Source organism: Tenacibaculum pelagium (assembly GCF_014062345.1).
Lineage (GTDB): Bacteria > Bacteroidota > Bacteroidia > Flavobacteriales > Flavobacteriaceae > Polaribacter > Polaribacter pelagius.
On sequence record NZ_JACGLS010000002.1, the window covers coordinates 230686 to 346028 of the forward strand.

At 31.0% G+C, this 115343-nt stretch carries 117 protein-coding genes, 4 tRNA genes and 1 pseudogene (2 of these 122 only partly in view); 73 read left to right on the forward strand and 49 right to left on the reverse strand.

Annotation, left to right across the window (positions count from 1 at the left end; all coding sequences use genetic code 11):
* From H3Z83_RS06095 to H3Z83_RS06110, 4 genes and pseudogenes are all read left to right on the forward strand, one after another.
* Positions 1-1086: the 3' portion of a DEAD/DEAH box helicase gene (locus H3Z83_RS06095; RefSeq protein WP_182124597.1), read on the forward strand. Its footprint begins 147 nt before the window's first position; the window shows 1086 of its 1233 coding nt (coding positions 148-1233); the start codon falls outside the window, past its left edge; the stop codon is at positions 1084-1086.
* 102 nt (positions 1087-1188) lie between these two features.
* Positions 1189-1518: an ArsR/SmtB family transcription factor gene (locus tag H3Z83_RS06100; protein WP_182124598.1), complete on the forward strand. Its 330-nt coding sequence runs from the start codon at positions 1189-1191 to the stop codon at positions 1516-1518.
* A gap of 49 nt (positions 1519-1567) precedes the next feature.
* The gene (locus H3Z83_RS06105; protein ID WP_182124599.1) at positions 1568-2035 is read left to right on the forward strand and encodes a DUF6428 family protein; all 468 of its coding nucleotides are present in this window, start codon (positions 1568-1570) and stop codon (positions 2033-2035) included.
* Positions 2036-2045: 10 nt separating this feature from the next.
* A pseudogene (locus H3Z83_RS06110) lies at positions 2046-2672 on the forward strand (arsenate-mycothiol transferase ArsC).
* 51 nt (positions 2673-2723) lie between these two features.
* Here the strand turns inward: H3Z83_RS06110 and rsmG are convergent.
* Complete coding sequence (gene rsmG, locus H3Z83_RS06115) at positions 2724-3353, reverse strand: 16S rRNA (guanine(527)-N(7))-methyltransferase RsmG (RefSeq protein ID WP_182124600.1); 630 nt, start codon at positions 3351-3353, stop codon at positions 2724-2726.
* A gap of 120 nt (positions 3354-3473) precedes the next feature.
* On the opposite strand from rsmG, the gene H3Z83_RS06120 reads away from it, so the two are divergent.
* On the forward strand, positions 3474-4565 hold the full coding sequence (locus H3Z83_RS06120) for a fatty acid desaturase family protein (protein WP_182124601.1): 1092 nt from the start codon (positions 3474-3476) through the stop codon (positions 4563-4565).
* 26 nt (positions 4566-4591) lie between these two features.
* Positions 4592-5779 (forward strand): pyridoxal phosphate-dependent aminotransferase, encoded by a 1188-nt coding sequence (locus tag H3Z83_RS06125; RefSeq protein WP_182124602.1) that lies wholly within the window; start codon positions 4592-4594, stop codon positions 5777-5779.
* A gap of 54 nt (positions 5780-5833) precedes the next feature.
* On the opposite strand, the gene H3Z83_RS06130 is transcribed toward H3Z83_RS06125, so the two are convergent.
* Positions 5834-6049 carry a hypothetical protein gene (locus H3Z83_RS06130; protein ID WP_182124603.1) on the reverse strand — a complete coding sequence of 72 codons (216 nt, stop codon included), beginning with the start codon at positions 6047-6049 and terminating at the stop codon, positions 5834-5836.
* A gap of 214 nt (positions 6050-6263) precedes the next feature.
* Complete coding sequence (locus tag H3Z83_RS06135) at positions 6264-6746, reverse strand: retropepsin-like aspartic protease (RefSeq protein WP_182124604.1); 483 nt, start codon at positions 6744-6746, stop codon at positions 6264-6266.
* Positions 6747-6784: 38 nt separating this feature from the next.
* Here H3Z83_RS06135 and H3Z83_RS06140 point away from each other — a divergent pair, with 38 nt between their 5' ends.
* From H3Z83_RS06140 to H3Z83_RS06150, 3 genes are read left to right on the forward strand one after another with little or no spacing between them, the layout of a single operon-like run.
* On the forward strand, positions 6785-7549 hold the full coding sequence (locus tag H3Z83_RS06140) for a TatD family hydrolase (RefSeq protein WP_182124605.1): 765 nt from the start codon (positions 6785-6787) through the stop codon (positions 7547-7549).
* Positions 7542-8162: a hypothetical protein gene (locus H3Z83_RS06145; RefSeq protein ID WP_182124606.1), complete on the forward strand. Its 621-nt coding sequence runs from the start codon at positions 7542-7544 to the stop codon at positions 8160-8162. Before H3Z83_RS06140 ends, H3Z83_RS06145 begins: the two co-directional genes overlap by 8 nt.
* A gap of 1 nt (position 8163) precedes the next feature.
* Positions 8164-8643, forward strand: a complete 480-nt coding sequence (locus H3Z83_RS06150) for a methylated-DNA--[protein]-cysteine S-methyltransferase (protein WP_182124607.1) — start codon at positions 8164-8166, stop codon at positions 8641-8643.
* On the opposite strand, the gene H3Z83_RS06155 is transcribed toward H3Z83_RS06150, so the two are convergent.
* Entirely contained in the window at positions 8640-9092 is a 453-nt protein-coding gene (locus H3Z83_RS06155) for a nucleoside deaminase (protein WP_182124608.1), read from the reverse strand. The two genes, H3Z83_RS06150 and H3Z83_RS06155, sit on opposite strands and share 4 nt — an antisense overlap.
* A 62-nt stretch (positions 9093-9154) precedes the next feature.
* Between H3Z83_RS06155 and H3Z83_RS06160 the strand changes: the two genes are divergently transcribed.
* Complete coding sequence (locus H3Z83_RS06160; protein WP_182124609.1) at positions 9155-9916, forward strand: UDP-2,3-diacylglucosamine diphosphatase; 762 nt, start codon at positions 9155-9157, stop codon at positions 9914-9916.
* 50 nt (positions 9917-9966) lie between these two features.
* On the opposite strand, the gene H3Z83_RS06165 is transcribed toward H3Z83_RS06160, so the two are convergent.
* The gene (locus tag H3Z83_RS06165; RefSeq protein ID WP_182124610.1) at positions 9967-12600 is read right to left on the reverse strand and encodes a TonB-dependent receptor; all 2634 of its coding nucleotides are present in this window, start codon (positions 12598-12600) and stop codon (positions 9967-9969) included.
* A gap of 218 nt (positions 12601-12818) precedes the next feature.
* On the opposite strand from H3Z83_RS06165, the gene H3Z83_RS06170 reads away from it, so the two are divergent.
* From H3Z83_RS06170 to H3Z83_RS06230, 13 genes are all read left to right on the forward strand, one after another.
* Positions 12819-13808 (forward strand): AAA family ATPase, encoded by a 990-nt coding sequence (locus tag H3Z83_RS06170; protein WP_182124611.1) that lies wholly within the window; start codon positions 12819-12821, stop codon positions 13806-13808.
* 66 nt (positions 13809-13874) lie between these two features.
* A complete protein-coding gene (locus H3Z83_RS06175) occupies positions 13875-14204 on the forward strand; it encodes a hypothetical protein (RefSeq protein ID WP_182124612.1) in 330 nt (109 codons plus the stop codon).
* Entirely contained in the window at positions 14204-15070 is an 867-nt protein-coding gene (locus tag H3Z83_RS06180) for a DUF58 domain-containing protein (RefSeq protein WP_182124613.1), read from the forward strand. The genes H3Z83_RS06175 and H3Z83_RS06180 overlap by 1 nt, the downstream gene beginning before the upstream one ends.
* Positions 15071-15077: 7 nt before the next feature.
* Positions 15078-15995, forward strand: a complete 918-nt coding sequence (locus H3Z83_RS06185; RefSeq protein ID WP_182124614.1) for a BatD family protein — start codon at positions 15078-15080, stop codon at positions 15993-15995.
* Entirely contained in the window at positions 15982-16989 is a 1008-nt protein-coding gene (locus tag H3Z83_RS06190; RefSeq protein ID WP_182124615.1) for a vWA domain-containing protein, read from the forward strand. Before H3Z83_RS06185 ends, H3Z83_RS06190 begins: the two co-directional genes overlap by 14 nt.
* Positions 16990-16992: 3 nt before the next feature.
* Positions 16993-18036, forward strand: a complete 1044-nt coding sequence (locus H3Z83_RS06195) for a VWA domain-containing protein (RefSeq protein WP_182124616.1) — start codon at positions 16993-16995, stop codon at positions 18034-18036.
* A complete protein-coding gene (locus H3Z83_RS06200) occupies positions 18020-18862 on the forward strand; it encodes a tetratricopeptide repeat protein (protein WP_246337488.1) in 843 nt (280 codons plus the stop codon). Before H3Z83_RS06195 ends, H3Z83_RS06200 begins: the two co-directional genes overlap by 17 nt.
* A gap of 48 nt (positions 18863-18910) precedes the next feature.
* The gene (locus H3Z83_RS06205; RefSeq protein ID WP_182124617.1) at positions 18911-20674 is read left to right on the forward strand and encodes a BatD family protein; all 1764 of its coding nucleotides are present in this window, start codon (positions 18911-18913) and stop codon (positions 20672-20674) included.
* Positions 20674-21426, forward strand: coding sequence for a tetratricopeptide repeat protein (locus H3Z83_RS06210; RefSeq protein WP_182124618.1), 753 nt, complete (start codon positions 20674-20676; stop codon positions 21424-21426). The genes H3Z83_RS06205 and H3Z83_RS06210 overlap by 1 nt, the downstream gene beginning before the upstream one ends.
* 64 nt (positions 21427-21490) lie before the next feature.
* On the forward strand, positions 21491-21787 hold the full coding sequence (locus H3Z83_RS06215) for a hypothetical protein (RefSeq protein WP_182124619.1): 297 nt from the start codon (positions 21491-21493) through the stop codon (positions 21785-21787).
* 185 nt (positions 21788-21972) lie between these two features.
* Positions 21973-23505 (forward strand): SulP family inorganic anion transporter, encoded by a 1533-nt coding sequence (locus tag H3Z83_RS06220; protein WP_182124620.1) that lies wholly within the window; start codon positions 21973-21975, stop codon positions 23503-23505.
* A 155-nt stretch (positions 23506-23660) separates the two neighbouring features.
* A complete protein-coding gene (locus tag H3Z83_RS06225) occupies positions 23661-25532 on the forward strand; it encodes a SulP family inorganic anion transporter (RefSeq protein ID WP_182124621.1) in 1872 nt (623 codons plus the stop codon).
* Between the two features lie 26 nt (positions 25533-25558).
* On the forward strand, positions 25559-26188 hold the full coding sequence (locus H3Z83_RS06230) for a carbonic anhydrase family protein (protein ID WP_182124622.1): 630 nt from the start codon (positions 25559-25561) through the stop codon (positions 26186-26188).
* 53 nt (positions 26189-26241) lie between these two features.
* Here H3Z83_RS06230 and H3Z83_RS06235 read toward each other — a convergent pair whose 3' ends face one another.
* Positions 26242-26760 carry a CvpA family protein gene (locus tag H3Z83_RS06235; protein WP_182124623.1) on the reverse strand — a complete coding sequence of 173 codons (519 nt, stop codon included), beginning with the start codon at positions 26758-26760 and terminating at the stop codon, positions 26242-26244.
* Between the two features lie 67 nt (positions 26761-26827).
* Between H3Z83_RS06235 and H3Z83_RS06240 the strand changes: the two genes are divergently transcribed.
* A complete protein-coding gene (locus tag H3Z83_RS06240; RefSeq protein ID WP_182124624.1) occupies positions 26828-27184 on the forward strand; it encodes a hypothetical protein in 357 nt (118 codons plus the stop codon).
* Here the strand turns inward: H3Z83_RS06240 and H3Z83_RS06245 are convergent.
* Positions 27177-27971 carry an SDR family oxidoreductase gene (locus H3Z83_RS06245; protein WP_182124625.1) on the reverse strand — a complete coding sequence of 265 codons (795 nt, stop codon included), beginning with the start codon at positions 27969-27971 and terminating at the stop codon, positions 27177-27179. The two genes, H3Z83_RS06240 and H3Z83_RS06245, sit on opposite strands and share 8 nt — an antisense overlap.
* Before the next feature lie 127 nt (positions 27972-28098).
* Here H3Z83_RS06245 and H3Z83_RS06250 point away from each other — a divergent pair, with 127 nt between their 5' ends.
* Entirely contained in the window at positions 28099-29478 is a 1380-nt protein-coding gene (locus H3Z83_RS06250; RefSeq protein WP_182124626.1) for a TlpA family protein disulfide reductase, read from the forward strand.
* A gap of 56 nt (positions 29479-29534) precedes the next feature.
* On the opposite strand, the gene H3Z83_RS06255 is transcribed toward H3Z83_RS06250, so the two are convergent.
* Together H3Z83_RS06255 and H3Z83_RS06260 are read right to left on the reverse strand one after the other, a co-directional pair.
* Positions 29535-29894: a YraN family protein gene (locus tag H3Z83_RS06255; RefSeq protein ID WP_182124627.1), complete on the reverse strand. Its 360-nt coding sequence runs from the start codon at positions 29892-29894 to the stop codon at positions 29535-29537.
* Positions 29894-30877, reverse strand: a complete 984-nt coding sequence (locus H3Z83_RS06260; RefSeq protein ID WP_182124628.1) for a S66 peptidase family protein — start codon at positions 30875-30877, stop codon at positions 29894-29896. The genes H3Z83_RS06255 and H3Z83_RS06260 overlap by 1 nt, the downstream gene beginning before the upstream one ends.
* Before the next feature lie 114 nt (positions 30878-30991).
* Here H3Z83_RS06260 and metG point away from each other — a divergent pair, with 114 nt between their 5' ends.
* The 4 genes from metG to H3Z83_RS06280 all read left to right on the forward strand — a co-directional run bounded on the left by metG (position 30992) and on the right by H3Z83_RS06280 (position 37372).
* Positions 30992-33046, forward strand: a complete 2055-nt coding sequence (gene metG / locus H3Z83_RS06265; RefSeq protein WP_182124629.1) for a methionine--tRNA ligase — start codon at positions 30992-30994, stop codon at positions 33044-33046.
* A gap of 150 nt (positions 33047-33196) precedes the next feature.
* A complete protein-coding gene (locus tag H3Z83_RS06270; RefSeq protein ID WP_182124630.1) occupies positions 33197-34564 on the forward strand; it encodes an AAA family ATPase in 1368 nt (455 codons plus the stop codon).
* Positions 34557-35201: an RloB family protein gene (locus H3Z83_RS06275; RefSeq protein WP_182124631.1), complete on the forward strand. Its 645-nt coding sequence runs from the start codon at positions 34557-34559 to the stop codon at positions 35199-35201. Before H3Z83_RS06270 ends, H3Z83_RS06275 begins: the two co-directional genes overlap by 8 nt.
* Before the next feature lie 44 nt (positions 35202-35245).
* Entirely contained in the window at positions 35246-37372 is a 2127-nt protein-coding gene (locus H3Z83_RS06280; RefSeq protein WP_182124632.1) for a Tex family protein, read from the forward strand.
* Positions 37373-37401: 29 nt separating this feature from the next.
* On the opposite strand, the gene H3Z83_RS06285 is transcribed toward H3Z83_RS06280, so the two are convergent.
* On the reverse strand, positions 37402-37737 hold the full coding sequence (locus H3Z83_RS06285; RefSeq protein ID WP_182124633.1) for a single-stranded DNA-binding protein: 336 nt from the start codon (positions 37735-37737) through the stop codon (positions 37402-37404).
* Between the two features lie 160 nt (positions 37738-37897).
* Here H3Z83_RS06285 and H3Z83_RS06290 point away from each other — a divergent pair, with 160 nt between their 5' ends.
* Positions 37898-38440, forward strand: a complete 543-nt coding sequence (locus H3Z83_RS06290; RefSeq protein WP_182124634.1) for a GNAT family N-acetyltransferase — start codon at positions 37898-37900, stop codon at positions 38438-38440.
* Complete coding sequence (locus H3Z83_RS06295; RefSeq protein WP_182124635.1) at positions 38430-38780, forward strand: hypothetical protein; 351 nt, start codon at positions 38430-38432, stop codon at positions 38778-38780. Before H3Z83_RS06290 ends, H3Z83_RS06295 begins: the two co-directional genes overlap by 11 nt.
* On the opposite strand, the gene H3Z83_RS06300 is transcribed toward H3Z83_RS06295, so the two are convergent.
* The 3 genes from H3Z83_RS06300 to H3Z83_RS06310 are packed head-to-tail and all read right to left on the reverse strand — an operon-like array spanning position 38777 to position 40414.
* Positions 38777-39229, reverse strand: coding sequence for a hypothetical protein (locus tag H3Z83_RS06300; protein WP_182124636.1), 453 nt, complete (start codon positions 39227-39229; stop codon positions 38777-38779). The two genes, H3Z83_RS06295 and H3Z83_RS06300, sit on opposite strands and share 4 nt — an antisense overlap.
* Positions 39222-39908, reverse strand: a complete 687-nt coding sequence (locus tag H3Z83_RS06305; RefSeq protein ID WP_182124637.1) for a DUF3592 domain-containing protein — start codon at positions 39906-39908, stop codon at positions 39222-39224. The genes H3Z83_RS06300 and H3Z83_RS06305 overlap by 8 nt, the downstream gene beginning before the upstream one ends.
* 38 nt (positions 39909-39946) lie before the next feature.
* Positions 39947-40414 carry a CBS domain-containing protein gene (locus H3Z83_RS06310; RefSeq protein ID WP_182124638.1) on the reverse strand — a complete coding sequence of 156 codons (468 nt, stop codon included), beginning with the start codon at positions 40412-40414 and terminating at the stop codon, positions 39947-39949.
* Positions 40415-40518: 104 nt separating this feature from the next.
* Here H3Z83_RS06310 and H3Z83_RS06315 point away from each other — a divergent pair, with 104 nt between their 5' ends.
* Positions 40519-42819: a M20/M25/M40 family metallo-hydrolase gene (locus H3Z83_RS06315; RefSeq protein ID WP_182124639.1), complete on the forward strand. Its 2301-nt coding sequence runs from the start codon at positions 40519-40521 to the stop codon at positions 42817-42819.
* 103 nt (positions 42820-42922) lie between these two features.
* On the opposite strand, the gene H3Z83_RS06320 is transcribed toward H3Z83_RS06315, so the two are convergent.
* Positions 42923-43270: a toxin-antitoxin system YwqK family antitoxin gene (locus tag H3Z83_RS06320; protein ID WP_182124640.1), complete on the reverse strand. Its 348-nt coding sequence runs from the start codon at positions 43268-43270 to the stop codon at positions 42923-42925.
* 176 nt (positions 43271-43446) lie between these two features.
* Here H3Z83_RS06320 and H3Z83_RS06325 point away from each other — a divergent pair, with 176 nt between their 5' ends.
* The 3 genes from H3Z83_RS06325 (at position 43447) to H3Z83_RS06335 (ending at position 44947) form a co-directional block, all read left to right on the forward strand.
* Positions 43447-43647, forward strand: a complete 201-nt coding sequence (locus H3Z83_RS06325; RefSeq protein ID WP_182124641.1) for a dodecin family protein — start codon at positions 43447-43449, stop codon at positions 43645-43647.
* A gap of 78 nt (positions 43648-43725) precedes the next feature.
* Positions 43726-44079: a DUF1304 domain-containing protein gene (locus H3Z83_RS06330; protein WP_182124642.1), complete on the forward strand. Its 354-nt coding sequence runs from the start codon at positions 43726-43728 to the stop codon at positions 44077-44079.
* Between the two features lie 61 nt (positions 44080-44140).
* Positions 44141-44947 carry a mechanosensitive ion channel family protein gene (locus H3Z83_RS06335; protein WP_182124643.1) on the forward strand — a complete coding sequence of 269 codons (807 nt, stop codon included), beginning with the start codon at positions 44141-44143 and terminating at the stop codon, positions 44945-44947.
* On the opposite strand, the gene tsaB is transcribed toward H3Z83_RS06335, so the two are convergent.
* From tsaB to cyoE, 10 genes are all read right to left on the reverse strand, one after another.
* Positions 44944-45621, reverse strand: coding sequence for a tRNA (adenosine(37)-N6)-threonylcarbamoyltransferase complex dimerization subunit type 1 TsaB (gene tsaB / locus H3Z83_RS06340; protein ID WP_182124644.1), 678 nt, complete (start codon positions 45619-45621; stop codon positions 44944-44946). The two genes, H3Z83_RS06335 and tsaB, sit on opposite strands and share 4 nt — an antisense overlap.
* Positions 45622-45715: 94 nt before the next feature.
* Positions 45716-47077, reverse strand: a complete 1362-nt coding sequence (locus H3Z83_RS06345; protein ID WP_182124645.1) for a TolC family protein — start codon at positions 47075-47077, stop codon at positions 45716-45718.
* A 218-nt stretch (positions 47078-47295) separates the two neighbouring features.
* Complete coding sequence (locus tag H3Z83_RS06350) at positions 47296-47508, reverse strand: hypothetical protein (protein ID WP_182124646.1); 213 nt, start codon at positions 47506-47508, stop codon at positions 47296-47298.
* Entirely contained in the window at positions 47501-48031 is a 531-nt protein-coding gene (locus H3Z83_RS06355) for a DUF420 domain-containing protein (RefSeq protein WP_182124647.1), read from the reverse strand. Before H3Z83_RS06355 ends, H3Z83_RS06350 begins: the two co-directional genes overlap by 8 nt.
* Positions 48024-48668, reverse strand: a complete 645-nt coding sequence (locus H3Z83_RS06360) for an SCO family protein (protein WP_182124648.1) — start codon at positions 48666-48668, stop codon at positions 48024-48026. Before H3Z83_RS06360 ends, H3Z83_RS06355 begins: the two co-directional genes overlap by 8 nt.
* Before the next feature lie 5 nt (positions 48669-48673).
* Entirely contained in the window at positions 48674-49321 is a 648-nt protein-coding gene (locus tag H3Z83_RS06365; RefSeq protein ID WP_182124649.1) for a hypothetical protein, read from the reverse strand.
* A gap of 63 nt (positions 49322-49384) precedes the next feature.
* Complete coding sequence (locus H3Z83_RS06370) at positions 49385-49723, reverse strand: cytochrome C oxidase subunit IV family protein (RefSeq protein WP_182124650.1); 339 nt, start codon at positions 49721-49723, stop codon at positions 49385-49387.
* A gap of 19 nt (positions 49724-49742) precedes the next feature.
* Complete coding sequence (locus H3Z83_RS06375) at positions 49743-50726, reverse strand: cytochrome c oxidase subunit 3 (protein ID WP_182124651.1); 984 nt, start codon at positions 50724-50726, stop codon at positions 49743-49745.
* A gap of 56 nt (positions 50727-50782) precedes the next feature.
* Positions 50783-51367: a cytochrome c oxidase subunit 3 gene (locus tag H3Z83_RS06380; protein ID WP_182124652.1), complete on the reverse strand. Its 585-nt coding sequence runs from the start codon at positions 51365-51367 to the stop codon at positions 50783-50785.
* Complete coding sequence (gene cyoE / locus H3Z83_RS06385; protein ID WP_182124653.1) at positions 51367-52269, reverse strand: heme o synthase; 903 nt, start codon at positions 52267-52269, stop codon at positions 51367-51369. Before cyoE ends, H3Z83_RS06380 begins: the two co-directional genes overlap by 1 nt.
* A 176-nt stretch (positions 52270-52445) precedes the next feature.
* Here cyoE and H3Z83_RS06390 point away from each other — a divergent pair.
* The 14 genes from H3Z83_RS06390 to H3Z83_RS06455 all read left to right on the forward strand — a co-directional run bounded on the left by H3Z83_RS06390 (position 52446) and on the right by H3Z83_RS06455 (position 61653).
* A tRNA-Gly gene (locus H3Z83_RS06390) sits at positions 52446-52517 on the forward strand.
* Between the two features lie 52 nt (positions 52518-52569).
* Positions 52570-52658 (forward strand) — tRNA-Leu (locus H3Z83_RS06395).
* A 59-nt stretch (positions 52659-52717) separates the two neighbouring features.
* Positions 52718-52803 (forward strand) — tRNA-Leu (locus tag H3Z83_RS06400).
* 112 nt (positions 52804-52915) lie between these two features.
* Positions 52916-53623, forward strand: a complete 708-nt coding sequence (locus tag H3Z83_RS06405; protein ID WP_182124654.1) for a DUF547 domain-containing protein — start codon at positions 52916-52918, stop codon at positions 53621-53623.
* Positions 53624-53683: 60 nt separating this feature from the next.
* Entirely contained in the window at positions 53684-54019 is a 336-nt protein-coding gene (locus H3Z83_RS06410) for an arsenosugar biosynthesis-associated peroxidase-like protein (RefSeq protein WP_182124655.1), read from the forward strand.
* A 1-nt stretch (position 54020) separates the two neighbouring features.
* The gene (gene arsS / locus H3Z83_RS06415; protein WP_182124656.1) at positions 54021-55073 is read left to right on the forward strand and encodes an arsenosugar biosynthesis radical SAM (seleno)protein ArsS; all 1053 of its coding nucleotides are present in this window, start codon (positions 54021-54023) and stop codon (positions 55071-55073) included.
* The gene (locus tag H3Z83_RS06420; RefSeq protein WP_182124657.1) at positions 55073-55567 is read left to right on the forward strand and encodes a rhodanese-like domain-containing protein; all 495 of its coding nucleotides are present in this window, start codon (positions 55073-55075) and stop codon (positions 55565-55567) included. Before arsS ends, H3Z83_RS06420 begins: the two co-directional genes overlap by 1 nt.
* A complete protein-coding gene (locus H3Z83_RS06425) occupies positions 55560-56165 on the forward strand; it encodes a TIGR04282 family arsenosugar biosynthesis glycosyltransferase (RefSeq protein WP_182124658.1) in 606 nt (201 codons plus the stop codon). The genes H3Z83_RS06420 and H3Z83_RS06425 overlap by 8 nt, the downstream gene beginning before the upstream one ends.
* Position 56166: 1 nt before the next feature.
* The gene (locus H3Z83_RS06430; protein WP_182124659.1) at positions 56167-56982 is read left to right on the forward strand and encodes a purine-nucleoside phosphorylase; all 816 of its coding nucleotides are present in this window, start codon (positions 56167-56169) and stop codon (positions 56980-56982) included.
* Positions 56979-57947, forward strand: a complete 969-nt coding sequence (gene arsM / locus H3Z83_RS06435) for an arsenosugar biosynthesis arsenite methyltransferase ArsM (protein ID WP_182124660.1) — start codon at positions 56979-56981, stop codon at positions 57945-57947. The genes H3Z83_RS06430 and arsM overlap by 4 nt, the downstream gene beginning before the upstream one ends.
* Positions 57948-58023: 76 nt before the next feature.
* On the forward strand, positions 58024-58842 hold the full coding sequence (locus tag H3Z83_RS06440; protein WP_182124661.1) for a hypothetical protein: 819 nt from the start codon (positions 58024-58026) through the stop codon (positions 58840-58842).
* A gap of 108 nt (positions 58843-58950) precedes the next feature.
* Positions 58951-59772 (forward strand): hypothetical protein, encoded by an 822-nt coding sequence (locus H3Z83_RS06445; protein ID WP_182124662.1) that lies wholly within the window; start codon positions 58951-58953, stop codon positions 59770-59772.
* A 190-nt stretch (positions 59773-59962) separates the two neighbouring features.
* A complete protein-coding gene (locus H3Z83_RS06450; RefSeq protein ID WP_182124663.1) occupies positions 59963-60616 on the forward strand; it encodes a hypothetical protein in 654 nt (217 codons plus the stop codon).
* A 125-nt stretch (positions 60617-60741) separates the two neighbouring features.
* Complete coding sequence (locus H3Z83_RS06455; RefSeq protein WP_182124664.1) at positions 60742-61653, forward strand: hypothetical protein; 912 nt, start codon at positions 60742-60744, stop codon at positions 61651-61653.
* A 19-nt stretch (positions 61654-61672) separates the two neighbouring features.
* Here the strand turns inward: H3Z83_RS06455 and radA are convergent, their stop codons facing one another.
* From radA to panC, 4 genes are read right to left on the reverse strand one after another with little or no spacing between them, the layout of a single operon-like run.
* A complete protein-coding gene (radA, locus tag H3Z83_RS06460) occupies positions 61673-63034 on the reverse strand; it encodes a DNA repair protein RadA (protein WP_182124665.1) in 1362 nt (453 codons plus the stop codon).
* Between the two features lie 35 nt (positions 63035-63069).
* Positions 63070-64020, reverse strand: coding sequence for a lysylphosphatidylglycerol synthase transmembrane domain-containing protein (locus H3Z83_RS06465; RefSeq protein WP_394366241.1), 951 nt, complete (start codon positions 64018-64020; stop codon positions 63070-63072).
* Between the two features lies 1 nt (position 64021).
* Positions 64022-64372 (reverse strand): aspartate 1-decarboxylase, encoded by a 351-nt coding sequence (panD, locus tag H3Z83_RS06470; RefSeq protein WP_115899453.1) that lies wholly within the window; start codon positions 64370-64372, stop codon positions 64022-64024.
* 50 nt (positions 64373-64422) lie between these two features.
* Positions 64423-65268: a pantoate--beta-alanine ligase gene (gene panC, locus H3Z83_RS06475; protein WP_182124667.1), complete on the reverse strand. Its 846-nt coding sequence runs from the start codon at positions 65266-65268 to the stop codon at positions 64423-64425.
* Between the two features lie 96 nt (positions 65269-65364).
* Here panC and H3Z83_RS06480 point away from each other — a divergent pair, with 96 nt between their 5' ends.
* Genes H3Z83_RS06480 through glmS form a run of 3 tightly spaced genes read left to right on the forward strand, consistent with a single transcriptional unit; the run spans position 65365 to position 69659 of the window.
* The gene (locus tag H3Z83_RS06480) at positions 65365-66183 is read left to right on the forward strand and encodes a glycogen/starch synthase (RefSeq protein ID WP_182124668.1); all 819 of its coding nucleotides are present in this window, start codon (positions 65365-65367) and stop codon (positions 66181-66183) included.
* An 8-nt stretch (positions 66184-66191) separates the two neighbouring features.
* Entirely contained in the window at positions 66192-67793 is a 1602-nt protein-coding gene (locus H3Z83_RS06485; RefSeq protein ID WP_182124669.1) for a DUF4270 family protein, read from the forward strand.
* Between the two features lie 9 nt (positions 67794-67802).
* Positions 67803-69659, forward strand: coding sequence for a glutamine--fructose-6-phosphate transaminase (isomerizing) (gene glmS / locus H3Z83_RS06490; RefSeq protein ID WP_182124670.1), 1857 nt, complete (start codon positions 67803-67805; stop codon positions 69657-69659).
* 54 nt (positions 69660-69713) lie between these two features.
* On the opposite strand, the gene H3Z83_RS06495 is transcribed toward glmS, so the two are convergent.
* The gene (locus tag H3Z83_RS06495) at positions 69714-70673 is read right to left on the reverse strand and encodes an endonuclease/exonuclease/phosphatase family protein (protein WP_182124671.1); all 960 of its coding nucleotides are present in this window, start codon (positions 70671-70673) and stop codon (positions 69714-69716) included.
* An 85-nt stretch (positions 70674-70758) separates the two neighbouring features.
* Complete coding sequence (gene gdhA / locus H3Z83_RS06500; RefSeq protein ID WP_182124672.1) at positions 70759-72102, reverse strand: NADP-specific glutamate dehydrogenase; 1344 nt, start codon at positions 72100-72102, stop codon at positions 70759-70761.
* A 218-nt stretch (positions 72103-72320) separates the two neighbouring features.
* Between gdhA and pheS the strand changes: the two genes are divergently transcribed.
* The 5 genes from pheS to H3Z83_RS06525 all read left to right on the forward strand — a co-directional run bounded on the left by pheS (position 72321) and on the right by H3Z83_RS06525 (position 77846).
* Positions 72321-73340 carry a phenylalanine--tRNA ligase subunit alpha gene (gene pheS, locus H3Z83_RS06505; RefSeq protein WP_182124673.1) on the forward strand — a complete coding sequence of 340 codons (1020 nt, stop codon included), beginning with the start codon at positions 72321-72323 and terminating at the stop codon, positions 73338-73340.
* Positions 73341-73399: 59 nt separating this feature from the next.
* A complete protein-coding gene (locus tag H3Z83_RS06510) occupies positions 73400-73795 on the forward strand; it encodes a hypothetical protein (RefSeq protein ID WP_182124674.1) in 396 nt (131 codons plus the stop codon).
* Positions 73796-73898: 103 nt separating this feature from the next.
* Positions 73899-75263 (forward strand): alanine/glycine:cation symporter family protein, encoded by a 1365-nt coding sequence (locus H3Z83_RS06515; protein ID WP_182124675.1) that lies wholly within the window; start codon positions 73899-73901, stop codon positions 75261-75263.
* A gap of 57 nt (positions 75264-75320) precedes the next feature.
* Positions 75321-77075 (forward strand): aspartate--tRNA ligase, encoded by a 1755-nt coding sequence (gene aspS / locus H3Z83_RS06520; RefSeq protein WP_182124676.1) that lies wholly within the window; start codon positions 75321-75323, stop codon positions 77073-77075.
* A 69-nt stretch (positions 77076-77144) separates the two neighbouring features.
* Positions 77145-77846: a DUF6503 family protein gene (locus tag H3Z83_RS06525; RefSeq protein WP_182124677.1), complete on the forward strand. Its 702-nt coding sequence runs from the start codon at positions 77145-77147 to the stop codon at positions 77844-77846.
* 53 nt (positions 77847-77899) lie between these two features.
* Here H3Z83_RS06525 and H3Z83_RS06530 read toward each other — a convergent pair whose 3' ends face one another.
* Entirely contained in the window at positions 77900-79396 is a 1497-nt protein-coding gene (locus H3Z83_RS06530) for a YfcC family protein (protein WP_182124678.1), read from the reverse strand.
* 84 nt (positions 79397-79480) lie between these two features.
* On the opposite strand from H3Z83_RS06530, the gene H3Z83_RS06535 reads away from it, so the two are divergent.
* Positions 79481-81256, forward strand: coding sequence for a chloride channel protein (locus tag H3Z83_RS06535; RefSeq protein WP_182124679.1), 1776 nt, complete (start codon positions 79481-79483; stop codon positions 81254-81256).
* Here H3Z83_RS06535 and glpQ read toward each other — a convergent pair.
* The 4 genes from glpQ to H3Z83_RS06555 all read right to left on the reverse strand — a co-directional run bounded on the left by glpQ (position 81246) and on the right by H3Z83_RS06555 (position 85648).
* Positions 81246-82223: a glycerophosphodiester phosphodiesterase gene (gene glpQ / locus H3Z83_RS06540; RefSeq protein ID WP_182124680.1), complete on the reverse strand. Its 978-nt coding sequence runs from the start codon at positions 82221-82223 to the stop codon at positions 81246-81248. The two genes, H3Z83_RS06535 and glpQ, sit on opposite strands and share 11 nt — an antisense overlap.
* A 45-nt stretch (positions 82224-82268) precedes the next feature.
* Positions 82269-83183 carry a glutaminase gene (locus tag H3Z83_RS06545; protein ID WP_182124773.1) on the reverse strand — a complete coding sequence of 305 codons (915 nt, stop codon included), beginning with the start codon at positions 83181-83183 and terminating at the stop codon, positions 82269-82271.
* A 195-nt stretch (positions 83184-83378) separates the two neighbouring features.
* Positions 83379-84431 carry a zinc metalloprotease gene (locus tag H3Z83_RS06550; protein WP_182124681.1) on the reverse strand — a complete coding sequence of 351 codons (1053 nt, stop codon included), beginning with the start codon at positions 84429-84431 and terminating at the stop codon, positions 83379-83381.
* Between the two features lie 179 nt (positions 84432-84610).
* Entirely contained in the window at positions 84611-85648 is a 1038-nt protein-coding gene (locus H3Z83_RS06555; RefSeq protein WP_182124682.1) for a zinc metalloprotease, read from the reverse strand.
* Between the two features lie 409 nt (positions 85649-86057).
* Here H3Z83_RS06555 and H3Z83_RS06560 point away from each other — a divergent pair, with 409 nt between their 5' ends.
* Positions 86058-86759: a Bax inhibitor-1/YccA family protein gene (locus H3Z83_RS06560; protein ID WP_182124683.1), complete on the forward strand. Its 702-nt coding sequence runs from the start codon at positions 86058-86060 to the stop codon at positions 86757-86759.
* Between the two features lie 75 nt (positions 86760-86834).
* Here H3Z83_RS06560 and H3Z83_RS06565 read toward each other — a convergent pair whose 3' ends face one another.
* Entirely contained in the window at positions 86835-88046 is a 1212-nt protein-coding gene (locus H3Z83_RS06565) for an aminotransferase class V-fold PLP-dependent enzyme (protein ID WP_182124684.1), read from the reverse strand.
* A 91-nt stretch (positions 88047-88137) separates the two neighbouring features.
* On the opposite strand from H3Z83_RS06565, the gene H3Z83_RS06570 reads away from it, so the two are divergent.
* The gene (locus H3Z83_RS06570) at positions 88138-89466 is read left to right on the forward strand and encodes a serine hydrolase domain-containing protein (RefSeq protein WP_182124685.1); all 1329 of its coding nucleotides are present in this window, start codon (positions 88138-88140) and stop codon (positions 89464-89466) included.
* Entirely contained in the window at positions 89466-89807 is a 342-nt protein-coding gene (locus H3Z83_RS06575; RefSeq protein ID WP_182124686.1) for an SdpI family protein, read from the forward strand. Before H3Z83_RS06570 ends, H3Z83_RS06575 begins: the two co-directional genes overlap by 1 nt.
* 4 nt (positions 89808-89811) lie before the next feature.
* On the opposite strand, the gene H3Z83_RS06580 is transcribed toward H3Z83_RS06575, so the two are convergent.
* Positions 89812-90489, reverse strand: a complete 678-nt coding sequence (locus H3Z83_RS06580) for an SCO family protein (protein WP_182124687.1) — start codon at positions 90487-90489, stop codon at positions 89812-89814.
* 158 nt (positions 90490-90647) lie between these two features.
* Between H3Z83_RS06580 and rseP the strand changes: the two genes are divergently transcribed.
* A complete protein-coding gene (rseP, locus tag H3Z83_RS06585) occupies positions 90648-91997 on the forward strand; it encodes an RIP metalloprotease RseP (protein WP_182124688.1) in 1350 nt (449 codons plus the stop codon).
* A gap of 50 nt (positions 91998-92047) precedes the next feature.
* Here the strand turns inward: rseP and H3Z83_RS06590 are convergent, their stop codons facing one another.
* Entirely contained in the window at positions 92048-92686 is a 639-nt protein-coding gene (locus H3Z83_RS06590) for a ribonuclease H1 domain-containing protein (RefSeq protein ID WP_182124689.1), read from the reverse strand.
* Positions 92679-93248, reverse strand: coding sequence for a phosphoribosylglycinamide formyltransferase (purN, locus tag H3Z83_RS06595; protein ID WP_182124690.1), 570 nt, complete (start codon positions 93246-93248; stop codon positions 92679-92681). Before purN ends, H3Z83_RS06590 begins: the two co-directional genes overlap by 8 nt.
* Positions 93249-93426: 178 nt before the next feature.
* Between purN and H3Z83_RS06600 the strand changes: the two genes are divergently transcribed.
* From H3Z83_RS06600 to pyk, 5 genes are all read left to right on the forward strand, one after another.
* Positions 93427-93663, forward strand: coding sequence for an acyl carrier protein (locus tag H3Z83_RS06600; protein ID WP_182124691.1), 237 nt, complete (start codon positions 93427-93429; stop codon positions 93661-93663).
* Positions 93664-93670: 7 nt separating this feature from the next.
* The gene (gene fabF, locus H3Z83_RS06605) at positions 93671-94921 is read left to right on the forward strand and encodes a beta-ketoacyl-ACP synthase II (RefSeq protein ID WP_182124692.1); all 1251 of its coding nucleotides are present in this window, start codon (positions 93671-93673) and stop codon (positions 94919-94921) included.
* Between the two features lie 6 nt (positions 94922-94927).
* Positions 94928-95665, forward strand: coding sequence for a ribonuclease III (rnc, locus tag H3Z83_RS06610; RefSeq protein ID WP_182124693.1), 738 nt, complete (start codon positions 94928-94930; stop codon positions 95663-95665).
* A gap of 85 nt (positions 95666-95750) precedes the next feature.
* Complete coding sequence (locus tag H3Z83_RS06615; protein ID WP_182124694.1) at positions 95751-96221, forward strand: IPExxxVDY family protein; 471 nt, start codon at positions 95751-95753, stop codon at positions 96219-96221.
* A 3-nt stretch (positions 96222-96224) separates the two neighbouring features.
* Positions 96225-97652: a pyruvate kinase gene (pyk, locus tag H3Z83_RS06620; RefSeq protein ID WP_182124695.1), complete on the forward strand. Its 1428-nt coding sequence runs from the start codon at positions 96225-96227 to the stop codon at positions 97650-97652.
* 80 nt (positions 97653-97732) lie between these two features.
* On the opposite strand, the gene H3Z83_RS06625 is transcribed toward pyk, so the two are convergent.
* The 4 genes from H3Z83_RS06625 to H3Z83_RS06640 form a co-directional block, all read right to left on the reverse strand.
* Positions 97733-99541, reverse strand: coding sequence for a GNAT family N-acyltransferase (locus H3Z83_RS06625; RefSeq protein WP_182124696.1), 1809 nt, complete (start codon positions 99539-99541; stop codon positions 97733-97735).
* Between the two features lie 62 nt (positions 99542-99603).
* A complete protein-coding gene (locus H3Z83_RS06630) occupies positions 99604-100848 on the reverse strand; it encodes an aspartate kinase (protein WP_182124697.1) in 1245 nt (414 codons plus the stop codon).
* The gene (locus H3Z83_RS06635) at positions 100835-101320 is read right to left on the reverse strand and encodes a GNAT family N-acetyltransferase (RefSeq protein WP_182124698.1); all 486 of its coding nucleotides are present in this window, start codon (positions 101318-101320) and stop codon (positions 100835-100837) included. The genes H3Z83_RS06630 and H3Z83_RS06635 overlap by 14 nt, the downstream gene beginning before the upstream one ends.
* Before the next feature lie 143 nt (positions 101321-101463).
* Positions 101464-103071: a hypothetical protein gene (locus tag H3Z83_RS06640; protein WP_182124699.1), complete on the reverse strand. Its 1608-nt coding sequence runs from the start codon at positions 103069-103071 to the stop codon at positions 101464-101466.
* Positions 103072-103230: 159 nt separating this feature from the next.
* On the opposite strand from H3Z83_RS06640, the gene fbp reads away from it, so the two are divergent.
* Both fbp and H3Z83_RS06650 read left to right on the forward strand, forming a co-directional pair.
* A complete protein-coding gene (fbp, locus tag H3Z83_RS06645) occupies positions 103231-104265 on the forward strand; it encodes a class 1 fructose-bisphosphatase (RefSeq protein WP_182124700.1) in 1035 nt (344 codons plus the stop codon).
* 123 nt (positions 104266-104388) lie between these two features.
* The gene (locus H3Z83_RS06650; RefSeq protein ID WP_182124701.1) at positions 104389-104997 is read left to right on the forward strand and encodes a superoxide dismutase; all 609 of its coding nucleotides are present in this window, start codon (positions 104389-104391) and stop codon (positions 104995-104997) included.
* 78 nt (positions 104998-105075) lie between these two features.
* Here the strand turns inward: H3Z83_RS06650 and H3Z83_RS06655 are convergent, their stop codons facing one another.
* Together H3Z83_RS06655 and H3Z83_RS06660 are read right to left on the reverse strand one after the other, a co-directional pair.
* Entirely contained in the window at positions 105076-106224 is a 1149-nt protein-coding gene (locus tag H3Z83_RS06655; protein WP_182124702.1) for a cystathionine gamma-synthase, read from the reverse strand.
* Positions 106225-106241: 17 nt separating this feature from the next.
* Positions 106242-106697, reverse strand: a complete 456-nt coding sequence (locus H3Z83_RS06660; protein ID WP_182124703.1) for a DinB family protein — start codon at positions 106695-106697, stop codon at positions 106242-106244.
* 43 nt (positions 106698-106740) lie between these two features.
* Here H3Z83_RS06660 and H3Z83_RS06665 point away from each other — a divergent pair, with 43 nt between their 5' ends.
* Positions 106741-107088 (forward strand): arsenate reductase family protein, encoded by a 348-nt coding sequence (locus H3Z83_RS06665; RefSeq protein ID WP_182124704.1) that lies wholly within the window; start codon positions 106741-106743, stop codon positions 107086-107088.
* Between the two features lie 33 nt (positions 107089-107121).
* Here the strand turns inward: H3Z83_RS06665 and H3Z83_RS06670 are convergent, their stop codons facing one another.
* Both H3Z83_RS06670 and H3Z83_RS06675 read right to left on the reverse strand, forming a co-directional pair.
* The gene (locus H3Z83_RS06670) at positions 107122-107598 is read right to left on the reverse strand and encodes a DUF4252 domain-containing protein (protein WP_182124705.1); all 477 of its coding nucleotides are present in this window, start codon (positions 107596-107598) and stop codon (positions 107122-107124) included.
* A 92-nt stretch (positions 107599-107690) separates the two neighbouring features.
* Positions 107691-107762, reverse strand: a tRNA-Gln gene (locus H3Z83_RS06675).
* Between the two features lie 181 nt (positions 107763-107943).
* Between H3Z83_RS06675 and H3Z83_RS06680 the strand changes: the two genes are divergently transcribed.
* Both H3Z83_RS06680 and H3Z83_RS06685 read left to right on the forward strand, forming a co-directional pair.
* A complete protein-coding gene (locus H3Z83_RS06680) occupies positions 107944-111054 on the forward strand; it encodes a protein O-mannosyl-transferase family (protein WP_182124706.1) in 3111 nt (1036 codons plus the stop codon).
* Between the two features lie 5 nt (positions 111055-111059).
* Entirely contained in the window at positions 111060-111713 is a 654-nt protein-coding gene (locus tag H3Z83_RS06685) for a polysaccharide deacetylase family protein (protein WP_182124707.1), read from the forward strand.
* Here the strand turns inward: H3Z83_RS06685 and H3Z83_RS06690 are convergent.
* Together H3Z83_RS06690 and H3Z83_RS06695 are read right to left on the reverse strand one after the other, a co-directional pair.
* Entirely contained in the window at positions 111710-112003 is a 294-nt protein-coding gene (locus H3Z83_RS06690; RefSeq protein WP_182124708.1) for a thioredoxin family protein, read from the reverse strand. The genes H3Z83_RS06685 and H3Z83_RS06690 overlap by 4 nt on opposite strands.
* A gap of 86 nt (positions 112004-112089) precedes the next feature.
* Positions 112090-113313, reverse strand: a complete 1224-nt coding sequence (locus tag H3Z83_RS06695) for a metallophosphoesterase (RefSeq protein WP_182124709.1) — start codon at positions 113311-113313, stop codon at positions 112090-112092.
* 175 nt (positions 113314-113488) lie between these two features.
* Between H3Z83_RS06695 and polA the strand changes: the two genes are divergently transcribed.
* Positions 113489-115343: the 5' portion of a DNA polymerase I gene (gene polA, locus H3Z83_RS06700; protein WP_182124710.1), read on the forward strand. It continues 983 nt past the right edge of the window; 1855 of the gene's 2838 nt are visible here — the first part of the coding sequence; the start codon lies at positions 113489-113491; its stop codon lies off the right edge, out of view.

Below are 115343 nucleotides of genomic sequence, written 5' to 3' on the forward strand. Positions count from 1 at the left end.
GGTAAAACTGCTGCTTTTGCTTTGCCGATAATTCAGCAATTAGCAAAAGAACCAGATTCTGAAAAAGGCGAAAAGAAAATAAAAGCTTTAATTGTAAGTCCTACTCGAGAGTTAGCTATACAAATAGAAGAAAACTTTAAAACCTATAGCAAGTATACTAACCTAAGAACTACTGCAGTTTATGGTGGAATGTCTACCAAACCACAAAAAGATGTTTTAACAAAAGGTGTTGATATATTAATTGCTACCCCAGGTCGTTTTATCGATTTACACAAACAAGGAAGCATCGATTTGCATTTACTAAAAACTTTTGTTTTAGATGAAGCAGATTTAATGTTAGACATGGGCTTTATTCAGGATGTAAGAAAAATTGAAGAATTATGTCCTCGCAAAAAGCAGACTTTATTATTTTCTGCTACAATGCCAGAAAAGGTAAACGATTTAGCAAAATCAATGTTGCGAAATCCTGAAAAAGTAAACATCATTCCTACTGAAAAAACTGAGAATAATATTGGTCAGCTTTTATATTATACACCTAAAAAGAATAAAGTAGACTTGTGTTTACATCTACTACGTAATACCATTAATGGACGTATTATTATTTTTAGACGCACCAAGTTCGGTGTTGATAAGCTTGAAAAAACACTTCAAAAAAACGGATACAAAGTAACAAGTGTTCACGGAGATAAAACACAAGTGCTTCGTAACGAAGCTATCGATCTTTTTAAAAACAACAAGGTTAATATTTTAATTGCTACCGATGTTGCTGCTCGTGGAATTGATATTAGCAAAGTAGATGCTGTTATAAATGTTGACCTACCTAATGTCCCAGAAACTTATGTGCATAGAATTGGTAGAACTGGTAGAGCAGGAAAATCTGGAATTGCTTTTTCTTTATGTAGCGCAGATGAAACTTCTTACATAAAAGCCATTCAAGAATACACAAAAAGACCTATAAAGGTTATTGAAGATCATCCTTTTGCTTTGGTAAAGCCTAAAAAGAAAAAACAACCAAATACCATTAGCAAGCATAAAAAAGGAAGAAAATCTGAAGCTTCTAAAAAGAAGAAAAAGCGCTGGTATTAAGCCTTCTATAATCTAAATTAATTATTCAATAACAAAATATTATTGCTAAAAATCATTTCAAACCAAATATTAATCGTAATATTGCAATATAATAATTAATAGATGGGAGTTACCAAATCAGAAATATTTACGCCAGAACAAAATACAATAGCTAAAGTAGCTAAAGTTCTTGGTCATCCAGCTCGTATTGCCATTCTACAACACTTGTTTAAAATTAATACTTGTGTATGTGGTGATTTGGTTGAAATTATTGGATTAGCACAACCTACTATTTCTCAACATTTAAAAGAGTTAAAAAATCTAGAGATCATTAAAGGAAATATTGAAGGAACTAGAGTGTGTTATTGTATTAACCAAGAAAAATGGTCAGAAATTAAATCATTATTAAACAATTTTTTAAACCTTGATAGTAATTCTAATAATTGCTGTTAAAAAAATTTAATCTTAACTATCGTAATATTGCGATTATAAAATATGTATTATGAAATTATCAGAAATTAAAAATCACTTAGCATCGTTAGAAACAATTGCTTTTCAATTACCAAATGGCGAGTTAGTACCAAACCATTTTCATGTAACTGAAGTAGGAAAAATCACAAAAAACTTTATTGATTGTGGTGGAACTGTAAGAAATGAAGAAGTTGTAAACTTTCAATTATGGGAAGCGAATGACTACGATCACAGATTACATCCTGAAAAACTGGTCCATATAATTGAGTTATCAGAAAAAGTATTAAATATTCCTGATTTAAATATTGAAGTAGAATACCAAGGAAGTACAATTGGTAAATACGGATTAGATTTCGACGGAAAAAACTTTTTATTAACCACCAAACAAACAGATTGTTTAGCAAAGTCTGAATGTGGTATTCCTTCTGAGAAACCTAGAGTAAAATTATCCGATTTACAAACTCAAGCTGCTTGCGCTCCGAACTCAGGATGCTGTTAAACCTAAAAGAATGGAAATAACTAAAACAACTGTCTTTTCTCAAATAGAGGAAACTATTGCAAACTTATCTATAAACATTACTGAAGACAGGAAAAAAGTACTACAACCTTTAATAGATTATATTCAGAATGGTGTAAATAATAAAGAACTGATAAGCCTTAACTTTATTTGCACACATAATTCTAGAAGAAGTCATTTATCACAAATATGGGCGCAAACCTTGGCGAATTATCTAAATGTACCAAATATTTATTGTTATTCTGGTGGTACGGAAGCAACGGCAATGAATATAAACGTAGTTGAGACACTCATTTAACAAGGTCTTAAAATTCAAAGCTTATCAGAAACAGCTAATCCCATTTATGCAGTAAAGTTTTCAAAAAACAAGCAACCTATAATTGGTTTTTCAAAAAAGTATGACAATGAATTTAACCCAGAAAATGATTTCTGTGCTATCATGACTTGTTCTCAAGCAGATGAAGGATGTCCTTTTATTGCTGGAGCTAACAAGAGAGTTCCAATTACTTATGAAGACCCAAAAGTATTTGACAACACACCGTTAGAGAAAGAAAAATATACTGAGCGAAGTTTAGAAATAGCTTCTGAAATGCTATACGTTTTTAAATCTATTAAATAGCCTCCGGCTATTTAATAGATTTATATTTGTTTAGTAAGTGTACATACCAAACTACCCTTTATATTTCATTGGTAAATGCACCACTTTTTTAGTTTCGAAGAAGTCTTCTTCATAAAAACTTGGTAAATCATAAATAGTAGCAGAAGTATATTTTGCTAACTCTTCAGATAAGTCACCTCCTTTTAAATACAATATCCCATTTTTTAAATCGTGATTTTGCTTTTTTGCAATTTTACCTTTATTCCAACGAACAAAAGTTTCCATTTGAGCAACCGCTCTACTTACAATAAAGTCGTACGTATCTTTTACTTCTTCAACACGACCATGCGTAGTTTTTACGTTTTCTAACCCTAATCCTTCAGCTACTTCATTTACAACTTTTATCTTCTTACCAATAGAATCAACTAAATGAAATTGTACTTCAGGAAATAAAATTGCCAACGGAATTCCAGGAAAACCTCCTCCTGTACCAACATCCATTACTTTAGCTCCAGATTTAAATTCCATCACTTTAGCAATACCTAAAGAATGTAATACATGTCGTAAGTATAACTCATCTATATCCTTACGAGAAACCACATTAATTTTCAAGTTCCAATCTTTATACAGTTCTTGTAATTTAGAGAACTGTTCAATTTGAGTTTCCGTTAAATTCGGAAAGTATTTAAGTATGATTTCCATAAAATTGTTAGTAAGCTGCAAAAATAGTTAAATGTTAACAAACAATTCCTAACAAAAACTGACGTTTATCATAAAAAGCAACCGTAAAAAGTATATTTTTGCCGTTCAAATAAACAACAAATGAAGACAATTAACTTCTCAAGAATAGACAACGCTAAGTTTTTTAGAACTCTAAACAAGCGCGTTAACACATATTTTAAAGAAAATAACATTAATCGTACTGGTAACTGGAAGCTATATTCTAAAGCCATTATTATGTTTGCTATATTTTTAGTTCCATTCATCTTAATTTTAACTGTTGACATGTCTCAATGGATTAAACTAGCACTTACTGTTTTAATGGGTGTTGGTATGGCTGGAGTTGGAATGAATGTAATGCATGATGCAAACCATGAATCTTTTTCGAAAAGAAAATGGGTAAATAAATTAATGGGAAGTAGCATTTATATTTTAGCTGGTAACGTATACAACTGGAAAGTACAGCATAATGTATTACACCATACATATACCAATATTCAAGAACATGATGAAGATATTGATGCTGGGAGAATTATTCGTTTTTCTAAACACGCACAATGGTTATGGATTCATAAATTTCAAAAATATTATTCGATATTCTTATATGGTTTACTAACTATAAACTGGGCAATTACTACCGATTTTAAACAAATGCATACGTATTTAAAAAGAAAACTATCTTATGGTGAATTCCCAAATCCTGCAACAGAATGGACAAAGTTGGTTATTTCTAAAGTAGCCTACTATGCACTTTGGATTGTTTTACCAATTGCAGTTATGAATATTGCTTGGTGGAAAGTTTTAATCGGATTTTTTGTAATGCACTATACAGCAGGTATCATTTTAAGTGTTGTTTTTCAATTAGCGCATATTGTACCAAAAACAGAAATGCCATTACCAGATAAAGATGGTAACATGAAAAATACTTGGGCAATACACCAATTATACACCACCTCTAATTTCGCACCAAAAAATTGGTTAGTTAACTTTTATACTGGTGGATTAAATCATCAAGTAGAACATCATATTTTCCCACATATTTCTCATGTTCACTACGATAAATTAGCGAAGATTGTTAAAGAAACTGCTAAGGAGTTCAATTTACCTTATCATGAATATCAAACAACTAGAAGAGCTATTATCGAACACTTTAAGCATTTAGCTGAGTTAGGGAAAAAACCTCAACTAGCGTAAACAACAACACACTATACAACACACAAATGTCACAACAATTATCAGACAGAATTAACAGTTTACCTGTTTCACAAACTTTAGCTATGGCAGCTAAAGCAAGAGAATTAAAAGCAGAAGGTAGAGACATTATTAGTTTAAGTTTAGGAGAACCAGATTTTAACACTCCTGATTTTATTAAAGATGCCGCTGTCGAAGCAATTAATCAAGATTATAATTCTTATACTCCTGTTGATGGATATGTAGAATTAAAAGAAGCTATTTGCGAGAAGTTTAAGCGCGATAACAACTTAACGTATGCTCCAAATCAAATTGTTGTTTCAACAGGTGCAAAACAATCAATTGCAAATGTTGCACAGGTTTTATTAAATCCAGGTGATGAAATTTTATTACCTGCTCCATATTGGGTAAGTTATTCTGCTATTGCAACTTTATGTGAAGCTAAATACGTAGAAATTCCTTCATCAATTGATAATGATTTTAAAATCACTCCTGAGCAATTAGAAGCTGCAATTACGCCTAAAACAAAAATGATTTTTTTCAACTCACCGAATAACCCAAGTGGATCTATTTATAGTGAAGAAGAATACAGAGCATTAGCTAAAGTTTTAGAAAAGCATCCTAATATTTATATTTTATCAGACGAAATTTACGAGCACATTAACTACGGTACAAAACCGTTTAGTTTTGCTGCTATCGAAAATATGTACGATCGTACCATTACTGTAAACGGATTAGCAAAAGCATTTGCGATGACAGGTTGGAGAATTGGTTTTATCGGTGCTCCACAATGGATTGCTAAAGCTTGTACTAAAATGCAAGGTCAAATTACATCTGGAACAAACTGTATCGCACAACGTGCTGCAATTACTGCTGTAAAAGCAGCTCCTGAAAAAGTACAATACATGGTTGATGAGTTTAAAACTCGTAGAAACCTTGTTTTAGATTTATTAGGAAAAATTGATGGATTCAAATTAAATGTACCAGAAGGTGCTTTTTATATTTTTCCAGATATCTCTGCTTTTTTCGGAAAAACAATTAAAGGCAAAGAAATTAAAAACGCTAGCGATTTTTCTATGCTTTTATTAGAAGAAGCAAACGTAGCTACAGTTACTGGTGAAGCTTTTGGGGCTCCAGATTGTATTCGTATGTCTTATGCTGCTTCTGAATTACAATTACGTGAAGCTATTAAAAGAATAAAAGAAGTTTTAAGTTAGATTTATAACTCACTTCATACCAAAACTCACTGTTTATGCAGTGAGTTTTTTGTTTTAAAAAACTAAAGCGACTAATACTAATGCGAACATTGAAACTTTTAAAATAGTACCTGTTTCACTATATATTTTCGAGCTATCCTTTTTTAAGCGACTCTTTACTCTTGATAAAGATTGGGCTTTTATTGACAGAATACTCTGACGTATTTCTTGTTTGTAACTTGATGTTAAAATTCCCCTTTCTAAAACTAAATTATTTGCTATTGATTTCATGATTATTGGTTTAATTGATTACATCTATTCGACGGCTATCAATAAAAAATGTTACATCGCTTTTAAGATGTAACACACAATAAATCAATCAGAAAAACAATAATAAAATCATCAATAACACAGTGAAATCAGTTTACTGAAATCGGTTAAAAAATCGAAAACACAGCTACTTTTTACAGTAAATTTTAACAATATTTAACTAAAAAAGCTAGATTTAAAATGGCACTTTAATCAACTTTTTACGCTTTTTCTTCTTTAATTTTTTCAAATACAATACTTTTTTATCATAATCGATAAATGCTTTTCCAGCTTCTAAAATATCTGCACCTATAATTCCATCAACCTTTTCGGCATCATGTTGTGTTAATGCAGTATTTACATGCGACAAGTCAAATAAAACTAAATTACATTGGTTAGTAGACCATTTACCAATTTTTAAAGAATTATTGTCAGATTTTTGAGTTTCCATATCAGTAGCTCCTGCTCCAGCAGCTTTTACTTCACTTTCTTCCGAAATCAACTTAAAGTGTTCAATTAAATCTAAACCTACGCAAGAATTTGAAGCGCCAGTATCTAAAATAAACTTTCCTTTTACCTCATTAATCTCTGCATTTAATTCTAAATGATTTGTTATGATCTTTTTAAGTTTTATTTTTATGTACTTCTTTTTTCGTAATACTTTTTTCAAACTTGCCATTTCTCGTACTTTTGCTTGCTGTAAATATACAGCAATTAATGATTACAGATACCCACACACATTTATACTCAGAGCAGTTTGATGAAGATAGAAATGAAATGATGCAACGAGCAAAAGAAACAGGAGTTCAACGTTTTTTTATTCCAGCAATCGATAGTTCGTATACGAATCGCATGTTCGATTTAGAAAAAAACTATCCGAATGATGTGTTTTTAATGATGGGCTTACACCCTACTTCTGTTAAAGAAAATTACAAAGAAGAATTGGCTCATGTAAAAGAATGGATCGATAAACGTAATTTTTATGCCATTGGCGAAATTGGAATCGATTTATACTGGGATAAAACATTTTTACCGCAACAGCAAGAAGCTTTTAGAACTCAAATACAATGGGCTAAAGAAAAAAAACTACCAATTGTAATTCATTGTCGTGACGCTTTTGATGAGATTTTTGAAGTACTAGAAACTGAAAAAAGTGATGATTTATTCGGAATTTTTCACTGTTTTACCGGAACTTTAGAACAAGCTAAAAAAGCAATTTCTTATAATATGAAATTAGGAATTGGTGGAGTTGCTACTTTTAAAAATGGTAAGATTGATAAATTTTTAAACGAAATAAACATTAAACATATTGTTTTAGAAACTGACTCACCTTATTTAGCCCCTACACCATATAGAGGAAAACGAAATGAAAGCTCTTACATAACTAATGTTGTAGATAAATTAGTTGATATTTATGGTTTAACTTTCGAAGAAATTTCGGAAATTACTACTCAGAATTCTAAAGAAGTATTTGGTGTTTAAAAAATTCCTTCCTCAAGACTTAATATTTTTAGTTGTAATTTTAATTGTTATCGCTTTTACTTTCTCAAACAAAAATGTTCTACCTCTTTATAACCAGCTAAATAAAAAAGAAATAAAAACTGTAGGTTTTATAAAAAAACTATCTTCTATTAAAACAAGAAAATACGTTGAATATAAATACTCCGTTCGAGGTAAAACCTATAATAATTCTCAACAAATAAATAGAGATGAGTATAACAATTTGTTAAATTTAAACTTTTATCCTATTGTTTATCATAATATCAACCCAGAAGTAAGCAAACTTCTCACCTCTGACAAACCTCTTTTACCAGAAAAATTAATAAGTGAAGGTGTTTTAATTAATGGTAAAATCATTAATATTTTGGAAGGGCATAAACCATATATAGATTTTTATATTGATTATATGTTTGAAAAGGAAAATTATTCATTTAGAACAAAGCTACATCAAGACAGTTTGAATTGTGGTACTTTAGAAAAATGCAGAAAAAACAAAGTTATTAAACTTAAAATTTCGAAAGAGTATCCTTTTTTTAATAATTTATATTTTAAAAGTAGAGATAGGCAAAAAAGAAGGTTTCAACATTTAGATTAATTTGAAAGCAGAAATCACATATTATAAAACTCCTATAGGAACTGCAAAAATTGTGGGTGATAAAAATGGAATTCAATCCGTTTCTGTTATTGATGATGCTATTGAAACCTCAACTGATATTCCCACTTGTTTAAAAGATTGCGTGAATCAACTAGAAGAATATTTCTTAGGTGCTAGAAAAGAGTTTGATTTAAAATTAAATCCACAAGGAACAGATTTTCAACAATCAGTTTGGAAAGAGTTATTAAATATCTCCTTTGGAAAAAGTAGAACCTATTTAGAACAAACCAAACAACTTGGAGACCCAAAAGCAATTCGCGCTGTAGCTTCAGCTAATGGAAAAAACCCTGTTTGGATTATCATTCCGTGTCATCGTGTTATTGGTTCAGACGGTTCATTAACTGGATATGCTGGCGGTGTTTGGCGTAAAAAATGGTTACTAGAGCACGAAAGTGGAAGTAAGCAGCAGAGTTTATTTTAATTCAAATTTCGTTTTTCAATAAAAAATTTCTTCATTAAAAAACTACATTCCTCTTCTAAAACGCCAGAAACGACTTTAGTTTTTGGGTGTAATTTAGTTTGCAATACACTAAATCCTAACTTTTGTTCACTTGCTCCGTAAACAATTTTACCTATCTGCGTCCAATAACTAGCCCCCGCACACATTTGACAAGGCTCTAATGTAACATATAGCGTACAATCTTTTAAATATTTTCCACCTAAAAAATCAGCTGCAGCTGTAAAAGCTTGCATTTCGGCGTGCGCAGTTACATCGTTTAATAACTCTGTTAAATTATGAGCTCTTGCAATAATTTGGTCTTTAAAAACGATGATTGCACCTACCGGAACTTCTCCTTTATCAAAAGCAATTTGAGCCTCTTGCAAAGCTTTTTTCATAAAGTAAGTATCATCAAAAGGATTTATTCCCATAGTGTTGAAAGCGTTTTAAACAAAAGTACCTCAAATTAGTTATTTTTACCAAAAATTACGATTTGATTTCAATCAACACATCTGATAATAAAAAAGTCTATTTTGCTTCCGATCAGCATTTAGGAGCGCCAACTCCAGAAGCTAGTTTTCCGCGTGAACAAAAGTTTGTGCAATGGCTAAATGAAGTTAAAAAAGATGCCGAAGCTATTTTCTTATTAGGTGATTTATTCGATTTTTGGTTTGAATACAAAACAGTTGTCCCAAAAGGGTTTGTTCGTGTTTTAGGGAAACTTGCTGAAATTAAAGACAGCGGAATTCCTATTTATTTTTTTGTAGGAAATCACGATTTATGGATGTCTGATTATTTTGAAAAAGAATTAAATATACCTGTATATCATTCTCCTCAAGAATTTAAAATTGATGATAAAATATTATTAATCGGTCATGGAGATGGATTAGGACCTGAAGACAAAGGGTATAAACGAATGAAAAAAGTTTTTACCTTTAAACCTTTTCAATGGATGTTTAGATGGCTACATCCAGATTTAGGAATTCGTTTAGGACAATATATGTCGGTTAAAAACAAACTAATTTCTGGTGATGAAGATGCAAAATTTTTAGGTGAAGAAAATGAATGGTTAGTACAATATTGTAAGCGAAAATTAGAAACCAAGCACTATGACTATTTTGTTTTTGGACACCGTCATCTTCCTTTAGAAATTAAACTACAAGAAAATAGTGAATACATAAACACAGGTGATTGGGTAAAATACTTTACCTATGGTGTTTTTGAAGAGAACAAACTTCAATTAAAGGAATATTAAAAAAAGGCGATGAAATCTCATCGCCTTTTTTATTCAGTAATATTTATTTTTTAAAACTTAAATGTTAATCCAGCTTTAAAAGTCATACCATTAAAACCAAATTGGTTTACTTCCCAAGGGTATCTAAAACGTCCTCCTAAATCTGTTACGACATCTCCTTTAGTATCAATTTCATCTGGATAAATATCAAATAGGTTATTAACCCCTAAATTTGCAGAAACCTTATCAGAAAAATCATATCCAAAAGACAAATCTGTTATTACTTTACCTCTAAATGTTTGATCTTTTCCTGGGTCTGTTGCATGTTGCCATTTTACCTCACCAAAATACGTGTTATTTAAACCTGCTCTAAACTTTCCAATCTCATAATTTCCTCCAAAAAGAACCTTCGTATTTGGTCTTGCACTTATAATCCTCGATTGTTCCTTTCTATTAAAAATAGCATTCTTATAATTTGCTAATTCATTAGGTACATTTACTTCCCCATCTAATTTAGTTCTATTAATATTTAGAGCTAGATTTAATGCTAGCTTACCTCCTGCTAAATCAATATTTCTACGGCGCATTGTATAATCAAATCCTTCAGTTTTTGTATCAACTGCATTAATGAAAAATTTAATACTCGTTATACTATTGTCATCTAAAATTTGTTGGATAGCAGCATTTGTATTTCCGTTATCATCTACTCCTCCAATTTCACCAGAAAACAATACTCTATCATTAACTCTTACATTATAATAGTCTAATGAAATGGTAAAATCTCTTGATGCTTTAACAGTTAAACCTGCAGAAATATTTTTCGAAGTTTCAGCAAACAAAGATGGGACTCCTAATTCTTTAATTCTAGGATCAACATTATTATATGTTCCTTGGTTAGAAATTGTTCCTCCAGAAACTAAAGTTTGTACGTTACTTAAATATACTTGATGTAAAGAAGGTGCTCTAAAACCCGTACTATATGATGCTCTTAATACTCCTGCTTCACCTATTTTATATCTTGAATTAACTTTCCATGAAGTATTTCCTCCAAAATCAGAATAGTTCTCATAACGAACCGCTCCACCAATTAAGAAGTCTTCAGAAACATCCCAATCTAAGGTTCCATATACTCCTACATTGGTTCTAGTTTCATTAACTTCATTAGATGGTTCTAAACCTCTAAAAGAAACTGATTCTGCTTTATAAGGATCTCCATTTGGATCTAAAACTGGTCCTTGAATATAAGAAGCCTCTTCTCCTGCTGTTACTTCAAAACGCTCTTGACGTGCTTCAACTCCTAATCCAATACTTACATCCTCTCCAAAAGATCTACTAACATCAAAATTTCCTATAATATTACTAAAAGCGTAAGCCCCAGCATCAAAGTTTGTAGGGCTATTTGCTCCTAAACTAAGATTTAAAGTATTATCAATTGTATAATCAACTGAGTTACTACCAAAAGTGGCGCTCAAATCTGCATCAAATCCTCCTAACTTAAATTTACTTCCTGCTGTAAATAAAATATCTTGAATATCTGTTTCGAAAGTAGGTTGAAAACCATTATAAGTTTCTCCTGATGGAGTTAACAACCCAAAATCTGGTACCCAATAAGGAGGTCTATACAAAGCAAAGCTTTTCCCTTGTCTTATATTAAATCCTCCAAACCCGTAAATTTTTGTGTTTTCATTTAAAGGGTATTCGGCATTGATAAATAAATCCCCTTTTTTCATTTCTGGTTGACCAATAGTCATACCCAAATCTGGATTATCTTTAGTCCACTGATTGTCTACCCCAAATAAACCATCTTTACCTGGTTCACCAGCTCTATCTGTATAATCTTGATAACTTAATCCTAATGTAGCATTTACAAATCCTCCATCACTAAAAGTAAACGTGTGATTTACATCTGCTGCTGCATTAAACCCATCTCCTTCTTTAGTAATACCAGAACTAAAATTAACTTGAGTATAATCAATATTTTTCTTTAAAATGATGTTAACAACACCAGCTACAGCATCAGAACCGTATTGGGCAGAAGCTCCATCTCTTAACACTTCTACTCTTTCGATAGCAGCTGTAGGAATACTTTTCATATCCGTACCTACTTCACCCTTACCTGGTGTATCGTTTACATAAACTAATGCACTTTGATTTTTACGCTTACCATTTATTAAAACTAATGTTCTACTTGGACCTAAACCACGTAAATCTGCTGGATCAAAATGAGCAGTTGCATCTGAAATCGTCTGATTACTTGCATTATATGAAGGAACTGCATACGTTAGCATTTGGTCAATACTAGTTTGCCCTGTAGCTTGTAATTCTCTCACACTCACATTATCAATTGGTACAGCTGAATCTAAAATTGTTCTTGGTTTAGATCGATTTCCTGTTAAAACTACCTCATCTAAAACATTATTCTCTTTAAGGGTTACAGCTATATACGAAGTTTTATAAACTGTTTCTTCTAAAGTTGAAAAACCAACGAAAGAGAACACTAAAGTTACTGGAATCTGTTTTACTCCAAGTATAAACTCTCCATTTTCATCTGTGCTTACCCCATTTGTAGTACCCTTCTCTAAAACATTAACGTAGGGTAATGGCGCTCCATTCTCATCTGTTACTTTACCTTTCATTTGTTGAGCTGACACAACTATAGTAGCCATAAATAAACTCATTACAAATAGTTTAAATTTTAAATTCATAGTATAAATTTTAAGATTAGTTACTAACAATAATACTAATTTTCAATTTAAAAAACACATTTACAACTAGTTAAAAACAATGCAATACCTTTTTTTAAAGATTATAATTAACATTCTTTTAAATACTTTTCATTTTTGCTTTAACCTTACTTTAACAGCAGTTATTTTCTTATTATTGTAGCTTTGTTTCACAAAAATTATAATATATTTCAATTACTATGGATATAGATGTAAGAGCTATAAATGAAAAGATAGAAAGAGAGAGTGCTTTTGTTGACTTATTAACCGCTGAGATGAATAAAGTAATCATAGGTCAAAAGTATATGATCGAGCGATTATTAATTGGTCTTTTAGGTAACGGACATATTCTTTTAGAAGGTGTTCCTGGACTAGCAAAAACTCTAGCGATTAACACTTTATCAAAAGCAGTTGAGGCAAGTTTTAGTCGTGTTCAATTTACACCAGACTTATTACCTGCCGATGTCGTAGGTACGATGATTTACAATGTAAAAGAAAATGATTTTGCTATAAAAAAGGGGCCAATTTTTGCAAATTTTGTTTTAGCTGATGAGATTAACCGTGCTCCTGCTAAGGTCCAATCTGCTTTATTAGAGGCAATGCAAGAACGTCAAATTACTATTGGCGATGAAACTTTTAAGTTAGACGAGCCTTTCTTAGTAATGGCGACTCAAAATCCTGTTGAACAAGAAGGAACTTATCCTTTACCTGAAGCTCAGGTTGACCGTTTTATGCTAAAAACAGTTATTGATTATCCAAAATTAGAGGATGAGCAATTAATTATGCGTCAAAATTTAAACGGAGGTTTTGCAAAAGTAAATCCAGTAGTTTCTGTCGATCAGATTATTAAAGCTCGTGAAGCTGTTAATGAAGTATATATGGATGAGAAAATCGAAAAATATATTCTTGATATTATTTTCGCCACTCGTTATCCTGAAAGATATAACTTAGAAAAATTACAGCCATTAATTAGTTTTGGCTCTTCTCCTCGTGGAAGTATTGCATTAGCAAAAGCTGCAAAATGTTATGCTTTTATTAAAAGAAGAGGTTATGTAATACCTGAAGATGTTCGTGCCATTGTAAATGATGTTTTAAGACATAGGATAGGAATTACTTATGAAGCTGAAGCAGAAAATATTACTTCTTTAGACATTATCAATTCAATTATCAACGAAGTTCAAGTACCATAAATAAATTTACTAGCGTCCTAACAACACAACAACAGGAAATAATTTACCCCCTTAAATTTGCTATAAATGACATTTAAATTAACAACGTACAAAACGTTAAAAGGAACAAAAGAAATTTTAGAATTAAAAAAGAAAAAAAGTACCGAAGCAATTATTTACAAAGATAACACCCCAAGTTATTATGTAGATTGTTTTGATTTACATACAGAATCAAACGTTATAATGAATAGTTTGGTTTTATGCCAACAACGAAAATTGAGTGATGTAATTAAAGAAATTGGCAAAAAAAATAATATAAATTTATCTATACAAGAAGCACCTTTTTTATCTTTTGAAAAAAGTGTAGAGTATACAGAAATGGAACTTCCTCCATTACCTGAATCTTGGTTAAATTAATGGATACAAAAGAATTACTAAAAAAAGTTCGTAAAATAGAGATTAAGACACGTCGTTTGTCAAATCATATCTTCGGAGGAGAATATCATTCAACCTTTAAAGGTCGTGGTATGACATTTTCTGAAGTTCGTCAATATCAATATGGTGATGACATTAGAGCCATCGATTGGAATGTTACTGCACGCTATAACGAACCTTATATTAAAGTTTTTGAAGAGGAACGCGAACTAACCATGATGTTGGTGGTCGATATTTCTGGTTCAGAATTTTTTGGTACTTCTGAGCAATTTAAAAAAGACACGGTTACCGAGATTGCTGCAACACTTGCTTTCTCTGCTATTCAAAATAACGATAAAGTTGGATTAATTTTATTTTCTGATCAAGTTGAATTATACATTCCTCCTAAAAAAGGAAAAAGTCATGTACTTAGAATTATTAGAGAATTAATCGAATTCCAACCTAAAAGTAAGCAAACCAACATTAGTGAAGCTTTAAAATTTTTATCAAACATTATGAAAAAGAAAGCGATTGTTTTTATGCTTTCTGATTTTATGGATGATAATTACGAGCGTACTTTAAAAATTGTTGGAAACAAACATGATGTTACAGGTATTCGTGTGTACGACAAACACGATGAAGAAATTCCTAATCTAGGAATGGTACCAATGACTGATGCTGAAACTGGAAAAACACATTTAATAAACACTAGCTCATCATCTGTTAGAACTCAATATAAAGCAAATGCTTTACGATTATCTGACTATTTTGAAACTACTTTTAAGAAAAGTGGCTCAGGAACAATTAGCACTCGTGTTGATGAAAGTTATGTGAAAAAATTATTAGGATACTTTAAAAGAAAAGGATAGTGTAATAATGAAAAATAAGCTACTCTACATATTTATATTTTTATCTGCTTTCGGATTTTCTCAATCCAGTAAAGTACAAGTTGAAGTTGACACAACCAATATTAGAATTGGTGAGCAGTTTCAATATAAAATTTCGGTAGACGGAACTGAAAATGTAATTATTCCTAAATTAGAAAACCTAAAAGGATTAGAAGTTGTAGATACTTTAAAAATAGATACCATTAAAAACAAACTAGTTCAAAAATATATTTTAACTGGTTTTGATAGTGGTGCTTTTTATATTCCACAGCAACAAATTTTCATTAAAAATCAAGCTTATTTAACTGATAGTTTATTAATTAATGTAGCTACAGTTGCTATTGATACAACTAAAATCAAAAAATTTCCTATTAAAGGAATTAAAGGAGAACCTTATCAATTTGATGACTTTAAAAATTACATTTATTGGGGTATTGCTATTTTAATTCTTTTAGGATTATTGATCTATTATTTTATTTTCAAAAAGAAAAAACAAACTGAAGAAGAAGTAACAATACCATTATTACCTCCTTACGAAGAAGCCATTCAAAAACTGCAAGAATTAGATGAAAAGTTATTATGGCAAAACAATCATATTAAAAAATATTATAGCGAATTAACAGGAATTGTAAGAGGTTATATTGAGAGAGAATTAAACATTCCTGCATTAGAAAGTACAACTGATGAGTTAATTGATGTTATCAGAGATTTTAGTGATGTAAAATCTATTGAGACTAATAAAGAAACAATTCAAAAGCTAAAAGAGCTATTACAAGAATCAGATTTGGTAAAGTTTGCTAAATCAAAACCGATGTCTCACGAAATTGAACAAGATCGTAAAGATGCAAAAGATGTAATAGACAATTTAAAACCTAAAAAAGAAGTTGTAGAAGATGAAGTGGAATAATTTTGAATTTCATAGTCCAGAGTTTTTATGGTTGCTAATATTAATTCCTTTATTAGCTTTTTGGAATTTCTATTCTCGAAAAAAAGACACAGCTCAATTAACCATATCTAGTGTTAAAGGGTTTAAAGTGCAAGGTTCAATTTTACCAAAATTTAAGCCTTTGTTATACTTGTTACGACTGTTAGCATTAACTTGTTTAATCATTGCTTTAGCACGTCCTAGAAATGTTGCTATAAGTAAAAAAACAAAATCTAATCGAGGTATCGATATTGTTATGGCTGTAGATGTTTCTGCAAGTATGTTAGCAAAAGATTTAAAGCCAAACAGATTAGAGGCACTTAAAAGAGTAGCTACCGATTTTGTAAATCGCAGACCTAATGATAGAATCGGAATCGTATCCTATGCGGGTGAAAGTTTTACCCAAACCCCTATTACGAGTGATAAATCAATCGTTAAAAGAACGCTTTCAGAAATTAAATGGGGACAGCTTGAAGGTGGTACCGCTATTGGTATGGGATTGGGTTCTGCTGTAAACAGATTAAAAGAAAGCAAAGCAAAAAGTAAAGTTATTATTTTACTAACTGATGGTGTAAATAATGCGGGATTTGTAGATCCTAAAACTGCTACCGAATTAGCCAAGGGAAATAATATTAAAGTGTACACTATAGGAATAGGTACTAACGGAATGGCTCCTTTTCCTTGGACAAGAAATCCAAGAACTGGAAAGATTTCTTTTCAAAACCAACAAGTTGAAATTGACGAAGCTTTATTAAAACATATTGCTAAAGAAACAGATGGTAAATATTTTAGAGCTACAAACAACTCTAAATTAAAAGCTATCTATGATGAGATTGACAAGCTTGAGAAAACTAAAATTGAAGAATTCAAATACTATAATTACACCGAAAAATACAGGTTTCTTGTGTTTTTAGCTGGCATCTTTTTATTGTTAGAATTCTTATTAAAAAACACACTATTTAAAAGTTTTATATAAACAATGTATCGTATAGAAGAACCAATATATTTTTATTTTTTTGCAATTATTCCTATAATAATTGTCGTTTTTCTGTTGGTTTTATGGTGGAAAAAAAGAACTCAGAAAAAATTTGCAAGTCAAGAATTACTTGCTAAAATAGCACCAAACTCTTCAACTTTTAAATCGGTTGTAAAACTTGTTTTCTTTTTAATCGGAATTTCTTTTTTAATTATTTCTTTAGTAAATCCTAAAATGGGAACGAAACTAAAAACAGTTAAAAGGGAAGGTGTTGATGTTGTTTTTGCTTTAGATGTTTCTAAAAGTATGTTAGCAGAAGATATTGCTCCGAATAGATTAGAAAAGGCTAAACAAATCATCTCTAAAACTATAGACAAACTTGGTAGCGATAGAGTTGGTATTATTATTTACGCTGGTAATTCATACCCTTTATTACCAATTACTACCGATCATGCAGCAGCAAAAATGTTTTTACAAAATGCTAATCCTGATATGGTTTCAAGCCAAGGAACTGCAATTAACGAAGCATTAACCTTAGCTAAAACCTATTATAATAACGACGAACAAACCAATCGTTTTTTAATTATTATTTCTGATGGAGAAGATCATCAAGAGGAGGAAACTCGAAAAATAATGCAAGGTTTAGAAAGCGAAGGTGTAAAAACATACACTATTGGTGTTGGTACAGAAAAAGGTGGACCAATTCCTATAAAATTAAATGGCGCACTTATTGGTTATAAAAAAGATAGAAAAGGAGAAACTGTTATTACCAAAAGAAAATCTGATGTTTTAAAAAGCATTGCAAACACTTCAAACGGTGAATATATCGATGGTAATAGAACTGAACATCCGGTAGAGAAAATTGAAAAAATTATTGGAAACGCTCAGAAAAGTGAGTTTGAAACCAAACAATTTTCAGATTACAAAGATCAGTTTCAATGGTTTTTAGGTATTGGTTTATTCTTTTTAATTATTGATTTATTTTTCTTCGAAAGAAAAACAAAATGGGTTAAAAAAGTAGATTTATTTAATGAAGAAGATTCATAGAATGAAACATGTAAAAAATATACTACTCTTATTTTTAATGTTGATATCAATAAATATATCAGCACAACAAGACACGTTAAAACTACAACGAGAAGCACGTGCTTTATTAAGAGATGGAAATAAATTATACAATAAACAAAAGTTCGACGCAGCTGCTATTGCTTATAGAAAGGCTTTAGATAAAGACAGTAAATACGAAAAAGCTAGCTACAACTTTGGAAACACCTTGTATCAAGAAAAAAAATACAAAGAAGCAGTTGCTCAGTTTGAAGTAACAGCTAAAACAGCAAAAGATAAATTTGCTAAAGCAGAAGCCTATCATAATATTGGAAATGCACAAATGGAGCAAAAACAATATCAACAAGCTGTCGATGCTTATAAAAATGCTTTAAGAAAAAATCCTAACGACGATGAGACGCGTTATAATTTAGCAGTTGCTCAAAAGAATTTAAAGAAGCAGCAACAAAATCAGAAAGATAAAAAGGATAAAAATAAAGACAAAAAAAATCAGGATAAGAAAGATCAAAAAAATAAAGACGACAAAGACAAGAAAAACGATAAGGATAAAGATAAAAAAGGCGACAATAAGGATAAAAAGGACGATAAGAAAGATCAAGAAAACAAAGACAAACAAGATCAGAACAAGCCTAACAAAAACGATAAAAAAGACCAAAAACAAAAGCCTAAACCACAGCCAGGGAAAATGACTCCTGAGCAAATGAAGCAATTACTTGAGAGTTTAAATAATGAGGAAAAGAAAACTCAAAAGAAAATGAATGTAAAAAAATCGAAAGGGAAAAAAGTAAAACAAGAAAAAGATTGGTAGTTTTTAATCTTTAAAAGATTGTTATTTTTACGTTTTTTGAAAATGAATATGAAGTTGAAATTATACATATCGTTAGTATTTAGTTTTATTACATTTCTTGTAAATGCACAAGATAATATTATAACTGCCACTGTTAGTAAAAACAAACTGGGAGTAAATCAACGTTTAAGAGTTACGTTTGCTATAAAAAAACAAGGGGGTGATAATTTTAAAGCTCCAAATTTCAATAATTTCAAAATTGTTGGTGGGCCAAGTCAAGCTATTAGTCAATCCTATAAAAATGGTAAACTTTCTTTTTCTCAGTCTTACTCATATATTCTACAGCCTAAAAGAAAAGGTGAACTTAATATTGGTGCAGCTAGTATTGAGATGAACGGTAAAACCATAAAATCTAATCCAGTAAAAATTATAGTATTAGATGCGGTTGATTTGCCAAAAAACCCGAATGACCCTAATTATATAGCCAATCAAAATATTCATTTGGTTGCTGAAATTTCTAAATCAAACCCATATGTAGGTGAAGGAATTTATGTTGAATTCCGTTTATATTTTAGTGAAAATGTAGGTATTTATGATAATGCTATTACCGAAGCTCCCCAATACAATGGCTTCTGGAATCAAGAAATTAAGCGAAATGGCACACCCGTAAAAATGGGAAAATATAATGGTGAACGTTACCGTTATGCAGTTTTACATAAAGCTTTATTAATTCCAACCAAAGATGGTAAACTAACCATAGATCCAATTAAAATGGATATTATTGTTGCTGTACCTACTGGACGTGCAGATTTTTTTGGAAATGCAATTACAAGGCAAGTACGAAAAGAATTTGCGTCAGCTAAAAAAATAGTTAGAGCTAAAGCATTGCCTCTAGAAAATAAACCTGAAGATTTTACAGGTGCTGTTGGAGAGTTTTCTTTTGATGTTTCATTAAGTAAACATACTTTAAAAGCAAATGAATCATCTCAAATTAAAGTTGCGGTTAACGGAAAAGGAAATTTAAAATTATTCGAACTTCCTAAAATCGAAACTCCAAAGGAACTTGAAGTATATCACCCTGAAAGAAAAGAAAAAGTTGCTATTACATCTTCTGGATTAAAAGGTAATGTAACTGATAGCTACACTGTAGTTCCTGAGTTTAAAGGAAAATATAAAATTCCTAAAACCAGTTTCTCATACTTTAATCCTAAGGAAAAAGTATATCAAACAATTACTACAGACGATTTATATGTTGATGTTTTAGAAGGAAAGTCACTACCAACTAATAACGACGCTAACCAAGTTACAAAGCAGGATGTAAAAGTTACAGGCGATAATTTTAGATACATTCAAACTGCAAGTAGTTTAGAACCAATATCAACTTCTGATTTCTTCAAGACACCATTATATTACGTTTTATTACTATTACCTATTATAGCAATCCCTGTAGGAATTTTTATTAATAAGAAGAAAGAAGAAAGAGATGGCGACATTGTTGGTAATAAATTAAGAAAGGCCGATAAACTAGCTAAAAAGTATTTATCAGAAGCTCAAAAACAATTAGGAAATAAAGAAGCCTTTTACGAAGCTTTAGAAAGAGCGTTACATAATTATTTAAAAGCAAAATTAGGAGTAGAAACTTCTGATATTAGCCGTGATAAAATCACTGATTTATTACAAAACAAACAAATCGACAATACAACTATTAAAAGCTTTATAGATGTATTGAACGATTGTGACTTTGCTCGATACACACCGATTACCAACGTACAAATGAAAGAAGAGTACGAAAAGGCTAAACAAGTAATTACTCAATTAGATAAGCAATTATAATGAACAAGATTATTGTACTATTATTCTTATTAGTTTCAAGTATTTCATTCGCTCAAACTGCTGATGATTTATTTGAGAATGCAAATGCTTTATATAAAGAAGGTAACTATCAAAAAGCTATTGAATTATACAAACAGATTGAAAATAAAAAAGAAGTTTCTTCTGAACTTTATTACAATTTAGGAAATGCTTATTACAAATTAAATAAAGTTGCTCCGTCAATTTATAATTATGAAAAAGCATTGCAATTAGATCCTTTAAATGAAGATGCTCAGAATAACTTAATAATAGCAAATCGTTTAACTTTAGATAGAATTGAAGAACTTCCTAAATCTGTTTTTCAAAAAATAAATAAAAACGTTTTACAAAAACTAACCTATAACCAGTGGGCTGCGCTTACTATCTTTTTATCCTTTATAGCAGCTACTTTATTTTTGCTTTTCTACTTTTCTTATACACCCAATAAAAAAAGGTTGTACTTCACCACAAGTATTATCTCTTTCTTATTATTGATTGTAACTTTAGTAATCACATTTACGCAACACAACCAAACAAAAAATACAATTGAAGCAATAATATTTGCTGAAGAAATAGAAGTGAAAAATGCTCCTACAATAGATGCAAACGAAATATTTACGTTACACGAAGGAACAAAAGTGAATGTTTTAGACTCTGTTGATAATTGGAAAAAAATAAAATTGGTTGATGGTAAAATCGGTTGGATAAAAAAAGAAGCCCTTAGATTACTATAATTTTTAAAATTATTTAACATTTTATTCTCTTCTATCCTATTATATTTGCGTTTGATTAAAAAAAATGTATAAAACCCTCTTCGCATACATACTAACTCTTACGCTACTTTCTACAGTAGCTATTCCTACTTATTTTAGTATTACCGAAGAAATATACGAATCATCATTAGTTATTGATATAGAAGAAGATACTGATGGAAATGAGAAATCTGAAAAGAATGAGCTTAAAATTATTAGCTTACCTTTAAGTTTTTCATCTTCTTGTGTACATTTTTCTTCAGAAAAAACAAACTCTTATCAATCGAATCAATATAATTCTGTTTCTAGTACTCTAGAATCTCCCCCTCCCGAGTATTGTTAAAAATTGATTACTGTATATTTTTTGAAACCAAGTTAAATTTATCATTGGTACTTCTAATTATGTTTAAATAGTATCTCTATTTTAAACCTTCAGTAATAATCTTATTTCAACTTGTGCTTTTTAAGCGCAAACCGTCAATTATTATTTAAATTTTTAAAACAACCGTTTAGGTTAAAATTACATTTATGTTTAAAACAATTAAAAGCGACTTGCCTGCAAGTATCGTAGTATTTTTCGTCGCATTACCATTATGTTTAGGTATTGCATTAGCCAGTGGGGCTCCATTATTTTCTGGATTAATTGCCGGAATCGTAGGTGGGGTCATAGTAGGTAGTATTAGTGGATCTAAAATTGGAGTTAGTGGACCTGCTGCTGGTTTAGCAGCTATTGTACTAACTTCTATTGCTTCTTTGGGAGGTTTCGAAAACTTCTTAGTAGCAGTAGTTTTAGGTGGTGTTATTCAGTTAATCCTTGGAGTAGTAAAAGCTGGAGTTATTGGATACTACTTTCCATCTTCAGTAATTAAAGGAATGTTAACTGGTATTGGTATCATCATTATTATGAAACAGATTCCATTTTTCTTTGGTTATGATAAATCTATAGGAGGTTTCTCAATGGATGCTATTAATGTAGGATCTACAGTTATTGGAGTTATCAGTTTAGGAATCTTAATTTTATGGCAACAAGTATTATCTAAAAAAGGAAAAATTTTCCAATTAGTACAAGGACCATTAGTAGCGGTTGTTGTGGGTATTATTTTTTATGTAATTACTCAAGGAAGCGAACAATTAGCTATACATGCAAAGCAATTGGTTAGTGTACCTGTACCAGAAAGTATGGATTCTTTCTTAGGACAATTTACATTTCCTAATTTTGATGTAATAACAAATAAAGATGTATGGATCGTTGCTTTTACAATTGCAGTTGTAGCAAGTTTAGAAACATTATTATGTGTGGAAGCTACTGATAAATTAGATCCAGACAAAAATGTTACTCCTACAAACAGAGAGTTATTAGCTCAAGGTGTTGGAAACATTGTTTCAGGATTAGTTGGTGGATTACCAGTAACACAAGTTATTGTTCGTAGTTCTGCAAATATTCAATCAGGTGGTAAAAGTAAAATGTCAGCCATCATTCACGGATTTTTATTATTAATTTCAGTAATATTAATTCCAACTTTATTAAATAAAATACCTTTATCTGTTTTAGCAGCTGTATTATTAATTGTTGGTTATAAATTAGCGAACCCTTCTACATTTATCAATATGTATAAATTAGGAAGAAAGCAATTTATTCCATTCATGGCTACAGTTTTACCAATGGTAGTTACTGGTGATTTATTATTAGGTATTGGGTTAGGATTAGCTGTTGGTATTGTTGTAATTTTATATAAAAACTACCAAAATTCTCACTTCTTACATATTGAAGATAAGAGTAACGGAGTTCATAAAATTAAAATGACTTTAGCTGAAGAGGTTACTTTCTTTAACAAAGGAGCAATCTTAAAAGAATTAGACAGTCTTCCTGAAAACACGTATTTAGAATTAGACGTAAGACAAACAAGATACTTAGATAATGATATTATTGAAATATTAGAAGACTTCGCTTACAAAGCAAAAGAAAGAAGCATCGATATTAAATTAATTTCTGAAAGAGGTATTGTAGAAAACCCTGAAAGTTTTATAGAGTTTTTCAAACTTCGCCCACAATCAGCTTAAACTTAAAACACAGAGTGCTTTTATCTTTTTTTAAAAGCACTCTTAACTATAACTTCCTTTACAACAAACCCTTATTTAAAATTTCTAAAGAAATAAGTATAGAAATAAGATAAAAATTTTTAGTATTTTTAAGAAATTACTAGCCTTAATTATTTATGAAAAACTTATTTAGTAACTTAAAAGGAGATTTATTTGGCGGTATTACTGCCGGTATTGTTGCACTACCTTTAGCTTTAGCTTTTGGAGTTAGTTCTGGGTTGGGTCCCAGTGCAGGTTTATATGGAGCGATTTTTATCGCTTTCTTCGCTGCTTTATTTGGGGGTACCGATACACAAATTTCAGGACCAACAGCACCAATGACCGCAGTAAGTATGGTTGTTATTGCAAGTATTATAGCTGCTAATGATGGTGATGTTAGTAAAGCATTACCAACCATTTTAATGGTTTTTTTACTTGCTGGATTAATGCAAATTGGTTTAGGTGTAATTGGTATAGGGAAATATATACGTTATATCCCCTACCCTGTAGTATCTGGTTTTATGACTGCTATAGGTCTGATTATTTTAATTACACAAATATTACCATCTATAGGATATTATCCTAAAGAAGACATAGAGTATGTAAATAAGTTTAAACCGTTTGTAGAGGAAGTTATTTTAGAAAATATTTTAAAGGAAGAAGCTGAAGAAGGAATATTAGTTTTAGAAGACTTTAAAGAAACTATTAGAAGAGCTGAAAAAATTACGCAAGCTGATATTATAAAAGAAAGTGAAAATTTAGCTGCGAATGAAGCTGCAGGTGTTTTAGGAACCCTTAAAGTACTACCTAGAGCTTTAAAAAACATTAGTTGGTTAGAACTTGCTTTAGCATTAGGAACCATTTTTATCATCTATGGTTTTAAACGAATAACAACCGCTGTACCAAGCACATTGGTCTCTTTAGTTGTTATGACAGGTATTGCTTTAGGTTTTGGGTTAGACTATAGACCTATTGAAGAAATTCCTAGTGGATTTCCAATACCTAATCTAGAAATGTTTACCAACTTTAGTTTGGGCAGTTTAACACCATATGTTTTCACAGCCTTAACTTTAGCTTTATTAGGAGCCATTGACTCTTTATTAACATCTGTAGTAGCAGATAATATGACCAAGACCAAACATAAACCTAATAAAGAATTAATAGGCCAAGGAATTGGAAATAGTATTGCTGCTGTTTTTGGTGGTATTCCTGGAGCTGGAGCAACAATTAGAACTGTTGTAAACATCAACTCTGGTGGTAAAACTAAACTATCAGGTATGATTGCAGGAATTATGCTTCTTATAATACTTTTAGGCTTAGGTCCTATTGCTTCGAAAATTCCAGCTGCAGTATTAGCAGGGATATTAATTACTGTAGGTATTGGTGTAATGGATTATAAAGGTTTAAAAGCCATTCCTGTATTACCGAGAGATACTAAAATTGGTCCTTTTAAAGTAAGTTCTGAAGTTATTATAATGCTAGTAGTATTATTCCTTTCAACATTTTGGAATTTAGTATATGCTGTAGGTATTGGTTTAGTAATTGCTTCGTTAATGTTTATGAAAAAAATTGGTGATTTAACTGCTGAACGTTCAGATGTAAAATCACTAAAGAAAGAAAAAGCTTGGACGGATGAAAAAAACTTTCCAGAAGAATTAAAAGAAGAGGTATTTATTAAACATATTAAAGGTCCTTTATTTTTTGGTTCTACAAGCGATTTTCAGGCATTAACAAAACAAATCCCTAAAACTGCATCGACAGTAATCATGCGTTTAGATAGAATGCAATATATGGATCAGTCTGGTTTATACGCCATGGAAGACATGATTCAAGACTTAAAATCAAACGGTACTCATGTACAGGTTCTTTTCGTAGGTTTACTAAGACAACCTCGTTATATGATGGAACGTATTGATATTATCCCAGATTTTATCCCAGAAGATCATATTTTTGATTCTTTTGATGATTGTATCGTTTGGGTAAAACAAAACGTAGAAGACACACATTAATTAAAAAATATTAACATTTAAAAAATATGAGAAATACAGCTATTACAAAAGACGTACAAGGAGGATTAACACCTAATTCTGTTTTACAAGATTTATTAGACGGTAACAACCGCTATACTAACGATAATTTAACTGCTTCTAACGTATCTGAGTTAGTAAAGCAAACAACTGGAGGACAATTTCCTAAAGCAGTAATTTTATCATGTATCGATTCACGTGTGCCAGTAGAAATGGTTTTTGACCAAACAATTGGAGATGTTTTTGTTGCTCGTGTAGCAGGAAACTTCGAAAACGTAGATATTTTAGGAAGTATGGAATATTCTTGTGCTGTTGCTGGAAGTAAATTAGTAATGGTATTAGGTCATGAAAGTTGTGGAGCTGTAAAGGCTGCCTGCGACGGAGTTGAATTAGGAAACATTACTGCAATGTTAGATAATATTATTCCTGCTGCTAAATTATCTTCAGAACAAGTAGAAGGAGAAGCTAATTCATCTAACGCTGAGTTTGTTGCTAAAACGGTTGAAAACAATGTAAGATTAACTATGGATCGTATCCGTGAAAAGAGTAAGATTTTACAAGAGATGGAAGATAATGGTGAAATTCAAATTGTTGGAGGAGTATACTCTTTAACTACAGGAAAGGTGACGATGATTTAATTACCTTATCATTTTATAAAATTAAAAATCCGAAGCATAAGCTTCGGATTTTTTTATGCTTCAGTTTCTGCATTATCTTCTTCAACCTCACCATCTTTAATTATCGATGGAAAAATTGTTGGTGCTATTTTTTTAACTGGTTTATAAAGAATAGACTCCTCTAAACTTTCTTGAGACACAAACGGAATCGTATCATTCATTTTTCCAAAAAAGATAAATACCACACTTAAAATCAACCCGATTTTTAAAGCACCAAACACTCCTCCTAAAATTTTATTTAAAATCCCAAGTGAAGCAAAATCAGCAATTTTAGTTAAGATCTTTCCTAATAAAGCTATCACAACAATAATTACAACAAATGTTCCTGCAAATGCTGCTAATGAAATATACTTTTCATCCCAACTTACGCTATCCTTTAACCAATCTCCAATAAAATAAGAAAAGTGAATTGCTCCATAAACTCCGGCGACTAACGCCACTAAAGACGCAACCTCAACAAACAGTCCTTTCATTAAACCTCGTACAAAACCAAAAAGTAGTAATGCAGCAATTATTATATCAAATGTATTCATAGTATTTAAATGTTTCTGTGTAAATATACATAACTCATTTGTATCTTTGTGTAATCAAAAATCAGAGATGACGAAAGAAGTTAGTTTAAAAGAAAAATGGGATGTTGTTGTAAAAAACTTATCACAACAATTTGCAGAAGGAGACGAATTAAATGTTGATGGAATTATCTATTTAATAGGTGTACAAGAATTAGGGCAAGGGCACAGAAAATTTAAAAAAGACGAAAAAGTAAACTTAATGCATATTGCAATTTGTAAACTTTTAGAACCTTATGGTTATTATGAATTCGATTTTTTTGATAACGATGGTTGGCCACATTATAAAACACTAACTGAATTACCTAGCTTAAAACCAGGAGAACAATCTGTACTCATAAAAGAAGCTATTATTAATTATTTTGAAGCTATTGATTTTTTTAAGTAACACTTAATTTTCGAATCATTTTTGATAATAATTTAGGAAAAAAACGCTTCGCATACACGCCTAATTTTTCTTTAGCTCCGGCTATATAAACTTCCTCTCGTTTATTTTTTATTGCCTTTACCATTAATTTAGCAAACTTATCTGGATCAATTCCATTAGCTGTAGCAGTGTCCATAGAATTTTGCGGAGAACCATCTCCTGTTAATGCATTCTTAGACACATTAGTGGTTACAAAACCTGGGCATACCAAAGTAACTACTATATTATCTTTAAAATGTTCTGCTCTTAAGCTATCAAAAAAACCATGTAATGCATGTTTTGTTGCTGCATAAGTTGATCGTAATGGAGTTCCAATTTTACCAACAATACTTGTAGTTACTACAAAGTGTCCATTTTTTTGCTTAATAAAATAAGGCAATAATGCTTTTGATAAAGCTACAGTTCCTAGGTAATTAATATCCATTAAGCGTTTATCAACAGAAATATCAGTGTCTTTAACTAAAGATCGTTGACTAATACCTCCGTTATTTACTAATACATTAATCTTTCCAAAATAAGAAATTGCTTCTTTTACCTTAACATCCATCTTCGAATAATCTTCTAAATCAAGTGGTAAAACTTTAACTTTTGACGAGTTTTTACAAAGCTTTTTTACTTCTTCTAAAGTTTTTTTATTTCTAGAAGATAAAATTAAATTCACATTATAATTAGATAACTCTATTGCTAATGATTTCCCTATTCCAGAGGATGCTCCTGTAATCCAAAAAACCTTATTTTCGAAACTCATTTTTAATCTTTTTTATAAAAAACACTTCTAAAATAAGTAAGAAAAAATAAAAATGGTACACTTCTTGGAAAGAAGTTAGCAAATGACTAGTTTTAAAACCTTAATAACAACCCTTTAAATTATAATGATGAAAAAATTACTGGCTATATTAATCTTTGCTACATCAATTGCTAACGCGCAATATACTGTTAAAGGAACAATGACTCCTCCAGAAAAAGATAACTGGGTAGCTTTATATAAAATAGAAGGAGCAAAACAAAAATATATTACCAATGCAACTATAAAATTTGACACCGTTGCCGTAGGTGCTGGAAGTCAAGTAATAGGAAAGTTTAAATTCGACTTACCTGCTACAACTAAACCTGGTGCATACAGAGCTACTTATAGAAATAGAGGTGCAGGGTTTGTAGATTTTTATTTTAATAAAGAAAATGTTGAATTTATTTTTAACCCTAAATATCCTGAACAATCTGTTGTATTTACTTCTTCCAGAGAGAATAAATTATATAATGAATATTTAGAAGCATATGCTTTAGTTCAAAAGAAAATGGATGAATATCAAGTATCATATATTCAAGAAGGGAATAAAGATGCTAAAAAAGCCTATAAAAAAGAGTTTAAAAAATTGGAAGAGGTTCAGGAAATTTATGAAAATAAGTCTGAAGGAATGTTAGTAAATAACTTCATTAAAGCTTCACAACGTTACAATCCTTCGAGTCCTTTTGACAACATGCAAGATTATTTAACTGCTACAGTTGATAACTTCTTTAAGAATGTTGACTTTAACAGTAATGCTTTATACAATTCTTCTTTTTTAATTGATCGTATTACTGATTATGTTTTCTATTTAAATTATTCTGAAGATGCTTCTTTACAACAAGAATTATTAAAAGAATCGATTACTAAAGTAATGGATAAAGCATCAAGTAATAAATTAAAATCTTCTATTACTAAATTTTTAATTGGTTACCTTACTGAAAAACGTAATGGAGAAGCTGTTGATTGGTTGCTTGCTGAATATTATGATAAACTTCCAGAAAACAATAAAGATGCTGAATTTAAAAAAGAAATTTTAAAAACATTAAGTGCTACTGTAGGAAGAACTGCTCCTAACTTCTCATGGAAAGAAGGTGATAAAGATTTTAAATTATCAACATTGAATGATGGAGAGAAATATCTATTAGTTTTTTGGAGTACAGCTTGTCCACACTGTGTTAAAGATGTACCTAAACTACACGAATTAATGCAAAAACACAAAAATGTTTCAGTAGTCTCATTTTCTGTTGAAGATGCTGATGGAGTAAATGATTGGAACGAGTTTAAGAAAAATTTACCTTATTGGCATAATGCTATGGGTACTCACCCAGACCATAAATGGAGTAACGAAACTGTACAAGCATATAATTTATTAAGTACACCTTCCTTTTTTATATTAGATAAAAACAAAAAAATTATAGCTTTACCTGAGCATTTAGAAGATGTTGAGGCTTATTTTAAAAAGCACTAAAAACGTATTGATTAAAAACAAACCCCGATAATTTTAAAATTATCGGGGTTTGTTTTTTAAAAATATAAAAAAGCATCTTTTAAATGCTGTATATTGAATTCGTTTTTCTCTTTGGTAATTGCAATGATATCAAATCGAATATCAACCTCTAAATCTTTTTCTAACACATAATTATCAATTGCAGCAACCAATAATTGTATCTTTTTCTTATTCACAAAATCTTGAGGATTACCGAATTCATTAGTAGAACGTGTTTTTACCTCAACAGCAACTAATAAATTCTCTTTTTTTGCAATAATATCTATCTCCGCTTTCTGATAACGGTAATTTTTTTCAACTATTAAATATCCTCTTTCAAGTAAGTAATCAACAGCTAATTGTTCTCCTTTGTTTCCAAGATCATTGTGTTGTGCCATTACTTAAATTCTACTTCAGATGTATATTTTTTAATCGATAATTTAGTATTACCTCCCATAATTAGAGCTCTATTATCAGGTTCATGACCAGCAGGAAAATTAAATAATACAGGAATGTTATCTGGCACAATATCTAAAATTAATTGCTCTATTGAACTTCCCCAAGGAGTCGTGTTCTTTTTTACTTTCGTCATATCTCCAACAATTACTCCTTTTACTTTTGTAAAATATCCAGCACGTTTAAGAGATTGCAACATTCTATCAATCGAATATTTGTACTCACCTATTTCTTCAATAAACAAAATCTTCCCATTTGTTAAAATCTGACTATCGGAACCTAGCATCGAAGCCAAAATAGCAATGTTTCCTCCAACTAATTGTCCTGTTACTTTTCCTTCTCTATTATACTTGGAAGATTGAATAACATGTTTTAATTCTTCTCCAAATAATGCCTTTCGTAAAGTTTCAATTGTCTCAGGAATATCTTCAGGTTTATCCTGCATACTAGTTCCCATCATACCATGAATAGTTTCTATTCCTAAATTATGAATATGATTGTGAAACGCGGTGATATCAGAATAACCAACTACCCATTTTGGATTGTCTTTAAACTTCGTGAAATCTAATTGATCTAAAATTCTAACAGAACCATAACCACCTCGAGCAGACCAAATTGCTTTAATGTTTGAGTTATCTAAAGCATCTTGAACATCTTGGCAACGTTCTGCATCAGTTCCTGCAAAATGGTGGTTCTGATTGAACATATGTTTACCATACACTACTTTTAATCCCCAACTTTCGGCTAAAGCTTTCGCTTTATCAATAATATGCTTTCTATTCTTTAAAATACCTGCAGGAGCTACAATTGCAATCGTATCTCCTTTTTGTAAATAAGGTGGTTTTACTAACTTCATAGGTTGTGTTTGCGAATAAACTGATGAAATCATCAGTATAAAAAACAAAAAGAATATTCTTTTTTTCATAATCAAGTATTATTTCTTGATTCTAAAGTCTAAAATCTATCAAATGTACCCAATTTATAACACTATAAAAAATTGCTTTTTCGTACTTTTGCACTTTAATTTTAGCAAATAAAAATGAGTACACCGAAAAGATATACAATTACAGCTGCATTACCTTATACTAACGGACCTATTCATATTGGTCATTTAGCTGGGGTATATGTTCCTGGAGATATTTACGCGCGTTATTTACGTCAACGAGGAAAAGATGTAGCTTACATTTGTGGTTCAGACGAACACGGAGTTGCGATACCAATGCGTGCAAAAAAAGAAGGTGTTACTCCACAAGATATTATTGATAAATACCACGGAATTATAAAAAAATCTTTTACTGATTTTGGTATTTCTTTTGACAATTACTCGCGTACATCTTCAGAAATCCATCATAAAACTGCATCTGATTTTTTCACCAAGTTATATAACGATGGAGAATTTATCGAAGAAGTTACCGAGCAGTTATACGATGCAGAAGCAAATCAATATTTAGCGGATCGTTTTGTTATTGGTACTTGCCCAAAATGTGGAAACGAAGAGAGTTATGGTGATCAATGTGAAAACTGTGGAACAAGTCATAACGCAACAGATTTAATCAATCCTAAATCGGCAATTACTGGAAATGTTCCTACTTTAAAAGAAACAAAACACTGGTTTTTACCTTTAGACAAACACGAAGCTTTTTTACGTGAGTGGATTGTTGAAGGTCATAAACACGATTGGAAACCTAATGTTTTAGGTCAATGTAAATCTTGGATTGACGATGGTTTACGCCCTCGTGCAGTAACGCGTGATTTAGACTGGGGAATTCCTGTACCTGTTGAAGGAGCAGACGGAAAAGTGTTATACGTTTGGTTCGATGCCCCAATTGGTTATATTTCTGCTACCAAAGAATGGGCAGCTCGTGAAGGTAAAAACTGGGAAGATTACTGGAAAAAAGACGACACAAAATTAGTACACTTTATTGGTAAAGATAATATTGTATTTCACTGTTTGATTTTTCCATCAATGTTAAAAGCACATGGTGATTATATTTTGCCTGATAACGTACCAGCCAACGAGTTTTTAAATTTAGAAGGAAATAAATTATCTACTTCAAAAAATTGGGCAGTTTGGTTACATGAATATTTAGAAGATTTTCCTGATCAACAAGATGTATTGCGTTATACTTTAACAGCAAATGCACCTGAAAGTAAAGACAACGATTTTACTTGGAAAGATTTTCAAACTAAAAACAATAGTGAGTTAGTTGCTATTTTCGGAAACTTTATAAACCGTGTGGTTGTTTTAACAAACAAATACTACGACGGACAAGTTCCTGCAGCTGGAGATTTATCAGAAATTGATGAAGAAACATTAGAGAGTTTAAAACAGTTTCCAGATACAATCGCAAAATCTATAGAGCGCTATCGTTTTAGAGAAGCTTCTCAAGAACTAATGAATTTAGCGCGTTTAGGAAATAAATATTTAGCGGATGAAGAACCTTGGAAAGTAATTAAGGTTGATGAGGAACGTACAAAAACAATTATGAATGTAGCATTGCAAATCGCAACTGCATTAGCTGTTCTATCTGAACCTTTTTTACCGTTTACTTCAACTAAATTAAAATCAATTTTAAATATTGATACTGATTTATCTTGGGAAGATGTATCTGAAAAAGATGTTTTAATTTCTGATAATCATCAAATTAATAAAGCTGAATTATTATTCTCAAAAATAGAAGATAAAACGATTGAAGCGCAGTTAGCAAAGTTGGAAGCTACGAAACTAGCAAACGAAGCTGCGAACAAAGTAATCGAGCCTCAAAAAGACACAATTCAGTTTGATGACTTTACTAAATTAGATATTAGAGTAGGTACTATTTTAGAAGCTGAAAAAGTAGCTAAAACTAAAAAATTATTAAAGCTTACTGTTGATGTAGGTCTTGATAAAAGAACTATTGTTTCTGGTATTGCTGAAAGCTTTAAACCAGAAGATATTATTGGTCAGCAAGTATCAGTAGTTTGTAATTTAGCACCTCGTAAATTAAAGGGTATAGAAAGCCAAGGAATGATTTTAATGACCGATACTCCTGATGGAAAATTAGCCTTTGTACAACCTTCTACCGAGGTGAATAACGGAGAGTTTATTTCTTAGATAAAAACAACATTTTAGTATATTCATAACCTCACTTTTTAAGTGAGGTTATTTTATTTTTTCGTTTTTTTCGTTAAAAAACACTTAATAATCTGATTTTAGTTATTTTTTAATTAAATTTACTCGCTCAATAACGAAAAAATCGAAATTATGCTTATTAGGTTTACTGTCAGTAACTTTATGTCTTTTAAAGAAGAAACAGAATTCAATATGCTAACAGGAAAAGGAAATGGGTATATGAAACATGAAAATCATGTACATAAATCAACTTCAGGTGTAAATATTTTAAAAACAGCCGCTTTATACGGTGCCAATGCTTCAGGTAAAAGTAATTTAATAAAAGCTATTGAATACTTAAAGGATTTAGTTATTTATACTGAGCCTAATGAAAATTTAATTCCAATAAGTAAACGTTTTAGATTAGATAAAGAATACAAAGAACTTCCAACAACTTTTAGAATTGAATGTGTATATAAAGATATTCATTTCGATTATGCAGTTGAAATTCACAAAGGGAAAATAACAGAAGAATGGTTATATAAGATAAATTCTATAAAAAAAAATCAAGAAGAACTACTTTTTAATAGAAAGGGTGAAAATATAAATTTTGGAACTTCTTTTTCGGAAAAAAGTATTTCATACATTAAAGAATTTTTAAACAACGAATTAAAAAGTAATCAAACCGTTTTAAATGCTTCTCATAATAGAGTAAAAAATAATAACCTTTTAAATATAATCAATGAAGCTTTCTCTGAAATTAATATTATTCGTCCAGACTCTATAGATTTAGGCTATGCAGCTTCAATTTTAACCGGAAAAATATCTCATAATTTTGCTTCAGAAATTTTAAACAATGCAGAAACAGGTGTAGAAAAATTAGAAATTAAAGAAATCAGTGCTGATACTTTTTTTAGTTATGAAGAAGAAGATTTTAAAAATGATTTAATTGAAAGGCTTGAAGAAGGAATCGCTAGTGAAGATTATTTTAACGAAGAAGATGTGATAGTTACCTTTTCTAGAAGAAATGAATATCATGCTTTTAAAAAGCATAAAGGTAATTACTTCGTTTCATTATTAAAAACAAAGCACTATCTATCTGATGAATTATTTGATTTTAATGAAGAATCTGATGGTACAAATAGGTTGTTTGAATTATCTCCTATTTTTGATCAATTAATAAATAACGACAATGCTGTTTTCATAATTGACGAACTTGAAAGAAGCATGCATCCAATTCTTGTTAAAGAATTAATCAAATTATTTTCTACAAAAATCACAAAAAATAATCAATTAATCTTTACAACTCACGAAAGTCAGTTATTAGATTTTGAGCTTTTTAGACAAGATGAAATTTGGTTTGCTGAGAAAAAAAAGAATGGAAGTACTGAGTTTTATCCTTTAAGTAAGTTTAAACCTAGAGAAGATAAAGACATTAGAAAAGGATACTTACAAGGGAGATATGGTGGCATTCCTTTCTTAGGTGATTTTTCTAAACTTGAAACAATATCAAATGAATAGAAAAAAATATTGCTATGAAGATTATAATAAAAATGAACCTACAGAAGATGCAACAAAATTCTTTATAGTTTATGAAGGGCGAAGCAAAGAACCTAATTATTTTGAAGCTTTTAATGAAAAATTAATTGATAAAAAAAAGGCTTTTGTTTGTCATATTTTAGAAGAAGATACAGGCGTAGAAGGAAACACACCTTTAAAAATAAAAGAAAGAGTTCAATCCTTTATTAACAACCCACCTGTAAATATTTCTGTTACTCCTGATTCAGATGATAAATTTCGTTTTGTATTAGACTACGACAAACATCCAATAGAACATATAAATGAATTAATCGAATTTTCTAATCAACTCCAAAATTCTGGGGTATATATTAGTAATTATTGCTTTGAAGTTTGGCTATGGGCACATATTGATGATTTATCAAAAATTTCTTCAACTAAATCTAGTGAGATAAAACAAGAATTTGGAAATATTCAAAGCTTTAATTATCCTCATGAGTTTATAGATATTTCAATTATCAAAAAAGCTATTGAAAGATGTAAAAACTCTGATGTTAACACATCTAGAATAATCCCAAATCAAAAAAACAGCAAGGTCTATATACTTATTCAAGAACTATTAAACTATTCATCGGATTAACTTTAATTTAAAAATTACACTTTTTTACCACTATAACAAACGAAATGCACCTAATTTCCTACATAACTTCTCGTTCTCAAATCTCTGAAAAGTCAATTCAAAACACTATTGAATTATTAAATGAAGATTGTACCATTCCGTTTATTTCAAGATATAGAAAAGAGAAAACAGGAAATTTAGATGAAATTGAAATCGGGCAAATAGTTCAATTAAAAGAACAATTTGAAGCCTTAGAAAAAAGAAAAGTAAGTGTCTTAAAAATATTAGAAGAGCAAAATGTTCTTACTAGTGATTTAAAACAAAAAATAGATAAAACTGACGATCTTACTACTTTAGAAGACATTTACCTTCCATATAAAAAGAAACGTAAAACCAAAGCCGAAACTGCTCGTAAAAACGGATTAGAGCCTTTGGCGAAAATGATCATGAGTCAGCGTATAAACGATTTAGATTACACTGCTTCTAAATATACTTCTAACGAAGTAGAAAGCTCAGAAAAAGCATTAGAAGGTGCTCGTTTTATTATTGCAGAATGGATTAATGAACGAACTGATATCAGAAATAATATCCGTTATCAATTAGAACGTTTTGCTACGATTTCAACAAAAATAATTAAATCAAAAAAGGAAGATGAAAAGGCTCAAAAATTTAAAGACTATTTCGATTGGTCAGAAAACTTAAGTCGCATTCCTTCTCACAGGTTATTAGCAATTTTAAGAGCAGAAAGTGAAGACTTTATTCGTGTAAAAATTGAAATAGACAACGAAAGAGCGCTTCAAAAAATGGAAGATCGAATTATTCGTTCTCAAAACAAATGTGCGGAACAAATTGAATTGGCAGTTGCAGATGCTTATAAGCGTTTATTATATCCATCGCTTTCTAACGAGGCATTATCCATCGCTAAAGAAAAAGCTGATGAAGCAGCAATTGGTGTATTTACAAAAAACTTACAACAACTTTTATTAGGGGCTCCGTTAGGTGAAAAACGAATCTTAGCGATTGACCCTGGATTTAGATCAGGTTGTAAAATAGTTTGTTTAAACGAACAAGGAGATTTATTACATAACGAAACAATCTTCCCACATCCGCCTCAAAATAGAGATACCGATGCTATTAAGAAAATTAGTTCTCTTAGTGATGCATACAAAATTGAAGCGATTGCAATTGGAAATGGAACAGCATCAAGAGAAACTGAGCAATTAATAAAACGTATTCATTTTAAAAATGAAATTGAAGTTTTTGTGGTAAGTGAAGCAGGGGCTTCTATTTATTCAGCTTCAAAAATTGCACGTGACGAATTCCCTGATTACGATGTTACTGTCCGTGGCTCAGTTTCTATTGGTCGTCGATTAGCAGATCCGTTAGCCGAATTGGTAAAGATTGATGCGAAATCAATCGGTGTAGGGCAATATCAACATGATGTTGATCAATCAAAATTAAAAAAATCGTTAGATGCTACTGTAGAGCATTGTGTAAATAAAGTGGGGGTTAATATTAATACTGCAAGTGCTTCTTTATTAAGTTATGTTTCAGGTATTGGTCCGAAATTAGCAGAAAATATTGTTACTTACAGAAATGAAAATGGTTCTTTTTCTGATAGAAAAACCATTAAAAAAGTTGCTCGATTAGGTGGAAAAGCATTTGAACAATCAGCTGGATTTTTACGAATTAAAAATGGCGATAATCCTTTAGATGATTCTGCTGTTCACCCAGAACAATATCCGTTAGTAAAAAAAATTGCTAAAGATGTAGGTAAAAATATTTCTGATTTAATTGGTAATTCTTCCGAACTAAAACAAATTGATTTAAATAAATACATTACCGATACTGTTGGTTTACCAACTTTAAAAGATATTATTTCTGAATTAGAAAAACCAGGTTTAGATCCAAGAAAAAAAGCGAAAGCTTTTAGTTTTAATCAAAATATTAAATCCATTACCGATTTACATGAAGGGCAATTATTACCTGGAATTGTAAACAACATTACCAATTTTGGTTGTTTTGTTGATGTCGGAATTAAAGAAAGTGGTTTAGTACACGTTTCTAACTTAGCTAATACATTTGTAAAAGATGTAAATGAACACGTTGCTTTACATCAGCAGGTAATTGTAAAAGTTTTGGAAATTGATGTTAACAGAAAACGCATTCAACTTTCTATGAATTATAAATAAAAAGAGCCGCAATTTGCGGCTCTTTTAGTTTACCTTCCTCCTAACATTAACAATTCATTACAAACTACTTCTGTTATGTATCTTTTTTCACCTTCAGAGGTTTCATAAGACCGAGAAGTCAATTTTCCTTCTATAGCTACTTCGCTTCCTTTTTCAAGATATTTTTCTATAATTTCTGCTGTTTTATTCCATGCTACTATATTATGCCATTGGGTATCTGTTATTTTTTCTCCTTGTGAGTTTTTATAACTTTCGTTCGTAGCGATTGAAAATTTAGCTAATTTCTTACCACTATCTAAAGTGATAATTTCTGGGCTGTTTCCTAAGTTTCCAATTAATTGTACTTTGTTTCTTAACGTATTCATAAGATAAGTTTTAAATGATTTATAATTCGTCAATTCGTTTTGACATTGCAAAGATGAAACAGCAATCAAACTTTAATCGATTATTAAATGTTTGTTTTCGATTGTAAATGAATGTAATCGTTTATTTATTTTTAGTACCTTTGATTTCAAACAATTAACTATGAAATTTTACTTAGAAACCGAACGATTAATTTTAAGAGAAATATTCGAATCAGATATTGATGGAATGTTCGAACTAGATTCAAACGAAGAAGTTCATGAGTATTTAGGCAAGAATCCTATTAAAACTAAAGAGCAAGCTTTAATAAATATTCAATTTATCAGAACTCAATATGAAGAATTTGGTATAGGTCGTTTTGCTTGTATTGAAAAATCATCTGGTAATTTTATCGGTTGGTCTGGTTTAAAATTTAATACTGGAGAGAAAGAAAAATTAAACGAACATCAAGATTTTATTGATATCGGTTATCGTTTTATTCCGAAGTACTGGGGAAAAGGTTACGGACATGAATCTGCTGTGGCTTGTTTAGAGTATGGTTTCAATCAAATGAATTACGATACCATTTATGGTGCAGCAGATATTGACAATATTGGCTCTAATAAAATTCTTAGTAAGATAGGGTTACAATTTGTAAATGAATTTACTTATAAAGAAGTGAAAGTTAATTGGTATGAATTAAATAAATCCGATTATGGAAACTAAGAAGTGTTTAGAATGTGGTGACAAAGTTGTAGGTAGAATTGATAAGAAATTCTGTTCAGACTATTGTAGAAATGCTTTTAATAATAAAGTAAACAAAGAAAGTAAAAACCTAATTAGAAACACTAATAATCGTTTACGTAAAAACTATAAAGTTCTCACAGAACTAAATACTACAGGAAAAACAAAAATTACAAGGAGAAAACTATTCGACAAAGGTTTTGACTTTAAATTCATCACATCAATCTATACTACAAAAACTGGTAACACCTATTTTTATGTATATGATCAAGGCTATCTAGAACTTGAAAATGAAATGTATTTATTGGTTAAGCAGGATTAGTATTTTATTAGTTTAGGCAAAAAAGACATATCAATACGGTATTGAGTAACATCTCCTCTAAGGTGATAAACTGTAATTTTTTTATTTTCTATAAATGCTTGTGGGTTATAAGGCAAACTTATACTCTCAAATAAAATAGTGTCATTAGATACTGGGTCTTGATATTTTATTTTTAATAAAAAATTACCTTCATCAAACTGCTTTACTTTTATTGAGCTTGAATCAAAATATAATTTCTTTCCTTTTGATATTATTTTTTTTGTCTTTTTTTCTCTTTTAAAACTATAAAAAATAATTGACAATCCAATTATTAAAAAAACTAACCCTAGTAAGGTAAAGACAATAAAAAATGTACTATCATCATTATTCATCAACAGAAATAATATAGATAACAAAAAAAATCCTATAAGAGTAAAAGGAATAGCAATCCTTTTTTCTAATTTATCCATTAAACTCGTTTAAAAAATTAAGATCAATTTCATATTTTTTGTAGTTATTAGTATTTAAATACAACGCAATGTTTTTTCTTTTGATTTCGTCTTTAGGATCATTTTTTAGCTTTAAACTTTTAAAAAGGTGTACTTTATTATTCTTAACATCATCTAATTGTGTGAAAATTTTATAATAAACTGAATCATCGCTATAAAATCTTACTGTAAATACCTTGTCGTGAGGAATTATAACTTTTTTACCTGTTAATTTCAGATTCATTAATTTGGCATTACTCAAACTATTTTTAATTAACACAAAAAAATAGGAAATCAAAAGTACAAGACCAATAGCTAGTGATATAAAACTAAAAAAGTCAAAATTAGAATCCCCAATTAAAGCTTTGTCTGGGTTATCTTTATCGTAATAAACTACATCTCTATCACCTACTATTACTTCATCTCTAGAAGCTATAACTTTATGTTGGTAAATATTACCTTTAGTTGAAGTATATTCAAATATTGGAAACTTTTTAATACTTCCGTCATCCTGAACACTAGTGTCGTAATCAACAATAACGCCAATAGTTTTATTTGCGTTTTCTCTAAAAAACTTATTATAACGATACACACCAAATGAAATACATAAAAAAATGCATCCAATAATTAGTCTTTTTTTTAGTAGAGATTGCTTGTACATAATAAGCACAAACTTAAACAATTTAAGCTATAATAAAATTATTTCCAAGTATTTCCCTTTAGTTTCATTGCAGCAATCAATACGTCTTTTTGACTAATTTGTCCTACAAGTTTACCGTTATCAACAATTGGAAACCTTCTTCTTTTTGATTCTAAAAACTTATTAACTGCATCTAAAATATTCATATTTCCATCAATCGTTTCAACTTGCTTAATCATAGCTTTACCTACAGTATTATTTGTATCCATTGGCAAATTATAATACCTACTTTCAGAAATTTGTTTCATACAATCTCCTTCAGAAATAATTCCAATTAATTCATTTTTATCATTGATAACTGGTCCGCCAGAAATCTTATTTTTAATCAACGAATCAATAACGTCTTCAATCGGTTGATTCTCTTTAAAAGTGATTAAATTTTTAGTCATATAATCTGACACTAAAATCAATTCACTCTTCTTTTCTGGTGAATTAGATCGTTTTCCTTGAAAGCTTTTTATACCCATGACAATAATTATTAGCTATTAAATATACTGATTTTTAGTCGATTAAATTTATTACACCTTAAAAAGATAAAATTACTTACTTTTATAATCACTTAAAATTAACTATGAAATCAACTAACAATTTCCTAGCTGTTATAATTATAATTTTAACAGTTTATTGGAGTTTTAACAGTATCATTCCTTCAATTCCAACTAATGATACGAAACTAGCAGTAACTGATTTTTCTCTTGATAATGCCTTATATCATTTAAAAAACATATCTAAAAAACCTCATCATTCTGGATCTGATGAGCACAAGGTTGTACAAGATTATATTGTTAATGAATTAAAAAAACTACAATTACATCCCGAAATTCAAGTTCAAACTGCCATTAACAAAAAATGGAGAGCAAGTACTACAACTGAAAATATTGTAGCTAAGATAAAAGGAGCAGAAAACGGGAAAGCTTTATTAGTACTTACACACTACGACTCCAATCCACATTCTTCATTAGGAGCTAGTGATGCTGGATCGGGTGTTGTAACTATTTTAGAAGGAATTAGAGCTTTTCTAGCGAAAAACACACAACCAAAAAACGATATTATTATTCTTTTTTCTGATGCAGAAGAGTTGGGTTTATTAGGTGCTCAAGCTTTTGTTGAAAAACACCCATGGGCTAAAGACATCGGTTTGGTGATAAACTTTGAAGCAAGAGGTAGCGGTGGTTCAAGCTATATGTTGATGGAAACTAATGGTAAGAACAAAAAAATACTGACTGAGTTTTTAAATGCTAATCCTAATTATCCTGCTGCAAACTCGTTAATGTACAGTATCTACAAAAAGTTACCAAATGATACTGACTTAACTGTTTTTAGAGAAAAAGGAAACATTAACGGATTCAATTTTGCGTTTATTGATGATCATTTCGATTACCATACAGCACAAGATTCGTATGAAAGGTTAAATAAAGAAACCTTAATGCATCAAGCTGATTATTTCACTAGTTCTTTAAATTATTTTTCAAATACTGATTTATCTGATTTAAATAGTAATGAAGATTATATCTATGTAAACTTCCCTTTAATTAAGCTATTAATATATCCTTTTTCATGGGTGTTACCAATGTTATTAATCGCGATTGGTATATTTTTAGTGTTAGTTTTCTTAGGGGTTTCTCGTCAAAAAATCACCGTTCAAGGTATATTTAAAGGATTCATTCCTTATATAATTTCATTAGTTCTTTGCACAGGAATATCTTTCGGGTTATGGAAATTAATTTTATTAGTTCACCCACAATATTCTGATATTTTGCATGGATTTACTTACAACGGATATCAATATATTATTGCTTTTATCTTTTTAAACATTTGGATTTTATTTAAAGTTTACAACTACTTTAAAGATGAAAAAACTACAGATTTATTTATTGCTCCAATTTTCATTTCGTTAATAATTAATTATTTGATATATGAGTATTTACCAGGTGCTGGTTTCTTTATTATACCTGTATTTGCTTCCCTATTAATTTTAGCTATTTTAATTTTTATGGAAGTTCGGAAAAAGTCAAAAGCAACTTTATTTGCAGTTATTTCTATTCCTACAATATTTATGATTGCTCCAATGATACAATTATTCCCAGTTGCATTAGGTTTAAAAATATTATTCGTTTCAGCGGTTCTTATTGTTTTAGTTTTTGGGTTTACATTACCTGTTTTTCATCAACAAAAAAGAAAAAACAAATGGCAATTTTTAGTCGGATTAATTTCTTTCACCTTCTTTGGTTTAGCAACTTTTAATAGCGGATATTCAATAGACAAAAAACAACCAAACAGCCTTGTTTTTGTTCAAAATTCAGACAGTAATACGTCGTATTGGGCAACCTATAACAAGACTTTTGATAGTTATACTAATCAAATATTTAATGATAGTTACGAAGAGAGTAATATTCCTTTTAACGAAGGAAAAAGCAAGTATAACACCCGTTTTAGCCATTCTAAAAAAGCTGAAAATAAAAACTTAAACACTTCAAATATCATCATTAATTTAGATACTATAATTGGTAGTAAAAGAAATTTGAATTTTACTATAACTCCTACTCGAAAAATAGACAGGTACGAATTTCAAAACAATACTCCTATTACTATGAATGAATTTAGTGTTAATGGAGCTTGTTACGATGAGGGAAAATCTTTTATTGCTGATAAAGGAACCCTACTTATTTATCAAATGGCAAATTCTGATAAAGATGTTACTATTTCATTTTCGATTAATAAAAATGAAAATCCAGATATTACATTAAATGAAATTTCTTACGATTTATTATCAAATCCAAAATTCAACTTAAAGCCAAGAAATGAAACTATGATGCCTATGCCTTTTGTAGTAAATGATGCAATTATTTGTTCTAAAAAAATTAAGTTCTAATAGCAGAAATATAAAGTATACTTTTTTGATTAAGATTTACCCACAAAAAAACCAGAAAATTAAATTTTCTGGTTTTTTTTATTTTATTAAAAATGTTAATCTTTTACTTAATTGCCATTTTAGTTTCTTCTTTCCATGTTTGTACACTAGCAATTGTATTATTAGCATAGTCTATTTCTTTTAACCCATCTTCTTTCCACATAAACCATTTACCAACTTTTTTCCCAGCTTCATAATGAGCTATTGCTGTTTTATTACCCTTAACATCAAAAGAAGTCCAAGTTCCCGTTAATTTTTTATTTTTAAAGAAACCTTGCTCTTTTACTTTACCATCCTTATAAAAATAAGTAGCTTTTACTAAATCTCCTGACTTTTCAAACTTTGGTTCTGTATTTTGAGCTTGTAATAACGATACTGATAAAATACAAGCAGCTATTATTAATTTCTTCATATCTAAAACTTTATAGGGTTAACACTTATATTACAAATATATAAATAATTTTACATATTTGAAACATTTACGTAACATTAATTTAACATTGAGGTTTTTATTAGAATTCAGCAATAAAAATAAACCGCATAAAAATCGTTATATTTACAAGGTATTAACCACTAAAAAAAATTATTATGGCAGTAATGAAAGTTATCGAAGTATTATCTAACTCAGATAAAAGCTGGGAAGATGCAACAAAAAAAGCTGTAAAACAGGCTTCAAAATCAGTAAAAAACATTAAATCAGTATTTGTACAATCGCAAAGTGCTGTTGTAGATGGTGATGATGTTACAGAATTTAGAGTAAACTTAAAAGTTACTTTTGAAGTAAAGTAAGCTTATCAGTATAAAATTTAACTACTATCAAGCGGTTTTGGTTCTAATCAAAACCGTTTACTATTTATAAAAAATTACATGAACACATTACAATATATCTTCATCGGCTTAGTTGCAATAATCCACATTTACATCGTTGTTTTAGAAATGGTTTTATGGACAAAACCTAAAGGGATAAAAACTTTTGGTTTAAAATCTAAAGAATTTGCTGATGAGACGAAAGTTCTTGCCGCAAACCAAGGATTATATAATGGTTTTTTAGCAGCTGGATTAATCTGGTCTATGCTATCGCAAAAAACAGACGTAGCAATTTTCTTTTTAGGTTGCGTATTTGTTGCCGGAGTTTACGGTGCTTACTCTACTAAAAAACCAAGAATTTTCTTTATTCAATCTATCCCTTCTTTAATTGGATTATCACTTTTGTTATGGTAAATTGCGGCGTTTTAAAAACTAACACTACTATAACAATTTATTAATTTTTTAAAACTTAAACATGGAAGAGTATTTAGATACATTTCAAAACTTATTAATCGAATACACACCTAAAGTATTAACAGCTTTAGCTATTTTAATTGTTGGTTTATTTGCTATAAAATTTATAGTAAGAGCCTCTAAAAAAATTATGGGTAAACGTGGTGTAGACATCACTTTACAAAAATTCTTAGGCGATTTAATTAGCTGGTCGTTAAAAGCATTATTATTTGTTACTGTTGTATCACAGCTAGGAGTTGCTACAACTTCGTTTGCTGCTATTATTGGTGCTGCTGGTTTAGCTGTTGGTTTAGCTTTACAAGGCTCATTATCTAATTTTGCAGGTGGTGCAATAATTATGATTTTTAAGCCTTTTAAAATTGGTGATTTAATTGAAGCTCAGGGTGTAACTGGTGTAGTGAAAGAAATCCAAATTTTCACTACTCATTTAAATACTCCTGGTAATAAATTAGCCATTATTCCAAACGGAACTTTATCTAACGGAAACATCATTAACTATACTGCTGAAGGTAAATTAAGAGTAGATTTAACTTTTGGTGTGTCTTATGATGCAGATATTAAGCAATCTAAAGAGATATTAATGGAAGTCTTAGCTTCTAATCCGAAAGTATTAAAAGATCCTGCTCCTTCAGTTAATGTATCTGAATTAGCAGATAGCTCAGTGAACTTTGCTGTTAGACCTTGGGCTAATGTAGCAGATTACTGGGATGTATACTTTGAAACTACAGAAAACGTGAAATTAGCCTTAGATAAGGCTGGAATTGAAATACCATATCCACACTCTGTTGAAATTCAGAAAGAAGGTTAAACTTTCTTTTTTTGTGGAGTAACCACAAAATCTTTTAAATAAAAAGGTTCAAAATAAGCGACATCTTCGATGTCGTTTTTTTTGTACTTATCGTAACTTAAAACTGCCATTTCTTTTGCTGATGGAAATTTAGCATCAATAAAATTAGCGTTCTTATGAGTTAATGTTTCTTTACATTTTTCAGCACCATCTCCTAAAAAATACACTTTTCCTTTTTCTAACTCTTCTTTAAAAGAATTTTCGTCAATTATTTCAGCCTTTATCTCTCTTATTTGCGAATAGTTAGAATTATAAACTGCAGAATACACTTCCATTCTACGAGCATCTAACATTGGCACTATTAAACCTTCTTCAACAGAAATAGCATGAGATAATGAAGTTAATGTTTCAATAGAAATTAATGGTTTATCAAAAGCAAAACACAAACCCTTTGCAGCCGAAACACCAATTCGCAAACCTGTATAAGAACCAGGACCTTTACTAACTGCCACAGCATCTAGCTCACTCGTTTTAATCTTTGTTTCATCTAAAATTTCTTGAATAAATGGATGTAACTTTTCTGCATGTGAATAGTTTCCATCATTTAACTCTCTAATTGCTAAAACTACTCCGTCTTTTGCTAAACTAACTGAACAGTTTTTTGTTGCTGTTTCTATATTTAAGATTGTTGCCAAACTGAAATTATTTTTATGAGGCAAAGATACATTATAAAGAAAAACCCCGTTAAATAAAATCTAACGAGGTTTAACAACAATAAAATCTTTATTACTAATCTACTATCGACTCACCGAAGTAGAACTTTAATACTTTTGTTTTAAATACGTAATCGTATTTTGCTCTAATCATTGCTCCTTCTGCATTTACTAAACGGTTACGAACTTGATCGAAATCGAATTGAGTCATCGAACCGTAATCATAGCTTACTTGCGCATTTTTAAAGGCTTCTTTTTGTGCTTCTAACGAAATCTCAGCAGCTTCATACGTTTTAGCTGCCGCTTTAGCATCTAAGAATGATGTTTCAATTTGCTGCTCTAGTTTAAGCTTTTCACTTTCTAAAGTAAACTCACTCTGCTCTTTATTTATTATCGATTTTGTAACTCTGTTTTTAGTTTGAAAACGATTAAAAATTGGAATATTTAAATTTAAACTAAACCCATACCCTAAGTTATCACTTAACTGAGTAAAAAACCTATTAGTTCTCGACCCAATTGTTCCATCAGGGTTTTGAAACATTATAATATCTTTCTCTCCTAAAACTGTTTGATAAGAAGTATTAACTCCTGCATTAAAAGACAATGAAGGTAAAAATGAACTCTTAGTTATTTCAACATTCAAATCAGCATTCGTTAAGTTTAGTTTTGCTTTTTTAATCTCTGGCCTATTTGTCAGTGCTTTTTCATAAACAGTTTTTGAATCACTGTATAATAATGCGGCAGAAGGTGAACCAACTTCTATTTTAGCTACATCAAAATCTTGACTTGAAACTTGCAACAGTTGAGATAGATTTAATAAAGCTAAATTTAAACCATTTTCCTGTGTAACTACATTTTGAAGATCATTAGTAGCTGTAGACTGTACATTTAATAAATCCCCTTTTGGTATTGCTCCAGCTTCAAACTGTGCTTTTGCTCTATCAATTTGTTTTTTGCTAATCTCTGCTTGTATTTCAGCTACAGATAAATTTTCTTTTGCAAATAATACATTCAGATAAGTATTAACTACTCTTAGTGATATATCATTTTTTATAAACTCTAAATCTAACTTAGCACCATCAACACCAAGTTGTGCTTGCTTATAAGTATTTAAATTTCTAAATCCGTTAAATAAAGTAGTATTTGAGTTTAATCCAAAACTATTACCTCTTGTATCTCTAGATATTCTTGCTCCACTTTGACCAATAAAAGATCCAAAGTTTAATCTTTGAGAAACTGAACCTGTTAAATCGGGTAAGAAACTTCCTTTAGCAATAGCTACATCCTTCTCAGCTAGATCTACATTTAATTGATTTTGTTTAACGGTAATATTGTTTTTCAACGCATGATCAACACATTCTTTAAGTGTCCATTTTTTTTGAGAAAAACCAGCTAATGAAGTAAACAAAGCTGCGAGTAATACAATTTTAGTTTTCAAGACAAATATTTTTTTGTTCGTTATTGTTAGTCAATTCATGTTCCAAAAAAAGAAACAAAACATAATCACTTACATAACAGGTGATTACGAAAATAAAAATATTTTTAACTGTTTGATTTTGAACATTATTAAGTACAAAACCGAACAATTATTTTTATTTGTTTTTATATGACGACTAAAAGTAGAATATGTTACAAAAAAATTCTCTTATTGAAGTGTTAATTTTTAGTTCCCTTTTTATGACGATAAATAAAATAGAAAAGCAAGCCTACTAAAATATATGGAAACACCATTAAATACGTAATTCCGTTATTAACACCTTCAGCAATTGTTTCGTTTCCTCCTTCAACTACTGCTTTACACATGGCACATTGCGCAGAGGCATTTACAGCAAAAAATAATAATATTATTGAGAACAGTTTCTTAAACATAATAAGGAGATATCATTAAATACACCACTACACCTGTAATAGCTACATACAACCATAAAGGAAAAGTAATTTTAGCTATTTTCTTATGTTCAGGAAATTTACCTAAACGTGCTCTCATAAACGTAATTAACACAAAAGGAATTACTATTATAGATAACACAATATGCGTTAAAAGAATAAATAAGTATATATATTTTATTATTCCTTCACCTCCAAACTTGGTGGAGTCAGAAGTCATATGGTAGGCTACATACATTACTAAAAACAAAGCTGAACAAATAATAGCCGTTGTGTTTAATTGCTCATGTAATTTTCTATTACCCTTTTTAATTGCAACTACAGAAGCAACCAATAATACTGCCGTTAAACCGTTTATGCTTGCGTAAATTGGAGGTAAAAATGTTAAAGGTTCTGCATTCGGTATTTTAACAAAAAACAATCCAAACACAGCTAAAGGGATTACAATAGATACTATTGTAATAAATTTTTTATACTTTTTTTCTTCAGTATTCATGCTACTCATTCAATAATAACTTAATATCCTGTTTTAATTCTTTAATTTGATGTCCAAATCCGTGTTCGTCTAAGGCTCTATAATACATTATGGGGTTTCCATGTTCATCATATCGAGAACGGATATATCCATCCTTATCAACTAAAGCAAACAAACCTGAATGTTCGAAACCTCCGTGAGAAACTTCTCCTTTTCCTGCAAATAACTTAAAACCTTCGTTTGATAAATCATATACAACATCTTCAGGTTTTCCTGTTAGCATATGCCAATTTTTATGGTTAATTCCATTTTGCTTAGCGTATGCTTTTAATTGACTTGGGATGTCTATTTCTGGTGTGATAGAAAATGAAGCTATTCCGAAGTTAGGATTTCCCATAAACTCGTTTTGTACTTCTACCATACGAGCATTCATAATAGGGCAAATAGTTGGACAAGTAGCAAAGAAAAACTCTACCACATATACCTTGTCTTCATAATCTTTATTTGTAATCGTTTTTCCATCTTGATTAATAAACTCAAAAGAAGGAACTTTAGTAAATTTATGTAAATCTGATTTCTGAAAGTGTTTTACAATTTTTGGTACCGAATAGATCCCAAACAATAAAATTATAAACGAAATACCGACGTATGAATAGTTCTTTTTCATCTCTCTTAAATTTGTCTATCTGCGTTATTCTTTTTTAATGCCAAACGATATTCTGCTAAAACTACTTTTACATCGTCCTTCATTTTATTTTTCAATTCAGCAACCGATGTCATTAAATAACCATACATCTTTCCTTCAAAAGCATCTTTATCATCATCTCTTCCTCTTAGGTTAGTATCCTTATCGATAATAAAAGCTTTTGATGAATGTAGATTTTTATCTAAAGAGCCACCTGTTTTAAAAGAATCAAATAACACTTTAATTTCTGTTTCGCTAGCAAAAATGAAATTCCATCGAACCATATTGGTAAACTCACCTAATTTTTTCTGAAGCTTTTCAACTTCTTCTTCAGTTCCTTTAGGTGCAATAACTATTAATTGAAAGTCTTTAAAGTCGTAAAAAGGTTTGTATATTTTTTCATTTAAGTTAAACAACTCACCTTTTGCTACATCAATATCATTTCCTAAAAAGGTTACTATCGATATTTTTCTATCAAACTGATGTTTTTTACTAATCGCAGAAACATCTATTACTTTCTTTGTTAACACCGGTAATTTTGCAAAATTATTAATACCAAGTGATAAGAATATGTAGAATAACAAAGGCACAATAAACAGTGCAAATAATACAATATGTTTGTTTGAAATCTTCATTTTATTACAAATTAAAGATAAAAAAAGGTGGTTAAAACCACCTTTTTTCAAATTTTTATAAAATTACCATTTTACTAATGGCGCTAATGTTTCATGTAAATAATCTCCTTCTATTAATACAATGAATAATAAGTAAGAAATTAAGAATACTGCTGTCCAAACAATTGCTCTTCTAAACCAAGTTTTCTCAGCTTCTAAGTGCATAAAAGCCCAAGCAATATAATATGCTTTTACAATTGTTAAGATAATAAATATCCAATTTAACCAACTAGTACCCCATCCGTGTAAGTGTAAAGAGTCTGGTTTAACAATACCTAATGCTACTTCAACAGTTGTTACTATAGTTAAGATTGCTAGTACAATCCAAATTCTTTTTGTGTTCGATTCGTGTGCGTGACCCATTTTTAATATCGTTTTTTGATTATACTAAGTAGAAGAAGGTAAATACAAATACCCAAACTAAATCTACAAAGTGCCAATATAAACCTACTTTTTCAACCATTTCGTAATGCCCTCTACGCTCATACGTACCTAATACAACATTAAAGAAAATGATAATATTAATTAATATACCTGATATTACGTGAAAACCGTGAAATCCTGTAATAAAGAAAAAGAAATCAGCGAAAATAGGATTTCCGTACTCATTCTCTTTTAAGTTAGCTCCTTCAACAACCTTTGTTATTAATGGTAATTTAGCTAAACTCTCTTCTCTTGATAAAATTATTTTTTGCTTAGTTTCAGGATTTAATTGTTCTGTTCTAATTAATAAAGAAGGATCTGCTTTAAAAGCTTCTTTAACCTGAGCTACTGAATATTGTGAAATAGCTGGTTCTTGATCAAACCATAATCCATTATTACGAGTATGGTGAATTCTATCATCCTTTCTATCAGTATGAATAAAATCTGCCAAAGCAACTTGATGACCATCTTTTACAAACTGTAAAATGTGGTTATTACTAGTTTTAACAGCACCATAAGAACCATTGATAAAGTTTTTCCATTCCCAAGCTTGAGAACCAACGAAAATAATTCCGAAAATAATCGTTGCAAACATATACCAAGCAACTTTCTTTTGTTTCATTTGATGACCTGCATCAACTGCTAACACCATTGTTACTGATGATACAATTAATATAAATGTCATTAATGCTACATAGTACATTGGTGCGTGTACACCGTGTAATCCTGGAAAGTGAGTAAATACCTCATCGGCAATTGGCCAAGAATCAATAAATTTAAAACGTGTTAAACCGTACGCTGCTAAAAACCCCGAAAAGGTTAATGCATCAGATACGATAAAAAACCACATCATCATTTTACCATAACTAGCGCCAAATGGTTTTGCACCACCTCCGCCCCAGGTCTCTTTGTTGTCAGAATTTACAGCAATATTTGCTCCCATAAATCTCTTATTGTTAATTTTTGTTAAAACAGTGCGCCAAAATTACGCATTTTTCATCATCTTATGAAATAGAAAAAGAAAAATAGATAAATCCATAAAACATCCACAAAATGCCAGAAGATTGCACCTAGTTCAAACCCAAGCATATCGGTCGATGAATATTTCTTTTTAAAATGATTATAAATTACTACTAATAGCACAATTACCCCTGCTAACAAGTGTAAAACGTGCATAAATGTTATTCCTATAATAAAAGATGTAGATACAGTACTTTCTGGTCCTGTAAAATATAATCCTCCAGATCTTAACTCATAAAACCCTACATATTGATACCATACAAACCCTAATCCTAACACTAAAGTTGCTAGTAAAAAGATTAATGACATCTTTAAATCATCTTTCTTTAAAAAATTTCGAGAAATTAATAATGTAATACTACTTAATACAATTACTATAGTACTAATATAAAAAGCTTGTGGTAAATCGAAAGTAATCCAATCTTCACGTTTCATACTTACAACGTAAGCACTTGTTAGTCCTGCAAAAAACATTACCATACTAATCATGGCAACCCATAACATTGGTTTTGCTGACTTTTGCTTTCCTGCTTTTAATTCTTCCTGTAAAGTTTGTTCACTCATTAGTGTAAAAATTTATCTACCACATAAATTATTGGTACGATTGTAATATAAAAAACACTTGCCAGCATCAACTTTCTTGCATCTGTGTTTTCTTGTGTTTTATATAATTTAAACGCGTAATACAACATCAATACTCCTAATAACAAAACAATAACTGCTGTTAAAGGATAAATGTAAAACGCACCTGTTACTTTTAATACTGGAGCAACAGACATTAATATCATAATGCAGGTGTAAAAAATTATTTGCACAATAGCTCCTCTATCTTTTTTATCCATAGGAAGCATGTGTAATCCTGCTTTGTTATATTCTTCAAACTGCAACCAACCAATTGCCCAAAAATGTGGGAACTGCCAAAAAAACTGAATCATAAATAAAAATCCAGCTTCAATACCAAATTCACCAGTTGCAGCAACCCACCCTAACATAAAAGGAATTGCTCCTGGAATCGCACCCACAAACACTGCCAAAGGAGTTACCGCCTTTAGTGGTGTATAAGCACTTGTATATAAAAAGATAGAAATTGCACCAAACAATGCACATTTAGGATTAATCGCATATAAAATTGCAATACCAGCGATGGTAAAAATTGTGGCTATAATTAAAGCTGTTGTGGTTGACATTCTACCTGCTGGTAACGGACGATTCTTCGTACGTTGCATCACAGCATCAATATCCTTCTCTATTACTTGGTTAAAAGCATTCGATGCTCCTACCATTAAATATCCACCAATAGCCAATAATAAAACAGTAGTATAGTCTATTGTTTCAGCTCCTAATAAGTAACCTGTAATAGAAGTAAACACAACACTTACCGATAAACCAACTTTAGTTAGTTGTTTAAAATCGTTAAAGAGTGATTTAACAGAGGGTTTAGTATGTGCAGGTGAAACAGAATCCACTTCTTATTTTAAAAATTTTTGCAAAGATATTTCTTTCTTATGTAATGACCATATATTTTGATGTTAATTGAAAAGAGAAAAAAAATTAAAAACTGTTTTGCAATTTAAAAAATGGTGTTATATTTGCACCCGCATTCGCAGTAATGCACAAGTTCATTAAAATAATTTTTGACTACGCGAAAGTAGCTCAGGGGTAGAGCATCACCTTGCCAAGGTGGGGGTCGCGGGTTCAAATCCCGTCTTTCGCTCTGAGACTTTCTTTAAAAATATACCAAGATTTGATTATTTTTAATCAAATATGCTGAAGTGGTGGAATTGGTAGACACGTTGGACTTAAAATCCAATGAGCCGTAATGCTCGTGCGGGTTCAAGTCCCGCCTTCAGTACCACAAGCCTCGCTTTTATTAGCGAGGCTTATTTTTAAAAAAGTCAAAACAAGATATACCATGCTGAAGTGGTGGAATTGGTAGACACGTTGGACTTAAAATCCAATGGGCCGTAATGCCCGTGCGGGTTCAAGTCCCGCCTTCAGTACTAAGCCTTAACATTTATTTGTTAAGGCTTTTTTATTTTATATACTTTTGGAATATTCTTTGTAATGTATTGTTTAAATTAACGTCTATACTATCAGCTTAAAACAAAAAACATGCGAAAGATATTTTTAATAGTTTGTATTACTTTCTTCACAAACACTTTTAGTCAAACCTCAACCCTTAATTCGTTATTAAAAAAACATGTTGATACTAAAGGAAATGTAAACTACAAAGCCTTTAAAAAAGATGAAACTAAACTAGATAGTTATTTAGAGTATTTAAATACAACTTCTCCAAAGAAAAATTGGTCTGCTTCAAAAACAAAAGCTTTTTGGGTTAACGCCTATAATGCATACACTATAAAGTTAATACTTGACAACTATCCTTTAAAAAGTATTTTAAAAATTAAAAAGAAAGGAAAGGATGCTTGGAATATTCCTTTTGCAAAAGTTGGAGGAAAAGCTTACACCTTAAATCATATTGAGCACGAAATTTTAAGAAAAGATTTTAATGATCCAAAAATTCACGTTGGTGTAAATTGCGCATCAGGTTCATGTCCGCAATTAGGAAATTTTGCTTTTTCTGAAGCTAATTACACTACCAAAACAAAAGAACTGATGAAAAAATTCATCAATGACCCAACTAGAAATAAAATTTCAGGCAAAAAAGTACAATTATCTAAAATATTCGAATGGTTTAAAGGAGATTTCACCAAAAAAGGTTCTTTAATCGATTTTTTAAACAAATATTCGAATACTAAAATTGACAAGAATGCTAAAATTAGCTTTTTAGAATATAATTGGAGTTTAAATGGAAAGTAAGTAACGTAGTTATTTTAGTAAACTATTAGTATTTTTACTTTCAACTAGAAAATAAAACAAATGTCTAAAACATATTACGATCCTGCTGACTTACGTAAGTTTGGAAAGATAACAGAATGGAGCGAAGAACTTGGAAACAAGTTCTTTGATTATTATGGAAAAGTATTTGAAGAAGGGGCTTTAACAGCTCGCGAAAAATCGTTAATTGCTTTAGCTGTTGCACATACAGAACAATGCCCATACTGTATTGATGCCTACTCTAAAGACGGATTGCAACGCGGAATTACCAAAGAAGAAATGATGGAAGCCATTCATGTTGGTGCAGCTATAAAAAGTGGCGCAACATTAGTACACGGAGTTCAAATGATGAACAAAGTGAATAAATTAGAAATGTAAAATGAAGAAATCTCTTCAAGCAAGAAATAACGATTTAGCAAACACCCAACGTCAGTTAGAAATCTTATCAAACGGGATTTTTGCTGACGGTGAGTTACCCACGTTTGCAAAAAAAATTAAGGAAACAAATCAGTTCCCATTACGTCCTAAAAAATTAGAAATTCTTCAAATTAATTTAGGATATATGTGCAACCAAGTTTGTGCACATTGTCACGTTGATGCTGGCCCAGATCGTAAAGAAATTATGACGATTGAAACCATGCAACAATGTTTAGATGTCATTAAAAATACAGGAGCACATACTTTAGATTTAACTGGTGGTGCACCAGAAATGAATCCAAATTTTCGTTGGTTTGTAGAGGAAGCTTCAAAAGCAGGAATTAAAGATTTTATTGTTCGTTCTAACTTAACCATTATTAGAGCTAATAAAAAGTATTACGATTTACCTGAGTTCTTTAAAAAACATAACGTTCATGTAGTTTCTTCTATGCCCCACTGGACGCGTGGTAAAACTGACAAACAACGTGGTGATGGGGTTTTTGATAAATCTATCAAAGCATTACAAATGCTAAATGAGGTTGGATATGGAATAGAAGGAACTAACTTAAAATTAGATTTGGTATATAATCCTTCAGGAGCATTTTTACCAGGAGATCAAGCCGCTTTAGAATCTGATTTTAAAAAAGCATTGAAAGAAGACTTCAATATTGAATTCAATTCTCTTTTTGCAATTACCAATTTACCAATCAGTAGGTTTTTAGATTACTTAATTGCTTCTGAGAATTATGAAGACTATATGTATGCTTTGGTAGAAGCTTACAATCCTATGGCTGTTGAAAATGTAATGTGTACAAATACATTATCGGTAAGTTGGGATGGATATTTATACGATTGCGACTTTAATCAGATGTTGAATTTAAAAGTAAATTCTAAAGTAAAACATATATCTGATTATAATGAAGAATTGTTACAAAACCGAAACATCATTATCAACCAACACTGCTACGGATGTACTTCTGGTGCAGGAAGTAGCTGTCAAGGAACTGTAGCCTAATGAAAAAACTTGTTTTCTTTTTTATATTGATTTCTCTCAATTCTTTTTCGCAAAAGAACTTGAAACAATTATTAAAGAAACACAATTCAGAAAACGCTCCTTATATCTCTGTAAGTGATTTAAAAAAAGAAGGAAGCAACGTTGTTTTATTAGACGCTCGCGAACTCAAAGAATTCAAAGTAAGTCATCTTAAAAACGCAACTTGTGTGGGTTATGATAATTTTGACCTTAACAAAACAATCAAGAAATTACCATCAGACAAAACCACAAAAATCGTGGTGTATTGTTCTTTAGGAATTCGTTCTGAAGATGTTGCTGAAAAAATTAAGAATACTGGCTATAATAATGTTTACAATCTATATGGCGGGATTTTCGAATGGAAAAACCAAGACAACACAGTTGTAAATTCTAAAAATAAGCCAACTAAAAAAGTTCACACTTTTAACAAAGAATGGAGCAAATGGCTCTTAAAAGGAGAAAAGATTTATGAGTAAAAACTTACTGCTAATTTTTACAAGAAATCCTGAGTTAGGAAAAGCAAAAACACGTTTGGCAAAATCAGTTGGGGATGAAACTGCTTTAGATATCTATAAATTTTTATTAAACAGAACCAAAGAAATTACTCAAGATTTAACCTGTGATAAAGTAGTGTACTATTCAGTAAAAGTTCGCAACAATGATATTTGGGATGCTAAAATTTACCAAAAGCATCAACAAGAAGGAGAAGATTTAGGTTTTAGAATGCAAAATGCTTTTCAAAATTCTTTTAATGCTGGTTATGATAAAGTAATGATTATTGGTAGCGATTTGTACGATTTAACCCCAAATCACATTAACGAAGCATTTAACAAACTAGACAACAATGATGTTGTTATTGGTCCTGCAGAAGATGGTGGGTATTATCTTCTTGGGATGAAAAATTTACAACCTAACATTTTTGAAAACAAAGCTTGGGGAACAGAAACTGTTAGAAAAGACACCCTAAATGATTTACAAAAAGTAAGTGTACATTTGCTAGAAGAATTAAACGATGTAGATGTGATTGAAGACATTGAAAACCATCCAGCATTTCAAAAATTTTTGAATATTTAGAATGAAGAAACAACAACTACAAGAAACAATAGATTTTTTAAAATCAAACGGAATTTCAAATCCTCAAATAGGAATTGTATTAGGAACCGGCTTAGGTAAACTAGTAGATGAAATAACTATTGAAAAAGAAATTCAATATTCAGAAATTCCACATTTTCCTCAAGCAACGGTAGAGTTCCATTCAGGAAAATTAATTTACGGGGAATTATCAGGAAAAAAAGTTGTGGTAATGTCTGGTCGCTTTCATTTATATGAAGGCTATAATTTGTGGGAAGTTACTTATGGTATCAGAACAATGCACGGTTTAGGAATATCTACTTTATTAATTTCTAATGCAGCTGGAGCTATCAATCTTTCGTATAAAAAAGGAGATTTAATGCTATTAGAAGATCATTTAAATTTACAAGGAGGTTCTCCTTTAGCATTTAAAGGAGCAAACGAATTCGGAAACATTTTTGCGGATATGTTAGAGCCTTATTCAAAAAAAATCAACAATCAACTGAAAGCTATCGCTAAAGAAAACGACATACAATTGCATGAAGGAATGTACGCAAGTGTTGTCGGCCCACAACTAGAAACTAGAGCAGAATATAGAATGTTACAAATTTTAGAGGCGGATGCAGTTGGTATGAGTACTGTACCCGAAGTAATTGTAGCAAAACAAATTGGTTTGCCTTGTGCAGCAGTTTCTGTATTAACAGACGAGTGTGACCCGAAGAATTTACAACCGGTAGATATTGGAGAAATCATTGCTATAGCTGGAAAAGCAGAACCAAAAATGATTACCTTATTTAAAGAATTGATTAAAGAATTATGAGTTATTTAGAAACTACACATAACGTTTATAAAGAAGCAGCACTAACACCAGATGTTGGTTTGTGTTGCACTACGAATCCTATTTGGGAATTACCGGGATTAAAGATTCCACGCATTATGCAAGAAATGAATTACGGATGCGGTTCTACTGTACATGCTCGCGATTTAACCAACAATCCAAAAATGTTATACGTTGGTGTTGGTGGCGGAATGGAGTTATTACAATTTGCATACTTCAACAGAAATAAAGGTGGTGTAATTGGTTTAGATGTGGTTGATGAAATGTTAGAAGCATCTCGTAAAAACTTTAAAGAAGCAGAAGAAATGAACCCTTGGTTTAAGTCTGATTTTGTAGATTTAAGAAAAGGTGATGCGATGAATTTACCTGTAGAAGATAATTCGATTGATGTTGCGGCACAAAACTGCTTATTCAATATTTTTAAGGAAGATGATTTACAAAAAGCCATTGCGGAAATGTATCGTGTATTAAAACCACACGGACGTTTGGTAATGAGTGATCCTACTTGTGAGCAAGAAATGAATGATGAGTTACGTAACGACGAACGCTTACGTGCACTTTGTTTAAGTGGAAGTTTATCGATTGCTAATTATGTAAAAGCATTAACCGATGCTGGTTTTGGAACTATTGAAATTAGAGCCAGAAAACCTTACAGAATCTTAGACCCAAAGAATTACCCAACCGATGAGTTGATTTATATAGAATCTATTGAAGTAGCTGCTATCAAAGACCCAATGCCTGCAGACGGACCTTGCGTTTTTACAGGAAAAGCTGCTATTTATTATGGAGATGAAGATTATTTTGATGATGGAGCAGGACATACTTTATTAAAAAATCAGCCTTTAGCTATTTGCGATAAAACAGCATCAGCATTAAAAGCTTTAGGTAGAGACGATATTTATTTTTCAGAATCTACCTACCATTACGATGGTGGCGGATGCTGTTAAATTTCTTTTAAAAGAATTGAAACCCTTGCTTCTAGCAAGGGTTTTTCTTTATCTTTAAATCAAAATTATTGACGTTATGAAACGCATACAACTTTTTGAGTTTGAAGATTTCCATTGGCTTCCGCCATTTATTAGGTCTAGCATCACTAACCTATTGGCTTTATTGCTAAAAATGCTAAAAACCAAAGATATTGTTGCTGTTCTTATTCACGATATTAAAAAGCAACATGATTTTAAACAAATTGTTGATTTAGGCTCTGGTTCTGGTGGAGTGATGATTGATGTAATTGAAGAAATAAATAAAAATAATAATACGCCTGTTAACTTATTACTTACCGATTTATATCCAAACACCTCAGTTGTAAGCAACATTAACAATTTAAACATTAAAAATGTTCACTATCTAAAGGAATCGTTAAATGCAACTGATTTTAAAAATGCTCCTGAAGGGTTAAAAACAATGATGAATAGTTTTCATCATATGCCACCAGAAAGCGCAAAAAAGATTTTAAAAACCGCACAAGAAAACAAACAACCTTTACTGATTTACGAAATGGGAGAAAACAACATCCCAACATTACTTTGGTGGTTACTATTACCTATTTCAATCGTAATTATGGTAGTAATGGTACTTTTTATGACTCCTTTTGTAAAAAACCTCACATTTAAGCAAGTACTATTTACTTATTTAATCCCTATAATTCCGTTCATATACGCTTGGGACGGACAAGCTTCTTTAGTTAGAATGTACACATTTAAGGATGTAGAAAACTATTTACTAAAAGACTTAGAAAACGATTCTTATTCATGGAAGATTGACCATGCTAAAAACTTAAAAGAAAAAAAGCAAGGGTATTATATTTTGGGGTTACCTGAAGAAAAAACAGTTAAGTAGATAAAACAAGGTGAATGTTTTATTATCCGGAAATACTTAACCTAAAAACAATATATTTGATTAGATATAACTAGTTGGCAAACATTAAAAACTTATAGAATATTTAAAATGATAAATAGAATAAAGAACTTTCTACCTGCTCTAATCATAGCTGGTATAATAATTTTCTCAGTAAAACTATTTGTTGCTAAAAAGGAGACAAATAAAGAGGAATTAATGAATAATGGAAATAAAACAGAAGCTATTATAAAGGACATTAAATACGATTATTATTTTATTAACAAAGCTCGTAAAAAACAATATTATTATAAGTTAACTTTAAACTATAATGACTTACAAGGGAATTTATATAAAAACTATGTTTCAATTAATGATTATGATTTCAAGGAAAAAAAAATAGGAGACAAAATTGAAATTTTTTATTCTACTGAAAATTCTAAAGAAATAACTTTAGTTGACTACCAAAAAATACACAAAACACCTGAAAGAATTTTACTACCTAATGACTTGTTAAGTATAAATAAAAACAAGAATACAAAATCAATTTACGATAACTTAAATAAAATCAGTTATGGATGGGAAGTAGACCAAAATGATTCTACTTTATTTTTAAACAAAAGAAAGAAAAGCTTTATATATGTGAGGAAAGACTCAATAGCTTATTATCATAATTCATTTCTTAATAATCAAATATTAGAAAACGACTTAAATCAATTTGAAAAAATAGAATCAAAAAGAGTAGCTAAAAAACTTATAAACATTGATCTTTTTGAACCAAAAAGCAAACCTCTCCAGAATTTTAAAATGCGAAGTCTTGTAAATCATTATCAAAAAGATAATTTGAATTTCTATTCATCCGAAATCAATGACTATTCCAATAAACCTTGGTTTTCATTAGTTTTAAAAACAACTATTGATAGAAAAAATTAAAATAGGTGTTGAATTTATAGAAAAAAACGATTTGCCAACACAGTGTATAATTAATGGCTAATTCTTGCCTACTTACGAAAATCCTCGTGGATTTTCTATTTGGTTTGTATTTGCTAAATTAGGTACCTAAACACGCCACTAATCATACACAAACACGTTGTATGCAACCTGTCGAAAAAGGAATACCAAAATGCTTGAAAGTGAAAAAGAATACATAGAAACGAAAAGAATAAAAGACGGAGAATCTACTTTAGAATACCCCTTTAATCAATTACAAGATTGGTTTAATCTCAATTATGGAGTTGCACCAATTAATTTCATTTATGAAATTTTGCCTCATAACAATAAGCCTAGATTGAATTTAGTTTGGGAAAAAGATTCTGACAAGGACGTATTTCTTACCAACTGGAGAGATTATGGAGAAAAGGAGAAAGAAATAATTTATGAATTTCAAAGGATTACAAAACTTGACACTAAATATTCAACCGACAAACTGTTTGTTATAAATGATAACTTTAGCGGTCGTGTTCTATCAATAGCAAATCAAAAAATAGAAGAACTTGAAATTGAAAAATTAAAAAAGAAATTTATTGACCGTGGTCTTTGGAAAATTATGAAAAACTTTTCTGGAGTAATTTTATTTTTAAATACTCAAAAAGATAAAGAAGTTTGGGAAAGCCAAAAGATTAAAGAAGAGTTTTCAGAGAGTTATTCTGAGATTTTAGGAAAATATGAGCACTATGGATATACTAATGAAATTAAGACTCATGTAATTTTAGATTCAAAAGAAAGAATTGACAACGAATATAATGGAGACTTCAATCGATTTATGAGAAATATGTAAAAAGGCAGCATACAACAAAGGCTATAATTCAGCGTGGCGATAGCACTAAAACAAAGAACATTAATAATGATTAGCTTGATTTCTATGCGGAATCATAGCCAAGACCGTTACCTACAATTTGAAAAATGCGAACCCTTATCATAATTTTAGCTTTAATCATAGTTTCCTGTAAAGGACAAAAGAAGAAGAGTATTCTTACCAAAAGACCACCATCAGAAAGTATAATAACTTCTGAATACGAGTTAATCAAGGCTGAAAAACAAAAAGGTTTATTAATTTTATTTCCTTGCTTTCCTTGTGATGCCAAAAACACATTATCTGAATTTAAAATTTCGGATATAAGCATAGAAAATGAGTTTTCAATTTTGGCAATGAACTTGAACCAACGTTTATTTTTGACACAAATAGAAAAACAAGAGTTGGTTGAACAGTTAGAAAAAATAGTTTCCGAAAATAATCTACCAAAAGAAAACGTATTTATTGGCGGCTTTTCAAGTGGTGGAAATGTAAGTCTTTTAATCAGTGATTACCTTATTCAGAATGAAAGCAAAATTCAACCCAAAGGAGTATTTGTTGTAGATTCACCTATTGACCTTTTAGCACTTTATAAAACGGCTCAAAAAAACTTAAAAATAAATTTTTCACAGCCTTCTATTCAAGAGGCAACGTGGATAAAAAACTTTTTTGACAAAGAATTTGGAAACCCGAAAGACGGAATAACTAATTATGAAAATAATTCACCTTTCACTCTTGAAACACAAAACATCCAAAATTTAAGGAACCTTAAAAATCTAAAAATTAGACTTTACACAGAACCTGATTTAAAATGGTGGCAAGAGAACAGAAAAAACGATTATGAAGACCTAAATGCCTATTATCTTAAAAAGTTATCAGATAAATTAAAAACAGAGTTCGGAAGTAAAAATATTGAATTTACAGAAACAAAGAATAGAGGTTATCGTGCAAACGGAGAAAGACATCCACATTCTTGGGCAGTCGTAAACGAAAAAAATTTAATAAAATGGATGACAGAATAAAAACTACTGTTGATTTATCTTAAGCAAACAACGTAGCAAAAGCTTCTTCAATTTTACTGACTAAAATCAGTTTTATAGAGTGGTTTTTACTCGTAATTTTATTGTATTTAGAAGTTACAAATGTTTTATAACCTAATTTTTCAGCTTCAGTAATTCGTTGGTCTATTTTAGATACTGGGCGTATTTCACCAGCTAAACCAACTTCAGCAGCGAAACATACGTTCGGGTTAATCGCCATATCTTGATTTGATGATAAAATAGCAGCGACTACCGCTAAATCTATTGCAGGATCATCTACATGAATTCCTCCGGTTACGTTTAAAAACACATCTTTAGCACCTAATTTAAAACCTGCACGTTTTTCTAAAACTGCCAAAATCATATGCAAACGCTTTAAGTTGTAACCTGTGGTAGTACGTTGCGGTGTTCCGTAAACAGCTGTAGAAACCAACGCTTGTATTTCTATCATTAACGGACGAATTCCTTCTAAGGTAGAAGCAATAGCAGTTCCACTTAAATCAGCATCTTTTTTTGATATTAATATTTCTGAAGGATTTGATACTTCTCGTAATCCACTAGACAACATCTCGTAAATCCCCAACTCAGCAGTAGAACCAAAACGGTTTTTTTGCGAACGTAAAATACGGTAAGTGTGATTTCTATCTCCTTCAAATTGTAAAACTACATCTACCATGTGTTCTAAAATTTTAGGACCCGCAATATTTCCTTCTTTATTAATATGACCAATTAACAAAACTGGAGTTGCTGTTTCTTTGGCAAACTTTATCAATTCAGCAGAAGTTTCACGTATTTGAGAAATACTTCCTGGTGAAGCTTCAATAGAATTGGTGTGTAATGTTTGAATAGAATCAATTACCAACACATCAGGTTGCACTTCTTCTATATTTTTAAAAATTTGTTGTGTATTAGTTTCGGTAAGAATTAAACAATTAGAATTTTTCATATCCAATCGTTCAGCACGCATTTTTATTTGAGACTGACTTTCTTCACCAGAAACATACAATACTTTTTGTGGTATTTGTAAGGCTATTTGTAATAATAAAGTTGACTTACCAATTCCTGGTTCACCACCTAATAAAACGACTGCTCCTTTAACTAAACCCCCACCAAGAACCGTATCTAATTCTTTATTTCGAGTGCCAAAGCGCTCTTCTGGGTTTAACTGAATATCTTCTACTCGTAAAGGTTTGGCAACTCTTTTTTCTACATTGGTTGGCGTTTTCCAATTCCTTTTTTCTTCTTTCTGAATTACTTCTTCAACAATGGTATTCCATTCTTTACAAGCATAACATTGCCCAGTCCATTTTGCATGTTGCGTTCCACAATGCTGACAGAAAAAAGTAGTTTTGGTTTTAGCCATTCGGTTTGTAAGATTTACTTACAAAGAAAAGAAAACTATTTGTTTTTATTATAGATAGGTAATAGTAAAAATGCGAGTCCTCCGAAAACAATAATCATAAGAGTTTGGGCTGTCCACATAATCCAACCAAAGGCTGTTGCTGGCTCTTCAGGTACTCCAAACAAAGCTAAAGCTCCTGCCACCGCTACTGGATACAAACCAATACCTCCATTGGTTGCTGCAATACTAAATCCACCTGCAATAAAACCGATTAACACTCCACCAAAAGGCACATTTAATCCTTCAATCGCTGGTATCGTAGCCCAAAACATAGCTACATACATTACCCAAATAAATATAGTATGAAAAATGAATGCCCATTTGTGCTCCATTTTAAAAATACTAGTAGCTCCTTCAACTAAACCAGCTATAAATTTCTTAATCTTTAAACCAATTCCTGATTGTGCTTTTTTGACATATCTACGAAGTAAGATAAAACCAAGAATTACCACCCCTAAAATTAGTGCAATTTTTGTTGGATTAAAATTCTTCGTTAATAGATCGTAAATAAAATCGAATTGAACAAAAAGAGTAATTGTTATGATGCACAACATCATAATCATGTCGGCAATTCGTTCAGCTACAATAGTACCAAAACCTTTTTCAAACGGAATATCTTCGTAATTTGTCATTACTGCAGCACGAGAAACCTCTCCTGCTCTTGGCACCGCATAATTTACTAAATACGCTACTAAAACTGCCATAGTACTGTTACCGAAATCTGGTTTATATCCCATTGGTTCTAATAAGAACTTCCAACGATAAGCTCTTGATAAATGACTCAAGATTCCGAAAAACAATCCTAAAGCAATCCACCAATAATTGGCATCTTTAAAATATTGTAATAATGTATCTATGGATACTTTTGATAATGAATACCAAACTAAAAAACCTCCCAAAGCGAGAGGCAATATAACTTTTAAGATTTTTTTTGCTGACAAACTCAAACTACTCTAATAAATTATTCTCTTCGTTAGGAAACACTAACTGTGGTTTGAATTTTTTTGCTTCTTCAAGCTCCATAAAAGCATATACTATTAAAATAAGTATATCTCCTTTTTGAACTCTACGAGCAGCAGCTCCATTTAAAGTAATTTCGCCACTTTTTCTTGGACCTGGAATTGCATAAGTTTCTAAACGCTCACCATTGTTATTATTTACAATCTGAACTCTTTCTCCTTCAATAATTCCAGCAGCATCCATTAAATCTTCGTCAATGGTGATGCTTCCTATATAATTTAAATCCGCATTAGTTACTTTAACACGGTGTATTTTAGATTTTACTACTTGTACTAACATACGGCAAAAATAGATGTTTTTTGATGATTAATGAGTTGTTTTTGATGAATTTATTTCAAACGAATATTATCAATCAAACGAATCTCTCCTGCAAAAACGGCTATAAAACCTCTGTATTTTTTGTTTGGTTCGATGACTGTTGCTGTTTGTAATGTTTTCTCATCTGCAATGGTAAAATACTCTAATTCTAATAACGGTTGTTTTTTGAATTGTTTCTCAACCCATTGCGTTAATTCATTAGCATTTTTTGTGCCAAATTTTTTCTTTGCTTTCTTTAAAGTTTTATAAATAAAAGGAGCGACTTCTCTATGTTCTTTTGTTAAACGAGTATTACGAGAACTCATTGCTAATCCATCATCTTCTCGATAAATATCGCAGCCTTTAATTTTAACTGGTAGATTATGCTTTTCTACCATTTTTTTAATGATTTGCAATTGTTGAAAATCCTTTTTTCCGAAATAAGCTTTATCTGGATTCAATATTTCAAACAAAGTTTTCACGATAGTTCCCACTCCATCGAAATGACCATCTCTGAATTTTCCTTCCATTTGATGCTCCAATCCGTCAAAATCAAATTTATCAGAAGCAATATTTTCTGCATAAATTTCTTCTACCGAAGGAAAAAATAATACATCGCAATCCACACTTTCTAATAACTTAACATCATTATCAAATGTTTTCGGGTACTTAACTAAATCTTCTTTATTATCAAACTGTGTAGGATTTACAAAAATACTAACAACTGCTAAATCGTTTTTCTTTTTGGCTCTTTTTACAAGCGATAAATGCCCTTCGTGCAAAGCCCCCATAGTAGGTACAAATCCGATTGATTTATCAAGACTCTTTTGTTGTGATAAAAAATCTTTTAATTCTGATTTAATTTTAAAAATTTTCATTCTCTAATAGTTGGAATCCATGCAAAATTAGCAATTTAACACCATTTTAGCATAAATTTTCGTATTTTTGCAGCTTCAATTTAAGAGAAAGATTTAATGAAGGACAAGAGAATATTATATGTTTCGTCTGAGGTAACACCTTATTTACCAGAAACAGAATTATCGTCTACTGCATTTAACGTTGCTAAAAATGCACATTCTAAAGGAGTTCAAACCCGTATTTTCATGCCTCGTTTTGGGGTAATTAATGAAAGAAGACATCAATTACATGAAGTAATTCGTTTGTCTGGGATGAATTTAATTATTAACGACATGGATATGCCTTTAATAATTAAAGTTGCTTCAATTCCTAAAGAAAGAATGCAAGTTTATTTCATTGATAACGATGAATATTTTAAGCGTAAAGCCGTATATTCTGATGAAGATGACAAATTGTTTGATGACAATGATGAACGTATGATTTTCTTCGCCAAAGGAGTTGTTGAGACCGTTAAAAAATTAAACTGGGCTCCAGACATTATTCATGTTCATGGATGGATGGCTTCTTTACTTCCGTTATATTTAAGAGAATTTTATAAGGAGGAACCATTGTTTGCAGAAAGTAAGATTGTAACTTCGCTGTATGATAAGAATTTTGATGGTGAATTAAATGGTGAATTAGCAAATAAAATTCGTTTTGATAAAGTTGAGGAATCAAAAATTTCAACAATAGAAACACCAAACTACACTAATATTTTAAAGAGTGCTATCGAAAATTCAGACGCTATTGTTAAAGGTAGCGAAAGTTTATCTGATGAACTAGAAGCTTTTATCACAAACAGTGATGCTAAAGTTTTAGAATTTCAATCAGAAGAAGTTTTAACTGAATCTTATTTAGAATTTTACAAAGAAAACGTTTTAGAATTAAGCGAATAATAACAGAAATGATTAGAAAAATTGGTGCTTTAGGTATTAGCTTACTATGTTTAGGAGCTATAATATCATGTGAAAAAGATTTTAACGACATAGGAACTAATGTTGTTAGCAATACAAAGTTTGAAACCGGTGAGATTTTATTAGATGTAGAAATTACAACAGCTAATGATGACCCTTCTTTAGATTTGGAGAGTGTTCGAGCAGATAACATTGCTATTGGTGCTTTAGGAGAATATTGGCTAGGAGTTTATAAAAGTAATCACTACAAAACAATTGAATCCTCAATTGTGAGCCAATTAGGTTTTATAAATAGTCCAAAAAATGAAGATGTAAAAGCTGCTACAGCTAATGGAGAAATTGATTCTATCTATGTTTTAGATAAAGTAATATTAAAACTTCCCTATACAGCAACTAGCATTAGAGAAACTGGTGATACTAAACCTAAATTTAGATTTGACTCTTTATTAGGCAACCCAAATTTAGCTACTTCATTAAAAGTTTTTAGAAATAATACTTATTTAAATAATTTAAACCCTACTAACCCATCAGCTTCTAATAGTTTTCAATCTGATGCAATATATCAAGTTTTAGATCCTGTAACAGATTTATTAAATGAAGATGGAGATTTTAAATTTCTACCAGCTCAAAAAGACTCAATGTTTGTCTTCAAAAGACATTACAGTAATGGTAATGAATTCAATGATACTATCAAGCTAGAAAACAAAGCTCCTTTTATTGCAGTTCCTTTAGATATTACTAAAATGAAATCTGTTTTTTGGAATAATTTTAAAAATGATCAGTTTAAAACAAAGGATGCTTTTAATAATTTTTTTAGAGGGTTGATTGTTAAATCTGAAGGGACAGATGGTTTAATGGTTCCATTATCTCTTACAGGAAATAGTGCTTCAGCCTCTTTAGAATTTTACTATACTATAAGTAGATATGAAAAAAAAGAAGGCATAACTGATTTAGTATTTAAAGATACTGTACCTTCTAGTTATTCTTTTCCATTATCAGGTATAAGAAATAGCATATACAATATGTCTCCTGGAACTACATCACCACCTGCAAATAATTTTGTTATACAAGGTACTGCGGGAACAATGGCTAAGATTAAAATCTTAGACAGCGCTAAGCTCCAAGAACTAAAAAGTAATAATTGGTTAATCAATGATGCTTCTTTAAGTTTTCATGTAAATCAAAATGTCAATACAGACAAAAATATAATACCTCAAAGATTATTTGTTTATCAAGATAAAGACAACGGGAATGGAGGTACTACCCCAACTCAATTAACAGATTCTTATAAAGAAGTTGCCACTTTTGGAGGAAATATAGAATTAACAGAAGATAATAAACCTGAAAAGTACACTTTTAGAATCACTGATTATATTTCTGATTTACTAGATGGTACTACAAATGACATTTCACCTTTAATTTTAAAGGTTTACAATAATCCAACTGACAATGCTGTAAATAACAATGCATTAGATGTCAATGTAAAATCTTATAACTGGAACCCTAGAGGTGTGACATTATTGGATGGAAACGAAACTGCTAACGGTGCAAAAAGAGCAGTGTTAAAAATATCATATTCAAAAGAAAAATAAGAAATTGTTATGTGTGGAATAACAGGATATATTGGAGAAAGAGAAGCTTATCCTATTGTAATTAACGGGTTAAAACGTTTAGAATATAGAGGCTATGACAGTGCTGGAATCATGATGTATGATGGTGAAACAATGCACTTATCTAAAACCAAAGGAAAGGTTTCTGATTTAGAAATTATAACCAATAAAGACGAAAAAAGAAAAAAAGGGCAAATAGGTATTGGACATACTCGCTGGGCTACACATGGAGTGCCTAATGACACAAATTCTCATCCACATTTTTCTCAATCTGGGGATTTAGTAATCGTTCATAATGGGATTATTGAAAACTATGATACCATTAAAAAAGAATTAATTTCTAGAGGTTATGAGTTTAAAAGTGATACTGATACAGAAGTTTTAGTAAATCTTATTGAAGAAGTTAAAAAAACTGAAGGGTGTAAATTAGGAAAAGCTGTCCAACTTGCACTTACCAATGTAATTGGAGCTTATGCAATTGCCGTTTTTGATAAAACGAAACCTAATGAATTAATTGTTGCTCGTTTAGGAAGTCCAATTGCTATTGGTGTTGGAAAAAATAATGAAGAATTTTTTGTTGCATCTGATGCTTCTCCTTTTATAGAATACACTAAAGACGCCATTTATTTAGAAGATGGTGAATTAGCCATTATCAAAAAAAATAAAGGTATTAAGGTTCGTGTTATAGAAAACGACAAAGAAGTTGATGCCAACATCCAAGAACTTCAGTTAAGCTTAGATCAAATTGAAAAAGGTGGTTTTGACCACTTTATGTTAAAAGAAATTCATGAGCAACCTAAAGCTATTATAGATACTTATAGAGGTAGAATGTTAGCTGATGAAGGCATCATTCGCATGGCTGGTGTTGATGATAATATGTCAAAATTTTTAAATGCAGATAGAATCATTATCATTGCTTGTGGTACATCATGGCATGCTGGTTTAGTTGGAGAATATTTATTTGAAGACATGGCACGTATTCCTGTTGAAGTTGAGTACGCTTCAGAATTTAGATATAGAAACCCTATAATTACACCTAAAGACGTAGTGATTGCAATTTCCCAATCTGGTGAAACTGCTGATACTTTAGCTGCTATTAAACTTGCTAAATCTAAAGGAGCATTTGTATTTGGTGTATGTAATGTTGTTGGTTCATCTATTGCTAGAGAAACACATGCTGGGGCTTATACCCATGCTGGACCAGAAATTGGAGTCGCTTCAACAAAAGCATTTACAACTCAAATTACTGTGTTAACTTTAATTGCATTAAAACTTGCACAAGAAAAAGGTACTTTATCAAAATCTGCTGTAAATAATTATTTGCAAACGATGCAGCAAATTCCTTCTCAAGTTGAAAAGCTATTAGAAATTGATTCTAAAATTCAAGAAATAGCCGCTGTTTATAAAGATGCTAAAAACTGTTTATACTTAGGTCGTGGATTTAACTTCCCAGTAGCATTAGAAGGTGCTTTGAAATTAAAAGAGATTTCATATATACACGCTGAAGGATATCCCGCTGCAGAAATGAAACATGGACCTATCGCTTTAATTGACGAAAATATGCCAATATTTGTTATCGCAACAAATAAAGGACATTATGAAAAAGTGGTGAGTAACATTCAAGAAATTAAATCTAGAAGTGGAAAAATCATTGCAATAGTTACAGAAGGTGATGAAACTGTAAAAGAAATTGCTGATCATGTAATTGAAATTCCAGATACTGAAGAAGCGTTAACTCCTTTATTAACTACTATTCCTTTTCAATTATTATCATACCACATTGCTGTTATGTTAGACAAGAATGTGGATCAACCTAGAAACTTAGCTAAATCGGTTACAGTTGAGTAATTGGTTTAACTTTTAAATAATAAAAAAATCCCGAGATACAATCTCGGGGTTTTTTTATTCATCTTTTTCAAAAACAGTATATACGGGAAAGTGATCTGAAAAACCTCCTTGATACCAAGGACCAATGTATGTTCTAAATGGACTATCTTTAAATTTTCCTTTATAAAAACGCAACCAATCATTCTTTAAAATATTTGCCCTTAAAAATGTATGTTTACTTTTTTCAGTGTCAAAAAAACCTCTTGAAAAAATAATCTGATCAAACAAATGCCATTTTTTGTAAAAAGTTAAAGTACCTTCTCCTTTTTCAAACAGAGGTTTCATTGGATTATATAGATCATCAGTAACTAAGTAATCTTTTATACTCTCACTTGTTGGATCATCATTAAAATCACCCATAATAATGAATTTAGAATCTTTATTATCTAACTTTATTTCATCAATTACTTCATGCACTAATTTTGCAGCCTCAATTCGTTTATGCTTAGTCTCTTCATCCCCATCTCTTCTTGATGGCCAGTGATTAACTAAAACATTTATCAATTCTCCATTTAATTTTCCTTTAACAACTAGAAGATCTCTAGTATAATCTACTTCACCTCCTTCATCAGTTAAATACAATGGATGATTACTAGAAGAAATAACTTCGAAAAAATCTTTATTATACATCAAAGCAACATCAATACCTCTTTCATCTTGTGAATCATAATGCACATAATTATAATTGAATTTTGATAAGTTTTTATGTTTAATTAAATCCTTGATGACTTTTGCATTTTCAACTTCAACCAAACCAACTATAGCAGGTGGAAAAGCAGATTGATTACTACCTAATTGACTTATAACAGAAGTGATTTTCTTTATTTTGTGCTTATATTTTTTTGCATTCCATCTTCGTTTACTTAACGGTGTAAAATCATCATCCGCAGTTAGTGGGTTATCAACTGTATCAAATAAATTTTCTACATTATAAAAAGCAATTGTAAATCTGTTTTTTCTTCTAGCTCTAGTCATTAGTTCATATTTATTTACCGAAATTACGAAAAATAAAAAGCACGCTAATTATAGCGTGCTTTAAATATATTATTGAAGTTATTTATTATACAACTCCTTGATCTAACATAGCATCGGCAACTTTAACGAAACCAGCAATGTTTGCTCCTTTTACGTAATCTACAAACCCATCAGCTTGAGTACCATAGGCAACACAAGAAGCATGAATATCGTTCATAATTTGGTGTAATTTACCATCAACTTCTTCTCTAGTCCAGTTGTAACGTAAAGAGTTTTGAGACATCTCTAAACCAGATGTCGCAACTCCACCTGCATTTGATGCTTTTCCTGGAGCGAATAAAATCTTCGCTTCTAAGAAAGCTTCAACAGCTTCTGGTGTAGAAGGCATGTTTGCACCTTCAGCAACACAGATACATCCGTTAGCTAATAATGTTTTTGCTTCTTCACCGTTTAACTCATTTTGAGTTGCACATGGTAAAGCTACGTCACATTTAGTTCCCCAAGGTCTTTCACCTTTAAAGAATTTTGCGTTTGGATACTTTTCTACATACTCATGAATTCTTCCACGACGTACATTTTTAATCTCCATAACGTATGCTAATTTCTCAGCATCAATTCCATCTTCATCTAAAATATATCCAGAAGAATCAGACATTGTAACTACTTTTCCTCCTAATTGAGTTACTTTTTCAGTAGCATACTGAGCAACGTTTCCAGAACCAGAAACCACTACAGTTTTACCATTAAAAGAATCTCCTTTAGTTTTTAGCATGTTTTCAGCAAAATAAACATCACCGTAACCTGTTGCTTCTGGTCTTATTAAAGAACCACCCCAAGTAGCACCTTTACCAGTTAAAACACCAACAAATTCGTTACGTAATTTTTTATATTGACCAAACATGAATCCGATTTCTCTTCCTCCGACACCAATATCTCCAGCAGGGACATCAGTATTAGCACCGATATGACGGAATAATTCAGACATAAAAGCTTGACAAAATGCCATTACTTCTCTATCAGATTTTCCTTTAGGGTTAAAGTCAGAACCTCCTTTTCCTCCACCCATTGGTAAAGTAGTTAAAGAGTTTTTGAAAACTTGCTCGAATCCTAAAAACTTTAAGATTGATAAGTTTACTGATGGATGAAAACGTAAACCTCCTTTGTATGGCCCGATTGCAGAGTTAAACTCAACTCTATAACCTCTGTTCACTTGCGTTTCACCATTATCATCTACCCAAGGAACTCTAAACATTAAAGTTCTCTCTGGCTCAACCATTCTTTCTAACAATTTTTTCCCTTGATATTTAGGATTGTTTTCAATAAATGGAATTACAGTTTCTGCAACTTCATGTACTGCTTGCAAAAATTCTGGCTCATTAGAATTACGTTCCTTAACGTAATCCATAAATGCATTTATTTTAGATTCCATAATCTAGTTGTTGTATTATTATTATTTTAATAATTTCGTTAGGCAAATATAATTAATTTACAATTTGCTGAATTTAAAAAAGGCAATTATTTGCCTAATTTTTCACTTTTTGCAATCGTTTTCTTTACAATGATTTCAATAGTCGATAACTCTTGTTAAAACCTACACAACTTTGATATAAAAATCTTAAATTTGCAGCCTAATTTTTGATAAAAACGATGTTAGACAAGGTAAAAGAATTGATTGGTGATGTACAAGCTTTCAAAGCTACTTCTAAAGAAGAAGTGGAAGCTTTTAGAATAAAATATTTAGGAAGTAAAGGTTTATTAAAAGATTTATTTGCTGAATTTAAAAATGTTGATGCCGAATTAAGAAAAGCTTTTGGTCAAGCTTTAAATAACTTAAAGCAATCTGCCGAAGGTAAAGTAGCTGAATTAAACGACGCTTTAGAAAGCGCTGTTGAAGAAAAAGGAATCTATGGAGATTTAACGCGTCCATCGGAGCCAATTAATTTAGGTTCTCGCCACCCGATATCTTTAGTAAAAAATCAAATTATTGAAGTTTTTAATAGAATTGGGTTTACCGTTTCTGAAGGACCAGAGATAGAAGATGATTGGCATAATTTTACAGCATTAAATTTACCTGAGTATCACCCGGCACGTGATATGCAGGACACTTTTTTTATCGACAAGAATCCTGATACTTTATTAAGAACACATACCTCATCGGTACAAGTTCGCTATATGGAAAACAACGAACCACCAATTCGTACAATTTCTCCGGGTCGTGTTTTTAGAAACGAAGATATTTCTGCGCGAGCACACTGTATCTTTCATCAAGTAGAAGGTTTATATATTGATACTGATGTTTCTTTTGCCGATTTAAAGCAAACACTTTTATATTTTACTAAAGAGATGTTTGGTAAATCTAAAATCAGATTACGTCCTTCTTATTTCCCATTTACTGAGCCAAGTGCTGAAGTAGATATTTACTGGGGATTAGAAACTGAAACTGATTATAGAATTACCAAAGGAACTGGGTGGTTAGAAATTATGGGGTGCGGTATGGTAGATCCTAACGTATTAAAGAACGCCAATATAGATCCTACTAAATATTCTGGATATGCATTCGGAATGGGAATTGAGCGTATTGCCATGTTATTATATCAAATTCCAGATATCCGCATGTTTTATGAAAATGATAAGCGTTTCTTAGAGCAATTCAAATCAGTTATTTAATACAACATATATAGACGAAAGAATAACCGCTTTCGTCTTTCTTTTTAAAAGAATTATAAATGAAAAAAGACATTCAAATACCTAATGTAACTAATGTAGAAGTTGCTGTTGTTTTAGATAAAAACTCACAAGACAGCTCTGATGAATGGGGAGTGTATATTATAAACAGGAAAGAAATAGACATAGAAATGGTTGTTATTGTTTCTCAAGGTTTTTCTGAAACAAAAAAAACGTCATTATTCCGTAGAAAAATAGATGTGCTACCTGCAAATTCATTTTCTAAGTTCGAAATAATGCAACCAGAGTTATTTGCTTTAGACAATCAATTTCAGGTTACTTTTTTTGAAAACAATCAATTACACGACAAAACCTTTATTTTCCAAGCTGAAACTATTCAAAAAGGATTTTTAAGAGATATCGATATCTTAGGTAAAAAAGGAGTACTTATCAAATAGATTTCAATTTAAAAACACACTAAAGAGCAATATTCGTTAATAAATGAGTATTGCTCTTTTTTATGCACTCTATTTAGGTACATTAGCCAAAAACTAAAGAAACATGCTTTTAAGTATTCAAAATATAGTGTCTGAATTTTCTTCATGGATTTGGGGAATGCCTTTATTAATACTATTAATAGGTGGCGGATTATACCTATTCATATACTCTGGTTTGGTACCTTTTAGATATATGGGACATGCTATTGCTGTTTTAAGAGGTAAATATGATAAACATGATTCTCCTGGAGACTTATCTCACTACGAAGCTTTATCATCTGCTATTGCTGCAACTGTAGGAATGGGAAATATAAGCGGTGTCGCAATTGCGATAGCCATGGGAGGACCTGGAGCTATTTTTTGGATGTGGGTAAGTGCTTTTGTAGGTATGGCAACTAAGTTTTTTACCTGTAGTTTAGCCATAATGTACCGAGGTAAAGATGAAGAAGGAAATGTAAAAGGAGGGCCAATGTATGTAATTACAGAAGGTTTAGGAAAAAAATGGAAACCTTTAGCTATCTTTTTTTCTACTGCTGGTTTAATAGGAACATTACCTGCTTTTCAAGCAAATCAATTAACGCAAACAATAATTGATGTTTTTAGCGTAAATGAATCAAATGAATTTACTGCGAAATTCTTAATAGGAATCGTTATTGCATTTATTGTCTCAATGGTAATTTTTGGAGGAATTCAAAGAATAGGAAAAGTTGCCGGTAAATTAGTTCCGATAATGGTAGTTGTCTATTTACTAACCGTTTTAATTATTCTTCTTATAAAAATAGAAGAAGTTCCATCAATAATCTCATTAATATTTACAGATGCTTTTACAGGAAAATCTGTTTTAGGTGGTGCTTTAGGAGCATTAATAATTACTGGGGTAAAACGTGCTGCTTTTTCTAACGAAGCAGGTTTAGGAACCGCACCAATGATGCACGGAACTGCAAAAACAAACGAACCAATTCGTGAAGGTTTAGTCGCTATGTTAGGTCCTGCTATAGATACTTTATTAGTATGTACATTAACTGCATTAGCGATATTGGTTTCAGGCGTATGGAAAGGTTTTGATGGTAATGGTATTACTATGACCTTAGCTGCTTTCGATTCGGTATTACCATATCATATAGGAAGTGTTATTTTAACTATTTGCGTATTAATTTTCGCATTCTCAACCCTATTTACTTATTCTTTTTATGGGTATAGTTGTCTTAGTTATTTAACCAACACTAAGCTTGCTAAATATTACAATCATTTCTATGTTATAGTAATTATAGTTGCTGCAATAATTAAACTAGATTTTGTTATTAATTTAATGGATAGCGCTTATGCTTTAATGGCAATTCCTACTGTTTTATCAACCTTAATTTTAGCTCCGAAAGTTAAAAAAGCAGCAACCGTTTATTTTCATAAATTAAAAACAAATAGCTTTTAATCATTCTTCGTTCTTTTCTTTTTATTTACGTAATTTTGCACCTTAAAATTTCAAGAAATGTACAGAACGCATACTTGTGGCGAATTAAGAGCTTCGCACATTAATACTGAAGTAACCCTTTCTGGATGGGTACAAAAATCACGTGATAAAGGATTTATGATTTGGGTTGATTTACGTGATCGTTATGGAATTACACAGTTAATTTTTGACGAAGAACGTACTTCGAAAGATTTAATGGAAAAAGCCAAAACATTAGGTCGTGAGTTTGTTGTGCAAGTTAAAGGAACTGTTATTGAACGTCAGTCTAAAAACGCAAATATTCCTACAGGTGAAGTTGAAATATTAGTTTCTGAATTAGAAATTTTAAACGAAGCTAAATTACCGCCGTTTACAATTGAAGATAATACCGATGGTGGAGAAGATATTCGTATGCAATATCGTTATTTAGATATCCGTCGTAATCCTGTGAAAGATAGTTTAATCTTCCGTCATAAAGTATCGATGGAAGTTCGTAAATATTTATCTGACAAAGGATTTATTGATGTTGAAACACCTTATTTAATTAAATCTACACCAGAAGGAGCACGTGATTTCTTAGTGCCTTCACGTATGAATGCTGGTCAATTTTACGCATTACCACAATCGCCACAAACTTTTAAGCAGTTGTTAATGGTTGGTGGAATGGATAAGTATTTCCAAATTGTTAAGTGTTTTAGAGATGAGGATTTACGTGCCGATCGTCAACCAGAATTTACACAGATAGACTGTGAAATGGCTTTTGTAGAGCAAGAAGATATTTTAGAGATTTTTGAAGGAATGACACGTCATTTACTAAAAGAAATCAACGGAGTTGAAGTAGATAAATTCCCAAGAATGTTGTTTGACGATGCAATGCGTTTGTACGGAAATGACAAGCCAGATATCCGTTTTGGAATGGAGTTCGGTGAATTAAACGATGTTGCTCAAAACAAAGAATTCAAAGTATTTAACGATGCTGAATTAGTAGTTGGTATTGCTGTACCAGGTGGAGCATCTTACACAAGAAAAGAAATTGATAAATTAATTGATTGGGTACGTCGTCCGCAAGTAGGAGCTTTAGGTATGGTGTATGTAAAATGTAACGAAGATGGTACTTTTAAATCATCTGTAGATAAATTTTACGATCAAGAAGATTTAGCAAAATGGGCTGAAAAAACTGGAGCAAAAGCTGGAGATTTAATCTGTATTTTATCTGGAAACACCACTAAAGTTAGAGCACAATTATCTGCTTTACGAATGGAAATGGCAGAACGTTTAGGTTTAAGAGACCCTAAAGTATTTGCTCCGTTATGGGTAATCGATTTTCCTTTATTAGAGTTAGATGAAGAAACTGGTCATTACCACGCAATGCACCACCCGTTTACTTCTCCTAAACCAGGACAATTAGAATTATTAGATACTAACCCTGGAGATGTAAAAGCAAATGCTTACGATTTAGTTTTAAATGGTAACGAAATTGGTGGAGGTTCTATTCGTATTCACGATAAAGAAACTCAGGCAATCATGTTTAAGCATTTAGGATTTACTGAAGAAGAAGCTAAAGAACAATTTGGTTTCTTAATGGATGCTTTTGAATATGGTGCACCGCCTCATGGAGGTTTAGCATTTGGTTTAGATAGATTAGTTTCTATTTTAGGTGGTCAAGAAACAATCCGTGATTTTATTGCGTTCCCTAAAAACAATTCTGGTCGTGACGTTATGATTGATGCGCCAGCAAGTTTAAATGACACTCAACTAGAAGAGTTGAGTATTAAATTAGATGTAAAAGAATAGTATTCTTTCTTAAATATATATAAATCCCGCTCTAAATTTAGAACGGGATTTTTTTGTTACTTTTAATTTATGAAAAAACTAACCGCATTACTCGTTTTATTATTCGCTTTTCAAGGGTTTTCTCAAGAATTAACAGGTGAGCAATTATTAGAAAAAGCCATTCAATATCACGACCCAAATGGGAATTGGGAAACTTTTAATGGTACTTTAAAAGTAACTATGGAAACTCCTAAAAATCCAAATCGTGATAGTGAAATTAAAATAAATTTACCTGAAGAGTATTTTTATGTAAAAGCATCAAGAGGAGAAAACACTACAGAGTACACAGTTGATAAAGGAAATTGCACTATTAGTTTTAATGGAAAAACTGCAACCGAAGCAGAAAAAAAAGAGCATAAATTAAATTGTGAAAGAGCTAATCTGTATAAAAACTACTATACATATTTATATGGCTTACCAATGAAATTAAAAGACAACGGAACTATTATTTACAGTAAAGTTGAACGTAAAAGATTTAAAGGAAAAGACTATTTGGTTTTAAAAGCTACTTATAAAAAGGAAGTCGGAAAAGACACTTGGTATTTCTACTTTAACCCTAAAACTTATGCTATGGAAGTTTATCAGTTTTTTAAGGATAAACCAAATAGCGGAGAATATATTCTGTTATCTGATGAAGAAACTATAAACGGAATTAAAATGCCTAAAAATAGAGCTTGGTATTACAATAAAAATGATGGCTATTTAGGAACGGATATTTTAAGTTCTAAATAATAACTCTATACTCAAAAAATAAAACCCTTTCTAAATTTAGAAAGGGTTTTATTTTATAAATATACTTGAGCTGTTAAAACTATCATTGTAAATATTGTTAGAATAATTACTAACGGAATTACAAACTTTAACCACTTATCATATCCAATTTTTACAATTGCTAAAGAAGCTAAAATTAACCCTGTTGGGTTGATAAATGCAAATAATCCCATTCCATACTGATATGCGTTTACAATAACCTCCCTACCAATACCAACAGTATCTGCTAAAGGAGACATAATTGGCATCGTTAATACTGCCATACCTGAAGAACTAGGAATAAAAAATGATAATCCTGAATAGATAAACAACATAACGTTGGCGAAAATTCCTTTAGGCATTCCTTCTGTTATTGTACTTGCATTATACAATAACGTATCACTCATTAATCCACTTTCCATAATTACTGAAACTCCTCTTGCAATCCCAATAATAAATGCAACTCCTAATAAATCATTAGCTCCTTTTATAAAAGTATTTACAAAATTTTCTTCTTTTATTCTAGCTAAAATTCCAATAACAATAGCTCCTACTAAAAATACCGCTGTCATTTCTTCAAACCACCATCCTAAACGAGAAACTCCGTAAATCATTACCACAAAACACATTGCAAAAACAATAAGTATTAATCGTAATCTTGTGTTTAATTTATGGGTTGAAGAAGTAGAACTGCCAAATAAATTCTCAATCATTTCTTTTTGATCATAGATAATAGATTTCGTTGCGTCTTTTTGAACTCTATTTGCATATCTCATTATATAGACTAAACAAATAACAACGCCTCCAATTAACATTAATAATCTACCTGTAAAACCAGTTGTCCAATTAATTCCTGCTGCATCTGAAGCAATAATTACACTAAACGGATTTACGGTTGAGCACATAGTTCCAATACTCGACCCAATATAAATACAAGCCAACGCAACTATGGCATCGTATTTTGCTGCTAAAAAAACAGGGATTAAAATGGGGTAAAAAGCAATGGTTTCTTCAGCTAAACCAAAGGTTGTTCCGCCAACTGCAATTAAAATAGTAACTACTATAATTAACCAATATTCACGCCCTTTTAACGAAGTAGCTAAACTTGCAATTCCAGCATCAAAAGCTCCTGAAAGATTCATTACAGCTATAACACCTCCAATAATTAATACTAACAAAATAATATCTGATGAAGCTATAATACCTTTAATTGGTGCTTTTATAAAATCGATGAATCCTTGAGGTTTTGAATCTAATTTTTGATAGGTACCTGGAATACTAATCGGTTTATATATTCCTCCAGAAACAAACTTTTCTAACGGAATATTAATGTTTAGTTTTTCTAAAGTTTCTTGAGTTGCAGGTAGATTTTCAGTTATTTCTAAATGTTTCTTTACAAACTGCTTAGAACTTGCATCATACTTTAAAGTATCGTACTTGCCTGCAGGAACAAACCATGTTAAAACTGTTACCGCTAATGTTATTAAAAGTAAAAGAGTATGCGGTGTAGGTAATTTTAGTTTTTTAAGCATCTCGTAAATATTTTATCTGGTTAAAAATACTGAAAACATTTTACAGACGATTAATTTACAGTTTTGAAGTTTATATTTGTAATAATGTCAAAAGCAAAAAACATATTTAAAAAAATACTGATTTGGAGGTACAAACACATTTCTGAACGTCAGTTTATTTATGTTTTAAGTATACTCGTTGGCTTTTTAGCAGGTATTGGTACCTTAATCTTAAAAAATCTTACTTCTTTTTTTCAAACAATCCTAGAGGGGAAATTTATTAAAGACATTCATCACTCTTTGTATTTCATATTCCCTATTATTGGTTTGATTTTAGTGTATTACATTAAAAAAAGATTTATAAAAAAAGAAATCGGACATGGTATTTCTACAACTTTGCATGCAATTTCTAAGCGTAGCGGAATTATAGAAAAGTATAAAATCTATGCCTCGTTAATTACCGCACCAATAACTGTTGGATTTGGAGGGTCGGTAGGTTTACAAGGACCAGCAGTAAGTACTGGAGCAGCTTTAGGCTCTACTGTTTCTCAGCTCTTTCACATGAATTCAAAAACAAGAATGTTATTAATAGGGTGTGCAACAGCAGGAGCAATGTCGTCAATGTTTAAAGCACCAGTTGCCGCAATTATTTTTGCAGTTGAAATTTTTAGTTTAGATCTTGCTTTTGCATCATTAGTTCCTTTATTACTAGCATCAGTTTCTGCCGTAGTAACTTCCTACTTTTTCTTTGAAAATGATGCTTTATTAGGCTTCGAATTAAAAGACATATTTCAAATAAAAGATATCTTTTATTACGTTTTATTAGGTTTCGGAACAGGTTTGGCTTCAGTTTATTTTTCAAAAATTTACTTTGGTATCACCTCTTTTTTCAAGCCTTTTAAAAAACCTATTCATCGATTAATTATTGGGGGTATCGCTATTGGACTGATGTTATATTTTCTTCCACCTCTTTATGGTGAAGGATATGGGTTGATTAATAATTTATTAGAAGGCAATACACAAGAAGCTTTGAAAGACCTTCCTTATCAAATAGATTTTAAAAATGTTTGGATTGTTATTTCATTCCTTTTATTAATCACGCTTTTTAAAGCAATTGCCATGACTACAACTTTTGCCGCTGGAGGTATTGGGGGTATTTTCATTCCAACGCTAGTTATGGGAAGTGCTATAGGAAATGTATTAGCAAAAATTATTAATCAATTAGGAGGGAATATCTCAGAAAGTAATTTTACCCTAATTGGTATGACTGGACTGATGGCTGGTGTATTACATGCTCCTTTAACAGCTATTTTCTTGATTGCAGAAATAACAGGCGGTTATGATTTATTTGTCCCTCTAATGTTGGTTGCAGCCATTTCTTATGCAGTTACAAAATACTTTATATCTAATTCCATTTACACAGTAGAATTAGCTAAAAGAGGAGAATTAATTACACATAATAAAGATAAAAATGTGTTAATGATGATGAAGATTGATAAGTTGATTGAAACCAATTTTAAATCCACTCATCCTGATACATTATTAGGCACCATGCTAAAAACCTCCGTTGCTAATTCTAACAGAAATATTTTTCCTGTGATTAATGAGGATTCTCAATTTTTAGGAATTGTGTTATTAGACGATATCCGACCAATTATGTTTGATAGTGAAATGTATGACAAAGTAACTGTAGAAACATTTATGAGAAGTGCTCCGGCTGTTATTTTCCACAATGATTCAGTAGAAAAAGTAATGGAAAAGTTTAAGCAAAGTGACGCATGGAATTTACCTGTTGTTAAAAACCAAAAATACATAGGGTTTATATCTAAATCAAAGCTACTAACTGCTTATAGAAAAAAGCTAATTGAAGTTACTTCTTAGCTAAAAAATCAACCATTTTATCTGGAAAATCAGTAAAACCTCCATCTATATTTGCTTCAAAAAATAATACTTGCATCATTTCATCAAAAGATGAAAACTCATCTAATTGGTCTGCTCTAAAAGTGTATGGATGTACTTTTAATTCAAGCGCATGAGCATCTTCAACTAAAGAGGTGAACTCCCATTTACCTTTCTCTTTTTTATCTAATATTTGCTTATACCAAGGTCCAATACCGTCTGCATAGCTAGCAAAATGATTTAACTGTTTGGTCTCTTCTTCAAATTCAATTAACTGAACTAAAAACAACTCAGATTTTAATTCTTTTCTAACCCTTTCTAATTCTTTAGCATCAAAACATTGAAAAATGCATTTGTCTGTTTTCGTTTTATATCCATATTTAAAAAGAATATCTAAGGTAATTTTAGCAATATCTTTTCCGTTTGTATGATGAAATTCAGGGTTTTTAATTTCTGGGTAAATACCAATATTTTTTCTGGTACTGTAATTTAGTCCTTGAATTAATTCTATTTCTTGTTGAAGTGAATGTAATTTAAAGTTCCCTTTTCCTTTCGGAAAACGTTTTGGGTAAAACTGTTTTCCGGTTTTAGGATTAAAACGTTCGGTAACCTGCAATTTTTGTAATTCAGCAAAGGTAAAGTCGATTACATAAAAACGATCATCTTCTCTTTTTCTATCTTCATAAACCTCAGAAACATTGGTAACATCATCTAAATAAATATCGTGTATTACTATAGGAACATCATCTTTACTTAACACTAAATCTTGCTCTATATAATCAGGACTCATAGCATAGGCCATTGCTTTAGCTTCCATCGTATGTTCTGGTAAATAACCCGAAGCTCCTCTGTGTGCTATGATAGTTTTTTTGTTCATAGGTTTTGATTGTATTGATGTATTACAAGTATAAAATGAGAAAATAATTATAACAAGTATTAAGTATTTCATTAAAAGATAATGGTCTTAGTGTCTGTATAAAGTTACATATTCCTTTTAAAATATAGACAATTCAGTTACTGTAGTAAAAGCTTCCAGAAATTTCATCCCTCTATATGAGTTTCCTTTCTCGTTTAATTTAGGGCTCCAAACAGTAATACAATATCTATCTGGATGAACTGCAACAATTCCACCACCAACACCACTTTTACCTGGTAAACCAACTTTAAAAGAAAACTCGCCAGATTCGTCGTAAAAACCGCAAGTTTGCATAATCGCATTTACTCTCTTGGTTTTACTTGTATTTAATAGCTTTTCTCCTTTAGACGTCTTAAAATTACTATTCGCTAAAAACATAAATGTTTTTGACAATTCTTTGCAATTCATTTCAATAGAACACATATTAAAATAAAAATCTAACACATCTTTAGGGTCGTTTTTAATATTACCAAAAGACTTTATATAGTTACATAATGCTTTATTTCTATACCCTATAGATGCTTCAGATCTGGCAACCGTTTCTGAATACTGGATTTGGTCACAATTACAGATTTCCTTTACATAAGCAAGAAAATCTGCTTTTGGATTTTTTAAGTGAGTTACTAGCATATCGCAAATCACCATAGCACCTGCATTTATAAAAGGGTTTCTGGGTATTCCATGATCAGATTCTAATTGTACTAATGAGTTAAATGCAGTTCCAGAAGGTTCTACCCCAACACGCTCCCAGATGGTATCGCCAAATATTTTATAAGCCAAGCTTAGCGATATTACTTTTGAAATACTTTGAATTGAAAATTTTTTTTGCCAATCTCCAATCCCATGTTCCTCAGTATCAACAGAAAGAAAATGTACTCCAAAATTTTCTGAATTTACTTTTGCTAATTCTGGAATATAAGTGGCAACTTTTCCTTCATTCTCTTCAGCAATTATAGTCTGATAAATATTCTTTAAAACAGCTTTGTAATTAATAGTATTATTCACTATCCCTAATTTTTAAACTAATAACAAAATTTGTGTGACCAAAGTAATGTAATTTATCTAACAATGAGAAGTATCAGTTCTAGAATAAGCTTTATAAATATGTAATTATAAATAAAAAAAGTCAAGAGAAAATTCTCTTGACTTTTAATCTTTCTATAAAATCTTCTTGAAAGATTTCATTCTTTAATTTAACATAGAATCTCTTGCGCCTCCGGGAGCAAAAATAGCTCTCATTCTATTACGTTGACCATCTGTAAACATATACATACAAGCATCGTCTACATAATCCATATAATTCATAGTCATATCCGCAGATTTACAGTTAACCGTTGGATAAGAAGGGCAACCATAATTTGGTCCATCTGAAGCAGGAGTATCTGCTACAAAATCATCTTGACGACATCTACCATCTCCCCAGATATGACGAAGATTTAAATAATGCCCAATCTCATGTGTTAAAGTTCTTCCAGCATTATAAGGTGATGCATTACCTCCTGGTAAAGTTCCTGTTAATAGCACTACACCATCAGTAGATGAATTACCTCCTGGGAATTGCGCATAACCTAAAATTCCTCCACCTATTTCACATACCCAAATATTTAAATGTGTATCTGGTGTAATTGGTGGATATGCAGATTTCACAGCATTATTCGTTCCCCAAGAAGATCTTGAATCGTTATATCTAAAAGTTCCTGCTAAAGAAAAACTGATTTCAGCATCTGTAGCATCGTTTATAAAATCAGTTGCTCCTGATGGTAATTGATTTGTATTAGGGTTACTAAAATCGCTATTAATTACATTCATTTGCGAATTGATTTGCCCACTAGATACATCGTTTGCATTTGGTAATACTATATGAAAATAAACAGGAATATCAATGACTCCAAATCCATCATCAATTGGTAGTACATCCACATCTCCGTCTCCTCCTCCATTATTACCACCATTTCCACCACCTACTCCATCAGGTTTTTTAGCATTTAAAAATTTACGTGTTGCATATTCAACATCGTACATTTTTTTATACAGTCCTGGATTTTCTTTTAACTGTTCATTCAATACTCTCATTGAATAACATGGTTCATTAGCTCCTCTAGATTCTGGTGCTTCTGTTTCTAAATAAAAATTGCTCATATCAACCGCTTCTTGAGGAGTTAATACTTCTTCTTTTGAGTTTTCTTGACAACCCAATAATAAGCCTACAGATAATGCAAGCCCTACGAAAAGTTTTTTCATTTTTTAAAGTTTAAAATTAGTTAGTTGTTTTGTGAAAATCTATTTTTCACGAATTACTAAATTAAAGAATCATAAACTTCAATAAAACAGGAAAAACACTGATTTATAAGTAGTTAAATCAACGAATAAAAAAAAGCGTCACTTTCGTGACGCTTTTTAATATTATGTTTATCTAAACCTTAGTTTAACATAGAAGATCTAGCTCCACCGTTAGCGAAAAGGGCTCTCATTCTGTTACGTTGACCATCAGTAAACATGTACATACAAGCATCATAAGTATAATCCATGTAGTTCATAGTCATATCTGGTGTTTTACAATCAACATTAGGGTAAGTAGGACATCCTCCGTTAGAAGCTCCAGAAACAGGAGTATCAGCTACGAAATCGTCTTGACGACATCTACCGTCTCCCCAAATGTGACGTAAGTTTAAGTAGTGACCAACTTCGTGAGTTGCAGTTCTACCTAATCCATAGTTTCCTCCAGTATTTCCAAAGAAGTCTCCTCCTAATACAATACCATCAGTAGCTGGGCTACCTCCTGGGAATTGAGCGTATCCTAAAATACCACCACCTATTTCACAAACCCAAATGTTCATGTGAGTTGATGGAGTAATTGGAGGGTAAGCTGCTTTAATTGCATCGTTAGTTCCCCAAGAAGATCTTGAATCATTATGTCTGAAAACACCTGCTACAGAAAAACTAAATCCTGCATCAGTTGCATCATTAGCAAAAGTAGTACCTGAAGGTAATTGGTCAGTATTAATATCTCTAAAGTCAGAGTTTAATGTTGCCATTTGAGAATTTACCTGAGCATCAGAAATAGTATTAGCGTTTGGATAAACGATATGGATATATACTGGAATATTGATGATTCCTAATCCATCTTCGATTGGAGCTACATCTACATCTCCTCCGGTAGAACCTCCACCGTTTCCACCACCACCTGGCTTACCTTTAGCCGCGATGTTCTTTCTAGTAGCGTACTCAACATCATACATTTTCTTGTATAATCCTGGATTTTCGTTTAATTGACGGTTTAAAACCTTCATCGATTGACATTGTTCGCTACCTCCTCTAGATTCTGCTGATTCAGTATGAGCATAGAAATCGCTCATATCGATTGCTTGTTGAGTTGGTAAAACCTCTTCTTTAGAGTTCTCTTGACATCCAACTAAAACTCCAGCAGCTACTGCTAATGTTAAAAAAATTCTTTTCATGTTGTGAAAAATTGAAAAATTAGTTAATTAATATATTACCCCTTTAGGCAATAAACTTTGCAAAAAACCTGTGATTAACATTATCATAAATGAAGTAGTTAAAAATTTGTCATTTTAATAACAAATAGAAGGGTTTTTTAACGATGTGCAATATATATATTTTTTTTAATCCTAAAAAAAAAGTTAAAAAAAGGTTAACTTCCAGTAAAATCAACTTGCCAACCCTTATTTTAAGAAAAATACATTTCGCAAAAAAACAATCAAAACATTGAAAAAACGTCAATTTTAAACAAACAACATCAGAAAACACATAAATTAAACAACTAAAAACATGTAATTATGCAATTAAACAAACCCATCTTGTATTTTGTTTAAAAAAATTATCTTTATCTCAAATTAAAAATTATTTATGGAAAACTCATTTAACACAAAAGTACTTGCTGCACAAGCATCAGAAACCGATAGAATTGCTTTTTACAAAAAAACATATGCTCACGTTGCAGGTGGTGTACTTCTTTTTATTTTATTCGAATACTTATTATTACAAAACGCAACCATTGTAGAATTTACTTTATCAATGACCCAAGGTTACAAATGGTTATTACTTTTAGGCGGATTTATGTTGATTACAAATTATGCTGAGAGCACCGCTTTAAAAACAACAGATAAGAATCTACAATATTTAGCTTATTCAGGATATATTTTTGCGCAAGCATTTATTTTTATTCCTTTAATATATATAGCAATTACTTACACCAATAATTTTGAAATTATTGAACAAGCAGGAATTGTTACTTTAGGATTATTTGTTGGTATATCTTCTATCGTATTTATTACTAAAAAAGACTTTTCTTTTATTAAAGCTGGATTAGCTGTGGGATTCTTTATCGCAATTGCTTTAATTATTGCAGGTACCTTATTTGGTTTTAACTTAGGTTTATGGTTTTCGGTTGGTATGTGTGTATTAGCAGCTGGATCTATTTTATATCAAACATCTAATCTTGTAAATAAATTTACTACCGATGATTATATTCCTGCCGCATTAGGATTATTCGCATCGTTAATGTTATTATTTTGGTATGTATTACAGATTTTTATGTCGAGAGATTAAGAATAAAATACTTATATATAAAAAAGCCTCTTATTTTTAATAAGAGGCTTTTGTTTATAACTAATCATTCTGCGATTAACTCAACATCATTTTTGCTTTCTTAACAGCATTAACTAAAACATCTACCTCCTCTTTAGTATTATAAAAAGTAAACGATGCTCTAACTGTACCAGGAATGCAGTAAAAATTCATAATAGGTTGCGCACAATGATGACCTGTACGAACAGCTACTCCTAATTTATCTAAAATAGAACCTACATCATAAGGGTGAATTCCTTCTAGATTAAAAGAAATTACGGATGTTTTATTCGTAGTTCCATAAATTTTTAATCCTTCAATTTTTTCTAATTCTTGGGTTCCGTAAGCCAATAACTCATTTTCTTGTTTTGTAATAGCATCAAAACCAATTGAGTTCATATAATCTACAGCAACACCAAAAGCAATACCTCCGCAAATATTCGGAGTTCCAGCTTCAAATTTATGTGGTAAACCTGCATAAGTGGTTTTTTCAAAAGTTACTGTTTCAATCATCTCACCTCCTCCTTGGTATGGCGGTAACATATTTAACAACTCTTCTTTACCATATAATAAACCTACTCCTGTTGGTCCGCACATTTTATGAGCAGATGCTACATAAAAATCAACATCTAAATCTTGTACATCTGGTTTTATATGTGGTACTGCTTGTGCTCCATCAATTAAAACATAAGCTCCAAATTTATGAGCTGCATGAACAATTTCTTCAATTGGATTAATAGTTCCTAAAGCATTCGATACATGATTACAGAAAACTAACTTCGTTTTACTGTTTAACAATTCATGGTAAATATCCATTCGTAACGAACCATCTTCATCCATAGGAATTACCTTTAAAACAGCTCCTGTTTTTTCACAAAGCATTTGCCAAGGAACAATATTAGAATGATGCTCTAAAGAAGATACGATAATTTCATCTCCTTCTTTTAATAAAGATACAAAACCAGAAGCCACAATATTAATACTATGGGTAGTTCCTGACGTTAAAATAATTTCATACGAATGCTTCGCATTAAAATGTTTTTGGATTTTTATACGCGCCTCCTCATATTTATCAGTTGCTTCTTGACTTAGAGTATGAACACCTCTATGAATATTGGCATTGTAATTACTGTAATAGTCTACAATAGCATCTATAACTACTTGTGGGGTCTGAGAAGTTGCACCGTTATCTAAATACACTAATTTTTTACCGTGAATTTCACGATTTAAAATAGGAAAATCAGCTCGAATTTTATCTATACTAAACATCTAAAATCAAATTTTGAGCAAAGGTAGGGGTTGCGTTTCAAATACAAACATCAATCAATTAAATTCTTACATTTGTAAAAAAAGTCCCTCTATGAAAAATTTAAAAAGAATATTACTTTTAATAGCAGTAATTCTCATTGTTGCTGTAATTTACAATTACCCAAAATTAAATATCCTTGCTGGGTATTCAGCTAAAAACACTGCTTCCTCTGTTTTTCTTGCAAATAGAACTTTAGAATTTACTGACAATAACGATAATGATTTTTCTCCTATCAATTTAACTACAGATAAGATTGATACTGAGGAGAAATCTGCAATTGGCTCTGCATTTGGCTTACTAAAAAGAAAAGCTGTTTACAGAAAAGGGTTAGGTGCTGTTTTAATTACTAATGATTATGACACTTCTAAAAAACCTTTAGTTCCCTTTAGATCTAAACCAGATAACATTACTCCTTTCCCATATGGAAACGCAGAGCAAATTGATACTGTTTTTTCTAATGTTGATTATAAAAAACTAAACGAAACTATTGATACAATTTTTAACGACAGAAATAAAACTCGATCTGTAGTCGTATTATATAAAGATAAAATTATTGCTGAAAAATATGATGATGGTTTTACTAAGGAATCTTTACAAATAGGTTGGTCTATGACCAAAAGTATTACGAGCACTATGTTCGGAATTTTACGTTGTCAAGGTAAAATAGATGTGCAAACTGATAATCTATTTGAAGAATGGGAAAATGATGAACGTAAAAACATTACGCTGCATAACTTATTGCAGATGAATTCTGGTTTAGAATGGACAGAAGATTACAATTCTATTTCTGATGTTACCAAAATGCTTTTTCTACAAAAAGACATGACCAAAACTCAAATTGACAAACCTTTAATAGGTAAACCAAACGAAACTTGGAATTATTCTTCTGGAACCACCAATTTACTTTCAGGAATTTTACGATCTAAGTTTAACACGCATCAAGAATATTTAGATTTTTGGTATAATGCTTTAATCGATAAAATTGGAATGAACTCAATGGTTATTGAAACGGATATGAGTGGGAATTATGTTGGTTCATCGTATGCTTGGGCAACAGCAAGAGATTGGGCTAAATTAGGATTATTATACTTGCATAATGGCGAGTGGAACGGAGAAAATATATTTGACAAAGACTGGGTAGATTATGCGACAACTCCTACTCCAACTTCTGATGGATGGTATGGTGCACAAATATGGTTAAATGCTGGTAGTAGATATCCTGATGTTCCGAAAAACATGTACTCTTTTAATGGATATAAAGGTCAGAATGTATTTATTTTACCTAGCGAAGATCTAGTGGTAGTTCGAACAGGACTTACCAAAAATGCTGACATGAACACCCTTTTAAAAGGAATTATAAATTCAATAAAAAACAACTAATGAATCCTTATTACTATATACTATCTATAAATGGTTTACTTTTTCTGTTTAGTATAATTTTCTATTTCTTTCCACCAAAGAAAATAAATGCCATTTATGGATATCGTACTAATAGAACAATGAAAAACGAAACTATCTGGAAGTTTGCAAACACTTATTTTACAAAGCAGTTTTTAATCTATTCTGCTATTTCGTTTTTTGCAGCACTTCTATTTGTTAGTATTTCAAAAAATGTTAGCTGGCAACCAATGGCAATTATGTTATTGTCTTTAGGAGTATCAGTAGTTAAAACAGAACAAGAAATTAATAAGAATTTTGATGAAGAAGGGAATAAAAAATAGGGTCCTATTTTTTATACTCTTCCTTTAATAAAGTAATGTCATCAATAATTTTTTGCATGTTTTCTTTTTTGGTACCGTCATAAGAACCTCTAATGCGACCTTCTTTATCAATAAGTACAAAGTTTTCGGTGTGTACCCAATCGTTATCTCCACCATCACCTTCATCTAAAACAGCAAAATAATGCTTACGCGCTAAATTATAAATGTGCTTTTTATCTCCGGTAGTTACATTCCACTTTCCATCAATTACTCCTTTACTCTCCGCATATTTTTTTAATTGCGGTACACTATCCATAACAGGAGTTACTGAATGTGATAAAAACATAATATCATCATCCTTCTTATAATGCTCTTGTAATTCACTCATATTATAAGCCATTGCAATGCAAATTGTTTGACAACGTGTAAAAAAGAAATCGGCTATGTAAATTTTATCTTTATAATCAGCATTCGTAATCGTTTCTCCATTCTGATTAATCAATTTAAAATCGCCAATAGTATGATTTCTAGATTTTGTTCTAACAGAAATATCTACCAATTTAGGATTAATATCAGCAGGGTTATAAATTGGTAATCGATCATCTACCTTTACTAAATGATAAAAAACTGGGATACCAACTGCGCAAAAAACGATTAAAAAAAGTAAGGTGCTTTTTGATTTTTTAAAGAACTTTAAGTCCATTCTCTTTAATTTTTCAACAAAAATACGACTAAAAACAAGGTGTATTTACTCGAACGTTAAAAAGTTTGTTAAAACCAAACCGCATCTACTTCTCAAGTTTTTAGAACTCTTTTGAAAAACGTACATTTGTCAGATTTTAAATTTAGATAAACACCTTTATGGAAATATTAATAAAAGCATCACAATTTATTTTAAGCTTATCGCTCTTAATTGTTTTGCACGAGTTAGGACACTTTATTCCTGCTAAATTATTTAAAACAAGAGTAGAAAAATTCTATTTATTTTTCGATTATAAATTTTCATTGTTTAAAAAGAAAATTGGTGATACAGTTTATGGTATTGGTTGGATTCCGTTAGGAGGATATGTAAAAATATCTGGAATGATTGATGAAAGCATGGATACTGAGCAAATGGCTTTACCACCACAACCTTGGGAGTTTCGTTCTAAACCAGCATGGCAACGTTTAATTATTATGCTAGGTGGTGTTTTTGTAAATTTTGTTTTAGGTATTGTTATCTACATCTGTTTAATGTATGCTTATGGTGAAAAGTTTTTACCAAACGAAAGTTTAAAAGATGGTGTTTGGGTTCAAGATCAATTAGGTAAAGATTTAGGTTTACAAACTGGAGATAAAATATTAACTATTGACGGGCAAACAATTCAAAAATTTGGTGAGTTACCATTAGAATTTATAAACGGAAACAACTATACGATTGAAAGAAACGGAGAAGTTGTTGAAAAAGTAATTCCTACAGATTTTATTTCTAAGTTAGTTGATAGAGGTAAAAATGCTGGTTCGTTTTTAAATATTAGATATCCTTTTACAATTGCTAAAGTTCAGAAAGATTCTTTAAACGCTAAAGCTAACATTCTTCCAAAAGATATTGTTACTGCAATTAACGGGCAAGCTATTTCATATTATGATCAAGCAAAACCTATTTTAGAGAATTTAAAAGGTCAAGATATTTCTCTTTCTGTTAAAAGAGGAAATGAAAACTTAAATATCCCTGTTAAAGTTTCAGAATTTGGAAACTTAGGTGTTGTTTTTACAACTTTACCTATAGGTGATTTAGAAAAATTAGGATATTACCAGTTAGCTGAAAAAAAATATTCTTTTGGTGAAGCAATTCCTGCAGGAACTAACAAAGCATGGACTACCTTAACCAACTATGTAAAGCAAATGAAAAAGATTTTTAATCCTAGTACAGGTGCTTATAAAGGTTTAGGTGGATTTATTTCTATCGGTAGTATTTTCCCTTCAGAATTTAGCTGGCAAACATTTTGGAACATCACTGCATTCTTATCAATCATGTTAGGATTCATGAATTTATTACCAATTCCTGCTTTAGATGGTGGACACGTAGTATTTACTTTATGGGAAATGATTACTGGTAAAAAACCAGGAGATAAGTTCTTAGAATATGCACAAGTAACAGGATTTATTTTATTAATAATCCTACTATTATTTGCTAATGGTAATGATATATTTAGAACATTTTTTAAATAAAATTTCATAACAATAAATAAAAAAGCCTCGTAAATATTTACGAGGCTTTTTTATTTTCTTCCAAAATCCGCTGGAATTTCACCCCAAGCTTTGGTTTCCCATTTTAGTAATGGGTTTCTAAAAGAGTTTTCTTGCAGCCATTTTTCAGCTCTAAGAATCAAATCTAAAATATCTTTATTACTAGCATCAAAAACAACATTGGTTCTACATTGCTTTTTTTGAACCCAACTCATTGCAATTTTAGAATCTGAATAAATAGGAAGCTTGTCCATTTTTTTACTCTTTAATAATGCAATTCCATGTACTAAAGCTAAAAACTCACCAATATTATTGGTCCCGTTTTTAAAAGGTCCCATTTTAAAAATTTCTTTTTTATTATGTGTAAGAACCCCTCTGTATTCCATAAGTCCTGGATTTCCAGCACAAGCTGCATCAACTGAAATACTTTCTAAATTTGGAATTCCGTAAGCAGCTTTCTCTTTAGCTGATAATGTAGGTTTTTTAGTACTCTTACCTTTGTATTCATTATAGCTTTTGGTAAAGGCTAATTCAGCTTCTTCTTTATCTGCAAAAGCTTTGTATTGAGCTCCTGTAAAACCATCTATTTGTTTTTTACAAGCATCCCAAGAAGTAAAAATTCCCTTTTTTTTACCATTCCAAACTACATAATATTTCTTTTTTTTACTCATTTTTTAAAATAACCTCTTCTATTATTTTCGGAAAGTGTTTGTATTCTAATTCATGTACTTTTTTTGCAATTTCATCAACCGTATCTGATTTTGAAACAGCTGTTTTTGCTTGAAAAATTACAGCTCCTTCATCATAATTTTCATTTACATAATGAATTGTTATCCCTGTTTCAGCATCTTTATTTTCTTTAACAGCCTTGTGTACATTCATTCCATACATGCCTTTTCCGCCATATTTTGGTAATAAAGCAGGATGAATATTGATAATCTTATTAGGAAAAGCTTCTACAATTTTAGAAGGGATTCGCCATAAAAAACCAGCAAGCACAATTATATCTGCTTCAACTTGCAAGAAATTTAAAACCGTATCATCTTTTGTAAGACTCTCTTTATCAAAGAGTGAAGCCTCAATTTCTAACTGTTCACAACGGTCAAAAACTTTGGCATACTCATTGTTAGACAGAACGTGAGTAACAACCGCAGTTTGAGTTGATTGAAAATATTTAATGATGTTTTCAGCATTGGTACCAGAGCCAGAAGCAAAAATTACGATCCTTTTCATGAAAATTAGTTGTTTTTGTTACTACAAAAAAAAGGATAATTATTAACAACGGTGGTGTTTATAGCAAAACATTCAAGTATTTTTTTTAAATTAGACATCACATTTTTGAGCAAAAGTTAGAATTAATAACTAAGATTTGTATTTTTGCCTCGATTTTAAATTTTAAAACAAACAAATTATGTCAGACATTGCATCAAGAGTAAAAGCAATTATCGTAGACAAATTAGGAGTAGACGATAACGAAGTAACAACAGAAGCTAGCTTCACAAACGATTTAGGAGCAGATTCTTTAGATACTGTTGAGTTAATCATGGAGTTCGAAAAAGAATTCGATATTCAAATTCCAGACGATCAAGCTGAAAACATCGGTACAGTTGGTCAAGCGGTTAGCTATATAGAAGACGCAAAAAAATAATTTTTATATGCAATTAAAACGAGTTGTAGTAACTGGACTTGGCGCATTAACGCCAATAGGAAACAATAAAGAAGAATATTGGAATGCTTTAGTTAACGGAGTTAGCGGAGCGGCACCTATAACGTATTTCGATGCTGCCAAGTTCAAGACTCGTTTCGCTTGCGAATTAAAGAATTTCAACGCGACTGACTTTATACATAGAAAGGAAGCGCGTAAAATGGATAGGTTTACGCAATATGCAATGGTAGCTTCTGATGAGGCAATTGCAGATTCTAAGTTAGATCTAGATAAAATCAACAAATTAAAAGTTGGTGTTATATGGGGAGCAGGTATTGGTGGATTAGAAACATTTCAAAACGAAGTATTAAACTTTGCAGGAGGAGATGGATCGCCACGTTTTAACCCGTTCTTTATTCCAAAAATGATTGCAGATATTGCTCCGGGACACATTTCTATTAAAAATGGATTTATGGGGCCAAATTATACTACAGTATCTGCTTGTGCATCATCTGCAAACGCAATGATTGATGCATTAAATTACATTAGACTTGGTCATTGTGATGTGATTGTAACAGGTGGTAGCGAAGCCGCAGTTACGATTGCTGGTATGGGAGGTTTTAATGCAATGCATGCTTTATCAACTAGAAATGAAAGTCCAGAAACAGCCTCAAGACCTTTTGATGGTGAACGTGATGGTTTTGTTTTAGGTGAAGGAGCTGGAGCGATTGTATTAGAAGAATACGAACATGCTAAAGCTCGTGGAGCTAAAATTTATGCTGAAGTTATTGGTGGAGGTATGTCTTCTGATGCGCACCATATGACAGCACCGCATCCTGAAGGAATTGGTGTAATTGCAGTAATGAAAAATTGTCTTGAAAATGCTGGTATAAAACCAGAAGACGTAGATCATATCAACACTCATGGTACTTCTACACCATTAGGAGATGTTGCAGAATTAAAAGCGATTTCTGAAGTTTTTGGAGATCATGCTAAGAATATCAATATCAATTCAACAAAGTCTATGACTGGACATCTGTTGGGTGCAGCTGGCGCTATAGAATCAATAGCTTCTATATTAGCGATGCAGCATGGTATTGTTCCTCCAACAATTAATCACGTTAACGTTGATGAAAACATCAATCCTGATTTAAATCTAACGTTAAACAAAGCTCAAAAGAGAGAGATAAAAGTTGCGATGAGTAATACATTTGGTTTTGGTGGTCATAATGCTTGTCTTGCCTTTAGAAAACTAGATTAATTTTGTATGAACTTTCTTCGAAGAATAGTTAGACCCCAAAATAAAGAGGATGAAAACTTTTTCTACGAATTAAAAGAACTGCTTAATTTTAAACCAATTAAGCTATCTCACTATAAAAAAGCATTTACACATAGATCTTTAAAGCTTGTAGATAGTAAAGGGCATCCTGTAAACTACGAACGTTTAGAGTTTTTAGGAGATGCTATTTTAGGTACAGTTATTGCATCTTATTTATACAAAAAAGTTCCTAGTGGAGATGAAGGTTATTTAACTCAAATGCGCTCCAAAGTAGTAAGTAGAGAACATTTAAATGCTTTGGGTAGAGATTTAGATTTATTTCGTTTTGTAAAAAGTAATATTTCTCAAGACCATATTAGTAATAATATTTACGGTAATATTTTTGAAGCACTAATTGGAGCCATATATTTAGATAGAGGTTATAATTATTGCGATCAGTTTATTTACGAGCAAGTAATTTTACCCTATGTTGATATTGAACGATTAGAAGGTAAAATATCTAGCTATAAAGGATATGTAATTGAATGGTGCCAGAAGAATAAAAAGAAATACAAGTTTGAATCTTACGAAGACTCAGGAAACCAAAGCAAAAGGCATTTTAGCGTAAGAGTTACCATAGATGGTGCTATTATTGGTAAAGGTAGAGCTACTTCAAAGAAAAAAGCTGAAGAAATTGCAGCAAAGAGAGTTTACTATGCAATGCAAAGTCAAATGCAAAACTCTTAACATAAAAGCGAAAACGTTTTCGTTAATTTCACATTATATTTTAGATACATTCATTAATTTAGCAAAAGACAAATAAATTGTTTTTATGTCGGTTTATGCGCTGAATATTGATGAGTTTTCTGATAATAATTATACCTTAATTGGTATCCACACAGTACTTAGTGAATATAAATTAGCTTATTTATTAAACCTACATTTAAAAGTAAAGTTTCGTAGAGCTACTTACGACTTAGATTTTACTAAAAAAAATAACGAGTCTTCATATGCTGTTTATGAATATATAAATAAAGAGCTCGATTATGATTGGTATTTAATATCTAACGTATATAAATCTACAAAAACAAGTATTTCAACAGGGCTTTTTAGTGAGAGTGACACAGTAATGAATCTTGTGCCTGAAAAGAAAAAAGTTGATTTTTTTCTAAAAATAGAAGGTGATTTTGATTATGAGTATATTGTTAAAACAATAGAAAAGATAAATCAAATCCCACAAATAATAACCTCATATGAAATAGAGGTTGAATCTTTAAAATCGAAAGAATTTTTAATTTTTTAAAATATGCCACATAACAAAAAAACCAAAATTGTAGCAACATTAGGACCTGCAACCAATACAAAAGAAATTTTAGCAGACATGGCAGCAGCAGGTGTTAATGTTTTTAGAATTAATTTTTCACACGCAGATTATGATGATGTAAAAGAGCGTATACGACTAATTAGAGAAATTAATGAAGAAAGAGGTTATAATGTGGCAGTTTTAGCCGATTTACAAGGTCCAAAACTTCGAGTGGGTGTAATGAATGAAGGTGTAATGCTTAAAGCAGGAGATACTTTCGTTTTTACAACTGAAGAATGCGAAGGGACCAACGAAAGAGCTTTTATGACCTATCAACGTTTTCCTAAAGATGTAAAAGTTGGGGAGCAAATACTAGTTGATGATGGTAAGTTACAATTCGAAGTAGTTGCTACCGATAAAGAAAAAGAAGTTGTAACAAAAGTTGTTGTTGGAGGAGCTTTAAAATCTAAAAAAGGAGTGAATTTACCAAACACGAATATTTCACTACCAGCATTAACTGATAAAGATAAAAAAGACGCTGTTTTTGCTTTAAAACAAGAAGTAGATTGGATAGCATTATCATTTGTTAGAACTCCAGAAGATTTACGAATGTTACGTGATTTAATCAAGCAAAACTCACGTTATAGAGTACCTGTAATTGCTAAGATCGAAAAACCTGAAGCGGTTGAAAATATTGATGCTTTAATACCATATTGTGATGGTTTAATGGTTGCTCGTGGAGATTTAGGAGTAGAAGTTCCTATGCAAGATGTTCCTTTAATTCAAAAAATGTTAGTTCGAAGAGCAAAGCAAGCTAGAATTCCAGTAATTATTGCAACTCAAATGATGGAAACTATGATCGACAACCCTGTTCCTACAAGAGCAGAGGTGAATGACGTAGCAAATTCTATCATGGATGGAGCAGACGCTGTAATGCTTTCTGGAGAAACATCAGTAGGTAAACATCCTATAAAGGTAATTAAAACCATGACTGAGATTATTGGAAGCGTTGAATTTTCTCCATTAATTGAGGTTCCACATGAGCCACCACATATTCGTACAAATCGTTTTGTAACAAAATCTGTTTGTCATCACGCAGCTCAAATGGCTGATGATATTAAAGCTACAGCGATATCAACCTTAACGAATAGTGGTTATACGGCGTTTCAGATTTCTGCATGGAGACCAAAATCACATGTAATTGCATTTACTTCTAAAAGAAGAATTTTAGGGAAATTAAATTTACTTTGGGGTGTGCGTGCTTATTATTATGATAGAGATTTAAGTACTGATGACACTATTGAAGATATAAATGAAATAATTAAAGAAAAAGGGTTTGTAAAAACTGGAGACTTTGTAATTAACTTATCTTCTATGCCAGTTGAAGCAAGAGGAATGGTAAATACTTTAAGAGTTTCTAATATTGAATAATCTGTATATTATAAATTAAAAAAGAAAAGAGTAGTAATTTTAGAATTACTACTCTTTTCTTTTTATTATGAACTTTACAACTACTTATTCAAACTTTCTGTAGCTCTTCTTTCTAATTCTGCTTGAAATTCTTCCATAACTGGTTTTACTGTACTATCAGGTATATCTGCAACCTTAATATACATTAAACCGTCTACGGCATTGTTAAACTTCGGATCAACATTAAATGCTACTAAACGAGCATTCTGCTTTACATACTTTTTAATTAATACTGGTATACGTAATGCGCCTGGTTCAATCTCATCAATTATTTTATCAAACTTTTGCATATCTGCTTTTGTCGCATCAAATACAAAATCTTTATCAGCATCTTTAAGGCTTACTTTAAATTCTTTTTTCGGATGGATATACTGCGCCACATACGGGTCGTAATAATGAGATTTCATAAATTCTATCATCAGCGATTTCGAGAATTCAGAAAACTGATTACTAATACTCACTCCTCCCATTAAATATTTATACTTCGGGTAACGTAAAGTAACATGTACAATACCTTTCCAAAGTAAAAATAAAGGCATTGGTTTTTGCTGATATTTTTTTGAGATGAAAGCTCTACCTAATTCGATAGTACTTTGCATCATAGAATATAATTCTGGCTCTATTCTAAACAACGTATGAATATAAAAACCATTAATTCCATACTTCTTAAAAATATCTTTTCCTAGCCCCATTCTATAAGCTCCCACCAACTCTTTTTGCACATTATCCCACAAAAACAAATGATGATAATACTTATCAAACTTGTCTAAATCAATCGACTTATTGGTTCCTTCACCTACATCTCTAAAAGTTATTTCACGTAATCGACCTATTTCATGTAAAATATTTGGAATCTCTTTAGCGTTTGCAAAGAACACTTCGTAATTTTTACTTTCTAATAACCTACTTCCTTTATCTCTTAAATCATCTACTTCTTTTTCAAATAAAACAGGCGTTTTTTGAGAAGTAATTTTCTTAACTTTTTTAGGGATTTTTAAATTTTGGGTTGATAAAATCTTTTGAGGTGTTTTTTCAAAAGGATTTGCCAACATATATGTTTTCTTTCTTATAAACTCATAAAAAGAAGGTACATCTTTATATTGTTCTTGGTCTTTTACCGAAATAGCTTTACCTATCCTTACTTTTATAACTCTATTTTTTTGAGAAATAACTTCTGAAGGAAGTTTAGCTGTACGTAATGTTCCGCTAATTTTAGAAAGAATATAAAATAACTGACTGTTTTTAGCGTGAAAATAGATTGGAATTACTGGAACTTTTGCTTTTTTAATCAACTTAACAGCTCCTTCTTCCCAAGGTTTATCTACCATTAACTTACCATCACGATAGGTTGAGACTTCACCTGCTGGGAAAATACCTAAAGGCTTTCCTTCTCTTAAATGCATTAAAGCACTTTTAATCCCAGCAACACTCGATTTTGCATCCTTATGATTTTCAAAAGGATTTACTGGCATTACATAAGGCTTTAAAGGCTCAATTCTATGCAGTAAAAAGTTAGCTATAATTTTATAATCTGCTCTTTTTTCTATTAATAATTTTAATAGTAAAACTCCGTCAATACCACCTAAAGGATGGTTAGAAATCGTTATAAAAGGTCCGTCCTTTGGAATTCTTTTTAAATCTTCTTCTGGAATCTCAAACTCGATTTTACAATCATCTAAAACCCCGTTTAAAAAATCTAAATCAGATTTGTGCTTATTTTTATTGTAAATTCTGTTAATAGCAGAAATACGTAAAGTTTTGATAAGTAACCAACCAATAAAAGTTCCAGCTGCACCGAACTTATCTACTTTTATAACTTTAGCAATCTCTTTTGCAGTAACTATTCCCATACATTAATATCCAATTAGACGTAAATGCAAATATAATGGATTTTCATGAGCTTTTCAGCCATTTATTTAATGACGAATTGGGCAGTTTCTGTATTGATTTGTCTAATAATAACCTCTCCTCTTTTTTTGATAAACTCTATTGCTTCATCATCAAAATGACGAATGGTATACAGCGTAGTGTTTTCATATACTTTTATAATGAAATCCTTTTTTAAATTATTATAAAAATCTTCATAACGATCGTATTTATCTTCGACACATACCGAAAAACTTATTGCTGAGTTTTGAATCAAATTTACTTTTAGCTTATACTCATGTAGTTTTTTAAAAACTTCACTAATGTTATCTTCAACCATAAAAGAAAAATCTTTTGCAGATATCGATATTAAAATTTGATTTTTCTTAACAATAAAACATGGAATTTCTGGAGTGATTTTCTTTCCTCTACCAACACAAGTTCCTGAATTGTTTATATCTTCAAACGAACGAACATATAAAGGAATGTTCTTTTGTTCAAGTGGCTGTATTGTTTTAGGGTGAATCACTGAAGCCCCATAAAAAGCCATTTCGATTGCCTCAGTATAAGATATCTCTTTTAACAATTCTGTTTCAGCAAATACTCTAGGGTCTGCATTTAAAACCCCATCAACATCTTTCCAAATGGTAACACTTTTCGCGTCTAAACAATATGCAAAAATACCAGCTGTATAATCGGAACCTTCTCTTCCTAACGAGGTAGTTTCATTATTACATCCTCCTAAAAAACCTTGAGTTATATTTAATTTTGAAGTATCTAAATTTTCTGTAATTTGTTTTTGAGTGTCATCCCAATCAACTTTAGCATCACGATAACTATTGTTTGTTTTAATATAATCTCTAACATCTAACCATTGGTTTGAGATTCCTATTTCAGAAAGATAAGCACTTACAATGTTAGTTGATAACAGCTCACCAAACCCAACCATTTGATCATACACATAATTATAATCTTCTGAACTATTTTGAGCCATAAAGCCACTCATTTCACCAAATAAAAAATTTGCTTTATTATGGATTTCGTGACCTTTTTCGAATAAACCATCCATCATGTTATGATGGAAGCTTTCAACAAAACTTAAAGCTTCTTTTAAATCTCCTTTTTTATAAAAATAACTATCAATAACATTTTCAAATGCATTGGTCATTTTTCCCATTGCTGAAATTACAACCAATAAATTCTCAGTTCCTTCGTGTTGTAACACTCTAGCTAGGTTTTTCACACCTTCAGCATCTTTTACAGATGCTCCTCCAAACTTAAATATTCTCATTACAAAATTCAGTTAAGCTTTGTTCGTTCATATGGCAAACTCTCCACTCATCGTAAACAGTTGCTCCTGTTTTTTTATAAAATTCAATTGCATTTGTATTCCAATCTAATACTTCCCAAGCCACTCTTTTAAATCCATTATTCGATGCATACTTCATTACTGACGCATATAATTCTTTACCTGCTCCGATTCCTCTTTTCGATTCCGTTACCATTAAATCTTCTAAATGAATTGCTTTTCCTTTCCATGTAGAATAACGTTCATAAAACAACACCATACCAATTATATTCCCATTAGCTTCTTCGGCAACAAATGTTTTAAACTTAGGATTGCTTGAAAAACCATCTTGTAATAAATTATCAACAGTAATCTTTACAGCATTGGGTTCTTTTTCAAAAACAGCTAACTCAATTATTAAATCTAATATTGATTGTGCGTCTTTCTCCTCTCCAGGTCGAATTATAAAACTCATCTTTCAAATTTTATGTAAAGATACTTTTTAAAAAAAATCTTTAAAAAAAATTACAGTTTAAGACATATCTTTTTTATCTGTTGAAATTTTAAACCACTAACTAAAAAACAAAAAAGCAACCTAGTTAGGTTGCTTTTTTGTTTTTATTTTGAAGCCTGATCTGACTTGCAATTTGAAAGGTCATTACAAAACTTTAATAAGCTTTCTTCTGTGTTCTTATAAGCTTTCTCTTTTGCTTGCTTTGCTACTTCTGGACAATCTTTGGCTAATTTTGCAAGATTCTTTTTAAACCCAAAAACGAAACTCATTCCTAAGGTAGATTTTCCATTTTCGCTCCCTGCTGGTACAATAACAAGTTCTTTATTATTAAACTTATATAACCCTATTTTATCAGATTCAAAAAGCACCTTACATAACTTATCTGTTGCGCTACCAAAAGCTGCTTGACCTACACTTACAGATCCAGATTTTATAGATGATTCTTTAAATTTTATGTTTTTATAATGCAATCCATCAACAAATAAAAGCTCTTTACACCCTTTAGCTTTTTTAATTCTTGTTCCAATAGGAGTTCCATTGGTATCATATTGTATAGTTCTTAAATCATAACCAATTTTAGCAATGTCACTTGTATTCATGTCAACAAGTACAGTATCATTTTTCTGAGTAATTAAATAAGCTTTATTTAATTCAAGGTTAAAGGCAGTTTTAGGCTGTTGCGAAACTTCTTTTGCATCCTCTTCTTCTTTCATATTACTAATATCTTCAGTAAGAACTTTCATATGACGAGATTTCATCTTGTTTTTATCAAGTAATTTTGCAAGGGCTTCTGCTTCTCTTAAAAACCTCTTACCATCAGATTTATCATATCCATTATCAATAATTTTCTGAGCATTCTCTTTTACCTTTTCAGGCATATCTAAGTAGTAGTAAATATTTGCAAGGTTAAAATAACTAGCATACTTTACTTTTCTCATTTTACGTTTTGTTCCCGGATACCTTGCAATTACCCCATTAAAATATTCAATAACTGAACCTAATTCCTTTGTAATATCATCCATTGGCTCATCATGCTTCATTTTAACAAAGATGTTTTTCATCTTGTTGTAATTTTCATGATGCTTTTGGTGTTCCGGATGACGTTTAGAACCCAATATCCATAAAAACTCACTACTTGTACTATATGGTCTATAACCATATCTAGAATTCAAATATGACTCAATAACTCTTTTTATTGATTTTTTTTGTTGAGATCTATAATTACTTTTTATATCGTACTTATTATCTTTATAATACTTCTCTGCTCTGTAATAACTATCAAATTCTTTACTTGTATAGTCTGCACTTTCTTGAAAAGATTTTTCATAGCTTTCAACTGTAATTGCGTTTATTACATTTATCGTAGCGCTTGAAGTAAATTTAGCTTGTGCTTTATATGTGTAAGTTGTTGAGATTACTTTTCCATCTTTATTCTTTTTCTCATGCTTAATTTTCTTGATTTCTGCATTATTTACATTTGTACCAGAAAAATTATACTTAACATCAATTGTCCCAGGAGCATTTACTTTTGAAAATCCTTGAATAGTAACACCATTAAGGTTTATAGAATAAGTTCTCTTATCATTTTCCACTACTGGATCAGTTGGAAGTTTTACATAAGAAACATGGAACCTTTCTCTGTCTAAATCAGTACTTTGAGCGAAGGAGTTAAAACTCAATAACACTGTTGTTAATAATAGTAATCGTTTCATAGTTTTTAATTAAAAAATAAGTTGCGAATATAAAATGTTTTAAACTCTAAATCAACACCTTTAAAAGTCAAAAACTGACTACATTAAAAATTATTTAGCATAAATCATTGTAGTTGCTCTAAAAAGTTGGCATCTTTGTACACAACACAAAAATTTGACATGAATAACAAGCACATGACTCTTGGTGAGTTCATCATCGGTAATCAAAAAGATTTTAAATATTCTTCTGGTGAATTATCTCGCCTTATCAACTCTATCCGATTAGCTGCCAAAGTGGTAAATCACGAAATTAGAAAAGCAGGTTTAGTAGATATTACAGGAGCAGCAGGAGACATCAATGTACAAGGAGAGGCGCAACAAAAATTAGATGTTTTAGCTAACGATCTATTTAAACAGACGCTTATTAATCGTGAAATTGTTTGTGGTATTGCAAGCGAAGAAGAAGATGATTTTGTAATTGTTGAAGGACATGATAAAGCGAATCAAAACAAATATGTTTTATTAATGGATCCTTTAGACGGATCATCAAACATTGATGTAAACGTATCTGTAGGAACAATTTTTTCAATCTATAGAAGAGTTTCTCCTGTAGGAACTCCTGTTACAAAAGATGATTTCTTACAAAAAGGAAGTGAGCAAGTTGCAGCTGGTTATGTAGCCTATGGCACTTCAACCATGTTAGTTTTTACTACTGGAAATGGAGTGAACGGATTTACATTAAACCCAGCTATTGGTACTTTCTATCTATCGCACCCTAATATGAAATATCCTGAGTTAGGAAAGATTTATTCAGTAAGCGAAGGTTATTTTACACATTTTCAAGAAGGAATGAAACGCTTTTTAATTCACTGTAAGGAGTTAAATGAAGCTGATAATAGACCATACACTGCGCGTTACATTGGCTCGTTAGTTTCAGATTTTCATAGAAATATGATAAAAGGAGGAATTTATATTTATCCAGCAACCGCAATTACTCCTAAAGGAAAGTTACGTTTACTATATGAATGTAACCCTATGGCTTTTATTTGTGAACAAGCTGGAGGAAAAGCTTCCGATGGCTTCATGAGAATTATGGATATTGATCCTTCTGAATTACACCAACGTGTTCCTTTTTACTGTGGTAGTAAACAAATGGTAGAAAAAGCTGAAGAGTTTATGACAGAATTCTCCGCCGATGAAAAACCAGTCTATTAAATAATAGTTATTATTTATATTGAAATAAATTTAGAATAAGGCAAACGGTTGTTTGCCTTATTTTTTTATGGTAAATTTACCATTGTAAAAATGAAAAATTAATCACATAAAAATCAAATAATTATGGCTTTTGAATTACCAGAATTAGGATATGCGTACGACGCTTTAGAACCAAATATAGATGCAAGAACTATGGAAATTCACCATAGCAAACACCATAACGGATATACAACTAAATTAAACGCAGCAATTGCTGGTACTGATTTAGATGGAAAATCTATCGAAGATATTTTAGGAAATTTAGACATGAGCAACGGTGGTGTTCGTAATAATGGAGGTGGATTTTATAACCACTCTTTATTTTGGACAGTAATGAACCCAGAAGATAGAGGATACTTATCTGGAGAATTAAAAGATGCTATTGAAGCTGAATTTGGTTCGAAAGAGGCTTTTATCGATGCTTTCTCTAAAGCAGCTGCTACTCAGTTTGGTTCAGGATGGGCATGGTTATGTGTTCATAAAGGAGGAAAAGTAGAAGTTTGTTCTACACCTAACCAAGACAATCCATTAATGCCAGGTGTAACTTGTGGAGGAACTCCTATTTTAGGATTAGATGTTTGGGAGCACGCTTATTACTTAAACTACCAAAACCGTCGTCCTGATTATATTGATGCTTTCTTCAAAGTAATCAACTGGAACGAAGTTGAAAGAAGATATGCTGAAGCTAAATAATTAGCTTAATATAAAATAAAAAACCGAAGTTTTAGCTTCGGTTTTTTTATCTCTTTTTTTCAACTAAGTTGCCTTTATCTACTTAGTCAAAGCTTGTTCTAAATCTTTCATTAAATCCTCTACATCCTCTACTCCAATACTTAGGCGAATTAATGAGTTTGTAATACCTAATTCTAAGCGCTCTTCTTCTGGTATTGAAGCGTGACTCATGGTTATAGGATGACTCATTAAGCTTTCTACTCCTCCTAAAGATTCCGCCAACGTAAATATTTTTGTGTTTTTTAAAAAGGTATGAGCTGCTTCGATACTCGCATCTTTTAAACGAAAAGAAACCATACCTCCAAAATCATTCATTTGTTTTTTAGCAATTTCATGATTTGAATGACTTTCTAAACCAGGGTAAAATACAGCACTTACTTTTGGATGCTCATTTAAAAATGATGCCACAGCTTTACTATTTTCACTGTGACGTTGCATACGTAAATGCAGTGTTTTTATTCCTCTAAGTGCTAAAAAAGAATCCATAGGGCCCGCAACAGCACCAGCTGCATATTGAATAAAATGTAACTCTTTTGCCAATTGAGCATCTTTAACAACTAAAGCTCCCATTATTAAGTCGGAATGACCCCCTATGTATTTAGTTGCTGAATGCATTACAATATCTGCTCCTAAATCTAACGGGCGTTGTAAATATGGCGTTGCAAATGTATTATCAACCCCCACTAAAATATTTGGATTTTTAGCTTTAGCTGTTGTTACTATTTTTTCAATATCTGCAATTTTTAATAATGGATTTGTTGGTGTCTCTATCCAAATAAGTTTAGTAGCATCCGATATTGCGTTCGTAACATTTGTTGCATCTTGCATGTCAACAAACCGAAACTTAAATCCATATTTTTGAAATAGCTTGGTAAACATTCTATACGTCCCGCCATACAAATCATTTCCAGCGATAACCTCATCACCAGGATTTAACATTCTTAAAACACAATCGATTGCTGCTAAACCAGATGCAAAAGCCAAACCATGAGTTCCGTTTTCAATAGCTGCTAAAGAATTTTCTAAAGCTTTTCTCGTTGGATTTGAAATTCTAGAGTATTCATACCCTCTATTTATTCCTGGCTGAGTTTGTGCAAAAGTAGATGTTTGAAATATTGGAGTTGATACTGAACCTGTAGCCTCTTCATGCTTTTGGCCTCCATGTATGGTTTTAGTATTAAACTTCATTCGTAATATTTTTAGTGCTACACCAACTTTGTTAATGCCATAATAGTTCCTAAATGTATACCTTCATGTAAGTTATTAAAAGCAATCGCACTTTCAATTGAATCTAATACAAAACCTGTACTTGTTTCATAAGTGTTGTACTCTGTGAAAATTCCTGCTTCAAAATCTTCTTTTAAAGTATCTGGTAATCCTATTAATAATTCTTTTACTTCTTCTAATTCTTCTTCAGAAAGTGTTACAGTTGGTGAGGTTCCTTTTCTATAATTTTCAATTAACTCATCAGAAGCTAAACAATTTAATCCTGATAATTTGTAGTGTAATAGTTGTTGGGTAACAACTAAGTGAGCTACATTCCAAGCAATATTATTTTTAAATCCCTCTGGAATTTTATGTAATTGTTCCATCGATAATCCATCAATTCTTTTCAAAACTAATTCTCTCGATTTTTTTAAAACTTCAAATTGTTTATTCATTATTCTAACTATTTTAGCATTTACCAAAGATAATTATTTAGCCATGAAGAAAGTTTATTTTTTACAAACTTGTGATACTTGTCGTAGAATTTTAAAAGAAGTAAATCTAGACGGGTTTGAGAAACAAGAAATAAAAACAAATGCTTTAACTGTTGAGCAGTTAGAAGAAATGCGAAAATTAACTGATAGTTACGAAAGCTTGTTTAATAAACGTGCGAAGCTATACAGAGAAATGGACTTAAAAAATCAAAATGTTACTGAAGCTGATTACCGTCAGTATATTTTAGATGAGTATACTTTTTTAAAACGCCCAGTTTTTATTGTTGAAGATGAAATTTTTATTGGAAATAGCAAAAAAGTAATTGACGCTTTAAAAAGTAAATTAACATAAAAAAACCGGAAGATAATCTTCCGGTTTTACTTTTTATTTCGATGCTATTTTATCTTTAGAGGAAGCTAAAAGACTTGCTAATTCATCTTTCGTAATCTTAGTTTTAATCCCTAATAGTACTAGCTTATCGCTATCTGCGCTTGCTCTTACAATAATTTCTCTTACGTAATCTCCTTTTTCTAGGAATAAAACTTCAGCTTTACCTTTTTTATCTTTTGCTCTAACTAAGGTTTTTAAACTGTTCTTTTTTGAAAAACGTCTAAAATCTTTAGAAACAGTATTGTCGTCATTATTAAAAATCATGATTTTAAAATCACTTGATTGTTCTAAAAGATTTTTTAACTCCTCGTTATCTTCATCATCTAAAAATGACCCAGCAAAAGAACTAGATAAATTCACTGAAAATGCTGATTTATCTTTATGACTTTTATAAAACTGTTTGAACTTTGCTTCTTGTGCAGTTAAACTTAATAAAAAGAAGCAAAAAAATGCGGTTAAAATTCGTCTCATAATGGTTTTGTTTTAATTATATATTGAAGACGAGCTGTTTTAAAATTTGTTACACAAAAAAAGTCTTAACTAAATTAGTTAAGACTTTTAAGTTGGCCTACCAGGACTCGAACCTGGAATGTCGGTACCAAAAACCGGTGTGTTGCCAATTACACCATAGGCCAATAGCTTTATTGCGGGTGCAAATTTATAAGTTTTTATAATATCTGCAAAACTTTTTTTAATTTTTTTTCTTTTAACAGAAATTTATCTGAATAACAGATATACAAATATATTCAAAATTATATTTTTGCTAGGTATAAAAACACTAGTTATTAGTACATTCGCAGTAACTTATTTAAAACTATGAAAGATTTTAACTACAAAAAATGGAATACAATTTTAGGATGGTTTTCATTTGCCGTGGCATTAATTACATATACATTAACTCTCGAACCTACTGTTAGTTCTTGGGATTGTGGAGAATACATCTCAACCGCAGTTAAATTAGAAGTAGGTCACCCACCAGGTGCGCCATTATTTCAAATGCTTGGAGCTTTCTTTGCTATGTTTAGCAACGATCCAAGTCAGTGGGCTAAAATGGTAAATTTTATGTCTGGTTTAGCTAGTGCCTTTACAATTCTATTCATGTTTTGGACCATTACCAGTTTAGCTAAAAAAATGGCTATTAAAAATGGTAAATTTAGCATCGGTGAACAAATTGTAGTTCTAGGTAGTGGTTTAGTAGGTGCTTTAGCCTATACTTTTTCTGATAGTTTTTGGTTTAGTGCTGTAGAAGGTGAAGTGTATGCAATGTCTTCTTTTTTAATGGCGCTTTTATTTTGGTTAGGTTTAAGATGGGAGTCAGAAATAAATACTCCAAGAGGAAATAAGTGGTTAGTTTTAATCAGTTTTGTAGTTGGTTTATCGTTTGGTGTGCATATTTTATCATTATTGGTAATTCCATCAATTGTACTATTATATTTCTTTAAAACGTATAAAGACATCAACATTAAAACAACAGCTATAGCAACCTTAATTTCAATATTTGTTTTAGCTTTTGTATTTAAATTTTTATTTCCATTTACATTAAAATTCTTTAGTGTTTCTGAATTGTTTTTCATCAATCAAATAGGATTGCCTTATAACTCTGGAACTGTAATAGCTGGATTAGTCTTAATAGCTTTATTCTATTTTGGATTAAACTACACTCGAAAAAACAATCTTGTTACAGTAAACACACTTATTTTATCTGTATTGTTTATCATGATAGGTTTTTCATCTTGGTTAATGTTACCGATTCGTGCAAATGCCGATACTGTAATTAATGAAAATAATCCATCTAGTGCTCGCGAATTATTAGCTTATTACAATCGTGAACAATATGGTGACGCTAATGTTTTTTATGATAAATATTACTCTGTTGCTTACGACAGAGAACAAGATGCTAGTCAGCCATACAAAGATGACAAGCCTAAGTATGAAAAAAAGGATGGTAAATATGTTATTGTAAACAAATACAAAAATATAATCCCTAATTATTCAAGTAAACATAAAGGGTTTATTCCTAGGATGGTTGATCCAGGGTCAGAAAAAAACTATAAAAGAATCGCTGGAATTCCTGCACGAAGTAAAAGACGTCCTACTTTTTTAGAGAATATGCGATTCATGATTGATTATCAATTCGGATACATGTATGGACGTTATTTTATGTGGAATTTTGTTGGACGACAAAACGATATTCAAGGTCATTTAGATATTGAAAACGGTAACTGGCTAAGCGGTATTGATTTTATTGATGAAATGCGCTTAGGGTCACAACAAAGTTTACCTGACGACATAAAAAACAATAAGGGGCGAAATAAATACTACTTCTTACCTTTAATTTTAGGACTGATTGGCTTGTTTTATCAAGCTAAAAAAGACAAGAAAAACCTATACACCTTAGCACTATTCTTTGCTTTTACTGGTTTTGCAATTATTTTTTACACCAACCCTAAACCATTCGAACCTCGTGAACGTGATTATGCAGTGGTAGGTTCTTTTTATGTTTTCGCAATTTGGATAGGTTTCGGAGTTTTAGCACTCTATGATTACCTTAAAAAATATGCAAATAAAAGAACAGTAGCATTAGCAGTATCGGCAGTATCTTTAATTGCTGTACCTGTATTAATGGGCGCACAAAATTGGGATGATCATGATAGAGGCGACCGTTATTTAGCGCAATTAAATGCTCAGACATATTTAGAAAGTTGCGATCCGAATGCTATTATTTTTACCATTGGAGATAACGATACTTTTCCGCTTTGGTACATGCAACAAGTAGAAGGCGTTAGACCTGATATAAAAATTGTAAATACAAGTCTTTTCCAAACTGATTGGTATATCGATCAAATGAAAAAGAAAACGTATGATGCCGATCCTATCCCATCTAAACTAACACACGACCAATATAAGTACGGAACATTAGATGTTGCCTATTATTACCCACTACCTCAATTAAGAGATTCAATTCTTCCTATAAAAGATTTTATGCGTTGGATAGAAAGTGATAATGAAGCCACTTATATCCCAGCTACTGAAGAATCGAGTGAGAAATTTTACCCAACAAATAGAATTCGTATACCGGTTAATAAAGCCAATGTTTTAAAAACTGGTTTAGTAGCACAAAAAGATGCTGATAAAATTTTACCATATATTGATATTACTGTTGGCGATCTTCTTTCTAAAAACAGAATTTTAATGCTCGATATTTTAAATAATTTCGACTGGAAGCGTCCTTTATATTTTACAGGTGGTGCAAATGCTGATGAGGAATATATCTGGTTAAAAGATTATTTACAATTAGATGGAATGTCATATAAATTAGTTCCTATAAAAACATCAAACAAAGGAAAATCTATGTTTGACATGGGACGTATCGATCCTGAAAAAATGTATGAAAACGTTAAAAAATGGGATTGGAAAACCATTAACAATGGTAAAATTTATTTAGACGAACAAAGTAAGCGTAACGCAATATCTATTCGTAATAATTTAATGCGCTTATCTGAAGAGTTCATGAAAAAAGGAGACTCAGTTAATGCTAAAGATGTTTTAGATTTATCGTTATATAAAATGCCAATTAAAGATTTTGATCATTATAGCATTTCTTTAGGATATCCTGAATTGTATTACCGTATGGGAGATATTGAAAAAGCTCGTGAAACAGCTGAAACTCTTTCCGATATTTTTCAACAAAAATTAAAGTATTATAGCACATTCAAAGATGAAAATCTTGATTTAATCCTAGACAACTTAGAAACAAACTTATATATGTATCAAAATGTTATTCAGCAAATAACAAAATACGATACCGATATGGAGTACGGTAAAAAAGCATTCGAACAATATATAGCGCATGCTCGTTTGTTTAAGCACTTAATGCCAGACGAAGAAGAACCTGTTACTCAAGAATTAGACACTATAAAACCTTAAATTAAATGAGGTTTTATTTTACTAAAACACCACGTATACTTAAACGACTATTTTCTAGGTATACGTGGTGTTTTACTTCTAATAAAAAAGAGATTTACTTAACTTTTGATGACGGTCCAATACCCGAAGTTACCGAGTTTGTTTTAAGTGAGTTGAAAAAGCGTAATGCCAAAGCTACTTTTTTCTGTATTGGAGATAATATTAAAAAGCATCCAACTATATTTCATCAAATTATAAATGATGGACATTCGGTAGGCAACCACACTTTTAATCACTTAAACGGGTGGAAAACTAACAATGTTAGTTACATTGAGAATACTGAATTATGTAAAAGTATTATTTTAAGTGAATCTGAAAAATTTAAAAAGTCAAATCCTTCTAAGTTATTTAGACCTCCTTACGGAAAACTTAAAAAAAGTCAATCTATAGAACTTATTAAAAAAGGATATAAGATAATTATGTGGGATGTTTTGTCAGCAGATTTTGACACATCAATCACGAAAGAAAAGTGTTTAAAAAACGTTTTAGAAAACACAAAAAATGGAAGTATTATTGTTTTTCACGACAGCATAAAAGCCAGTGAAAAACTATACTACACTCTGCCAAAAATTTTACACGAATTTACAAGGAAAGGGTATACGTTTAAGGCTATTTCTTAAACGTACTGTTGAACTAAACCAATTAAAGTATTTGCGTCTTGTTCACCAGTTTGTCTCCACTTCATCTCTCCTTCTTTATAAATCATAAAAGTTGGATTTCCTTTTACACGTAAAGCTTCAGCAAGAATTTCATTCTTTTTAATATCGATCTTAATAACTTTTGCTTTATCTCCTAAAGCAGCAGCAACATCACGAAGCGTATCTAAACTAGGCTCAAACTCACTCCAATCTGTGTAAAAATCAATTAAAACTGGTTTGTTTACACTTATTATTTCACCAAACTTTGTCATTTTAAATAAAGTTTTATATAAAAATTTACGCAAAAATACTGCTTTTTTTTAAAATAGATATTAACATTTGTTTAAAATGCAGTAAATCAGGCTTTTTTAAGTTCAATTACTGTAATTTCTGGCCAAATACCAACTCTACCAGGAAATGCATGAAAACCAAACCCTCTGTTTACATTTATATACCTACCAAACTCTTTATACAAACCGGCCCATTGCTTATAAACATATTTTGCGGGACTCCATTTTATAATTCCAGGAATTTCAATTCCAAACTGCAAACCATGTGTATGCCCACTTAAGGTTAGTTGATAATTAAAATCGTCTTTCTTCACTTTGTATTCCCAGTGACTTGGGTCGTGACTCATTAATACTTTAAAATCACCTTTCTCAATTCCTTCACTAGCCTTTTTCAAATCTCCAGCTTGATTGAAACCTTTTCCCCAATTCTCTACTCCTATTAAAGCTATTTTTTGCCCGTCTTTCTCTATAAAACGGTTTTCATTTAACAGTAAATCAAATCCTATTTTAGGGTGAATTTCTTTTATTGCTTCAAAATTAGCTGCTTTTGCTTCTTCGCTTTTCCATTTCGAATAATCTCCATAATCATGATTACCGAGAATAGAATATTTTCCAACTGGAGCTTTTAATTGAGAAAATACTGGAATCCACTGATCCATTTCTTTGGCAAAATTATTCACAATATCACCCGTAAATAAAATTACGTCCGATTTTTGTTCGTTTATTAAATCAACACCGTATTGAATTTCTTCTTTATCAGTAAAACTACCAGAATGTATATCAGTAATTTGAGTAATTGTAAAACCATCAAAAGCTTCTGGTAAATCATCAAACTCTAACTGATACTTTAAAACTTTGTAATTGTACTTTCCTTTAAATATACCATACAACAAGCTTGCAAAAGGTATAGCTGCAATTCCAAGCGCTAATTTTGCAATAAAAGTTCTTCTTCCTGCTAAAGCTTTGGTTTCGCTTGATGAAAAATAAGAAATTCCTTTTTGAATCCACCTAACCATGTCCTCACCAAACATGAACAGCAAAATAATCAACTTAGGTATTAGCACTAATAAAAGCATTCCGAATGCCCATTGAAATTGTGTTGTTTGCCCCGAACTTCTATCAGAAGTTAGCATCACGTAAAAAAAGTTCACATAAGCTACAGTACCAACAAGCAACCATCCGTAACGGATAAATTTATTTTTTGTTACTGTTTTTATAGCTTGAAAAGCATAAATTTCGAAAACTATAATGATTACTGAAATTATTAAAAGAGGAAGAATCCAGCGAGGCATATTTTATCTTTTTAAAAGTCGAGCAAAGATAGCGTGATTCTTATAATCAAATTTTTAACGTCTTGTTAAAGTTTCGTAGCTTTACCTGCGAAGTTCGCAGTAACTATTTTTATAGGTTAATTTGATGTAATTAAATCTATATCAACAATTTATTTCAACAGGCTTAACTTACACAATGGCAAATCAAAAACGATTATTTTTACTAGATGCTTTTGCATTAATTTTTAGAGGATATTACGCTTTTATAAAGAATCCAAGAATCAATTCTAAAGGAATGGATGTTTCTGCTATTTTAGGATTTACCAATTCTTTATTAGATGTTATAAAACGTGAAAAACCAGATCATATCGCTGTTTGTTTTGATCGTGGCGGAAGCGTTGCCAGAACAGAAGTTTTCCCAGAATATAAAGCCAACAGACAAGAAACCCCAGAAGCTATTAAAATTGCGGTTCCGTACATTGAACAAATTTTAAAAGCAATGAATATTCCTGCTGTTATTAAAGAAGGTTATGAAGCGGATGATATTATTGGAACATTGGCTAAAAAAGCCGAAAAAGAAGGCTACCAAACCTATATGGTAACTCCCGATAAAGATTTTGCGCAATTAGTTTCTGAAAATATTTTTATGTACCGTCCACGTTTTGGTGGTGGTTATGAAACTTGGGGAATACCAGAAGTGCAAGAAAAATTTGGCGTAGAAAGACCTGAGCAAGTAATTGACTTTTTAGGAATGATGGGTGATTCTGTTGATAATATTCCTGGATTACCTGGCGTTGGAGAAAAAACAGCAAAAAAGTTTTTAGCAGCTTACGGGTCTATGGAAAACCTGTTGGCAAACACTGCTGATTTAAAAGGTAAAATGAAAGAGAAAGTAGAAGCTAACGGAGAGTTAGGTTTACTTTCTAAAGAACTAGCAACGATTATGCTAGATGTTCCTGTTGATTTTCATGAAGAAGATTTTGAATTTTCACAACCTGATATGCCTGCCATTACAACTCTTTTTAACGAATTAGAGTTTAGAAGATTAGCAGAAAATTTAGCAAAAACATATGCAACTCCAGCACTTACCGAAAATAACACCGAAACGACAGCTAAAACCACATCAAAAAAACAAACTCCATCAAAAAATGATGGTCAATTTGATTTATTTGCTGCTCCTGGAGGCGGAAATACATCCGAAGAAAATAACATCAATGGTTTTAAAACAATTGAAAATACCAAACATTTTTATCAGCATATAAATACTCCATTGTCAAGAAAATTATTGCTTGATAAATTAATGCAGCAAACTTCTGTGTGTTTTGATACAGAAACTACTGGTTTAAAAGCTTTAGAAGTTGAGTTGATTGGAATTGCTTTTTCATGGGAAGCTGGTAAAGGTTATTATGTTTCGTTTCCAGAAGATCAAGAAGAAACAGCAGCTATTTTAGAAGAATTTCATCCGTTTTTTGAAGCAGAAGAAATTGAAAAAATTGGTCATAATTTAAAATACGATATCAAAATATTATCAAACTACAACATGCCCGTAAAAGGAAAGTTGTTTGATACCATGATTGCGCATTATTTAATTAATCCAGATATGCGTCATAATATGGATGTGCTTTCTGAAACCTACTTGAATTACCAACCAGTTTCTATTACTGAATTGATTGGTAAAAAAGGAAAGAATCAACTTTCGATGCGAGAAGTAGAACTTTCTAAACAAAGTGAATATGCTGTTGAAGATGCTGACATCACTTATCAATTAAAAGAACATTTTTCTAAAGAATTAGAAAGCGGAAATGTTACCAAGTTGTTTAATGATGTTGAAACACCTTTAGTATCAGTTTTAACAGCCATTGAAATAGAAGGGATCAATTTAGATGTTGAGTTTTTAAGGTCATTATCTGTTGATTTATCTAACGACATTACTCGTTTAGAAAAAAATATTTACGAACAAGCTGGGGAGGAATTTAATATTGCTTCACCAAAACAGTTAGGGATTGTTTTGTTTGAAAATATGAAACTAGTTGACAAACCTAAGAAAACTA

Coding starts and splice junctions, on each gene's coding strand:
- H3Z83_RS06100 (WP_182124598.1), top strand. CDS start 1,189: ATGGGAGTTACCAAATCAGAAATATTTACGCCAGAACAAAATACAATA.
- H3Z83_RS06105 (WP_182124599.1), top strand. CDS start 1,568: ATGAAATTATCAGAAATTAAAAATCACTTAGCATCGTTAGAAACAATT.
- rsmG (WP_182124600.1), bottom strand. CDS start 3,353: ATGGAAATCATACTTAAATACTTTCCGAATTTAACGGAAACTCAAATT.
- H3Z83_RS06120 (WP_182124601.1), top strand. CDS start 3,474: ATGAAGACAATTAACTTCTCAAGAATAGACAACGCTAAGTTTTTTAGA.
- H3Z83_RS06125 (WP_182124602.1), top strand. CDS start 4,592: ATGTCACAACAATTATCAGACAGAATTAACAGTTTACCTGTTTCACAA.
- H3Z83_RS06130 (WP_182124603.1), bottom strand. CDS start 6,049: ATGAAATCAATAGCAAATAATTTAGTTTTAGAAAGGGGAATTTTAACA.
- H3Z83_RS06135 (WP_182124604.1), bottom strand. CDS start 6,746: ATGGCAAGTTTGAAAAAAGTATTACGAAAAAAGAAGTACATAAAAATA.
- H3Z83_RS06140 (WP_182124605.1), top strand. CDS start 6,785: ATGATTACAGATACCCACACACATTTATACTCAGAGCAGTTTGATGAA.
- H3Z83_RS06155 (WP_182124608.1), bottom strand. CDS start 9,092: ATGGGAATAAATCCTTTTGATGATACTTACTTTATGAAAAAAGCTTTG.
- H3Z83_RS06165 (WP_182124610.1), bottom strand. CDS start 12,600: ATGAATTTAAAATTTAAACTATTTGTAATGAGTTTATTTATGGCTACT.
- H3Z83_RS06170 (WP_182124611.1), top strand. CDS start 12,819: ATGGATATAGATGTAAGAGCTATAAATGAAAAGATAGAAAGAGAGAGT.
- H3Z83_RS06175 (WP_182124612.1), top strand. CDS start 13,875: ATGACATTTAAATTAACAACGTACAAAACGTTAAAAGGAACAAAAGAA.
- H3Z83_RS06180 (WP_182124613.1), top strand. CDS start 14,204: ATGGATACAAAAGAATTACTAAAAAAAGTTCGTAAAATAGAGATTAAG.
- H3Z83_RS06185 (WP_182124614.1), top strand. CDS start 15,078: ATGAAAAATAAGCTACTCTACATATTTATATTTTTATCTGCTTTCGGA.
- H3Z83_RS06190 (WP_182124615.1), top strand. CDS start 15,982: ATGAAGTGGAATAATTTTGAATTTCATAGTCCAGAGTTTTTATGGTTG.
- H3Z83_RS06195 (WP_182124616.1), top strand. CDS start 16,993: ATGTATCGTATAGAAGAACCAATATATTTTTATTTTTTTGCAATTATT.
- H3Z83_RS06200 (WP_246337488.1), top strand. CDS start 18,020: ATGAAGAAGATTCATAGAATGAAACATGTAAAAAATATACTACTCTTA.
- H3Z83_RS06205 (WP_182124617.1), top strand. CDS start 18,911: ATGAAGTTGAAATTATACATATCGTTAGTATTTAGTTTTATTACATTT.
- H3Z83_RS06210 (WP_182124618.1), top strand. CDS start 20,674: ATGAACAAGATTATTGTACTATTATTCTTATTAGTTTCAAGTATTTCA.
- H3Z83_RS06215 (WP_182124619.1), top strand. CDS start 21,491: ATGTATAAAACCCTCTTCGCATACATACTAACTCTTACGCTACTTTCT.
- H3Z83_RS06220 (WP_182124620.1), top strand. CDS start 21,973: ATGTTTAAAACAATTAAAAGCGACTTGCCTGCAAGTATCGTAGTATTT.
- H3Z83_RS06225 (WP_182124621.1), top strand. CDS start 23,661: ATGAAAAACTTATTTAGTAACTTAAAAGGAGATTTATTTGGCGGTATT.
- H3Z83_RS06230 (WP_182124622.1), top strand. CDS start 25,559: ATGAGAAATACAGCTATTACAAAAGACGTACAAGGAGGATTAACACCT.
- H3Z83_RS06235 (WP_182124623.1), bottom strand. CDS start 26,760: ATGAATACATTTGATATAATAATTGCTGCATTACTACTTTTTGGTTTT.
- H3Z83_RS06240 (WP_182124624.1), top strand. CDS start 26,828: ATGACGAAAGAAGTTAGTTTAAAAGAAAAATGGGATGTTGTTGTAAAA.
- H3Z83_RS06245 (WP_182124625.1), bottom strand. CDS start 27,971: ATGAGTTTCGAAAATAAGGTTTTTTGGATTACAGGAGCATCCTCTGGA.
- H3Z83_RS06250 (WP_182124626.1), top strand. CDS start 28,099: ATGAAAAAATTACTGGCTATATTAATCTTTGCTACATCAATTGCTAAC.
- H3Z83_RS06255 (WP_182124627.1), bottom strand. CDS start 29,894: ATGGCACAACACAATGATCTTGGAAACAAAGGAGAACAATTAGCTGTT.
- H3Z83_RS06260 (WP_182124628.1), bottom strand. CDS start 30,877: ATGAAAAAAAGAATATTCTTTTTGTTTTTTATACTGATGATTTCATCA.
- metG (WP_182124629.1), top strand. CDS start 30,992: ATGAGTACACCGAAAAGATATACAATTACAGCTGCATTACCTTATACT.
- H3Z83_RS06270 (WP_182124630.1), top strand. CDS start 33,197: ATGCTTATTAGGTTTACTGTCAGTAACTTTATGTCTTTTAAAGAAGAA.
- H3Z83_RS06275 (WP_182124631.1), top strand. CDS start 34,557: ATGAATAGAAAAAAATATTGCTATGAAGATTATAATAAAAATGAACCT.
- H3Z83_RS06280 (WP_182124632.1), top strand. CDS start 35,246: ATGCACCTAATTTCCTACATAACTTCTCGTTCTCAAATCTCTGAAAAG.
- H3Z83_RS06285 (WP_182124633.1), bottom strand. CDS start 37,737: ATGAATACGTTAAGAAACAAAGTACAATTAATTGGAAACTTAGGAAAC.
- H3Z83_RS06290 (WP_182124634.1), top strand. CDS start 37,898: ATGAAATTTTACTTAGAAACCGAACGATTAATTTTAAGAGAAATATTC.
- H3Z83_RS06295 (WP_182124635.1), top strand. CDS start 38,430: ATGGAAACTAAGAAGTGTTTAGAATGTGGTGACAAAGTTGTAGGTAGA.
- H3Z83_RS06300 (WP_182124636.1), bottom strand. CDS start 39,229: ATGGATAAATTAGAAAAAAGGATTGCTATTCCTTTTACTCTTATAGGA.
- H3Z83_RS06305 (WP_182124637.1), bottom strand. CDS start 39,908: ATGTACAAGCAATCTCTACTAAAAAAAAGACTAATTATTGGATGCATT.
- H3Z83_RS06310 (WP_182124638.1), bottom strand. CDS start 40,414: ATGGGTATAAAAAGCTTTCAAGGAAAACGATCTAATTCACCAGAAAAG.
- H3Z83_RS06315 (WP_182124639.1), top strand. CDS start 40,519: ATGAAATCAACTAACAATTTCCTAGCTGTTATAATTATAATTTTAACA.
- H3Z83_RS06320 (WP_182124640.1), bottom strand. CDS start 43,270: ATGAAGAAATTAATAATAGCTGCTTGTATTTTATCAGTATCGTTATTA.
- H3Z83_RS06325 (WP_182124641.1), top strand. CDS start 43,447: ATGGCAGTAATGAAAGTTATCGAAGTATTATCTAACTCAGATAAAAGC.
- H3Z83_RS06330 (WP_182124642.1), top strand. CDS start 43,726: ATGAACACATTACAATATATCTTCATCGGCTTAGTTGCAATAATCCAC.
- H3Z83_RS06335 (WP_182124643.1), top strand. CDS start 44,141: ATGGAAGAGTATTTAGATACATTTCAAAACTTATTAATCGAATACACA.
- H3Z83_RS06350 (WP_182124646.1), bottom strand. CDS start 47,508: ATGTTTAAGAAACTGTTCTCAATAATATTATTATTTTTTGCTGTAAAT.
- H3Z83_RS06355 (WP_182124647.1), bottom strand. CDS start 48,031: ATGAGTAGCATGAATACTGAAGAAAAAAAGTATAAAAAATTTATTACA.
- H3Z83_RS06360 (WP_182124648.1), bottom strand. CDS start 48,668: ATGAAAAAGAACTATTCATACGTCGGTATTTCGTTTATAATTTTATTG.
- H3Z83_RS06365 (WP_182124649.1), bottom strand. CDS start 49,321: ATGAAGATTTCAAACAAACATATTGTATTATTTGCACTGTTTATTGTG.
- H3Z83_RS06370 (WP_182124650.1), bottom strand. CDS start 49,723: ATGGGTCACGCACACGAATCGAACACAAAAAGAATTTGGATTGTACTA.
- H3Z83_RS06375 (WP_182124651.1), bottom strand. CDS start 50,726: ATGGGAGCAAATATTGCTGTAAATTCTGACAACAAAGAGACCTGGGGC.
- H3Z83_RS06380 (WP_182124652.1), bottom strand. CDS start 51,367: ATGAGTGAACAAACTTTACAGGAAGAATTAAAAGCAGGAAAGCAAAAG.
- H3Z83_RS06405 (WP_182124654.1), top strand. CDS start 52,916: ATGCGAAAGATATTTTTAATAGTTTGTATTACTTTCTTCACAAACACT.
- H3Z83_RS06410 (WP_182124655.1), top strand. CDS start 53,684: ATGTCTAAAACATATTACGATCCTGCTGACTTACGTAAGTTTGGAAAG.
- arsS (WP_182124656.1), top strand. CDS start 54,021: ATGAAGAAATCTCTTCAAGCAAGAAATAACGATTTAGCAAACACCCAA.
- H3Z83_RS06420 (WP_182124657.1), top strand. CDS start 55,073: ATGAAAAAACTTGTTTTCTTTTTTATATTGATTTCTCTCAATTCTTTT.
- H3Z83_RS06425 (WP_182124658.1), top strand. CDS start 55,560: ATGAGTAAAAACTTACTGCTAATTTTTACAAGAAATCCTGAGTTAGGA.
- H3Z83_RS06430 (WP_182124659.1), top strand. CDS start 56,167: ATGAAGAAACAACAACTACAAGAAACAATAGATTTTTTAAAATCAAAC.
- arsM (WP_182124660.1), top strand. CDS start 56,979: ATGAGTTATTTAGAAACTACACATAACGTTTATAAAGAAGCAGCACTA.
- H3Z83_RS06440 (WP_182124661.1), top strand. CDS start 58,024: ATGAAACGCATACAACTTTTTGAGTTTGAAGATTTCCATTGGCTTCCG.
- H3Z83_RS06445 (WP_182124662.1), top strand. CDS start 58,951: ATGATAAATAGAATAAAGAACTTTCTACCTGCTCTAATCATAGCTGGT.
- H3Z83_RS06450 (WP_182124663.1), top strand. CDS start 59,963: ATGCTTGAAAGTGAAAAAGAATACATAGAAACGAAAAGAATAAAAGAC.
- H3Z83_RS06455 (WP_182124664.1), top strand. CDS start 60,742: ATGCGAACCCTTATCATAATTTTAGCTTTAATCATAGTTTCCTGTAAA.
- radA (WP_182124665.1), bottom strand. CDS start 63,034: ATGGCTAAAACCAAAACTACTTTTTTCTGTCAGCATTGTGGAACGCAA.
- panD (WP_115899453.1), bottom strand. CDS start 64,372: ATGTTAGTACAAGTAGTAAAATCTAAAATACACCGTGTTAAAGTAACT.
- panC (WP_182124667.1), bottom strand. CDS start 65,268: ATGAAAATTTTTAAAATTAAATCAGAATTAAAAGATTTTTTATCACAA.
- H3Z83_RS06480 (WP_182124668.1), top strand. CDS start 65,365: ATGAAGGACAAGAGAATATTATATGTTTCGTCTGAGGTAACACCTTAT.
- H3Z83_RS06485 (WP_182124669.1), top strand. CDS start 66,192: ATGATTAGAAAAATTGGTGCTTTAGGTATTAGCTTACTATGTTTAGGA.
- glmS (WP_182124670.1), top strand. CDS start 67,803: ATGTGTGGAATAACAGGATATATTGGAGAAAGAGAAGCTTATCCTATT.
- H3Z83_RS06495 (WP_182124671.1), bottom strand. CDS start 70,673: ATGACTAGAGCTAGAAGAAAAAACAGATTTACAATTGCTTTTTATAAT.
- gdhA (WP_182124672.1), bottom strand. CDS start 72,102: ATGGAATCTAAAATAAATGCATTTATGGATTACGTTAAGGAACGTAAT.
- pheS (WP_182124673.1), top strand. CDS start 72,321: ATGTTAGACAAGGTAAAAGAATTGATTGGTGATGTACAAGCTTTCAAA.
- H3Z83_RS06510 (WP_182124674.1), top strand. CDS start 73,400: ATGAAAAAAGACATTCAAATACCTAATGTAACTAATGTAGAAGTTGCT.
- H3Z83_RS06515 (WP_182124675.1), top strand. CDS start 73,899: ATGCTTTTAAGTATTCAAAATATAGTGTCTGAATTTTCTTCATGGATT.
- aspS (WP_182124676.1), top strand. CDS start 75,321: ATGTACAGAACGCATACTTGTGGCGAATTAAGAGCTTCGCACATTAAT.
- H3Z83_RS06525 (WP_182124677.1), top strand. CDS start 77,145: ATGAAAAAACTAACCGCATTACTCGTTTTATTATTCGCTTTTCAAGGG.
- H3Z83_RS06530 (WP_182124678.1), bottom strand. CDS start 79,396: ATGCTTAAAAAACTAAAATTACCTACACCGCATACTCTTTTACTTTTA.
- H3Z83_RS06535 (WP_182124679.1), top strand. CDS start 79,481: ATGTCAAAAGCAAAAAACATATTTAAAAAAATACTGATTTGGAGGTAC.
- glpQ (WP_182124680.1), bottom strand. CDS start 82,223: ATGAAATACTTAATACTTGTTATAATTATTTTCTCATTTTATACTTGT.
- H3Z83_RS06550 (WP_182124681.1), bottom strand. CDS start 84,431: ATGAAAAAACTTTTCGTAGGGCTTGCATTATCTGTAGGCTTATTATTG.
- H3Z83_RS06555 (WP_182124682.1), bottom strand. CDS start 85,648: ATGAAAAGAATTTTTTTAACATTAGCAGTAGCTGCTGGAGTTTTAGTT.
- H3Z83_RS06560 (WP_182124683.1), top strand. CDS start 86,058: ATGGAAAACTCATTTAACACAAAAGTACTTGCTGCACAAGCATCAGAA.
- H3Z83_RS06565 (WP_182124684.1), bottom strand. CDS start 88,046: ATGTTTAGTATAGATAAAATTCGAGCTGATTTTCCTATTTTAAATCGT.
- H3Z83_RS06570 (WP_182124685.1), top strand. CDS start 88,138: ATGAAAAATTTAAAAAGAATATTACTTTTAATAGCAGTAATTCTCATT.
- H3Z83_RS06575 (WP_182124686.1), top strand. CDS start 89,466: ATGAATCCTTATTACTATATACTATCTATAAATGGTTTACTTTTTCTG.
- H3Z83_RS06580 (WP_182124687.1), bottom strand. CDS start 90,489: ATGGACTTAAAGTTCTTTAAAAAATCAAAAAGCACCTTACTTTTTTTA.
- rseP (WP_182124688.1), top strand. CDS start 90,648: ATGGAAATATTAATAAAAGCATCACAATTTATTTTAAGCTTATCGCTC.
- H3Z83_RS06590 (WP_182124689.1), bottom strand. CDS start 92,686: ATGAGTAAAAAAAAGAAATATTATGTAGTTTGGAATGGTAAAAAAAAG.
- purN (WP_182124690.1), bottom strand. CDS start 93,248: ATGAAAAGGATCGTAATTTTTGCTTCTGGCTCTGGTACCAATGCTGAA.
- H3Z83_RS06600 (WP_182124691.1), top strand. CDS start 93,427: ATGTCAGACATTGCATCAAGAGTAAAAGCAATTATCGTAGACAAATTA.
- fabF (WP_182124692.1), top strand. CDS start 93,671: ATGCAATTAAAACGAGTTGTAGTAACTGGACTTGGCGCATTAACGCCA.
- rnc (WP_182124693.1), top strand. CDS start 94,928: ATGAACTTTCTTCGAAGAATAGTTAGACCCCAAAATAAAGAGGATGAA.
- H3Z83_RS06615 (WP_182124694.1), top strand. CDS start 95,751: ATGTCGGTTTATGCGCTGAATATTGATGAGTTTTCTGATAATAATTAT.
- pyk (WP_182124695.1), top strand. CDS start 96,225: ATGCCACATAACAAAAAAACCAAAATTGTAGCAACATTAGGACCTGCA.
- H3Z83_RS06625 (WP_182124696.1), bottom strand. CDS start 99,541: ATGGGAATAGTTACTGCAAAAGAGATTGCTAAAGTTATAAAAGTAGAT.
- H3Z83_RS06630 (WP_182124697.1), bottom strand. CDS start 100,848: ATGAGAATATTTAAGTTTGGAGGAGCATCTGTAAAAGATGCTGAAGGT.
- H3Z83_RS06635 (WP_182124698.1), bottom strand. CDS start 101,320: ATGAGTTTTATAATTCGACCTGGAGAGGAGAAAGACGCACAATCAATA.
- H3Z83_RS06640 (WP_182124699.1), bottom strand. CDS start 103,071: ATGAAACGATTACTATTATTAACAACAGTGTTATTGAGTTTTAACTCC.
- fbp (WP_182124700.1), top strand. CDS start 103,231: ATGAATAACAAGCACATGACTCTTGGTGAGTTCATCATCGGTAATCAA.
- H3Z83_RS06650 (WP_182124701.1), top strand. CDS start 104,389: ATGGCTTTTGAATTACCAGAATTAGGATATGCGTACGACGCTTTAGAA.
- H3Z83_RS06655 (WP_182124702.1), bottom strand. CDS start 106,224: ATGAAGTTTAATACTAAAACCATACATGGAGGCCAAAAGCATGAAGAG.
- H3Z83_RS06660 (WP_182124703.1), bottom strand. CDS start 106,697: ATGAATAAACAATTTGAAGTTTTAAAAAAATCGAGAGAATTAGTTTTG.
- H3Z83_RS06665 (WP_182124704.1), top strand. CDS start 106,741: ATGAAGAAAGTTTATTTTTTACAAACTTGTGATACTTGTCGTAGAATT.
- H3Z83_RS06670 (WP_182124705.1), bottom strand. CDS start 107,598: ATGAGACGAATTTTAACCGCATTTTTTTGCTTCTTTTTATTAAGTTTA.
- H3Z83_RS06680 (WP_182124706.1), top strand. CDS start 107,944: ATGAAAGATTTTAACTACAAAAAATGGAATACAATTTTAGGATGGTTT.
- H3Z83_RS06685 (WP_182124707.1), top strand. CDS start 111,060: ATGAGGTTTTATTTTACTAAAACACCACGTATACTTAAACGACTATTT.
- H3Z83_RS06690 (WP_182124708.1), bottom strand. CDS start 112,003: ATGACAAAGTTTGGTGAAATAATAAGTGTAAACAAACCAGTTTTAATT.
- H3Z83_RS06695 (WP_182124709.1), bottom strand. CDS start 113,313: ATGCCTCGCTGGATTCTTCCTCTTTTAATAATTTCAGTAATCATTATA.